At 64.0% G+C, this 111,909-nt stretch carries 115 protein-coding genes and 1 tRNA gene (1 of these 116 running past the window's edge); 77 read left to right on the top strand and 39 right to left on the bottom strand.

What is annotated here, in order from left to right; genetic code table 11:
- Positions 1-30 precede the first annotated feature (30 nt).
- The 25 genes from FQ775_RS08585 to FQ775_RS08465 all read left to right on the top strand — a co-directional run bounded on the left by FQ775_RS08585 (position 31) and on the right by FQ775_RS08465 (position 23,671).
- Positions 31-396, top strand: coding sequence for an NADH-quinone oxidoreductase subunit A (locus tag FQ775_RS08585; protein ID WP_146301508.1), 366 nt, complete (start codon positions 31-33; stop codon positions 394-396).
- Positions 387-968: a NuoB/complex I 20 kDa subunit family protein gene (locus FQ775_RS08580; protein ID WP_146301507.1), complete on the top strand. Its 582-nt coding sequence runs from the start codon at positions 387-389 to the stop codon at positions 966-968. Before FQ775_RS08585 ends, FQ775_RS08580 begins: the two co-directional genes overlap by 10 nt.
- A 16-nt stretch (positions 969-984) precedes the next feature.
- Positions 985-1,584, top strand: coding sequence for an NADH-quinone oxidoreductase subunit C (locus tag FQ775_RS08575; protein ID WP_146301506.1), 600 nt, complete (start codon positions 985-987; stop codon positions 1,582-1,584).
- A gap of 15 nt (positions 1,585-1,599) precedes the next feature.
- The gene (locus FQ775_RS08570; RefSeq protein WP_146301505.1) at positions 1,600-1,785 is read left to right on the top strand and encodes a hypothetical protein; all 186 of its coding nucleotides are present in this window, start codon (positions 1,600-1,602) and stop codon (positions 1,783-1,785) included.
- Between the two features lie 7 nt (positions 1,786-1,792).
- A complete protein-coding gene (locus tag FQ775_RS08565; RefSeq protein ID WP_146301504.1) occupies positions 1,793-2,227 on the top strand; it encodes a GFA family protein in 435 nt (144 codons plus the stop codon).
- A complete protein-coding gene (locus FQ775_RS08560) occupies positions 2,224-3,414 on the top strand; it encodes an NADH-quinone oxidoreductase subunit D (protein ID WP_146301503.1) in 1,191 nt (396 codons plus the stop codon). The genes FQ775_RS08565 and FQ775_RS08560 overlap by 4 nt, the downstream gene beginning before the upstream one ends.
- Positions 3,415-4,662 carry an NADH-quinone oxidoreductase subunit E gene (locus FQ775_RS08555; RefSeq protein WP_146301502.1) on the top strand — a complete coding sequence of 416 codons (1,248 nt, stop codon included), beginning with the start codon at positions 3,415-3,417 and terminating at the stop codon, positions 4,660-4,662.
- A 10-nt stretch (positions 4,663-4,672) separates the two neighbouring features.
- The gene (gene nuoF / locus FQ775_RS08550) at positions 4,673-5,977 is read left to right on the top strand and encodes an NADH-quinone oxidoreductase subunit NuoF (protein ID WP_146301501.1); all 1,305 of its coding nucleotides are present in this window, start codon (positions 4,673-4,675) and stop codon (positions 5,975-5,977) included.
- Between the two features lie 69 nt (positions 5,978-6,046).
- On the top strand, positions 6,047-6,790 hold the full coding sequence (locus tag FQ775_RS08545; RefSeq protein WP_246730305.1) for a helix-hairpin-helix domain-containing protein: 744 nt from the start codon (positions 6,047-6,049) through the stop codon (positions 6,788-6,790).
- A gap of 62 nt (positions 6,791-6,852) precedes the next feature.
- Positions 6,853-8,934: an NADH-quinone oxidoreductase subunit NuoG gene (nuoG, locus tag FQ775_RS08540; protein WP_146301500.1), complete on the top strand. Its 2,082-nt coding sequence runs from the start codon at positions 6,853-6,855 to the stop codon at positions 8,932-8,934.
- A 9-nt stretch (positions 8,935-8,943) separates the two neighbouring features.
- Entirely contained in the window at positions 8,944-9,990 is a 1,047-nt protein-coding gene (gene nuoH / locus FQ775_RS08535) for an NADH-quinone oxidoreductase subunit NuoH (RefSeq protein WP_146301499.1), read from the top strand.
- Entirely contained in the window at positions 9,987-10,178 is a 192-nt protein-coding gene (locus FQ775_RS08530; protein ID WP_146301498.1) for a hypothetical protein, read from the top strand. The genes nuoH and FQ775_RS08530 overlap by 4 nt, the downstream gene beginning before the upstream one ends.
- Before the next feature lie 3 nt (positions 10,179-10,181).
- The gene (gene nuoI, locus FQ775_RS08525) at positions 10,182-10,673 is read left to right on the top strand and encodes an NADH-quinone oxidoreductase subunit NuoI (protein WP_146301497.1); all 492 of its coding nucleotides are present in this window, start codon (positions 10,182-10,184) and stop codon (positions 10,671-10,673) included.
- Positions 10,674-10,790: 117 nt separating this feature from the next.
- The gene (locus FQ775_RS08520) at positions 10,791-11,411 is read left to right on the top strand and encodes an NADH-quinone oxidoreductase subunit J (RefSeq protein WP_146301496.1); all 621 of its coding nucleotides are present in this window, start codon (positions 10,791-10,793) and stop codon (positions 11,409-11,411) included.
- An 11-nt stretch (positions 11,412-11,422) separates the two neighbouring features.
- On the top strand, positions 11,423-11,731 hold the full coding sequence (gene nuoK, locus FQ775_RS08515) for an NADH-quinone oxidoreductase subunit NuoK (protein WP_146301495.1): 309 nt from the start codon (positions 11,423-11,425) through the stop codon (positions 11,729-11,731).
- A gap of 10 nt (positions 11,732-11,741) precedes the next feature.
- Positions 11,742-13,739, top strand: coding sequence for an NADH-quinone oxidoreductase subunit L (nuoL, locus tag FQ775_RS08510; protein ID WP_146301494.1), 1,998 nt, complete (start codon positions 11,742-11,744; stop codon positions 13,737-13,739).
- A complete protein-coding gene (locus tag FQ775_RS08505; protein ID WP_146301493.1) occupies positions 13,739-15,256 on the top strand; it encodes an NADH-quinone oxidoreductase subunit M in 1,518 nt (505 codons plus the stop codon). The genes nuoL and FQ775_RS08505 overlap by 1 nt, the downstream gene beginning before the upstream one ends.
- Before the next feature lie 14 nt (positions 15,257-15,270).
- Positions 15,271-16,710, top strand: a complete 1,440-nt coding sequence (gene nuoN / locus FQ775_RS08500) for an NADH-quinone oxidoreductase subunit NuoN (RefSeq protein ID WP_146301492.1) — start codon at positions 15,271-15,273, stop codon at positions 16,708-16,710.
- Positions 16,711-16,713: 3 nt separating this feature from the next.
- Entirely contained in the window at positions 16,714-17,544 is an 831-nt protein-coding gene (locus FQ775_RS08495) for a biotin--[acetyl-CoA-carboxylase] ligase (RefSeq protein ID WP_146301491.1), read from the top strand.
- A gap of 10 nt (positions 17,545-17,554) precedes the next feature.
- On the top strand, positions 17,555-19,228 hold the full coding sequence (locus tag FQ775_RS08490) for a ribonuclease J (RefSeq protein ID WP_146301490.1): 1,674 nt from the start codon (positions 17,555-17,557) through the stop codon (positions 19,226-19,228).
- A gap of 10 nt (positions 19,229-19,238) precedes the next feature.
- The gene (mce, locus tag FQ775_RS08485; protein WP_146301489.1) at positions 19,239-19,643 is read left to right on the top strand and encodes a methylmalonyl-CoA epimerase; all 405 of its coding nucleotides are present in this window, start codon (positions 19,239-19,241) and stop codon (positions 19,641-19,643) included.
- 27 nt (positions 19,644-19,670) lie between these two features.
- Complete coding sequence (locus FQ775_RS08480; RefSeq protein ID WP_146301488.1) at positions 19,671-19,940, top strand: DUF1467 family protein; 270 nt, start codon at positions 19,671-19,673, stop codon at positions 19,938-19,940.
- Between the two features lie 439 nt (positions 19,941-20,379).
- On the top strand, positions 20,380-21,708 hold the full coding sequence (gene proS, locus FQ775_RS08475; RefSeq protein ID WP_146301487.1) for a proline--tRNA ligase: 1,329 nt from the start codon (positions 20,380-20,382) through the stop codon (positions 21,706-21,708).
- Between the two features lie 53 nt (positions 21,709-21,761).
- Positions 21,762-22,988: a lipoprotein-releasing ABC transporter permease subunit gene (locus FQ775_RS08470; RefSeq protein ID WP_146302107.1), complete on the top strand. Its 1,227-nt coding sequence runs from the start codon at positions 21,762-21,764 to the stop codon at positions 22,986-22,988.
- Entirely contained in the window at positions 22,988-23,671 is a 684-nt protein-coding gene (locus FQ775_RS08465) for an ABC transporter ATP-binding protein (protein WP_146302108.1), read from the top strand. Before FQ775_RS08470 ends, FQ775_RS08465 begins: the two co-directional genes overlap by 1 nt.
- A 1,665-nt stretch (positions 23,672-25,336) precedes the next feature.
- Here FQ775_RS08465 and ggt read toward each other — a convergent pair.
- Together ggt and lipB are read right to left on the bottom strand one after the other, a co-directional pair.
- Positions 25,337-27,094, bottom strand: a complete 1,758-nt coding sequence (ggt, locus tag FQ775_RS08455; RefSeq protein ID WP_146301486.1) for a gamma-glutamyltransferase — start codon at positions 27,092-27,094, stop codon at positions 25,337-25,339.
- Positions 27,095-27,838, bottom strand: a complete 744-nt coding sequence (gene lipB / locus FQ775_RS08450) for a lipoyl(octanoyl) transferase LipB (protein ID WP_146301485.1) — start codon at positions 27,836-27,838, stop codon at positions 27,095-27,097. It abuts the gene before it with no gap.
- 175 nt (positions 27,839-28,013) lie between these two features.
- Here lipB and FQ775_RS08445 point away from each other — a divergent pair.
- From FQ775_RS08445 to mgtE, 4 genes are all read left to right on the top strand, one after another.
- Positions 28,014-28,098 (top strand) — tRNA-Leu (locus FQ775_RS08445).
- Positions 28,099-28,246: 148 nt separating this feature from the next.
- Positions 28,247-29,053, top strand: coding sequence for a hypothetical protein (locus tag FQ775_RS08440; protein WP_146301484.1), 807 nt, complete (start codon positions 28,247-28,249; stop codon positions 29,051-29,053).
- A gap of 113 nt (positions 29,054-29,166) precedes the next feature.
- Positions 29,167-29,940 carry a hypothetical protein gene (locus tag FQ775_RS08435; protein WP_146301483.1) on the top strand — a complete coding sequence of 258 codons (774 nt, stop codon included), beginning with the start codon at positions 29,167-29,169 and terminating at the stop codon, positions 29,938-29,940.
- A 161-nt stretch (positions 29,941-30,101) separates the two neighbouring features.
- Positions 30,102-31,523, top strand: a complete 1,422-nt coding sequence (gene mgtE / locus FQ775_RS08430) for a magnesium transporter (protein ID WP_146301482.1) — start codon at positions 30,102-30,104, stop codon at positions 31,521-31,523.
- Positions 31,524-31,530: 7 nt separating this feature from the next.
- Here mgtE and FQ775_RS08425 read toward each other — a convergent pair whose 3' ends face one another.
- From FQ775_RS08425 to FQ775_RS08405, 5 genes are all read right to left on the bottom strand, one after another.
- Positions 31,531-31,956: a DUF6455 family protein gene (locus FQ775_RS08425; RefSeq protein ID WP_146301481.1), complete on the bottom strand. Its 426-nt coding sequence runs from the start codon at positions 31,954-31,956 to the stop codon at positions 31,531-31,533.
- 146 nt (positions 31,957-32,102) lie between these two features.
- Complete coding sequence (rirA, locus tag FQ775_RS08420) at positions 32,103-32,564, bottom strand: iron-responsive transcriptional regulator RirA (protein WP_146301480.1); 462 nt, start codon at positions 32,562-32,564, stop codon at positions 32,103-32,105.
- An 88-nt stretch (positions 32,565-32,652) separates the two neighbouring features.
- The gene (locus tag FQ775_RS08415; RefSeq protein WP_146301479.1) at positions 32,653-33,075 is read right to left on the bottom strand and encodes a cupin domain-containing protein; all 423 of its coding nucleotides are present in this window, start codon (positions 33,073-33,075) and stop codon (positions 32,653-32,655) included.
- Between the two features lie 54 nt (positions 33,076-33,129).
- Positions 33,130-33,960, bottom strand: coding sequence for a phosphoenolpyruvate hydrolase family protein (locus FQ775_RS08410; protein WP_146301478.1), 831 nt, complete (start codon positions 33,958-33,960; stop codon positions 33,130-33,132).
- 11 nt (positions 33,961-33,971) lie between these two features.
- The gene (locus FQ775_RS08405; RefSeq protein WP_146301477.1) at positions 33,972-35,183 is read right to left on the bottom strand and encodes a Tm-1-like ATP-binding domain-containing protein; all 1,212 of its coding nucleotides are present in this window, start codon (positions 35,181-35,183) and stop codon (positions 33,972-33,974) included.
- A gap of 83 nt (positions 35,184-35,266) precedes the next feature.
- Between FQ775_RS08405 and FQ775_RS08400 the strand changes: the two genes are divergently transcribed.
- The 7 genes from FQ775_RS08400 to FQ775_RS08370 all read left to right on the top strand — a co-directional run bounded on the left by FQ775_RS08400 (position 35,267) and on the right by FQ775_RS08370 (position 42,102).
- Positions 35,267-35,893: a TetR family transcriptional regulator gene (locus FQ775_RS08400; protein ID WP_167812852.1), complete on the top strand. Its 627-nt coding sequence runs from the start codon at positions 35,267-35,269 to the stop codon at positions 35,891-35,893.
- Between the two features lie 382 nt (positions 35,894-36,275).
- Positions 36,276-37,586 carry an ABC transporter substrate-binding protein gene (locus FQ775_RS08395; RefSeq protein ID WP_146301475.1) on the top strand — a complete coding sequence of 437 codons (1,311 nt, stop codon included), beginning with the start codon at positions 36,276-36,278 and terminating at the stop codon, positions 37,584-37,586.
- Between the two features lie 186 nt (positions 37,587-37,772).
- Positions 37,773-38,678, top strand: a complete 906-nt coding sequence (locus FQ775_RS08390) for a carbohydrate ABC transporter permease (RefSeq protein WP_146301474.1) — start codon at positions 37,773-37,775, stop codon at positions 38,676-38,678.
- 4 nt (positions 38,679-38,682) lie between these two features.
- A complete protein-coding gene (locus FQ775_RS08385) occupies positions 38,683-39,642 on the top strand; it encodes a carbohydrate ABC transporter permease (protein WP_146301473.1) in 960 nt (319 codons plus the stop codon).
- Positions 39,639-39,884, top strand: coding sequence for a hypothetical protein (locus FQ775_RS08380; protein ID WP_146301472.1), 246 nt, complete (start codon positions 39,639-39,641; stop codon positions 39,882-39,884). Before FQ775_RS08385 ends, FQ775_RS08380 begins: the two co-directional genes overlap by 4 nt.
- Complete coding sequence (locus FQ775_RS08375; protein WP_146301471.1) at positions 39,881-40,990, top strand: ABC transporter ATP-binding protein; 1,110 nt, start codon at positions 39,881-39,883, stop codon at positions 40,988-40,990. Before FQ775_RS08380 ends, FQ775_RS08375 begins: the two co-directional genes overlap by 4 nt.
- A gap of 32 nt (positions 40,991-41,022) precedes the next feature.
- The gene (locus tag FQ775_RS08370; protein ID WP_146301470.1) at positions 41,023-42,102 is read left to right on the top strand and encodes an ABC transporter ATP-binding protein; all 1,080 of its coding nucleotides are present in this window, start codon (positions 41,023-41,025) and stop codon (positions 42,100-42,102) included.
- Positions 42,103-42,137: 35 nt separating this feature from the next.
- On the opposite strand, the gene FQ775_RS08365 is transcribed toward FQ775_RS08370, so the two are convergent.
- From FQ775_RS08365 to FQ775_RS08345, 5 genes are read right to left on the bottom strand one after another with little or no spacing between them, the layout of a single operon-like run.
- Positions 42,138-42,788, bottom strand: a complete 651-nt coding sequence (locus FQ775_RS08365; RefSeq protein WP_146301469.1) for a glutathione S-transferase family protein — start codon at positions 42,786-42,788, stop codon at positions 42,138-42,140.
- The gene (locus FQ775_RS08360; protein WP_146301468.1) at positions 42,785-43,780 is read right to left on the bottom strand and encodes a hydroxyacid dehydrogenase; all 996 of its coding nucleotides are present in this window, start codon (positions 43,778-43,780) and stop codon (positions 42,785-42,787) included. The genes FQ775_RS08365 and FQ775_RS08360 overlap by 4 nt, the downstream gene beginning before the upstream one ends.
- A complete protein-coding gene (locus FQ775_RS08355; protein WP_146301467.1) occupies positions 43,773-44,507 on the bottom strand; it encodes a FadR/GntR family transcriptional regulator in 735 nt (244 codons plus the stop codon). The genes FQ775_RS08360 and FQ775_RS08355 overlap by 8 nt, the downstream gene beginning before the upstream one ends.
- A gap of 5 nt (positions 44,508-44,512) precedes the next feature.
- Complete coding sequence (locus FQ775_RS08350; protein ID WP_146302106.1) at positions 44,513-45,679, bottom strand: mandelate racemase/muconate lactonizing enzyme family protein; 1,167 nt, start codon at positions 45,677-45,679, stop codon at positions 44,513-44,515.
- A gap of 58 nt (positions 45,680-45,737) precedes the next feature.
- On the bottom strand, positions 45,738-46,625 hold the full coding sequence (locus tag FQ775_RS08345; protein WP_146301466.1) for a sugar phosphate isomerase/epimerase family protein: 888 nt from the start codon (positions 46,623-46,625) through the stop codon (positions 45,738-45,740).
- A gap of 442 nt (positions 46,626-47,067) precedes the next feature.
- On the opposite strand from FQ775_RS08345, the gene FQ775_RS08340 reads away from it, so the two are divergent.
- Together FQ775_RS08340 and FQ775_RS08335 are read left to right on the top strand one after the other, a co-directional pair.
- A complete protein-coding gene (locus FQ775_RS08340) occupies positions 47,068-48,123 on the top strand; it encodes a sugar phosphate isomerase/epimerase family protein (protein WP_146301465.1) in 1,056 nt (351 codons plus the stop codon).
- A 23-nt stretch (positions 48,124-48,146) separates the two neighbouring features.
- Positions 48,147-49,319, top strand: a complete 1,173-nt coding sequence (locus FQ775_RS08335) for a Gfo/Idh/MocA family protein (RefSeq protein WP_146301464.1) — start codon at positions 48,147-48,149, stop codon at positions 49,317-49,319.
- 16 nt (positions 49,320-49,335) lie between these two features.
- Here FQ775_RS08335 and FQ775_RS08330 read toward each other — a convergent pair whose 3' ends face one another.
- Positions 49,336-50,226, bottom strand: a complete 891-nt coding sequence (locus FQ775_RS08330; RefSeq protein WP_146301463.1) for an alpha/beta hydrolase family protein — start codon at positions 50,224-50,226, stop codon at positions 49,336-49,338.
- A gap of 134 nt (positions 50,227-50,360) precedes the next feature.
- Between FQ775_RS08330 and FQ775_RS08325 the strand changes: the two genes are divergently transcribed.
- The 5 genes from FQ775_RS08325 to FQ775_RS08305 all read left to right on the top strand — a co-directional run bounded on the left by FQ775_RS08325 (position 50,361) and on the right by FQ775_RS08305 (position 55,769).
- The gene (locus tag FQ775_RS08325; protein ID WP_146302105.1) at positions 50,361-51,287 is read left to right on the top strand and encodes a bifunctional helix-turn-helix transcriptional regulator/GNAT family N-acetyltransferase; all 927 of its coding nucleotides are present in this window, start codon (positions 50,361-50,363) and stop codon (positions 51,285-51,287) included.
- Positions 51,288-51,411: 124 nt separating this feature from the next.
- Positions 51,412-52,179, top strand: coding sequence for a tyrosine-protein phosphatase (locus FQ775_RS08320; protein WP_146301462.1), 768 nt, complete (start codon positions 51,412-51,414; stop codon positions 52,177-52,179).
- A gap of 138 nt (positions 52,180-52,317) precedes the next feature.
- Positions 52,318-53,367, top strand: a complete 1,050-nt coding sequence (pyrC, locus tag FQ775_RS08315; protein WP_146301461.1) for a dihydroorotase — start codon at positions 52,318-52,320, stop codon at positions 53,365-53,367.
- A 51-nt stretch (positions 53,368-53,418) separates the two neighbouring features.
- The gene (locus FQ775_RS08310) at positions 53,419-54,114 is read left to right on the top strand and encodes an orotate phosphoribosyltransferase (protein WP_146301460.1); all 696 of its coding nucleotides are present in this window, start codon (positions 53,419-53,421) and stop codon (positions 54,112-54,114) included.
- Between the two features lie 134 nt (positions 54,115-54,248).
- Positions 54,249-55,769 carry a protein adenylyltransferase SelO gene (locus FQ775_RS08305; RefSeq protein ID WP_146301459.1) on the top strand — a complete coding sequence of 507 codons (1,521 nt, stop codon included), beginning with the start codon at positions 54,249-54,251 and terminating at the stop codon, positions 55,767-55,769.
- Positions 55,770-56,047: 278 nt separating this feature from the next.
- On the opposite strand, the gene FQ775_RS08300 is transcribed toward FQ775_RS08305, so the two are convergent.
- The gene (locus FQ775_RS08300) at positions 56,048-56,299 is read right to left on the bottom strand and encodes a hypothetical protein (protein WP_167812850.1); all 252 of its coding nucleotides are present in this window, start codon (positions 56,297-56,299) and stop codon (positions 56,048-56,050) included.
- Between FQ775_RS08300 and FQ775_RS08295 the strand changes: the two genes are divergently transcribed.
- From FQ775_RS08295 to FQ775_RS08240, 12 genes are all read left to right on the top strand, one after another.
- Complete coding sequence (locus FQ775_RS08295) at positions 56,288-57,826, top strand: helix-turn-helix transcriptional regulator (RefSeq protein WP_167812848.1); 1,539 nt, start codon at positions 56,288-56,290, stop codon at positions 57,824-57,826. The two genes, FQ775_RS08300 and FQ775_RS08295, sit on opposite strands and share 12 nt — an antisense overlap.
- A gap of 153 nt (positions 57,827-57,979) precedes the next feature.
- Positions 57,980-59,008, top strand: a complete 1,029-nt coding sequence (locus tag FQ775_RS08290; RefSeq protein WP_146301457.1) for an ABC transporter permease — start codon at positions 57,980-57,982, stop codon at positions 59,006-59,008.
- Positions 59,008-59,883, top strand: a complete 876-nt coding sequence (locus tag FQ775_RS08285) for an ABC transporter permease (RefSeq protein ID WP_246730304.1) — start codon at positions 59,008-59,010, stop codon at positions 59,881-59,883. Before FQ775_RS08290 ends, FQ775_RS08285 begins: the two co-directional genes overlap by 1 nt.
- 2 nt (positions 59,884-59,885) lie before the next feature.
- Entirely contained in the window at positions 59,886-61,565 is a 1,680-nt protein-coding gene (gene nikE, locus FQ775_RS08280) for a nickel ABC transporter ATP-binding protein NikE (protein WP_146301456.1), read from the top strand.
- Positions 61,566-61,599: 34 nt separating this feature from the next.
- On the top strand, positions 61,600-63,168 hold the full coding sequence (locus FQ775_RS08275) for a hydantoinase/oxoprolinase N-terminal domain-containing protein (protein ID WP_146301455.1): 1,569 nt from the start codon (positions 61,600-61,602) through the stop codon (positions 63,166-63,168).
- The gene (locus FQ775_RS08270; protein WP_146301454.1) at positions 63,152-64,276 is read left to right on the top strand and encodes an S-methyl thiohydantoin desulfurase family protein; all 1,125 of its coding nucleotides are present in this window, start codon (positions 63,152-63,154) and stop codon (positions 64,274-64,276) included. The genes FQ775_RS08275 and FQ775_RS08270 overlap by 17 nt, the downstream gene beginning before the upstream one ends.
- The gene (locus FQ775_RS08265; RefSeq protein WP_146301453.1) at positions 64,273-65,367 is read left to right on the top strand and encodes an S-methyl thiohydantoin desulfurase family protein; all 1,095 of its coding nucleotides are present in this window, start codon (positions 64,273-64,275) and stop codon (positions 65,365-65,367) included. The genes FQ775_RS08270 and FQ775_RS08265 overlap by 4 nt, the downstream gene beginning before the upstream one ends.
- A gap of 41 nt (positions 65,368-65,408) precedes the next feature.
- Positions 65,409-66,980, top strand: a complete 1,572-nt coding sequence (locus tag FQ775_RS08260) for an ABC transporter substrate-binding protein (RefSeq protein WP_146301452.1) — start codon at positions 65,409-65,411, stop codon at positions 66,978-66,980.
- Between the two features lie 240 nt (positions 66,981-67,220).
- Complete coding sequence (locus tag FQ775_RS08255; RefSeq protein ID WP_167812846.1) at positions 67,221-68,276, top strand: helix-turn-helix transcriptional regulator; 1,056 nt, start codon at positions 67,221-67,223, stop codon at positions 68,274-68,276.
- Positions 68,277-68,431: 155 nt separating this feature from the next.
- Positions 68,432-68,782, top strand: a complete 351-nt coding sequence (locus tag FQ775_RS08250) for a hypothetical protein (protein ID WP_146301450.1) — start codon at positions 68,432-68,434, stop codon at positions 68,780-68,782.
- Between the two features lie 113 nt (positions 68,783-68,895).
- The gene (locus FQ775_RS08245; RefSeq protein WP_146301449.1) at positions 68,896-69,255 is read left to right on the top strand and encodes a hypothetical protein; all 360 of its coding nucleotides are present in this window, start codon (positions 68,896-68,898) and stop codon (positions 69,253-69,255) included.
- 11 nt (positions 69,256-69,266) lie between these two features.
- Positions 69,267-69,524 carry a hypothetical protein gene (locus tag FQ775_RS08240; RefSeq protein ID WP_146301448.1) on the top strand — a complete coding sequence of 86 codons (258 nt, stop codon included), beginning with the start codon at positions 69,267-69,269 and terminating at the stop codon, positions 69,522-69,524.
- Positions 69,525-69,540: 16 nt separating this feature from the next.
- On the opposite strand, the gene FQ775_RS08235 is transcribed toward FQ775_RS08240, so the two are convergent.
- The 5 genes from FQ775_RS08235 to FQ775_RS08215 form a co-directional block, all read right to left on the bottom strand.
- Positions 69,541-70,782, bottom strand: a complete 1,242-nt coding sequence (locus tag FQ775_RS08235; RefSeq protein WP_246730303.1) for an SAM-dependent methyltransferase — start codon at positions 70,780-70,782, stop codon at positions 69,541-69,543.
- Between the two features lie 92 nt (positions 70,783-70,874).
- Positions 70,875-71,675, bottom strand: coding sequence for a DUF1365 domain-containing protein (locus FQ775_RS08230; protein ID WP_246730302.1), 801 nt, complete (start codon positions 71,673-71,675; stop codon positions 70,875-70,877).
- Between the two features lie 4 nt (positions 71,676-71,679).
- The gene (locus FQ775_RS08225; protein WP_146301446.1) at positions 71,680-73,023 is read right to left on the bottom strand and encodes an NAD(P)/FAD-dependent oxidoreductase; all 1,344 of its coding nucleotides are present in this window, start codon (positions 73,021-73,023) and stop codon (positions 71,680-71,682) included.
- Positions 73,020-74,483 (bottom strand): cryptochrome/photolyase family protein, encoded by a 1,464-nt coding sequence (locus tag FQ775_RS08220; RefSeq protein ID WP_146301445.1) that lies wholly within the window; start codon positions 74,481-74,483, stop codon positions 73,020-73,022. Before FQ775_RS08220 ends, FQ775_RS08225 begins: the two co-directional genes overlap by 4 nt.
- An 81-nt stretch (positions 74,484-74,564) precedes the next feature.
- On the bottom strand, positions 74,565-75,539 hold the full coding sequence (locus FQ775_RS08215) for a LysR family transcriptional regulator (RefSeq protein WP_146301444.1): 975 nt from the start codon (positions 75,537-75,539) through the stop codon (positions 74,565-74,567).
- A gap of 164 nt (positions 75,540-75,703) precedes the next feature.
- Here FQ775_RS08215 and FQ775_RS08210 point away from each other — a divergent pair, with 164 nt between their 5' ends.
- The 11 genes from FQ775_RS08210 to FQ775_RS08160 all read left to right on the top strand — a co-directional run bounded on the left by FQ775_RS08210 (position 75,704) and on the right by FQ775_RS08160 (position 86,104).
- Positions 75,704-76,384, top strand: coding sequence for a Rieske (2Fe-2S) protein (locus FQ775_RS08210; RefSeq protein ID WP_146301443.1), 681 nt, complete (start codon positions 75,704-75,706; stop codon positions 76,382-76,384).
- Positions 76,385-76,410: 26 nt separating this feature from the next.
- The gene (locus tag FQ775_RS08205) at positions 76,411-77,286 is read left to right on the top strand and encodes an aromatic ring-hydroxylating oxygenase subunit alpha (RefSeq protein ID WP_146301442.1); all 876 of its coding nucleotides are present in this window, start codon (positions 76,411-76,413) and stop codon (positions 77,284-77,286) included.
- Position 77,287: 1 nt separating this feature from the next.
- A complete protein-coding gene (locus FQ775_RS08200) occupies positions 77,288-77,917 on the top strand; it encodes a glutathione S-transferase family protein (protein ID WP_146301441.1) in 630 nt (209 codons plus the stop codon).
- Positions 77,917-78,891, top strand: a complete 975-nt coding sequence (locus FQ775_RS08195; RefSeq protein ID WP_206064853.1) for a PDR/VanB family oxidoreductase — start codon at positions 77,917-77,919, stop codon at positions 78,889-78,891. The genes FQ775_RS08200 and FQ775_RS08195 overlap by 1 nt, the downstream gene beginning before the upstream one ends.
- Before the next feature lie 63 nt (positions 78,892-78,954).
- The gene (locus FQ775_RS08190; protein ID WP_146301440.1) at positions 78,955-80,535 is read left to right on the top strand and encodes an ABC transporter ATP-binding protein; all 1,581 of its coding nucleotides are present in this window, start codon (positions 78,955-78,957) and stop codon (positions 80,533-80,535) included.
- Positions 80,532-81,626, top strand: coding sequence for an ABC transporter permease (locus FQ775_RS08185; RefSeq protein ID WP_146301439.1), 1,095 nt, complete (start codon positions 80,532-80,534; stop codon positions 81,624-81,626). The genes FQ775_RS08190 and FQ775_RS08185 overlap by 4 nt, the downstream gene beginning before the upstream one ends.
- Positions 81,626-82,546 (top strand): ABC transporter permease, encoded by a 921-nt coding sequence (locus FQ775_RS08180; RefSeq protein WP_146301438.1) that lies wholly within the window; start codon positions 81,626-81,628, stop codon positions 82,544-82,546. The genes FQ775_RS08185 and FQ775_RS08180 overlap by 1 nt, the downstream gene beginning before the upstream one ends.
- A 40-nt stretch (positions 82,547-82,586) precedes the next feature.
- Positions 82,587-83,660, top strand: coding sequence for a BMP family ABC transporter substrate-binding protein (locus tag FQ775_RS08175; protein WP_146301437.1), 1,074 nt, complete (start codon positions 82,587-82,589; stop codon positions 83,658-83,660).
- Between the two features lie 59 nt (positions 83,661-83,719).
- On the top strand, positions 83,720-84,031 hold the full coding sequence (locus tag FQ775_RS08170) for an acylphosphatase (protein WP_206064852.1): 312 nt from the start codon (positions 83,720-83,722) through the stop codon (positions 84,029-84,031).
- A 55-nt stretch (positions 84,032-84,086) separates the two neighbouring features.
- Positions 84,087-85,211, top strand: coding sequence for an S-(hydroxymethyl)glutathione dehydrogenase/class III alcohol dehydrogenase (locus tag FQ775_RS08165; RefSeq protein WP_146298234.1), 1,125 nt, complete (start codon positions 84,087-84,089; stop codon positions 85,209-85,211).
- Between the two features lie 38 nt (positions 85,212-85,249).
- The gene (locus tag FQ775_RS08160; protein ID WP_146298233.1) at positions 85,250-86,104 is read left to right on the top strand and encodes a hypothetical protein; all 855 of its coding nucleotides are present in this window, start codon (positions 85,250-85,252) and stop codon (positions 86,102-86,104) included.
- 6 nt (positions 86,105-86,110) lie between these two features.
- Here FQ775_RS08160 and FQ775_RS08155 read toward each other — a convergent pair whose 3' ends face one another.
- Positions 86,111-87,322: an NADP-dependent isocitrate dehydrogenase gene (locus tag FQ775_RS08155; protein ID WP_146298232.1), complete on the bottom strand. Its 1,212-nt coding sequence runs from the start codon at positions 87,320-87,322 to the stop codon at positions 86,111-86,113.
- A 203-nt stretch (positions 87,323-87,525) separates the two neighbouring features.
- Between FQ775_RS08155 and FQ775_RS08150 the strand changes: the two genes are divergently transcribed.
- Positions 87,526-88,425: an alpha/beta fold hydrolase gene (locus FQ775_RS08150; protein WP_167812843.1), complete on the top strand. Its 900-nt coding sequence runs from the start codon at positions 87,526-87,528 to the stop codon at positions 88,423-88,425.
- A gap of 2 nt (positions 88,426-88,427) precedes the next feature.
- On the opposite strand, the gene FQ775_RS08145 is transcribed toward FQ775_RS08150, so the two are convergent.
- Complete coding sequence (locus FQ775_RS08145; RefSeq protein ID WP_167812841.1) at positions 88,428-88,694, bottom strand: TfoX/Sxy family protein; 267 nt, start codon at positions 88,692-88,694, stop codon at positions 88,428-88,430.
- Between the two features lie 149 nt (positions 88,695-88,843).
- On the opposite strand from FQ775_RS08145, the gene FQ775_RS08140 reads away from it, so the two are divergent.
- Together FQ775_RS08140 and murI are read left to right on the top strand one after the other, a co-directional pair.
- The gene (locus FQ775_RS08140; protein ID WP_146298229.1) at positions 88,844-89,695 is read left to right on the top strand and encodes an RNA methyltransferase; all 852 of its coding nucleotides are present in this window, start codon (positions 88,844-88,846) and stop codon (positions 89,693-89,695) included.
- Positions 89,688-90,482 carry a glutamate racemase gene (gene murI, locus FQ775_RS08135; RefSeq protein ID WP_146298228.1) on the top strand — a complete coding sequence of 265 codons (795 nt, stop codon included), beginning with the start codon at positions 89,688-89,690 and terminating at the stop codon, positions 90,480-90,482. The genes FQ775_RS08140 and murI overlap by 8 nt, the downstream gene beginning before the upstream one ends.
- A 13-nt stretch (positions 90,483-90,495) precedes the next feature.
- Here the strand turns inward: murI and FQ775_RS08130 are convergent, their stop codons facing one another.
- Positions 90,496-91,200: a hypothetical protein gene (locus FQ775_RS08130; RefSeq protein WP_146298227.1), complete on the bottom strand. Its 705-nt coding sequence runs from the start codon at positions 91,198-91,200 to the stop codon at positions 90,496-90,498.
- Positions 91,201-91,333: 133 nt separating this feature from the next.
- Between FQ775_RS08130 and FQ775_RS08125 the strand changes: the two genes are divergently transcribed.
- From FQ775_RS08125 to ttcA, 4 genes are all read left to right on the top strand, one after another.
- Positions 91,334-91,519: a DUF3008 family protein gene (locus FQ775_RS08125; protein WP_146298226.1), complete on the top strand. Its 186-nt coding sequence runs from the start codon at positions 91,334-91,336 to the stop codon at positions 91,517-91,519.
- 211 nt (positions 91,520-91,730) lie between these two features.
- Positions 91,731-92,669 carry an SH3 domain-containing protein gene (locus FQ775_RS08120; protein ID WP_146298225.1) on the top strand — a complete coding sequence of 313 codons (939 nt, stop codon included), beginning with the start codon at positions 91,731-91,733 and terminating at the stop codon, positions 92,667-92,669.
- Between the two features lie 199 nt (positions 92,670-92,868).
- Entirely contained in the window at positions 92,869-93,486 is a 618-nt protein-coding gene (gene rpsD / locus FQ775_RS08115; protein WP_146298224.1) for a 30S ribosomal protein S4, read from the top strand.
- A 165-nt stretch (positions 93,487-93,651) separates the two neighbouring features.
- On the top strand, positions 93,652-94,524 hold the full coding sequence (gene ttcA / locus FQ775_RS08110) for a tRNA 2-thiocytidine(32) synthetase TtcA (protein ID WP_146298223.1): 873 nt from the start codon (positions 93,652-93,654) through the stop codon (positions 94,522-94,524).
- On the opposite strand, the gene FQ775_RS08105 is transcribed toward ttcA, so the two are convergent.
- The 5 genes from FQ775_RS08105 to FQ775_RS08085 all read right to left on the bottom strand — a co-directional run bounded on the left by FQ775_RS08105 (position 94,521) and on the right by FQ775_RS08085 (position 100,331).
- Positions 94,521-95,762 carry a multidrug effflux MFS transporter gene (locus FQ775_RS08105; RefSeq protein ID WP_146298222.1) on the bottom strand — a complete coding sequence of 414 codons (1,242 nt, stop codon included), beginning with the start codon at positions 95,760-95,762 and terminating at the stop codon, positions 94,521-94,523. The genes ttcA and FQ775_RS08105 overlap by 4 nt on opposite strands.
- Before the next feature lie 107 nt (positions 95,763-95,869).
- The gene (gene grxD, locus FQ775_RS08100; protein ID WP_146298221.1) at positions 95,870-96,205 is read right to left on the bottom strand and encodes a Grx4 family monothiol glutaredoxin; all 336 of its coding nucleotides are present in this window, start codon (positions 96,203-96,205) and stop codon (positions 95,870-95,872) included.
- 129 nt (positions 96,206-96,334) lie between these two features.
- The gene (locus FQ775_RS08095) at positions 96,335-96,568 is read right to left on the bottom strand and encodes a BolA/IbaG family iron-sulfur metabolism protein (RefSeq protein ID WP_146298220.1); all 234 of its coding nucleotides are present in this window, start codon (positions 96,566-96,568) and stop codon (positions 96,335-96,337) included.
- 11 nt (positions 96,569-96,579) lie between these two features.
- Positions 96,580-98,802 carry a phosphoribosylformylglycinamidine synthase subunit PurL gene (gene purL / locus FQ775_RS08090; protein ID WP_146298219.1) on the bottom strand — a complete coding sequence of 741 codons (2,223 nt, stop codon included), beginning with the start codon at positions 98,800-98,802 and terminating at the stop codon, positions 96,580-96,582.
- A gap of 113 nt (positions 98,803-98,915) precedes the next feature.
- Positions 98,916-100,331 carry an aminotransferase-like domain-containing protein gene (locus FQ775_RS08085; protein WP_146298218.1) on the bottom strand — a complete coding sequence of 472 codons (1,416 nt, stop codon included), beginning with the start codon at positions 100,329-100,331 and terminating at the stop codon, positions 98,916-98,918.
- A gap of 86 nt (positions 100,332-100,417) precedes the next feature.
- Between FQ775_RS08085 and FQ775_RS08080 the strand changes: the two genes are divergently transcribed.
- Positions 100,418-100,678 (top strand): DUF1127 domain-containing protein, encoded by a 261-nt coding sequence (locus tag FQ775_RS08080; protein ID WP_146298217.1) that lies wholly within the window; start codon positions 100,418-100,420, stop codon positions 100,676-100,678.
- On the opposite strand, the gene FQ775_RS08075 is transcribed toward FQ775_RS08080, so the two are convergent.
- Together FQ775_RS08075 and FQ775_RS08070 are read right to left on the bottom strand one after the other, a co-directional pair.
- Positions 100,675-101,346: a Pr6Pr family membrane protein gene (locus tag FQ775_RS08075; RefSeq protein WP_246730301.1), complete on the bottom strand. Its 672-nt coding sequence runs from the start codon at positions 101,344-101,346 to the stop codon at positions 100,675-100,677. The genes FQ775_RS08080 and FQ775_RS08075 overlap by 4 nt on opposite strands.
- On the bottom strand, positions 101,337-101,750 hold the full coding sequence (locus FQ775_RS08070; protein ID WP_146298216.1) for a hypothetical protein: 414 nt from the start codon (positions 101,748-101,750) through the stop codon (positions 101,337-101,339). Before FQ775_RS08070 ends, FQ775_RS08075 begins: the two co-directional genes overlap by 10 nt.
- Positions 101,751-101,928: 178 nt before the next feature.
- On the opposite strand from FQ775_RS08070, the gene FQ775_RS08065 reads away from it, so the two are divergent.
- Complete coding sequence (locus FQ775_RS08065; RefSeq protein WP_206064851.1) at positions 101,929-103,224, top strand: flavin-containing monooxygenase; 1,296 nt, start codon at positions 101,929-101,931, stop codon at positions 103,222-103,224.
- A gap of 13 nt (positions 103,225-103,237) precedes the next feature.
- Here FQ775_RS08065 and FQ775_RS08060 read toward each other — a convergent pair whose 3' ends face one another.
- From FQ775_RS08060 to purC, 4 genes are all read right to left on the bottom strand, one after another.
- Complete coding sequence (locus FQ775_RS08060; protein WP_146298214.1) at positions 103,238-103,876, bottom strand: thioesterase domain-containing protein; 639 nt, start codon at positions 103,874-103,876, stop codon at positions 103,238-103,240.
- Positions 103,877-103,949: 73 nt separating this feature from the next.
- Complete coding sequence (purQ, locus tag FQ775_RS08055) at positions 103,950-104,618, bottom strand: phosphoribosylformylglycinamidine synthase subunit PurQ (RefSeq protein ID WP_146298213.1); 669 nt, start codon at positions 104,616-104,618, stop codon at positions 103,950-103,952.
- A 33-nt stretch (positions 104,619-104,651) separates the two neighbouring features.
- Complete coding sequence (gene purS / locus FQ775_RS08050; RefSeq protein WP_146298212.1) at positions 104,652-104,894, bottom strand: phosphoribosylformylglycinamidine synthase subunit PurS; 243 nt, start codon at positions 104,892-104,894, stop codon at positions 104,652-104,654.
- Positions 104,895-104,909: 15 nt separating this feature from the next.
- Positions 104,910-105,677: a phosphoribosylaminoimidazolesuccinocarboxamide synthase gene (purC, locus tag FQ775_RS08045; protein WP_146298211.1), complete on the bottom strand. Its 768-nt coding sequence runs from the start codon at positions 105,675-105,677 to the stop codon at positions 104,910-104,912.
- 260 nt (positions 105,678-105,937) lie between these two features.
- Here purC and FQ775_RS08040 point away from each other — a divergent pair, with 260 nt between their 5' ends.
- On the top strand, positions 105,938-106,258 hold the full coding sequence (locus FQ775_RS08040) for a DUF1476 domain-containing protein (RefSeq protein ID WP_146298210.1): 321 nt from the start codon (positions 105,938-105,940) through the stop codon (positions 106,256-106,258).
- 100 nt (positions 106,259-106,358) lie between these two features.
- On the top strand, positions 106,359-107,129 hold the full coding sequence (locus FQ775_RS08035) for an HpcH/HpaI aldolase family protein (protein ID WP_146298209.1): 771 nt from the start codon (positions 106,359-106,361) through the stop codon (positions 107,127-107,129).
- Positions 107,130-107,136: 7 nt separating this feature from the next.
- Here the strand turns inward: FQ775_RS08035 and FQ775_RS08030 are convergent, their stop codons facing one another.
- From FQ775_RS08030 to FQ775_RS08005, 6 genes are all read right to left on the bottom strand, one after another.
- Positions 107,137-107,685, bottom strand: a complete 549-nt coding sequence (locus FQ775_RS08030; protein ID WP_146298208.1) for an RBBP9/YdeN family alpha/beta hydrolase — start codon at positions 107,683-107,685, stop codon at positions 107,137-107,139.
- 76 nt (positions 107,686-107,761) lie between these two features.
- The gene (purB, locus tag FQ775_RS08025) at positions 107,762-109,069 is read right to left on the bottom strand and encodes an adenylosuccinate lyase (RefSeq protein WP_146298207.1); all 1,308 of its coding nucleotides are present in this window, start codon (positions 109,067-109,069) and stop codon (positions 107,762-107,764) included.
- Between the two features lie 58 nt (positions 109,070-109,127).
- Positions 109,128-109,565 carry a hypothetical protein gene (locus tag FQ775_RS08020; protein WP_146298206.1) on the bottom strand — a complete coding sequence of 146 codons (438 nt, stop codon included), beginning with the start codon at positions 109,563-109,565 and terminating at the stop codon, positions 109,128-109,130.
- A gap of 83 nt (positions 109,566-109,648) precedes the next feature.
- Positions 109,649-110,377 (bottom strand): DUF2259 domain-containing protein, encoded by a 729-nt coding sequence (locus FQ775_RS08015; RefSeq protein WP_146298205.1) that lies wholly within the window; start codon positions 110,375-110,377, stop codon positions 109,649-109,651.
- Between the two features lie 71 nt (positions 110,378-110,448).
- On the bottom strand, positions 110,449-111,450 hold the full coding sequence (locus FQ775_RS08010; RefSeq protein ID WP_146298204.1) for a P1 family peptidase: 1,002 nt from the start codon (positions 111,448-111,450) through the stop codon (positions 110,449-110,451).
- Positions 111,447-111,909, bottom strand: partial view of a branched-chain amino acid ABC transporter substrate-binding protein gene (locus FQ775_RS08005; RefSeq protein ID WP_146298203.1) — the 3' portion only. It continues 608 nt past the right edge of the window; the window shows 463 of its 1,071 coding nt (coding positions 609-1,071); its start codon lies off the right edge, out of view; the stop codon is at positions 111,447-111,449. Before FQ775_RS08005 ends, FQ775_RS08010 begins: the two co-directional genes overlap by 4 nt.

Raw genomic sequence — 111,909 nt, 5'->3', positions numbered from 1 at the left:
GGCTGCCGGACGGCTCCGGAAGGCTAAGGAATGAACGACCTTCTCGTTTCATATCTGCCCATCGTCATCTTCATCGGCGTGGCGTTGGCGATCGGCGTGGCGCTGATCGTTGCCCCCTTCATTGTCGCCTATCGCAATCCGGACCCGGAAAAGCTGTCGGCCTATGAATGCGGGTTCAACGCCTTCGATGATGCGCGCATGAAGTTCGACATCCGCTTCTACCTCGTGGCAATCCTGTTCATCATTTTCGATCTTGAAGTGGCGTTCCTGTTCCCTTGGGCGGTGTCGTTTGCCGAGATCGGCTGGCTCGGCTTCTGGTCGATGATGATCTTCCTCGGCGTGCTGACGATCGGCTTCATCTACGAATGGAAGAAGGGAGCTCTGGAATGGGATTGAATACCGGTTCAGACACCCTCATCGCGCCGAAACCAAAGGGGATCATCGATCCCAACACCGGCAAGCCGGTCGGCGCCGACGATCCGTTTTTCGGCGACATCAACAGCGAGCTCGCCGACAAGGGCTTCATCGTCACCTCATCTCAGTCGCTTATCACATGGGCCCGTACCGGTTCGCTGATGTGGATGACGTTCGGCCTCGCGTGCTGCGCGGTGGAGATGATGCACATCTCCATGCCGCGCTACGACGCCGAGCGCTTTGGCATCGCGCCGCGCGCCAGCCCGCGCCAGTCCGACGTCATGATCGTGGCTGGCACGCTGACCAACAAGATGGCGCCCGCGCTCAGGAAGGTCTACGACCAGATGCCCGAGCCGCGCTACGTCATCTCGATGGGATCGTGCGCCAATGGCGGCGGCTACTACCACTATTCCTACTCGGTGGTGCGCGGTTGTGATCGGGTTGTGCCGGTCGACATCTATGTGCCTGGCTGCCCGCCGACCGCGGAGGCGCTGCTTTACGGGATTCTGTTGCTGCAGAAGAAGATCCGCCGCACCGGCACGATCGAGCGGTGAAGACTGGACTGACGGCATGAGCGAAGCGCTGAAAGATCTGGCGGCCTACGTCTCGGAGCGTCTCGACGGACGCATCGAGGAGGCGGTGGTCGCCTTCGGTGAACTGACGCTGACGGTCGCTCCCGGCGACCTGCTCGAGGTTCTTTCGTTCCTGAAGCGCGACGTGCAGTGCCAGTTCGTCTCGCTGATCGACATCTCCGGTGTCGATTATCCGTCACGCGAAAACCGCTTCGATGTCGTCTACCACCTGCTGTCGCCGCGCCAGAACCTTCGCCTGCGTATCCGCGTGATGACGGACGAGGAGACGGCGGTGCCGTCGGCGACGCCGGTTTTTCCCGGCGCCGACTGGTTCGAGCGCGAGGCCTACGACCTATACGGCATCCTGTTTTCCGGCCATCCGGACCTACGCCGCATCCTTACCGACTATGGTTTCGAGGGGCATCCGCTCAGGAAGGACTTCCCGCTCACAGGCTTCGTCGAGGTGCGCTACGACGACGAGGTCAAGCGGGTCGTCTACGAACCCGTCGAACTGAAGCAGGAGTTCCGCAATTTCGACTTTCTTTCGCCGTGGGAAGGCACCGACTACGTGCTGCCCGGCGACGAGAAGGCCAAATGATGGGGATGCTGGCAAATGGCGCGGCTGATCGTTCTCATCCTGCTGGCGGCGATCGTCGTGGGCGCGGTGCTTTACGTCTGGTCGCGAATCGCGGGCAGGCCACTGGTCAACGACACGCTCGGCAAGGTGCTGGTGGCGCTGACGCTTGCCGGGCTGGCGCTTTGGCTTTTCGGCGGCGGGGCGCTGTTCGGCGAATGGTGATGGCGGCATGACCGAAGCCCTCAACGGACAATGCCTTTGCGGTGAATTGCGCTTCACCGCAACGCCGACCGGCACTGCGATGGGCATCTGCCATTGCGGCATGTGCCGGCGCTGGTCGGGCGGCACGTTCATGTCCACCGACTGCGGCGACAGCGTGCGCTTCGAGAGCGAAGAGACTCTCGGCCGTTATCGTGGATCGTCCTGGGGCGAACGGCTGTTCTGCACTGCCTGTGGCTCGACCATCCTGTGGCAGACCCAGGACGGCAAGAACCAGCACGTTTCGGTCCACACCTTCGACGACGCGGCCGCGTTCCGCTTCGCCAGCGAGATCTTCATCGACCGCAAACCGGGCAATTACGACTTCGCCAACGAAACGCGCAAGATGACCGAGGCGGAAGTCTTCGCGCTGTACGGGCCGAAATCAAGCGAGGGCGTGCAATGACCGAGCACAACGTCCGCAACTTCAACATCAATTTCGGCCCCCAGCATCCGGCGGCGCACGGCGTGCTGCGCCTTGTCCTGGAGCTCGACGGCGAGGTGGTCGAGCGCGTCGACCCGCATATCGGACTGCTGCACCGCGGCACCGAGAAGCTGATCGAGCACAAGACCTATCTGCAGGCCGTGCCCTATTTCGACCGGCTCGACTATGTCGCGCCGATGAACCAGGAGCACGCCTTCGCGCTGGCGGTGGAACGCCTGCTGGAAATCGAGGTGCCGAAGCGCGGGCAGCTGATCCGCGTACTCTATTCCGAGATCGGCCGTATCCTGTCGCATCTGCTCAACGTCACGACCCAGGCCATGGACGTCGGAGCGCTCACGCCGCCGCTGTGGGGCTTCGAGGAGCGCGAGAAGCTGATGGTGTTCTACGAGCGCGCCAGCGGCAGCCGCATGCACGCGGCGTATTTCCGCCCCGGCGGGGTTCACCAGGACATTCCCGACCAGCTGGTCGAGGATATCGGCAAGTGGATCGATCCGTTCCTGAAGACGGTAAAGGATCTCGACGACCTTCTGACCGACAACCGCATCTTCAAGCAGCGCAACGTCGATATCGGCGTCGTGAAGCTCGACGAGGCCTGGGAGTGGGGTTTTTCCGGCGTGATGGTGCGCGGCTCGGGCGCGCGCTGGGATCTGCGCAAGTCGCAGCCATACGAGTGCTATCCCGAGATGGAGTTCTCCATCCCGATCGGGAAGAACGGTGACTGCTACGACCGCTACCTGATCCGCATGGAGGAGATGCGCCAGTCGGCGAAGATCATGCGCCAGTGCGTCGACCGTCTGCTCGGCAAGGAAAAGACCGGGCCGGTGTCGAACATCGACGGCAAGGTCGTGCCGCCCAAGCGCGGCGCAATGAAACGCTCGATGGAAGCGCTCATCCACCACTTCAAGCTCTATACCGAAGGCTACCGGGTGCCGGAGGGCGAGGTCTATGCCGCGGTCGAGGCGCCCAAGGGCGAGTTCGGCGTCTACCTGGTCTCAGACGGCTCCAACAAGCCCTATCGCTGCAAGCTGCGCGCGCCCGGCTTCGCGCATTTGCAGGCGATGGATTTCCTGTGCCGCGGTCACATGCTGGCCGACGTTTCCGCCATTCTCGGCTCCCTCGATATCGTTTTTGGTGAGGTCGACAGATAGATGTCCGTCCGCCGTCTAGCAGAGCCAGCCCTTCAGCCAGCCGCCTTCGCCTTCAACCGGGCGAAGTCGGCGGAAGCGAAGAAATGGATCAAGAAATATCCCAAGGGCCGCGAGCAGTCGGCCGTGATCCCGCTGCTGATGCTGGCTCAGGAACAGGAGGGCTGGGTGACACAGCCGGCGATCGAGGCGATCGCCGACATGCTGGACATGCCCTATATCCGCGCGCTCGAGGTTGCGACCTTCTACACCCAGTTCCAGCTGAAGCCAGTCGGCACGAAGGCGCACATCCAGGTCTGCGGCACCACGCCCTGCATGTTGCGCGGCTCGGAAGCGCTGATGGATGTGTGCCGGGACAAGATCCATCCCGAGCAGTTCCATGCCAATGCGGACGGCACGCTGTCATGGGAGGAGGTCGAGTGCCTCGGGGCCTGCGTGAACGCGCCGATGGTGATGATCTTCAAGGATACCTACGAAGACCTGACTCCGGAACGGCTTGGCGAGATCATCGACGCCTTCGAGAACGGCAAGGGCGACAGCGTGACGCCGGGGCCGCAGGTTGATCGTTTCCGCTCCGCGCCGGCTTCAGGCTTCACGTCGCTTGCCGATGAAAAGGCAGTGCTGAAATCGACGCGTGACAAGGCGTCGAAGGCCGGCAAGCCCAAGGGTGACCCGGTGCCGCCGTCGAAGTCGGCGAAGCCAAAGACCGATGCGATCGAGACCAGCCCGGCGGTGAAGACGCCGTCGAAGGTGAAGGCGAGCCCCAATGGCGAGAAGGCGGCAAGCGTCGCCGCGCCGAAGGCCAATGCCCGTACCGCCAACAAGGCCGAACCGGCCGTCGAGGGTGACGCCCGCCAGCGCAAGGCGCGACAGGCGCCGGCCAGGCCGGTGAAGCTTGCCGGAACCGGCGCGAAAGGGAGTGCGGGCAAGGCTGCCGGCAAGGCGGCACAGGACGGCGCGCCGTCGCTGCTCGACAAGAACCGCCCGATCGGCATGGAGCGCCCCGCCGCGCCCGACGATCTGAAGCTGATTTCCGGTGTCGGACCCAAGATCGAGAAGACCCTGCATTCGCTCGGCATCTTCACCTATGCGCAGATCGCCGCCTGGAAGAAGGCCGAACGCGAATGGGTCGACGGCTTCCTGAAGTTCCATGGCCGCATCGAACGTGACGAGTGGGTCAAGCAGGCCAAGGCGCTCGCCAAGGGCGGCGAGGCGGAATATGTCCGCGTCTTCGGCAAGAAGCCGCGCTGAGGAGATTGCGATGCTCGCCGACAAGGACCGCATCTTCACCAACATCTACGGTCGCTTCGACACCTCGTTGAAGGGCGCTATGGCGCGCGGCCACTGGGACAACACCAAGGGGCTGATCGAGAAGGGCCGCGACTGGATCATAAGCGAGATGAAGGATTCCGGCCTGCGCGGGCGCGGTGGCGCAGGCTTCCCGACCGGGCTGAAATGGTCCTTCATGCCCAAGCAGTCGGACGGGCGCCCGCATTATCTCGTCGTCAACGCCGACGAATCCGAGCCCGGCACCTGCAAGGATCGCGACATCATGCGCCACGACCCGCACACCCTGGTCGAGGGCTGCCTGATCGCCGGCTTCGCCATGGGCGCGCACGCGGCCTACATCTATGTCCGCGGCGAGTTCATCCGCGAGCGCGAGGCGCTGCAGCGCGCCATCGACGAGGCCTATGACGCCGGCCTCCTGGGCAGGAACAACAAGAATGGCTGGGATTTCGACGTCTATGTCCATCACGGCGCCGGCGCCTATATCTGCGGCGAGGAGACGGCACTGCTCGAGAGCCTCGAAGGCAAGAAAGGCCAGCCGCGGCTGAAGCCGCCGTTCCCCGCCAATGTCGGGCTCTATGGCTGCCCGACGACGGTCAACAATGTCGAATCGATTGCTGTCGCGCCGACCATCCTGCGCCGCGGCGCCGCGTGGTTCTCCTCCTTCGGCCGCCAGAACAATGCCGGCACCAAGCTTTTCTGCATCTCCGGTCACGTGAACAACCCGTGTACAGTCGAGGAGGCGATGTCGATCCCCTTCCGCGAACTGATCGAGGAGCATTGCGGCGGCATCCGCGGCGGCTGGGACAATCTGCTCGCCGTCATTCCCGGCGGCTCCTCGGTGCCGCTGGTGCCGGCGGACCAGATTGCCGATACGCCGATGGATTTCGACGCACTGCGCGACCTGAAGTCGGGTCTCGGCACCGCAGCGGTCATCGTCATGGACAAGTCGACCGACATCGTGAAGGCGATCGCGCGGCTTTCCTATTTCTACAAGCACGAAAGCTGCGGCCAGTGCACGCCGTGCCGCGAGGGCACCGGCTGGATGTGGCGCGTGATGGAACGCCTGGTGCGCGGCGAGGCGCAGAAGCGCGAGATCGACATGCTGCTCGATGTCACCAAGCAGGTCGAGGGCCATACGATCTGTGCGCTGGGCGACGCCGCGGCGTGGCCGATTCAGGGGCTGGTGCGGCATTTCCGCCCCGAGATCGAACGCCGCATCGACGAGTTCACCCGCAACGCCCACCGCGCCCACCCGGCGCTGGTGGCGGCGGAATAGAAAAAGACGTCAGGCACGACCATGGGGGAACGTTCCGGGGGAATGTGGACCAGAACAGGGAGACATCAGATGTCACCGTATTTCATGCCCCATGACACGCTGCCGGATGCAAAGGAAATGGAAGCCGGACTTGAAAGGATGACGCGGGATATTTCTGGCCTGCTGCCGAAGGAGATGCACGGTGCCGCAAACCTGATGGCGCATCCCCTCGCGGCCTCGGCGGCGATGACGGCGTTCGGCATCGGCATTGCCGGGCAGGCGTTCGGTTTGTGGATGGGAACCATGACCGGCTCAATGGAGGCCGCCCGGCGCCTGGCCGAAGCGGGGCTTTCGCGCGATGGCGAGGACGACGAACCCGCCTACAAGGCTCCCAGGTCCACGCGGGTGCGCATGCGCGCTGCGGTCGAAACTTTGGTCACGGACGTCGAGCACGCGGCGGAGGACATCGCCGAAACCAGCGCCCGGGCCGCGCGTGACATCGCCGAGGATACGGTGAAGAGGGTTGCCTCGCCGCGTGGGGAATCGGTGGCGGCGAAACCGGCCCCAATCGCGAAGGCCGAACCCGCGGCGAAAGAGGCGGAAGGGGCCGATGCCGGGACCTCTTCGGCAACGGACGATCTCAAGGCGATTTCAGGCATCGGGCCGAAGCTGGAGCAGGTCCTCAACGATCGCGGCATCCGCACTTACGTACAGATCGCGGCTTTGACCAAGGCGGACATCGCGAAGCTCGACGAGGAGCTCGGCTTCAAGGGCCGCATCGAGCGTGACGACTGGCTGGGGCAGGCGGTGCGGCTTGCTGGAGCCGGCAAGTAAGGAAGACCGGGGCCGCGGCCCCGGGAAAGAAGTAAAGCGGCGCGAGGCGCCGGGGGCACGACATGACGATACTGAAGGTCGACGGCAGGGAAATCGAGGTACCCGACCACTACACGCTGTTGCAGGCGGCGGAGGAGGCGGGAGCCGAGGTGCCGCGCTTCTGTTTCCACGAGCGGCTGTCGATCGCCGGCAATTGCCGCATGTGCCTCGTCGAAGTGAAGGGCGGGCCGCCCAAGCCCGCCGCCTCCTGCGCCATGGGCGTGCGCGATTTGCGCCCGGGCCCCAACGGCGAGCCACCGGAAGTTTTCACCAACACGCCGATGGTGAAGAAGGCGCGCGAGGGGGTGATGGAGTTCCTGCTCATCAACCACCCGCTCGACTGCCCGATATGCGACCAGGGCGGCGAATGCGACCTGCAGGACCAGGCGATGGCCTTCGGTGTCGATTCCTCGCGCTACAAGGAAAACAAGCGCGCCGTCGAGGACAAATATATCGGGCCCCTGGTCAAAACCATCATGACGCGCTGCATCCACTGCACACGCTGCGTGAGGTTCACCACCGAGGTGGCCGGCATTTCCGAACTCGGGCTGATCGGCCGCGGCGAGGATGCCGAGATCACAACCTATCTCGAACAGGCCATGACCTCGGAGCTGCAGGGCAACGTCATCGACCTGTGTCCGGTCGGCGCCCTGACCTCGAAGCCTTACGCCTTCCAGGCGCGGCCTTGGGAGCTTTCAAAGACCGAGTCCATCGACGTCATGGACGCGGTCGGCGCGGCGATCCGGCTCGACACCCGCGGCCGCGAGGTCATGCGTATCCTGCCGCGGGTCAACGAGGCGGTGAACGAGGAGTGGATCTCCGACAAGACCCGCTTCGTGTGGGACGGCATCCGAACCCAGCGGCTCGACCGGCCCTATGTGCGCAGGAACGGGCGCCTTGAGCCAGCTTCGTGGAGTGAGGCCTTCGCTGCGATCAAGGCGAAGGTCGAGGGGATGTCGGGCGACAGAATCGGCGCAATTGCCGGCGATCTGGCCACGGTAGAGGAGATGTTCGCTCTCAAGGAACTGATGGGCTCCCTCGGTTCGCCCAACATCGACTGCCGCCAGGATGGCGCAGCGCTCGATCCCGCCAATGGCCGCGCGAGCTACATCTTCAACCCGACCATCGAAGGCATCGAGAAGGCCGACGCGCTGTTGATTGTCGGCTCCAACCCGCGCTTCGAGGCTTCGGTGCTGAATACTCGTATCCGCAAGCGCTGGCGGATGGGCAATTTCCCGATTGGCGTCATCGGCAACGTCGGCGATCTGCGCTACGACTACGAGATGCTGGGCGCCGGGGCGGAGACGCTCAAGGAACTCGCCGGCGGCACGGGCAAGTTCTTCTCGGTGCTGAAGAAGGCCGAACGCCCTATGATCATCGTCGGGCAGGGCGCGCTGGCCCGCTCCGATGGTGCCACGATCCTTGGCCTCGCAGCCAAGATTGCCGGCGACGTGAAAGCCGTCAGCGGCGACTGGAATGGTTTCGGGGTGCTGCATACGGCAGCGGCGCGTGTTGGCGGGCTCGATCTCGGCTTCGTGCCGGGCAAAGCCGGCAAGAAGGCTGCGGACATGATGGGCGCGCTCGACGTGCTTTTCCTGCTCGGCGCCGATGAGTTCGACATGAACAAGATCGGCGACGCCTTCACCGTCTATGTCGGCAGCCATGGCGATGCCGGCGCGCACCGCGCCGATGTCATCCTGCCGGGCGCGACCTATGCCGAAAAGTCAGGCACCTTTGTCAACACCGAGGGCCGTGTACAAATGACCAACCGCGCCGGCTTCGCGCCTGGCGAGGCCAAGGAGGACTGGGCGATCCTGCGGGCGTTGTCGGACGTGCTGGGCAAGAAACTGCCTTTCGATTCGCTGCAGCAGCTGCGGGCGCAGCTTTACGAGAAATATCCGCATTTCGCCGAGCTCGACCAGATCGCCTCAGGCGAGGCGGCCGATCTGTCGAAGCTTGCGAAGTCCGGAGGCCGCCTCAACAAGAGCCCGTTCGTCTCCGGCGTCGTGGACTTTTACCTTACGAACCCGATCGCCCGCGCTTCGGCCGTGCTTGCGGAATGCTCCGCAATGGCCAGGAGCGGTTTCAAGCAGGCAGCCGAGTAAGGCGGACTTATGGAAACCTTCTTCTCCTTCTACGTGCTGCCGGCGCTGATCATTCTCTTGAAGTCGGTCGTGCTTCTGGTGGTGCTACTAATTCTGGTCGCCTACCTGCTTTATGCCGACCGCAAGGTATGGGCTGCCGTGCAATTGCGCCGCGGGCCCAACGTGGTCGGTCCATGGGGCCTCTTCCAGGCCTTTGCCGACCTTCTGAAGTTCGTCTTCAAGGAACCCGTCATCCCGGCCGGCGCCAACAAGGGCGTGTTCCTGCTGGCGCCACTGGTTTCCGCCGTATTGGCGATGGCGGCGTGGGCGGTCATCCCCGTCGACGAGGGCTGGGCGATCGCCAACATCAATGTCGGCATCCTGTTCGTCTTCGCGATCTCCTCGCTCGAGGTCTATGGCGTCATCATGGGCGGCTGGGCCTCGAACTCGAAATACCCGTTTCTCGGCGCATTGCGCTCTGCTGCGCAGATGGTCTCCTATGAGGTGTCGATCGGCTTCGTGATCATCACCGTGCTCTTGTGCGTAGGCTCTCTGAACCTGACCGACATCGTGCTTTCGCAGCGCGACGGGCTCGGCACCATGGCCGGCCTGCCCAACACCTTCCTCGATTGGCACTGGCTCGGCCTTTTCCCGATGTTCGTCGTGTTCTTCATTTCCGCGCTTGCGGAAACCAACCGACCGCCCTTCGACCTCGTCGAGGCCGAATCGGAACTCGTGGCCGGTCACATGATCGAATATTCCTCCACGCCGTTCCTGCTCTTCTTCCTCGGCGAATATGTCGCCATCGTCTTGATGTGCGCGCTGACGACCATACTTTTCCTGGGAGGATGGCTGCCGCCCTTCGATTTCGCGCCCTTTACATGGGTGCCGGGCGTGATCTGGTTCGTGCTCAAGCTGTGCGCGGTCTTCTTCATGTTCGCCATGGTGAAGGCCTTCGTCCCGCGCTACCGCTACGACCAGCTGATGCGACTCGGCTGGAAGGTGTTCCTGCCGCTGTCGCTGTTCATGGTGGTGGCGACCGCCGCGTTCCTGAAGTTCACCGGGCTGGTGGCATGAGCGCGGGTCTCATCGGCGCATTGGTCGGGCTGGTTGTCGCCGTCGGCGACCTCGTGCTGCTCCGCCTGCTGGCGAGCCGTGTCGAACTGCCTGAGACCAAGCGCGTGTTGAACATTACCGGCCTGAGCCAGCTCGTGCTCTTGCCGGTCGTGGGCTGGTTCGTCGGTCCGCTACTTGCTGGAGAATAGAACATGTCAGCGCTAGCCCAAGCCGCCAAGTCGCTGCTCTTGAAGGAATTCGTCGGCGCCTTCTTCCTGTCGATGCGGCAGTTCTTTTCGCCGAAATACACGATCAATTACCCCTACGAGAAGGGACCGGTGTCGCCGCGCTTCCGCGGTGAGCACGCTTTGAGGCGCTATCCCAACGGCGAGGAGCGCTGTATCGCCTGCAAGCTGTGCGAGGCGATCTGTCCGGCGCAGGCCATCACCATCGAGGCGGGGCCGCGCCGCAATGACGGCACGCGGCGCACGGTGCGCTACGACATCGACATGGTGAAGTGCATCTATTGCGGCTTCTGCCAGGAAGCCTGTCCGGTCGATGCGATCGTGGAGGGGCCGAACTTCGAGTTCGCGACGGAGACGCGCGAGGAGCTCTACTACGACAAGGACAAGCTGCTCGCCAATGGCGACCGCTGGGAACGCGAGATCGCGCGCAACATCGCGCTGGATTCGCCCTACAGGTGACCATTCGACGTGGACGGGCGCTGGCGGCTCGTCTAAGGACAACGCGGTTCCGGCCGGAGGCGGGCGGAACCGGAACCAGGCGGGGCGGGGCCTTGCCGCGGAGATCCGGGGGAACCCATGCTGACAGGACTTGAGGCGATCTTTTTCTACCTGTTCGCCTTTGTCGCGGTCGCGGCGGCCTTCATGGTCATCGCGGCACGCAACCCCGTGCATTCCGTGCTCTACCTGATCCTGACCTTCTTCAACGCCGCCGGGCTGTTCCTGCTCACCGGCGCCGAGTTTCTGGCGATGATCCTGCTCGTCGTCTATGTCGGCGCGGTCGCGGTGCTGTTCCTGTTCGTTGTCATGATGCTCGACGTCGACTTCGCGGAACTGAAGCGCGGCGCACTGCAATACGCGCCGATCGGCGCCCTGGTCGGCCTGATCCTGGCGGCCGAGATCATCGTCGTGGTGGGCGGTTATTCCTTCGCGCCGGAACTGGCGACAGCGGTGGCGAAGCCGACGCCGGCGATCGACGTCAGGCACAACACCGCCGCGCTCGGCGACATCCTCTATACCGACTACATCTATTTCTTCCAGATTGCCGGGCTGGTGCTGCTCGTCGCCATGATCGGCGCGATCGTGCTGACGCTGCGCCACAAGGAAGGCGTCAAGCGGCAGTCGATCCCGGCCCAGGTGGCCCGTACGCCGGAAACGGCGATCGAGGTTGTCGACGTCGAAACCGGACAGGGCATCTGACGGGGAACATCATGACAATCGGCATCGCACATTACCTCACCGTCTCCGCCGTCCTGTTCACGCTCGGCGTGTTCGGCATCTTCCTGAACCGCAAGAACGTCATCATCATCCTGATGTCGGTCGAACTGATCCTGCTTGCCGTCAACATCAACTTCGTCGCGTTCTCGGCGTCGCTGGGGGATCTGGTAGGCCAGGTCTTCGCACTCTTCGTGCTGACGGTCGCGGCCGCCGAAGCGGCCATCGGGCTTGCCATTCTCGTCGTCTTCTTCCGCAACCGTGGCTCGATCGACGTCGAGGACGTCAACATGATGAAGGGCTGACGAGGAAATCATGTACCACGCCATCGTCTTCCTTCCGCTCCTGGGCTTCCTGATCGCCGGCCTGTTCGGCAATTCGATCGGCGCGAAGGCGTCCGAATACGTCACGTCAGGCTTCCTGGTCGTCTCGGCCGTCCTGTCGTGGATCGCCTTCTTCTCGGTCGGCTTCGGCGACACCGAGGTTTTCACCGTTCCGGTGCTGCGCTTCATCCAGTCGGGGGCGCTCGACGTCGAATGGGCGTTCCGCGTCGACACGCTGACGGTGGTCATGCTGGTCGTGGTCAACACGGTGTCGGCGCTGGTGCACATCTATTCGATCGGCTACATGCACCACGATCCGCACCGGCCGCGCTTCTTTGCCTATCTGTCGCTGTTCACCTTCGCCATGCTAATGCTGGTGACGTCGGACAATCTGGTGCAGATGTTCTTCGGCTGGGAGGGCGTCGGCCTCGCCTCCTACCTGCTGATCGGCTTCTGGTACAAGAAGCCGTCGGCCAATGCCGCCGCCATCAAGGCCTTCGTCGTCAACCGGGTCGGCGATTTCGGCTTCGCGCTCGGCATCTTCGGCGTCTTCGTGCTGTTCGGTTCGGTCAATCTCGGCACCATCTTCGCCAACACCGCCGCCTTCATGCCGGTGGCCGAAGGCGGGGAGAGCGCCGCTCAGGCCGAGCCGGTGCTCAACTTCCTCGGTTACCAGCTCGACCATCACGCCGCGCTGACCGTGGTCTGCCTGCTCCTGTTCATGGGCGCGATGGGCAAGTCGGCGCAGGTGCCGCTGCACACCTGGCTGCCCGACGCCATGGAAGGTCCGACGCCGGTCTCGGCGCTGATCCACGCCGCGACGATGGTGACGGCCGGCGTGTTCATGGTGGCGCGGCTGTCGCCGCTGTTCGAACTCTCGCACACGGCGCTGCTGGTGGTGACCTTCATCGGCGCCTTCACAGCCTTCTTCGCCGCGACCGTTGGCCTGGTACAGAACGACATCAAGCGGGTGATCGCCTATTCGACCTGCTCGCAGCTCGGCTACATGTTCGTCGCCATCGGCCTCGGCTTCTATTCGGCCGCGATCTTCCACCTGTTCACCCATGCCTTCTTCAAGGCGCTGCTCTTCCTCGGCTCGGGCTCGGTCATCCACGCCGTTTCCGACGAGCAGGACATGCGCAAGATGGGCGGGCTGAGGAAGCTCATCCCCTACACCTACTGGATGATGATCATCGGCACGCTGGCACTGACCGGCGTCGGCATTCCGGCGACGATCCTCGGGACAGCCGGCTTCTTCTCCAAGGACGCCATCATCGAGGGCGCGTTCGTCGGCCACAACGCCATGGCCACCATCGCCTTCGCCATGCTGGTGGTGGCGGCGGTCTTCACCAGCTTCTATTCTTGGCGGCTGATCTTCATGACCTTCCACGGCAAGCCGCGGGCGTCGGCCGACGTCATGCACCATGTGCATGAATCGCCGATGGTCATGCTGGTGCCGCTTTTCATCCTCGCGGCCGGAGCGCTTCTTGCCGGCGTGATCTTCCACGAGTTCTTCATCGGCCACGACTACGATCACTTCTGGAAGGGCGCACTCTTCACGCTGCCGGAAAACCACATCCTTCACGATTTCCACGAAGTGCCGCTCTGGGTGAAGCTGTCGCCCTTCGCGGCCATGCTGCTCGGCCTCGGCGTCGCCTACCAGTTCTATATCCGCTCGCCGGAGACGCCCAAGCAACTCGCCGCACAGCATCGCGGCCTCTATGCCTTCCTGCTCAACAAGTGGTACTTCGACGAGCTCTACGACTTCCTGTTCGTCAATCCGGCCAAGCGCCTCGGCCGCTTCCTGTGGAAGACCGGGGACGGCGCCATCATTGACGGGCTCGGCCCGGACGGCATTTCGGCGCGTGTGGTCGACGTGACCAACCGCGTGGTCAAGCTGCAGTCCGGCTACCTCTACCACTACGCCTTCGCGATGCTGATCGGCGTCGCCGCCCTCGTGACCTGGATGATGCTGGGGAACAGCTTCTGATGACTGAATGGCCGATCCTCTCCACGGTCACCTTCCTGCCGCTGGTCGGCGCGTTCCTGATCCTGATGATCCGGGACGAGGGGGCTGCCGCGCGGCGCAACATCCGCAACGTGGCGCTGTTCACGACCGCCTTCACCTTCCTGTTGTCGCTGTTCATCTGGGCCGGCTTCGACAATGCCAATCCCGGCTTCCAGATGGTCGAGAAGACCGAGTGGCTCGGTGGCGGGATCTCCTACCACATGGGCGTAGACGGCATCTCGATGCTGTTCGTCATCCTGACCACGTTCCTGATGCCGCTCTGCATCCTGGCGTCATGGCAGTCGGTCGAGAAGCGCGTGAAGGAGTACATGATCTCCTTCCTGATCCTGGAAACGCTGATGATCGGCGTCTTCTGCGCGCTCGACATCGTGCTTTTCTACGTGTTCTTCGAGGCCGGCCTGATCCCGATGTTCATCATCATCGGGGTCTGGGGGGGCAAGAGGCGCGTCTACGCCTCGTTCAAGTTCTTCCTCTACACGCTGCTCGGCTCGGTGCTGATGCTGCTCGCCGTGATGGCCATGTACTGGCAGGCCGGCACCACCGACATCCCGACGCTGCTAACCCACAGTTTCCCGGCCACGATGCAATCCTGGCTGTGGATCGCCTTCTTCGCCTCCTTCGCGGTCAAGATGCCGATGTGGCCGGTCCATACCTGGCTGCCAGACGCCCATGTCGAGGCGCCGACGGCGGGCTCGGTCATCCTGGCCGGCATCCTGTTGAAAATGGGCGGTTACGGCTTCCTGCGTTTCTCGCTGCCGATGTTTCCGCTGGCCTCGGCCGATTTCGCGCCCTTCGTCTTCGCGCTCTCGGTGGTGGCCATCATCTACACCTCGCTGGTGGCGCTGATGCAGGAGGACATCAAGAAACTGATCGCCTATTCCTCGGTCGCCCATATGGGCTACGTGACGATGGGAATCTTCGCGCTCAACCAGGAAGGTATCCAGGGCGGCATCTTCCAGATGCTGTCACACGGCCTCGTCTCGGGCGCACTGTTCCTGTGCGTTGGCGTCGTCTACGACCGCATGCACACGCGCGAGATCGCCGCTTATGGCGGGCTGGTCAACAACATGCCCAAATACGCGGTCGTGTTCCTGATCTTCACCATGGCCAATGTCGGCCTGCCGGGAACGTCGGGTTTCATCGGCGAGTTCCTGACCTTGCTCGGCATCTTCAAGGTCAACACCTGGGTCGCGTTCCTGGCCACCACCGGCGTCATCCTGTCGGCGGCTTATGCGCTGTGGCTCTATCGGCGTGTCGTCTTCGGCGCGCTGACCAAGGAGAGCCTGAAAGGCATGCTCGACCTCTCGACCCGCGAAAAGGTGGTCATCTACCCGCTGGTGCTTTTCGTGATCTTCTTCGGTGTCTACCCGGCGCCGGTCTTCGATGCGACGGCGGCCTCGGTCGAGGCGCTGGTCAACAACGTCACCGCCTCGATCGAGGCGGCGCGTCCGGCCGCCGCGGCGGCGCTGGCGCAGTAGGGGCTGAGTGAACCATGTCGGCTGAACTTTCCCAGAGCCTGATCCTCGCCACGCCCGAACTGATCCTCGCTGTCGCCGCGATGGTGCTGCTGATGATCGGCGTCTTCAGCGACGAGCGCTCGAACACGCTCGTCACCGGCCTGTCCGTCGCCGTGCTGATCGGCGTCACGGCGTGGATGCTGTTCTTCGGTCAGGACGGCCAGGCCTTCGAGGATGCCTTCGTCAGCGACCCGTTCGCCCGCTTCATGAAGTTCCTGACCTTTGCCGGCGCCATCCTGACGCTGATCATGTCGGTCGGTTTCGCCAAGGCAGAGAAATTCGACAAGTTCGAGTTCCCGGTGCTGATCATGCTGGCGACGCTCGGGATGGCGCTGATGATCTCGGCCAACGACATGATCGCGCTCTATCTCGGGCTCGAACTGCAGTCGCTGGCGCTTTACGTCATCGCCGCGATCAACCGCGACAATGTGCGCTCGACCGAGGCGGGGCTGAAATATTTCGTCCTCGGAGCGTTGTCGTCGGGCATGCTGCTTTACGGCATGTCGCTGGTCTACGGCTATACCGGCCATACCGGCTTCGACGAGATCGCGTCGGCACTGTCGGATGGCGAACGCCAGCTCGGCCTGATCTTCGGGCTCGTCTTCGTGCTCGCCGGGCTTGCCTTCAAGATCTCGGCGGTGCCGTTCCACATGTGGACGCCCGACGTCTATGAGGGCGCGCCGACGCCCGTGACCGCCTTCTTCGCCGCGGCGCCGAAGATGGCGGCGATGGCGCTGGTGGTACGAGTCACCGTCGGCGCGTTCGAGCCGGTGGCCGCCGACTGGCAGCAGATCATCGTCTTCATCGCCATTGCCTCCATGACCCTCGGGGCCTTCGCCGCGATCGGCCAGCGCAATATCAAGCGGCTGATGGCCTATTCCTCGATCGGCCATATGGGTTACGCGCTGGTTGGCCTTGCCGCCAACACCGAGGCCGGCGTGCGCGGCGTGGTCATCTACATGCTGATCTATCTGGTGATGACGCTCGGCACCTTTGCCTTCATCCTGGCCATGCGGCGCAAGGACGGCAATGTCGAGCAGATCGACGAACTCTCGGGGCTGTCTGCGACCAACCCGGTGATGGCGACGATTCTGACGATCCTGATGTTCTCGCTCGCCGGCATCCCGCCGCTCGCGGGCTTCTGGGGGAAGTGGTACGTCTTCCTCGCCGCGATCGACGCGGAACTGTACGCGCTGGCCGTCATCGGCGTGCTCGCTTCGGTGGTCGGTGCCTACTATTATCTCAGGATCATCAAGATCATGTGGTTCGACGAACCAGTCGGCGGCGGCTTCGTGCCGATGGCCGGGGAGTTGCGCCTGGTTCTGGGGCTTTCCGGCGCCTTCGTGCTGTTCTACGTGCTGATCGGCGGGCCGATCGGAACGATGGCCGAGGCCGCGGCAGGGACGTTCTTCTGATCGATGGCTTTCGCGCTCGCGCCCACGGCGGCCGCGGCGGGCTACCGCGTCGAGTCCTTCGACACGATCGGCTCCACCAATGCGGCGGCGCTGGAGCGGGCCCGGGCTGGTGGCGCGGGTCGAACCTGGTTTGTGTCGAAGCGTCAGGAAAGCGGCCGCGGCCGGCGCGGGCGGGCCTGGGTCGCCGCCGATGGCAATCTTGCCGCGACGCTGCTTCTGGTTGACTGTTGTCCCCTGCCGGTCGCTGCAACGCTCGGTTTCGTCGCCGGTCTGGCAATGGGCGAGGCGCTGGAAGCTACGGCGCCCGGCGCGCGCATCGCCATAGGCACGGACGGTGCCGACAACCGCGCCGCACGCATGCGCTTCCAGCTCAAGTGGCCGAACGATGTCCTTGCCGGCGGCGCCAAGCTGGCTGGCATCCTGCTGGAATCGACCTTGCTCGGCGACAAGAGTTTTGCCGTCGCGATCGGAATCGGCGTCAACGTCGTCGACCACCCGCGCGACGTTCCCTTTCCGGCGACGTCGCTTAATGCCCTCGGCTCGGAATGCGATGCCGAAACGCTGTTCCTCGCACTCTCCGACGCCTGGGTCGAGACAGAGCGGCTATGGGACGGGGGCAGGGGGCTTGCCGCCATACGCAACCGCTGGATCGATCGTGCCGCCGGGCTTGGCGGTGAGGTGGCAGTGCGCATCGATGGCGAGATCGTGCGCGGCACCTTCGCGACCATCGATGCCGATTGCCACTTTGTGCTTCGTGACCGCCACGGTAGACAGTTGAAGATCGCCGCCGGCGACGTGCATTTCGGGGCTATCGCCTCGGCGGCGGCCATCTGAGGGGGTAGACATGGCGAAAACGGAAAAGAACGAACTTGTCTTCCTGCCGCTGGGTGGCGTCGGCGAGATCGGCATGAACTTCGCGCTCTACGGCTACGGCCCGCCGCATGCGCGCGAGTGGATCGTCGTCGACTGCGGCGTCACGTTTCCGGGGCCGGACCTGCCGGGCGCCGATCTTGTCCTGCCCGATATCGACTTCATCGCCGGGCAGAAGGACCGGCTGCGCGGCATCGTCATCACCCATGCCCACGAGGACCATTACGGCGCGCTGCTCGACCTGTGGCCGCGGCTCGGCGGCAAGGTCTGGATGACGCCGTTCGCGGCCGGGCTGCTGGAGGCGAAGCGTCAGTCCGAGCCGGGTCAGCAGCCGGATATTCCGGTCGAGATCTATCATGCCGGCGAGCGCTTCAGCGTCGGGCCGTTCGAGATCGAGGCCGTGTCGGTGACGCACTCGATCCCGGAACCGGTATCGCTTGCGATCACCTCGCCGCTCGGCACCTTCATCCACACAGGTGACTGGAAGCTCGATCCGGCGCCGACGATCGGCCAAAAGACCGACGAGGCGCGTTTCCGAGCACTGGGCGAGGCCGGCGTTCTGGCCCTGATCTGCGATTCCACCAACGCCATGCGCGAAGGCGAGTCGCCCTCCGAGGAAGCTGTCGGCGAGGGCCTGCGCGAACTGATCGAAAAGGCCGAGGGCAGGGTGGCCGTCACCACCTTTTCCTCCAATGTCGGCCGGATCCGTTCCGTCGCCGAGGCCGCGCGGGATGCCGGTCGCAAGGTCATGGTTCTTGGGCGTTCGCTGAAGCGCGTCATCGATGTCGCGACCGAACTTGGTTATCTCGACGGGCTGCCCGGCTTCGTTGACGAGGAGGATTACGGCTTCATCGCGCGTGAAGAACTGGTCATCCTGTGTACCGGCAGCCAAGGCGAGCCGCGCGCGGCGCTTGCCAAGCTGGCGCGCGACGAGATGCGCAATGTGGCGCTCGCGCCCGGCGATATGGTGATCTATTCCTCGCGCACCATCCCCGGCAACGAAAAGCCGATCCTGGAGACCAAGAACCTCCTGATCGAGCAAGGGATCAGGATCATCGAGGATGGTGACGCGCTGGTTCACGTCTCCGGCCACCCGCGCCGCAACGAACTGAAGCGCATGTACGAGTGGGTGAAGCCGCAGATCGTGGTGCCGGTCCATGGCGAGGCCGCGCACCTCGTGGCGCATGGCTCACTCGCCGCGATGAGCGGCGTGCCGCGAGTGTGTCAGGTGCGCAACGGCGACATGCTGCGCCTGGCGCCGGGGGCAGCGGAGATCGTCGATCAGGTGGAGGCAGGCCGCGTCTACAAGGACGGCTATGTCATCGGCAGCGAGACCGCGGTCGGCATCCGAGACCGGCGCAAGCTTTCCTATGTCGGCCACGTCGCCGTCAATGTCGTGCTCGACGATCGCTGGGAACTGGCCGGTGACCCGGACCTCGTCGCCTATGGCGTGCCGCGCGAGGACCGCGACGGCGAGGCACTGGAGGACCTGATGCTGGACGCGGCGGCGGGAGCGGTCGACTCGATCCCGCGCGCAAGGCGCAAGGACCTGGACCTCGTCCAGGAAGCCGTTCGCCGCGCGGTGCGCAACGCTGCTCGCGACGCCTGGGGCAAGAAGCCGGTCGTGACCGTGTTCGTGACGCGTTGAGGACCAAGAGATGCTCGGAAGACTGAACCACGTCGCCATCGCCGTGCCGGACCTTGCCGCCGCAACCGCGACCTATCGCGACACGCTCGGCGCCAAGGTATCGCAGCCGCAGGCGTTGGCGGAGCACGGGGTGACGGTCGTCTTCGTCGATCTCGGCAACACCAAGGTCGAACTGCTCGAGCCGCTCGGCGAGACGTCCCCGATCGCCGGATTCCTTGCCAAGAACCCGTCCGGTGGCATGCACCACATCTGCTACGAGGTCGACGACATCATTGCCGCGCGTGACCGGCTGGCCGGCGAGGGCGCGCGCGTGCTGGGCGACGGCGAGCCGAAGACCGGCGCGCACGGCAAGCCGGTCTTGTTCCTGCATCCGAAGGATTTCGTCGGCACGCTTGTCGAACTGGAACAGGCGTGAGGCCGGCGGCATGACGGAGCGAATGCGATGAGCTGGATCTCCGGCGCGGCGATCTTCTTCATCATCTGGTGGGTGGTGCTGTTCGCGGTCCTGCCGATCGGTCTCAGGACCCAGGATGACGACAACGACGTGACGCTGGGCACGACGCCGAGCGCGCCGCGCGGCCCGCACGTCTTGCGCGCCATGCTGCTGGCGACCGTCGCCGCGGCGATGGTCTTTGGCGTGCTCTATGTTGTTACAAAACAGCTCGGCTTCAGCTTCGAAGACCTGCCGCAGATCGTCCCCAATTTCGACTGAAGCCGGCTCACGTTCTGGCTGAAGGTTGGTAGCCAAACATCTGATTGCACAAAAAAAATGCAAGGCCGAAGCCTTGCAGTTTTATCACGCGTCCGATCTGTTTCCGGTGTCCGGCGGCAGCGGATTATCGCGCCTAGATCGCATCCTCCCAAGACTTTGACCGCGCAGGAGAGCGGTTTCGATTTCCACTCCCTCTTTATGCGCGGGAACACTAGCCTAACGGTCATCGCGATGTCACGATTTTTTTTGCTTCGAAACGGACAATCCTGTGCTGCATTGCACAATCACGCGGCACCGGCAGCCTGCTTGGCAGGCACTCGCGCGGCGGCGATCGGTCGGGTTTCCAACATGCCTTGAAATGGCTATGAAGCGCGGGCAGATCAGCCGGCACCGTCGGCCGATTCCGGCAGCGTGTTTCATCCTCTCAGCGGAAGCCTTCATGCGAGCGTCGCGTTATTTCCTGCCCATCCTCAAAGAGAATCCGCGCGAGGCCGAGATCGTCTCGCACCGGCTCATGCTCAGGGCCGGCATGATCCGCCAGCAGGGGCAGGGTTCGTTCTCCTGGCTGCCGCTCGGCAAGCGGGTGCTCGACAAGGTGTGCGCCATCATCCGCGAGGAGCAGAACCGCGCCGGTGCGCTGGAGATCCTGATGCCGACGATCCAGTCCGCCGAGCTCTGGCGCGAAAGCGGCCGCTATGACGATTACGGCAAGGAGATGCTTCGCATTCAGGATCGCGGCGAACGCGACATGCTCTACGGTCCCACCAATGAGGAGATGGTGACCGACATCTTCAGGTCCTACGTGAAGAGCTACAAGGACCTGCCGCTCAACCTCTATCATATCCAGTGGAAGTACCGCGACGAGGTGCGCCCGCGCTTCGGCGTCATGCGTTCGCGCGAGTTCCTGATGAAGGACGCCTATTCCTTCGACCTCGACTATGAAGGCGCCAGAGCGGCCTACAACCGCATGTTCGTCTCCTATCTGCGCACGTTCACGCGCATGGGATTGAAGGCAATTCCGATGCGCGCCGAGACCGGGCCGATCGGTGGCGATCTCTCCCACGAATTCATCATCCTGGCCGATACCGGCGAAAGCCAGGTTTTCTGCCACAAGGACTTCCTGTCCCTCGACGTGCCGGGGGAGGATGTCGACTTCACCGATGACGCGGAGATCGGCGGCATCGTACGCAACTGGACGACGCCATACGCCGCGACCGACGACATGCACGACGACAAGGCCTGGGACGCGATCGCCGAGGGCGAGCGCCTGTCGGCGCGCGGCATCGAGGTCGGGCACATCTTCCATTTCGGAGAAAAGTACTCCAAGCCGATGGGCGCCTCGGTGACCGGCCCAGACGGCAAGGAGCATTTCGTCTCGATGGGCTCATACGGGATCGGCCCGAGCCGGCTGATCGCCGCCATCATCGAGGCAAGCCATGACGAGGCCGGCATCATCTGGCCGGAAAGCGTGGCACCGTTCGATATCGGGCTGATCAACATGAAGCCCGGCGATGCCGAGTGCGATCGCATCTGTGCCGAGTTGGAGCAGGCCTACGAGAAATCGGGCGTCAGCGTGCTTTACGACGACACGGACCAGCGGGCCGGCGCGAAGTTCGCCACCATGGATCTGATAGGCATTCCCTGGCAGGTGATCGTGGGGCCGCGCGGGGCAGCAGCCGGCGAGGTCGAGGTCAAGCGTCGCGCCACCGGCGAGCGCCACAACAAGCCGATCGCCGAGGTGCTTGCGGCTACCGGAGCCGGTGCGTGAGCGAAACGGCGAACATCCGCGCCGGCGCCGGGCCGTTTTCGACCTTCGAGCGCATGGTCGCCTGGCGTTACCTGCGATCCAGGCGCAAGGAGACGGTAATCTCCGTCATCGCGTCGATCTCCTTCATCGGCATCATGCTGGGCGTGGCCACGCTGATCATCGTGATGGCGGTGATGAACGGGTTTCGCGCCGAACTTCTGACCCGCATCCTCGGGGTCAACGGGCACCTGATCGTACAGCCGATCGATCGTCCGCTCGATGACTATGCGGAGGTTGCCGCGCGCATCAACGAGGTCGACGGGGTGCACTACGCCATCCCGCTGGTGGAAGGCCAGGTGCTGGCTTCCGGCAGTGTCGGCCGGGGCACCGGAGCGCTCGTCCGCGGACTGCGCGAGGAAGACCTGCGCAAGATGGAACTGGTGGCCGGCAATATCCGCAACGGAACACTCGACGGCTTCGACGCGGGCGAGGGCGTGGTGATCGGCGTGCGCATGGCCGAGACGCTGGGGCTCGCCGTCGGCGATGCCATCACGCTGACGTCGCCGGAGGGTGACGTGACGCCGTTCGGCACCGTGGCGCGGCAGAAGGCTTATCCGGTCACCGCGATCTACCAGGTCGGCATGTCGGAATATGACGCGACCATCGCCTTCCTCGCGCTCTCGGAGGCGCAACTCTATTTCAACTTCGAGGGCCGTGCGCAGACGATCGAGATCTTTGTCGACAATCCGGATGCCATTGATGAGTTGAAGGAGCCGATCGAGACAGCGGCGCGGCGCCAGCTCTTTCTGACCGACTGGCGCCAGCGCAACCAGACCTTCTTTTCCGCGCTCGAGGTCGAGCGCAACGTCATGTTCATGATCCTGACGCTGATCGTGCTGGTCGCCGCTCTGAATATCATCTCCGGGCTCATCATGCTGGTGAAGGACAAGGGCCACGACATCGCGATCCTGCGCACCATGGGCGCGACGCGCTCTGCGGTGATGCGCATCTTCATGATGACGGGCGCGGCGATCGGCATCACCGGCACCGTCGCCGGCGTCGTGCTTGGCCTGCTTGTGTGCCTCAACGTTGAATCGATCCGTCAGTTCTTTTCATGGCTGTCGGGTGCAACGCTGTTCGATCCGGAACTCTATTTCCTAAGCCGGCTACCGGCGAAGATGGATGCCAGTGAGACCATTTCAGTGATCGTGATGGCGCTGGTCCTGTCCTTCATCGCCACCATCTTCCCCGCCTGGCGTGCCGCGCGGCTCGATCCCGTCGAAGCCCTGAGGTACGAATGATGGATGCCGAAGGCGTGCTGGTGCTGAAGGGCGTCGAGCGGCGCTACCAGCAGGGGTCTAAGACGCTCGTCATCCTGAACGGCGCCGAGTTTGTGTTGAGGGCTGGCGAGATGGTCGCGCTGGTGGCGCCGTCGGGTGCCGGCAAGTCGACTCTCTTGCACACCGCCGGCCTGCTCGAACGCCCGGACGGTGGCGACGTGATCCTCAACGGCCGCGCCTGTGGCCGGCTCGGCGACGACGAACGCACCGCCATCCGGCGCAACGACATCGGCTTTGTCTACCAGTTTCATCATCTGCTGCCGGAATTCTCGGCACTGGAAAACATCATGATGCCGCAACTCGTTCACGGGTTGAGCGTCAAGGAAGCCAGCGACCGGGCCATGCAACTGCTCGACTACATGAAGATCGGCAAGCGTGCTCAGCACCGACCGTCCGAACTCTCGGGCGGCGAACAGCAGCGTGTCGCCATCGCTCGCGCGGTCGCCAATGCGCCGCTGGTGCTTCTGGCGGACGAGCCGACCGGCAATCTCGACCCGGTGACGGCCTCCTATGTCTTCGATGCGCTGGAGGCGCTGGTGCGGCATTCCGGCCTCGCCGCGCTGATCGCCACCCACAACCATGACCTCGCGCAGCGCATGGACCGGCGCGTGACGCTGGCGGACGGCAAGATCACCAGCTTCTGAAGCTGGGCGTCCTCGCGTAGCCGCCCAGGGCACGCACGGCGCCCCCGCAGCCGGCTCCGCGACAGCGACGTTCGCCATTAACGAACGATTTACCTCAAATGTCAGCAGGCGGCATGTTCGCGTTTGCGATGCCTTGCGGTGAGAACATAAATAGAACAAGATAGGAACATAACGAAATCGGAGAGACCATCATGACCGAGATGCTGCAGGATGTCGCCGCCCTGGTTTCCATGAGCGTGTTCATCGTCTCGCTGGCCATGTGGATCGGCGCCTATTGAGGTGCCGCTGTCGAGACATGCGTGACGGGCTGCGTTAAGCCTTTCTTCGATCAGCCGGACCTAGTTTGCGCGGGCAATTGGAGCGTTTCCGTTGTCCGCGTTCATGATCGCCATCGTTGTCGGCGCCAATCTCGGCCTGATCTTCCTGCTGCTGGCCGTGCCGCTTGGGCGGCGCACGCTGGTGGCGTCGGTGAGTATCGATTGCAGCCAGGCGAAGGCATGGAACGCGCTGTGGCCGCTTGGCGATGACGCGTCCTGGTCGGGAGAGATCGGCTCGGCCTGTCGGCTGCCCGGCGAGCCCTTGCGTGTTCTGGTGACGACAGGCCATGAAGGCCGCGACGGCAGCTTCATCGAGCGCACGCTGCGACTTGACGATGTCACGGCAGGCGAGTGCTTTGCCGTGCGGGTCGAGAACGACAGTTCGCTCGATGGAACCTTCTGGCGACATTTCCGCGAAGAGACGCGGCTGGACCGGTTGGGCGGCATGACCCGCGTCACCATTCGTCAGAGCGACAGCTATCGCGGGCTTGCCTTCCTGGGCTTTCGCTTCTTTCGGCTGCGCCGCCGCACTGCCGGCCTGAAGCGGTGGCTGGAAACGGGGCGGCGACCGCAAAGCGGGTGGTTCGAACATCCGGCGACGCAGTTCGGCTTCGCGGCGCTTTCCACGCTGCTGCTGTGGCCGTTCTTCGGCCTGTCGGTTCAGGGTCTGGTGCTGTCGGCCTGCCTGACCGCGGCGGTGGCATTGCACGAGCTCGGTCATCTCGCCGCCTTTCGGGTGATGGGGCACCGGCGCGTGCGGATGATCTTCATTCCGATCCTCGGCGGGGTGGCGATCGGCGGGCGACCGTATGACAGCCGCTTCGAGGTTGCCTTCGTGGCGCTGATGGGCGCCGGCTTCTCGGCCCTGCTGGTGCCGGCGGCAATGCTTGCGAGCGAGGCAGCGGGTGCTGCCGGCATGCGCTACGCCGCTGCCGTCGCGGCGGTACTTGCCGCCTTCGTGGCGATCTTCAACCTGGCCAATCTGGTTCCGATGTGGCGTTTCGATGGCGGCCAGGTACTGCGCCAGATCTGCCGCGGCAAGCTGGCGCTGGCGCTGGCGGCATTTGCTCTTCTGGCTGCCTTCCTCGCGGTCGGGCTGATTGCCGGTTTCGCGCCGCGCGCGGTGCTTGCCGGCGGCGCCGTGCTGGCGTTGCTGAGTTTCATAACGGCGGGGCGGTCGGTGAAACCCCGCCACGAACTCAAGCCCGTTGCGGCCCTGGAGAGCGCCGCCATGGCCGCCGCTCTGGTCGCGACTTTCCTCATCCACGCCGCCGCCTTCCTCTGGGCCTGGGAGAAATATGAACGCTTCCAGGCAGCGCGCGAGACGCGGCCCGCGCTCCTCGCGGCCTCAGTCGCCGACGGCCATTCCCTCACGGCGCGGGTCGGCGCCACCTTCGAGCGTACCGTCGGCGCGCAAGGCGACGCCATGCAGTCCGGAATTGAGGTCACTCACCTCGACCTCGAAGCCCAGCGCGGTCAGGTCGTCGGCCAGCCGCTCGGCCTTCGTGCCGGCTTCGAGCTGATAGGTTCCGAAACGGTTGGTGAGGTGCGGCAAGGATATCGCCTGCTGCATGTCCATTCGCCAGTCGATCAGCCCGATCAGCGTCTTGGTCACATAGGGAATGATGTTGCTGCCGCCGGGCGATCCAAGCGCGTAAACGGGACGGCCGTCGCGCAGAACGATCGTCGGCGACATTGACGAGCGCGGCCTCTTGCCCGGCTCGACCCGGTTCGCCACTGCTGCGCCATCTGCTTCTGGCCGGAACGAAAAATCGGTGAGCTGATTGTTGAGCAGGAAGCCGGCGACCATCAGCCGGGCGCCGAAGGCGTTTTCGATCGAACTGGTCATTGAAGCGATGTTGCCCCGGTCATCGACGATGACGAAGTGCGTCGTCGACGGCATTTCAAGGTTCAGGCCCTCGATGCGATGCTCGGCCTTGTCCCAGGGCGGCTCGCCCGGCCGTACCTCGTCTTCGCCAAGCGCGGTCGGGCGGCGCAGCAGTTCGCCGCGTGAAGCAAGGTAATCGCGGTCGAGCAGGCCGGCCGGCAGTCGAACGAAGTCGCTGTCGGCGACGTAAAGCCCGCGATCGGCGAAGGCGAGGCGGGAAGCGTCGCCGATCAGCCGCCACGCTTCCGGATCATCGGGGCCGAGTGCGGCAAGGTCGAAGCCCTCCAGCATGCCGAGCGTCTGTCCGACCGCCAGCGCACCGGAGGAGGGCGGGCCCATGCCGCAAATGTCGTTGCCGCGATAGCCGACGCAGACCGCATCGCGCTCCCTGGCTTCGTAGGCCGCCATGTCGGCCATGGAGAGCGCTCCGGGATTGTCGGGGTGGCCGTTGACGGCCGTCACGATCGCCTCCGCGAGTCCTTCCTCGTAGAAGGCATCGGCGCCGCCCTGGGCGATGGCGCGCAGGCTCTTGGCGTAGGCGGGATTTGTCAGGGTCTCGCCCGCCTTGAGCGGGGTGCCGTCGGCATGGAAAAAGTAGGCGCGGGTCGCGGGCTGGCTGGAGAGCCGGGCAGCGTCGTAGACGATCATCGCCTCCAGGCGAGGAGAGACGGCGAAGCCGGTTTCGGCCAAGGTCGCCGCCGGTTCGAACAATTCGGCCCAGGGCTTGTCGCCGAAACGCGCATGAACCTTTTCCATCAGCCGCACGACACCGGGAACCCCGACCGAGCGGCCGCCCATCACCGCGTCGAAAAATTTCAGCGGCGCGCCGTCGCCATCGAGGAAGAGCTCCGGCGTTGCGGCCGAAGGTGCCGTCTCGCGGCCGTCAAACGTGGTGATCTTGCCGCTCTCTGCGTCATACCAGACCAGGAAGGCGCCGCCGCCGATGCCGGAGGACTGAGGTTCGACGAGGCCGAGCACGGTCTGGACCACTACCAGCGCATCCGCGGCGCTGCCGCCGTTGCGCAGGACCGCAAGGCCCGCCTCGGCGGCGATCGGGTTTGCCGCCGCCACCATGCGGGTGCGGGCAAGGACGGCCTGCCGCTCCGTGATGCCGGTTGCGGCTTCGGGTGCCACCGCGTCGGTAGCCTGCTGGGCCGCCGACGGCGCGCCGAGAAGCAACGTCGTGCCGAACAGGGCGGCGATGATTGATCGTGTCATTCACGCGCTCCTTAGCGAAAGTTCCCGCGGGACAGATTCGGCCGCGCCGAAGACGTCTTCGAACGACTGTTTCAGCGCGACATCGAGGTCGGCCATCGTGACCGGCAGGCCGAGATCGACCAGGCTGGTGACGCCATGCCCGGCAATGCCGCAGGGCACGATGCCGGCGAAATGCGTGAGGTCAGGTTCGACGTTGATGGCGATGCCGTGAAAGCTCACCCATTTCCGCAGCCGGATGCCGATTGCTGCGATCTTGTCCTCGGCTGGACGCCCACCCGGCAGCGGAGGCCGTTCGGGTCGCACCACCCAGACGCCGACACGGTCCTCGCGGCGCTCTCCCTTGACGTTGAAACGTGCCAAGGCGCCAATGATCCATTCTTCCAGCGCGCCGACGAAAAGGCGAACGTCCTCCTTGCGGCGCTTGAGGTCGAGCATGATATAGGCGACGCGCTGGCCGGGGCCGTGATAAGTATATTCGCCGCCGCGCCCAGCCGCATGGACCGGAAAGCGGTCCGGCTCAAGAAGATCCTCCGGGCGGGCGCTGGTACCGGCCGTGTAAAGCGGTGGATGCTCGACCAGCCAGACCAGTTCTCCTGCCGTGCCGGCGCGGATCGCTGCGGCGCGCGCCTCCATGAAATCGAGGGCTGTTTGGTAGCCGATCAGGTCCTGCTCGACGCGCCATTCCGCGGGCGCCGTGCCGGGAACGGGCAGGAAACGGTGGTCGAGATTCTGGCGGTCAGCCATGGCGGACTCCCTGACGCGACATATGGCGACAAACGGTGCCGAGGTAAAGCGGGGGGCTTTCGCCGTTGCCGTGAAGACCCCGGCGCGGCGCCGATTTTGGCCGCTCACGCCACTTGTTTCCTGACAGGCGATTTGCTAAACGCGCCGGGCCGGTTGCGACCGGCTTCTACCACGTGCGGTCGTGGCGGAATTGGTAGACGCGCAGCGTTGAGGTCGCTGTGGGGCAACCCGTGGAAGTTCGAGTCTTCTCGACCGCACCAGAATTTTACGACATCACTGACAATCCGAAGCCGGTGCCAGAGATTCGCGCCGGGCTTGAGCCGGCGCTATTTGCCTGCATGGTGGGCAAGCGACTATCGACGTCGGGCGATGCGGCCCTGTGCTGCCCGACTGGCCGGGAGACCGTGAATGACAAAGCCAGTGCTGCTCATCGCGATGCCGACGCAAGGCCAGATCGCCACCCCGACCGCCAAGTTCCTGATCGGGTTGACACAGGGGCTGGCGCGTCGCGGCGTTCCTTTCGGTTTCGAGACCTACGAATTCTCCGACATCGTTTTTTCGCGCAACCAGCTGATGTCGATCTTCCTGACCAGAACTCAGTTTACGCACATGCTGTGCGTCGATGGCGACATCTATGCCGACCCCGAAGCGGTCTGGCGCCTGATCGCGTTCGGCGTCGATTTCGCGGCCATCGCCTATCCGCAGAAGCACGCGCGCTGGAACCGGCTGCGCCAACTGATCGAGGCCGACGCACACTTGCCGAAGGCCGAGCGCACGCCGACCGAGACCCTGCTGAGTCGCGCCTGGATATACAACCACCAGAAGGCCGAGTTCGGCGGTGCCCCCTGGGTGCCGAAGAGGCGCGGCGGTTTCATCACGGTACCGGCGACCGGGACCGGGCTGATGCTTCTGAGCCGCGCGGTCCCCGAAACCATGGTGGCGAAGGGCATTGCCTCACGCAAGCCGCGACTCGAGCACGCCCCGATCCATAAAGGACTGGCCTATCACGACTTCTTCAGCCATCTGACCTCGCCCGACGGCGGCCTGATGTATGGCGAGGATCAGAGTTTTTGTATGCGCTGGACGCATTTTTGTGGTGGCGACATCTGGCTCGATACCGAGACCACCGCTGTCCACTACGGCACCAAAGCCTTTTCGGGCCGCTACGCCGATCTGCTGGCGGAAGACTTTCCCGCAATCGACGATGCTGACTAAAGCCTTGCGCTGCGGTTGTTTCTTCCAGGGTTGAATACCTTGTGAGCGACCTTGCGTCGCGCCGGATTCGAAGGTGAAATGCCGGCGAGGGGCTTCTGACGGGGGAGGGCCGCATGCGCTTTGCTTGGCATGCAATGCGGATCGGGTGTGTGCTGGCATTGGCGGTCGCCGGCTGCGCGCAACTGCCCAAGTTCCAGGAACGGGACTACATCAAGGTCGAAGCGCTCTTTTACACCGTCGAACAGGAGCTCTGTGAGGCTCTGGCGGAATTGAAGACGGAGCCGCGCATTTCCGAGCGGCTGCGCGAGGCGGGCATCACCGTTGAAAGCCAATATGCCAAGGTCACGGCGGGGCTGAAGCTGGAGCGCATCCTGGATACCGGTGGCAATGCCAGCCTGGTAATCCCGGTAGACTACGGTACAGCGGGGCTGGGCCTCGGGGCGATGCGCAGTCATGTCAACACCGTCGACACCACCGTATCGGTCTACTACCCCTTCACCGAGCTCGCCTGCTCCGGGGAGATTCCCAGTCCGCCGGAGCGCATTGCCGGCGGATTGGGCCTGCGCGAATGGATCCTTCAGACCACCGTGTCGCTGATCAACGTTCGCGAGACACCGGCCGCCTATTCCTACGAAATCTCGTTCGCCGTCATCACCGACAAGCGCGCGAGGCCGAGCATCACGCTCTCGACCTCGAACTTTTCGCTGATCGGCGGCGACCTTTCGCTGGGCGCGGCGCGCGAGTTGACCCACACGCTGAGCGTCACGATCCGCGACATCGCGCTCAACGAACCGGCGGGCACCGGCGGCGCAGGCGTGCCCGACGTCGTGCGCGATGCGCTCGACCGAGAGGAGAGCCTGACCATCCTGCGCCGCATCCGCGACTGACTTTCTTACGAATTCAGCGGATTGCAAACACGCAGGCTTTGTGTTCAGGCGCATGCCGCGCTAGTTGCTAGTGAGCGGACGCAGCGGGAACGGCGGGACACATTCCCTCCTTTCGCGGCTTCCGCGCGGACGGCAAGACGGCGCGAAAGCGGAGGCGGCTAGTGTCCGGCACGGAAGAGGAACAGGCGGTCGGCGTCGATCCCGAGGCGCCCTTCGATGCCGGCATCTACGGCGAGGACGGCATTCTGCGTGCCGATTACCTCGCCCATATCGGCGCGGCGATCGCCGACCGCGACACGCTGACGCTCAAGCAGGACATCCTCAAGCTTCACCAGTCCGAGCTTGGCGACCTCATCGAGGCCTTGATGCCCGAGCAGCGCCGCGCGCTGGTCGAACTGATGGGCGAGGATTTCGACTTTTCCGCCCTGACCGAAGTCGACGATGCCATTCGCATGGAGATCGTCGAGGATCTGCCCAACGACCAGATCGCGCTCGCCATGCAGGAGCTCGATTCGGACGATGCGGTCTACATCCTCGAGGACCTCGACGAGCAGGATCAGAACGAGATCCTGGCCAAACTGCCGTTCACCGAACGTATCAGGCTCCGTCGCGCGCTCGACTATCCCGAAGAGACCGCCGGCCGGCGCATGCAGACGGAGTTCGTCGCAGTGCCGCCATTCTGGACCGTCGGTCAGACCATCGACTACATGCGCGAGGACCAGAACCTTCCTGAAGAGTTCTCGCAGATCTTCGTCATCGATCCGACGTTCAAGCTGCTCGGCGCGGTGCATCTCGACCAGATCCTGCGCACCAAGCGCGCGGTCAGGATCGAGGAGATCATGCACGAGACCCGTCACGCCATTCCCGCGATCATGGACCAGGAGGAGGCGGCGCGCGAATTCGAGCAATACGACCTTCTGTCGGCTGCCGTCGTTGACGAGAACGAGCGCCTCGTCGGCGTCCTGACCATCGACGACGTCGTTGATGTCATCCAGCAGGAAGCCGAAGAAGATCTCATGCGCATGGGCGGTGTCGGCGACGAGGAACTGTCCGATACGGTCGCGGCGACCTCGCGCTCGCGCGCGCCCTGGCTGCTGGTCAACCTGGCGACCGCCATCCTGGCGTCGCTGGTGATCGGCCTGTTCGATGCCACCATCCAGGAGATGGTGGCGCTTGCCATCCTGATGCCGATCGTCGCGTCGATGGGCGGCAACGCCGCGACCCAGACCATGACCGTCACCGTGCGGGCCCTTGCGACCAAGGACCTCGACATCTACAACGCCGCCCGCATCGTGCGCCGCGAAACCATCGTCGGCCTCATCAATGGCGTGCTTTTCGCCATCGTCATGGGGGCCATAGCGGCCTTCTGGTTCGACAGTTCCGGCCTCGGCGGAGTGATTGCGGCGGCAATGATCGTCAACATGCTGGCGGCCGCGCTTGCGGGCATCCTCATCCCGCTCCTGCTTGACCGACTCGGCGCCGACCCGGCGATCGCCTCTTCGGTCTTCGTCACCACTGTGACCGATGTGGTCGGTTTCTTTGCCTTCCTCGGCCTTGCCAGGGTCTGGTTCGGCCTCGGCTAGGGGGCTCTCAGCGCTCCACGCCCGGAACTTGTGCGTTTGCGGCGAGGTCGTTGAACATCTCGGCGTTCGGACAGAAGACGAATGCGTTCTCGCGCGCCGTGCCGGAATCGAGTTCGCGCCGGCAGACACCTTTGCGGTCACATCTTGAGCACAGTATCTGGATATCGCGCATAAGGGCCGGGTCGCTTCGGCCAATCGTCCGCGGATCGAGGTCGAATACCTCCATCATGCGCTCCATCAGCGCTTTCGCGCCATGCCCGGACGAAACAACAGTGCGCAATTCGGTCGGAGACATCCCGCATTCGCGCGCAGTGGCGGCCAACAGGTCCGGGTGACGCACCGCCAGACTTCGCAGTTCGGCCATCGCCGCGCGGTGGTCGCGCCAGTTGCGGAACGATCGCACCAACGCCGATTTCAGCGTCTGGGTGTCCATGAGGCAGTCCTCCATGCAGGAAGACTATCCAAGTCGGGCACACTGCCACTTGACCTCGATCAACCGGCGCTGCCCGGTTCCCAAATATTTCCCACGAGGCTTTGCTTGGCCGCGATGGCGACCTTTCGATCGGGATACGACCGTAGTCAGTTCACCGCAATGCGGTTTTCGGGTATCTCTATCCCTAGCCGCGCCTGCATGGCGGGGCTGTCATTGACGAGGTCGGCGACAGAATGCCGTTCCAATACATGGAAGAAAGCTCCGAGCGCCTCGCGCAAGGCGGAGTTGAGGGCGCAGCTGTCGACCAATGGACACTCCGTGGCGTCGTTTTCGAAGCACTCCGCCATGGCGAAGCTTTCCTCGGTTACCCGAACGACATCGAAAAGGCTGATCTCGGCGGCGGGCTTGCCGAGCCGCACGCCGCCCTTGCGGCCACGCACGGTCTCCACCAGGCCGTTTTCCACCAGCGGCTGCAGGATCTTGAACAAAAACAGCTCTGATACGGAATAGGCGGCGGCGATTTCAGGGATGCGGCTCAGCCGTCCCTCATTGGCCGCGCAATACATCAGGATACGGATGGCGTAGTTGGTCTGGCGAGTGAGGCGCATATCGACCTTCTGATCTCAGGTTCGCGCGAACTTAGCGCGTTCCTTAGAACGATTCCAGTCTGATGACTTTCCAGTTCAACAAAAAGCGTCAGTTGCGTGAAGCCGCTGGTTCGAGCCGGAAGTCCGGCAGTTCGCGCAGCGCCAGTTCGGGCCCTGCCGGTGAATAGACGACAAAAAGCCGCATTGGGCCGTCGCCGGTATTGGTGGTCGAATGGAACCGGCTTTCGGGTACGTAGACCGTACAACCGGGGCCGACCTGCTGCACGACGGGGTTGCCGTTCTCGTCCTCGACCATCTGCTCGCCGGTCCCGGAGATGACGAAGATGATCTCCTCGGCGCCCGGATGATTGTGACGGGTGTGGCCCTGGCCCTTCTGGAGATCGACGACGCCGCCCGAAAAGCGTTCGGCGCCGTTGACTTCGGGTGCGACGGTGAGCGCCAGCCGACCCCAGTCGAAGACGAAGCTGTCGGCCTGTTTGGGGTAGACGAACATTCTCGATCGGTCGGTCATTGTGTTTCTCCCTCCTCGGTATGATTTAGGTGACCCTCGGGCCGCGGTGGCGGATCAGAAGGCGATCGCCTTGAAGCGGCGTGTCTGCTCGGCGAGCGCGGTCTCGACCGGCAGACGCTCCATCGAACTGGCGCCGTAGAAGCCGTGGCACGATTTTGCGCGCTTCAGAACGTAGTCGGCGTCGTCCGGCATCGCGATCGGCCCGCCATGGCAAAGCACGATCACGTCTTCGCGTTCGGCGCGGGCGGCTGCCGCTATGGCATCAATCTCGCCCACGCATTCGTCGAGCCCCTTGGCGGACGTGGCGCCGATCGAGCCGCCGGTGGTGACGCCCATATGCGCCACTATGATGTCGGCGCCAGCCTTCGTCATGGCGCGGGCCTCGTCGGGATTGAAGACATAGGGCGTCGTCAGAAGATCAAGCGCATGCGCCTGGGCGATCATCTCGACCTCGAGCCCATAGCCCATGCCGGTCTCCTCGAAGCTCTGGCGCATGACGCCGTCAAAAAGCCCGATGGTCGGAAAGTTCTGCACGCCGGAAAAGCCCATCGCTTTCAACTCGGCAAGGAATTGCGGCATGAGCACAAAGGGGTCGGTCCCGTTGACGCCGGCCAGCACCGGCGTCTTCCTGACCACGGGAAGAACCTCGACCGCCATCTCCTTCACGATCTCGTTGGCGTTGCCATAAGCGAGCAGGCCCGCAGCCGACCCGCGGCCAGCCATGCGGTAGCGGCCAGAGTTATAGATGATGATCAGGTCGATGCCGCCATCCTCCTCACCCTTGGCCGAAAGGCCGGTGCCCGCACCGCCGCCGACGATCGGTACGCGATTGCGCACCATGTCGTGGAGGCGATCTAGGATCTCGCGGCGCGGAATGGCTGGCATGAGGCGGCCTTCTAGCTGGTGATTTCGAGATAGGCATCGGCGAGCGCCGAGGCGAAGGCGGGATCGTTGATGTGTAACGGCAAGCGTATCAGTCGCCGGTCGCGGTTCCATTCGACGGAACGGTCAATGGCGTCGAACAGCGCCGCATCGGCCTCGGAGTCGAAGAACGGGGCCCCTTCGACATCGAGCGAGGAAACACCCTTCTCGGGAAGGAAGAAGCGCACCGGCCCCTCGCAGGCGTTGAGCTTGTCGCCGATCCATTCGCCGATGCGCAGGCATTCCCGCGCCGTGGTGCGCATCAGCGTCACGTTCGGGTTGTGGCGGTAGAAGTTGCGCCCCTCATAGGCCGGGGGGACAGTGTCCGGGGCCCAGAAATTGACCATGTCGAGAGCGCCGACCGAGCCGACATAGGGGATTCTGGTACGCGCGACAACGTCGAGGCGGTCATTGCCGGCGGCGAGGACGCCACCCATCAGCAGATCGCAGATCTCGGTCGTGGTGACGTCGAGGACTCCTTCCAGCATGCCGCTGTCGGCGAGCTTCTCCATCGTGCGGCCGCCGGTGCCGGTGGCGTGGAAGACCAGGCAGTCGCGCGTCGCCTTCAGTTGATCGACGATGGCGGTCACGCAAGGCGTGGTGACGCCAAACATGGTCAGCCCGACCGCCGGTCGCCCGTCGCCAGCGACCGCTGGCGATTGGGTCATGGCCACGATCGCCCGGGCCGCCTTGTCGAGCACCGCGCGGCTGATGCGATTGAGCCCGGCCAGATCAGTGATCGAGGGCATCATGACGATGTCGGAAACGCCGACATAGGGCGAGACGTCACCTGAGGCGAGCGTGGAGACCATCACCTTGGGTACCCCGATCGGCAGTGCGCGCATGCCGGCCGTGACCATGGCCGTGCCGCCGCCGCCGCCGATACCCAGCATGGCGCCGATGTCGCCGCGGCTTTCGACGAAGGCGGCGAAGGCCTCTGTCATGGCGGCGACGGCTCGGCCGCGGTCCGACGAGGCAACGTCGTCGGACGCGCCCGCCGGTCCGTGAGCCACGACCTCGGCCGCCGGCACGAACTCCGCGCCAGGAACATTTGCTTCGGGTGACGGGTCGCCGGTACCGAGGTCGACAAGCGTCACCCGGGTGCCCTCGGCGAGGATGCGCGTGGCGATGAACGCAAGTTCCTCACCCTTGGTGTCGGCGGTGCCGACGACGTAGATCCGTTTCATGCGCGGTACGCCGTTTCCGGCCCTGCCGCCGTTTCGGAAACAAGGCCATTGCGTTATCGATGAGACATGCGTATCATAATGATATGAATGTCTCAAATCAAGCAGATGTTGCGCCTGAATCCGAACGGGGGCCGCGTGCCCGGACCCGCCGGCTGATGCTGGAGAGCGCGGTGCGGCTGATGCAGAAGGGCCTCATTCCATCCGTCGCCGAGGTGGCCGAGGAAGCGGAAGTGTCGCGTGCCACGGCCTACCGGTATTTTCCGAGCCAGGCCGCACTGGTCTCTGCAGTGGTAGACGAGGCTCTGGGCCCGATTCTTGACTGGACGTCCGATGAGGCCGACGCCGGCGAGCGTGTCGACGACCTCCTGCGCACGTCGTTGCCGCGCATTGACGAGTTCGAGGCGACGTTCAGGGCGGCACTACGGCACGCCCTTGACGAGTGGGCCGGTCGTCAGGCTGGCGGCGACGGCGACGACGCACGGTTCCGCCGCGGTCATCGGATCGAACTTTTGCGCGATGCAGTCGCGCCGTTGGCCGACCACCTTCCGGGCAACGAGGCTGACCGTCTCGCCAAGGCGCTTTCGCTCATCTTCGGGGTAGAGACGCTGGTGATCCTGAAGGACATCTGGGGGTGCGATGCCGGCGAGGCGGCCGAGATTGCCCGTTGGGCGGCCCGTGCACTCGTGGCGGCCACAATGCGTGGAGATTAGGGTACGGTGTTGGCGATAAAGCTCCAATCTGGTCGGACCAAAATGTATCGTCGCGCGGCGAGCGGCATAACTAACTGGCTGTCGCGTGGCATCGAAGCATCGATCGTGCCATTTGCGGCGTCGCTGTATCGATTTGATTTCGCGCCAGGATTCGCGGCGAGTGCGCGACGGGAAAAAGGTGCTTGACCCGGTGGAGGAATTGGTACTACCAGATTGAAGGAGTGGTGCTTATCGACCCAACCGTTCCGTCGCGGACGAAAAGGTCGATTGTGCAGGCGAAAGGAGGTTCGCCTCGCTTCGGCATCATGCCAGATCGCCCCGGCAGACACCGGCGCGTGACGGATTGGACGCTTGGAAAGGCGCAACAGGGAGGAGCATGATCATGCGCAGAAAACTGGCCGGCATCGTTGCCGGCATCGGCTTTACGCTTGCCTGCGGAACGTCGGCGTTCGCGCAGGAATTGACCATCTTCTGGGCGGAGTGGGATCCGGCCAACTACCTGCAGGAGCTCGTGAACGAATATGAGGCCGAGACCGGCGTCAGGGTGACGGTGGAGACCACGCCCTGGTCGGATTTCCAGACCAAGGCCTTCACCGAATTCAACGCCCGCGGCGATGCCTATGACATGGTTGTCGGCGATTCGCAGTGGCTCGGCGCCGGCTCGACCGGTGGTCACTATGTCGACCTGACCGACTTCTTCAAAAAGCACAATCTCGGCGAGGTGATGGCTCCGGCGACGGTGAAATATTACGCCGAATATCCGGGCAATAGCGGTAAATACTGGGCGATCCCGCTCGAGGGCGACGCGGTCGGCTGGTCCTATCGCAAGGACTGGTTCGAGGACCCCAAGGAGATGGAAGCCTTTAAGGCGAAATACGGCTACGATCTCGACGTGCCGAAGACGTTCGCGCAGCTGCGTGACATCGCCGAGTTCTTCCACCGTCCCGACGAGAAGCGCTACGGCGTGGCGATCTACACCGACAATTCCTACGACGCGCTCGTGATGGGTGTCGAGAACGCCATCTTCAGCTATGGCGGCGAACTCGGCAACTACGAGACCTACGAGGTGGACGGCTACATCAATTCCGACAAGGCCGTGGCCGCGGTGGAAGCGTACAAGGAACTCTATCAGTTCACGCCTCCGGGCTGGGCGAAGACGTTCTTCGTGGAAAACAACCAGGCGATCACCGAAGGCCTGGCCGCAATGAGCATGAACTACTTCGCCTTCTTCCCGGCGCTGCTCAACGAGGCGACAAATCCGCACGCCAAGAACACCGGCTTCTTCGCCAATCCGGCCGGCCCGGACGGCGATCAGTTCGCGGCTCTCGGCGGGCAGGGCATCTCGATCGTGTCCTATTCGCAGAACCAGGAAGAGTCGATGAAATTCCTCGAATGGTTCATCCGTGCAGACGTACAGAAGCGCTGGGCGGAGCTTGGCGGCTACACCTGCCATGCAGCAACGCTGGAGTCGGAGGAGTTCCGCAACGCCACGCCGTACAACGAGGCCTTCTACCAGACCATGTTCAAGGTGAAGGACTTCTGGGCGGTGCCGGAATATGCCGAACTGCTGCAGCAGATCAACCAGCGCATCTATCCCTATATCGTCGGCGGCGAGGGAACCGCGAAAGAGGCGCTCGACGCCTTGGCAGCCGACTGGACGGAAACGTTCAAGAAGTACGACCGCCTGAAATAGGCGGATGCCGGGGAGGGGGCCTCGTGCCCCCTCCGTTCCGGCCCGTCCGCTTGCGAAGGCCGCGGCGTCCGCGTCCTTCGTAAACGGACGCTCAAGATGGCAAGGCCCGACGTTGCCGCGAAACCGTCTGTTTCGCTCACCGGCCGATAGCGTTAGGATGAAACCCGCTCTCAGGGGAGGAGAGTTTTGGCGACGGACGTCATTACCAGGCTGGATCCAGCATCACGGGCGGCCAGGCGCGGACTGAGCGATCTCACGATCCGCAACCTCTTCATCATCCCCACGATCCTGTTCCTGATCGTATTCAACATCTTCCCGCTGCTTTATTCGCTGGGCTACTCGTTCACCGATTTCCGTGCGTCGACCAACGCGCCGGCGAATTTCGTGGGGCTGCAGAACTATCGCGAGCTGCTCAACGACCCCTTCATCTGGAACAACTTCGTCATCACCGCCAAATACGTGATCGTGTCGGTGGCCGGCCAGGTGATTGTCGGTTTCGGCGTGGCGATGCTGCTCAACCGCGACATCCCCTACAAGGGACTGATCACCACGCTGCTGTTGTTGCCGATGATGCTTTCGATGGCCGTCGTGGGCCTCTTCTGGAAGCTGCTTTACGATCCCTCGTTCGGCATCATCAACTACGCGCTCGGGCTCGGCACCTTCGAATGGCTCGCCAATCCCGACATGGCGCTCTACGCGGTTGCGATCACGGACATCTGGATGTGGTCGCCCTTCGTGATGCTCCTGTCGCTTGCCGGCCTCTCCGCGGTGCCGAAGCATCTCTACGAGGCCGCGGCGATCGACCGGGCGGGGCCTCTCTATACCTTCTTTCGCATTACCCTGCCGCTAGTGGCGCCGATCCTGATGATCGCGATCATCTTCCGCACCATGGAGGCCTTCAAGACCTTCGATCTCGCCTACATCCTGACCAGCCAGCCGACGACCGAGGTGCTGTCGATCCGGCTCTACAAGATGGCCTTCCAGGAATGGCAGACCGGCCGTTCCTGCGCGCTCGCCTACATCATGCTGATCGTGGTTGTCGCGATCACCAACATCTACGTCAAATACCTCAACAAGGTGAAGGAGCGCTGATCGCATGGCCGCCGTCCGCACCCCCGCCGAGCGCGCTCTCAACCGGTTGGCGATCGTCAGCGTCCTGATCGTGACGCTGATCTTCCTGGCACCGATCTACTGGATCACGTCGACCGCCTTCAAGCCTCGTAACCTGGCGACCACCGTACCACCCACGGTGCTTTTCGAACCGGAGATCGCGCCGTTCGTGAAGCTGATGGTGCGCCGTTCGCAGCTGCGCCAGCCGCCAACCGAAGAGGAATATGCGGCCGCGCCGTGGTGGGAGAAGATCGTCTTCGACGACGGCGAGAAGATCGTGCGTTCGGGACGCGGCGAGGTGCAGCTTTCGGGCTACCCCGACCGTTTCATGAACTCCTTGATCGTTGCCATCACGTCGACTTTCCTGGCGGTCAGCATGGGGACACTGACGGCCTACGGGTTCTCGCGCTTCAAGGTCGCGGGCGAGCAGGACTGGCTGTTCTTCATCCTGTCGACACGCATGCTGCCGCCCGTCGTGGTGGCGATCCCGATGTTCCTCATGTACCGCGTCTTCGGGCTCACCGACACGCATGTCGGGCTGATCATCCTCTACACCGCCTTCAACCTGTCCTTCTCGGTGTGGCTGATGAAGGGCTTCATCGACGAGATTCCACGCGAATATGAGGAAGCGGCGCTTGTTGACGGCTACACGCGCATGCAGGCTTTCTTCAAGGTGGTGCTACCCGAGGCGGCGACCGGCATCGCGGCAACCGCGGTGTTCTGCTTCATCATCGCCTGGAACGAATACGCCTTCGCCCTGATCATGACCAACCGGCGGGCGCAGACCGCGCCGCCGTTCATCCCGAGCCAGGTCGGTTCCGGCCTGCCGGACTGGACCGTGATCGCGGCCGGCACGGTGCTGTTCCTGCTGCCGGTGGCGATCTTCACCTTCCTCCTGCGCAATCACCTTCTGCGCGGCATGTCCTTCGGAGCGATCCGGAAATGAGTTTTCGCAGCCTGAACCAAAAATTCTTCCTGCCGGGATCGGAAATCGTCATGATCTTCGGCATGGTGGCGCTCTGCCAGCCTTGGAGCCTGCTGCTCCACCGCTACGGACTGACCATCATCATTGTCGGTCTCGTCGGCTTCATCATCACCTCGCATATCGGTCCGGGCTCGATCGGTACCGACGAGGACGTCTCCGACGACGTCTTCGATGTTTCCGATCATCGCGAGGGCAAGGCATGACCCAGATCGAGCTTCGCGGCATCCAGAAGTTCTTCGGCGACGTCCAGGTCATCAAGGACCTTAACCTCGACATAGGCAGCGGCGAGTTCATCGTGCTGCTCGGCCAGTCCGGCTGCGGCAAGACGACGACCCTCAGGGCAATCGCAGGGCTCGAGACGATCGACGAAGGCGACATCCTGATCGACGGCAAGGTGGTGCAGCACATCAAGGCGGCCGACCGCGACATCGCCTTCGTGTTCCAGTCCTTCTCGCTCTATCCGCACATGACGGTGTTCGAGAACATCGCATTCCCGCTGCGTGCAATGGGACACAGCCGCGCCGAGATCGACAGCGAGGTGCGCGACGTCGCCAAGGTCCTGCGCATTTCCGGACTGCTCGACAAGCGGCCATCGGCGTTGTCGGGCGGCGACATGCAGCGGGTGGCGATTGGCCGCGCGCTGGTCAGGCGCCCCAAGGCGATCCTGATGGATGAGCCGATCGGTGCGCTCGACGCCAAGCTGCGCGAGGAAATGCGTTCCGAAATCAAGCGCCTGCACATCGAGCAAGGCTCGACCACGATCTACGTGACCCATGACCAGATCGAGGCGATGGCGCTCGCGGACCGCATCGTGATCATGCATGAGGGCATCCTGCAGCAGGTCGGCAGTCCGCAGGAGGTCTATTCGCACCCGGCCAATCTTTTCGTTGCGCAATTCGTTGGCAGCCCGGTGATGAATGTCGCCGATGTCTCGGTGAAGAAACTCAACGGCCACGCCGACGTCACGATGTCGGGGGCGGAGAAGGGTTTCGCCTTCCCGCAGGAACTGCTTGCCAGGCTGGACGGCGCCGGGGCCAAGGTCGACGGGATCAAGCTCGGCATCCGCCCGGAAGGGATCGAAGTGGCGCTGGACGAGCGCGACGGGTATTTGCCGCTGGAAGCGCATCTGATCGAACCGCTCGGCTCGCACGACATTGTCGACCTTCAGGTGGGCGACGAGTTCGTGCGGGCGCGCACCCGCTCCGGTTTTGTCGCCGCGCCGGGCACGCGTGTCTTTGCACGCATGGATCCGACGCAGGCCCATTTCTTCGATGCCGCGTCGGGCTCCTCACTCGGTGTCCGGCTATGATCGCCATCACATTTCTCCGGATCACCTGAACCATGGCCCGTATCCAGCTGAAGAACATCACCAAGAAGTTCGGCGCGCATACCGCGTTGAAGAAGCTCGACGTCGACATTGCCGATGGCGAGTTTTTTGTGCTTCTGGGCGAGACCGGGGCCGGCAAGACGACCACCTTGCGGGTTGTGGCGGGACTCGAGAAACCGACCGCCGGGGACGTGTTGATTGACGGCGAAAACGTCAACGAGTGGGGACCGGCAGAGCGCGACGTCGCGCTTGTCCTGCAGCAATATTCGCTCTACCCGCGCTATACCGTACGCGAAAACCTGGAGTTCCCGCTCAAGTCGAAAATCCGCAACACGCCGCGCTCCGAGATCGACGAGCGCGTGTCGCGGGTCGCCAAGGTACTCAGGATCGAGCATCTCCTGGAGCGCAAGACCGACAAATTGTCGGGCGGCGAAATGCAGCGTGTGTCGATCGGGCGTGCCATCGTGCGCGAGCCGCGCGTGTTTTTGATGGACGAGCCGCTGTCGGCGCTCGATGCCAAGCTGCGCGAGGCGCTCAGGACCGAACTCAAGAACCTGCAGATGAACCTCGGCGCGACCTTCCTGTTCGTCACCCACGATCAGGTCGAAGCGATGTCGATGGGCGACAAGATCGGCGTGCTCAACGAGGGCCGCCTGGTTCAGGTCGGCACGCCGCAGGAAATCTATGGGCGGCCGCGCGACACCTTTGTTGCCCGCGCTGTCGGTTCGCCCCCGATGAACCTTTTCGACGGCAAGGTCGAGGGCAGCAATGCGGCGTTGGAGGGCGCGGGCTTTTCCCTGCCGCTTCGCGCGGCGCCGAACGGTGCTGTTGCTGGCCGCGAACTCGTCTTCGGCATCCGGCCGGAAGATGTCCGGCTCGAAGGAGCGGCTCCCGGGGAGGCCGTCATCCATGATATCGAGGATCACGGCGTGGAAAAGATCCTGACGATGCGGGCCGGCGAAGCTCTGCTCAAGGCGACGGTGCCGGCGCAAACGCGGGTTGCCTATGACGAGAAGGTGCGCTTCGGCTGGGATGCCGACAAGGTGCATATCTTCGAGCGCGGATCGGGCGCGAGCCTCGCCTATTCTGCCTAGCTAAGACTACCAGTCGTCGTTTCGTGATGTCTCGGCTATCGGCCGCGACGGGATCCCGGCAGGCCGGGGTCCGTGGCCTGCAGGCTGTCGCGGTGTCGGAAATCTTGCCACCAGCCGTCGAGGCCCGGATAGCGACGCAAGAGCTCGGCTCCCTCCGGCGCAGCCGTGAAATAGGCAACCATAGGCGCCAGATGCATGTCCGCCAGCGTTACCTGTTCGCCGTTGAGGAATGGGCGTTCGGCGAGCGCCTCCAGTGCGGCGATGACCTTCTCCGAGGCGGCAAGGCCGCTGGCGACGACAGCTTCGTCCGGCGCTTCACCGGCCGCGGTCCTGAAGACGCGGTGTGCAAAGACCTGTCGCACCATCGGCCAATAGCCGTAACTGTCGACCACCGCGATGATCTGGTTCATGCGCGCGCGTTTTCGGGCGTCCATTGGCTGGAGCATCAGTTTCGCGAACGCCTCGTCGAGGTAGCGGGTGATGGCCGCCGTTTCGTAAAGGGCAAAGCCATCATGGATCAGCGCTGGCACGCGGCCGAAAGGATGGAGTTGGAGATAGGAACTCGGAACGTCGTCGGCGAAGGGATCGACTTCGACATAATCATAAGAGACCCGCTTTTCGGCCAGCACCATCCGGACGATGCGCGTGTAGACGCTGTAGTGGTAGCCGTGAAGCGTGAGCGTCATGGGCGGCCCAAAGGAAAGCGCTGGCGGTAGCTGCTTTCCACTTCAGGATTGCAGAAATTGACCGGCAGGTCGCCGGCGAGAACACGCAAAGTCTCCTCTACAGCGCCGAGCCCCATGCGGGCCATGCTTTCCTTGGTGATGCCGGCCATGTGCGGCGTGACGATCACGTTGTCGAAAGAGAAGTAGGGATGGTCGGCTGGCAGCGGCTGTTCGGCAAAGACATCGAGCGCCGCGCCGCCGATGCGGCCATCGCGCAGCGCGGCGACCAGCGCATCGTCGTCGATGACAGGGCCGCGCGCGACATTGATGATGATCGCTCCGGGCTTCATGCGCGCGATGCGGCGGGCGTCGATCATGCCGCGGGTCTCGGGCGTCAGCGGACAGCAAAGGACGATGATGTCGGCCTCGCCAGCCAGGTCGTCGACATCGCGATAGGGAATGGTATCCGGTACGCTGCGCGGATTGCGGCTGTTGGCGATGACGTCGAGTGCAAAGCCCTTTGCCGCGATCTCGGCAACGGCGTGTCCGATATGACCCATGCCGACGATACCGATAGTGCGTCCGGAAAGCTCATTCGTCGCTGTTGCATGCGACCGTCCGGCAAGCCAGCCCTGGGTTCTCAAATCACGATCGACCATGCGGAAGCGGCGAAGCAGCGCCATCGCGACAAACAGCACATGCTCTGCGACCGAGCGCGCGTTGACGCCTGGCACATTCGCGACGATGACGCCTGACTTCGTCGCCGCCTCGACCGGGATCATGTCGAGGCCGGCGCCATGCCTCACTGCGGCCCGCAGCCTTTTCGCTCGATCGAAAAGGGCAGGGGGCAAGTTTGCCCGCACGATGACGATATCGGCGTCCTCGGCCTCGCGCGCCAGCGCCTCGAAGTCGAGCGCGGAAGCGATTTCGAGACGTGCCACGCCCTTCAGCCTGGCCTCGGCCGCAGGGTGTAGCGGGTGGGTTGAAAAGACGAGGGGATCGCGATCAGGCATTCTCGAGCAGGGGATCAGGTTTGGTCGGTCCTGAACCATCGACCGGGGTGCCGCGCTCGATCAAGCCCTTCCAATAGCTTTCCGCGCCCTGCAGATGGGCGCTCATCAGAGCCTGGGCAAGATTGCCGTCGCGGCGCACCAGGGCCTCGAAGATCTGCAGATGCTCGGCGTGCGATCTGCGCCCGCGATCGGGATCGCTGAAATAGATCGGCAACCGAGCCTCGCCCATGACGTAATAGACCGAGCAGACCCGATAAAAGACGCTGTTCTTGGTCGCGCGAACGATCTCCAGATGGAAGTCACGGTCTTCCTTGTTGAGAGGCTCGCCGGCGCTGAGGCGCTCTTCCGAGCGCGCGAGGATGGCACGCAGCGCCTCGTAGTTCTCCTCGGTGGCGCGCTCGCAGGCGAGTTCGGACGCCTTGATCTCGTGGATCTTGCGCAGTTCGACGGCCTCGTAGATCTGGACGGGGTCGAGCGGCAGCCCTGCGCGGGCGAACAGCGCCAGCGCCTCGACGCTGGCCCGGCTCTGCGTCAGGTATATTCCCGACTTGGCCCGGCGCTCGACGATCTGCATGGCTTCCAGGATGGCCAATGCTTCGCGTATCTGCCCCCGGCTGACGGAGAAATGCTCGGCGAGCTCGCGCTCGGACGGGGTGCGGGCGGTTTCTGCGTCGGTATGCGCAAAAAGATAGGCAGCCAGGTCGGCGAGCAGGCTTTTGTCCGTCATTTCCGTCAGTCCACTGCGTGCTTCCTCACATAATCCTCGGATACCGTAAAGCCCAGTCCGGGAGCGTCCGGCACGGCGATCATTCCGTCTTTGACGTCGATGTTTTCTTCCACGAGGTCATGGATCATCGGGTTGGCGCCAAGCGAATATTCGATGATGAAACTCGCCGGCGACGCGGCGCAAAGATGCAGGCCGGCGAAGAAACACGGCGCGCCGGCCCAAAGATGGGGCGCCAGCCGCAGGTTGAAGGCAGACGCAAGACCGGCGATCTTCCAGCCCTCGCTGATGCCGCCGCAGAAGCCGAGGTCGGGCTGGAAGATGTCGACGGCGCGCAGGACCGCCAACTCGCGGAACGAAAAGCGCGTCGTTTCGCTCTCTCCGGCAGCGATCGGGATCGAACACGCGGCGCGCACCTCCGCCATGCCGCGCTTGTCGTCGGCGATCACGGGTTCCTCGAACCAGGCGATGTCGCAATCGCTGGTCATGGCCGCGAAACGCTTGGCATCGCCGACCGTGAAGGTGCCGTGTGCATCCACCATGATGCCGATGTCGGGTCCGAGTGCCTTGCGCGCGGCGCGTACGCGCGCCGCCGAGATGTGCGGGGCGCCGTCCATGGCGCCAACGCGCATTTTCACGGCCTTGAAGCCACCTTTTTCGACATAAGAGGCCAATTGTTCGCCGATGCCGTTGACATCGGCCCAGCCGCCGGAGGCATAGGCGGGAAGCCGGTCCGCCTTGCGGCCGCCGAGCAGGCGCCAGACCGGCGCGCCGAGATGTTTGCCAAGGATATCCCACAGTGCCATGTCGATGGCGCTGATGGCAGCCAGCGCGTGGCCGCGCCGGGCAAGCTGCGGCATGGCATGGCCCGCTTCGGCGGCGGTACGATGACGGACGCCGTTGTAAAGATACTCCCAGATCACGCCCGGCTCGCGGGCGTCGCGGCCAACGATCGCCGGGCCGAACTCGCGATTGATCAGATGGACCAGCCCGGCATAAGAACCCGCGCTGCCGGCGGCATTCTTGCCTTCGCCCCAGCCAACAATGCCGCCTTCCGCCTCGACCCGGACGATGGCGGAATCGAAGGTCGTGATCTGGCCGAAGTCGCTCCGGTGCTGGCGGCTTTCCTCGATGGGTATGCGCACCCACCATGCATCAACACGCGCTATACGCATCGTCATCCCCGCGCCTTTCCCGCACATCCCGGGAAAGGCTCAAGCCCGTGCAGCCGACCTAGCGGATCAGCGGCAGAAGCGTTTCCGCCGTGATGCGCATCTGGTCGGTGTAGAATTGCTCGGTGAGCACGCTGGAGCCGTGGTCCTGAATGAACTTCAACTGCTCGGGCGAAATGTCGACCGGGTTGCGCTCCACCATTTCGGGATAGCGATTGGCCGGCGTGCGATCGACCGGAGCGACGAACTCGTTGGTCAGCGCGCCGTCGTAACCGACGTCCTTGAGAATGCCGACGAGCTTCTTCCAGTCGATCGTGCCGAGGCCGGCGGCGAACCGGTTGTTGTCAGCGACATGGAAGTCGAAGAGGCGCTTGCCGGCCTTGCGGATCGCTTCCTCGACATCGAACTCTTCCATGTGAATATGGTAGGCGTCGAGGCACACGCCGCATTCCGGGCTGACGGCATCTGCCAGCGCAAGCGCCTGCTCACCGCGATTGAACAGATAGGTCTCGAAGCGGTTGAGCGGTTCCACCGCGACCCGCACGCCGACCTTCTTGGCGTGGGCGAAGCACTCGCGGGTCGCATCGACGACCCATTCCCACTCTTCCTCCTCGGTGGCGTCGGGCACCACCTTGCCGACCGTCGCGGGGACCAGAGTGATGATCTCGCCGTCGAGTTCGCTGACCATGGTCAGCACATCCTTGACGTACTGCACCGAGCGCTCGCGCTGCCCCTGATCCTTGGCCGCGAGGTTGCGTTCGCCGAGCATCAGGGTCACCGCGCCCCAGCAGCGGATGCCGTGCTCCTTCAAAAGGGCCCGTGTCTCATTGGTCTTGTACTGCTCGGGCTCCCCCGAAATCTCGATGGACTCGTAGCCGAACTGCTTGATCCGCTTCAGCGTCACGTCCAGCGGTTCGGCGCGCATCCAATTGTGCGTCGAAAGGTGCATAGTCTGTCCTTCTCCAAAATCGCTGCGAACGCAGCGCCGGCCCGACGCGCGCTCTCCTCCCTCGAAGCGGCCTGGATGAGCCAATCTGGTTGGACCAATCAGACGCTTTGATTTTTCTAACGGATTTCGGTTGGGCCCGCAAGCACGTGCGATGTGATGACGAATGGCGAGATATAATCGTATGAAAAACAATCGGTTGTATGCTTATCGGCAATCCCGGTATGAGATTTCTGCTCAAAAGCGGTCGCTTGACGCGTTTCGTTTTTTTGGTATTACCAGACTGGCCGGGGCGGGCGACGGATGTTCAGCCATGCGGGCGGAACTCCCGGGCCGGCATGGCTGGACAACCGCCCCGCCCGGGTGACAACGTTCCTGCCGACGCAGAGAGAATGAGCGCGCGGCGATCCGACCGGACGTAGCGTGCCGACGGGAGGAGGATTTCATGCCGACGACGATCAAGGGGCCTGCCATTTTCCTGGCGCAGTTCGCAGGCGACGAGGCGCCGTTCAACTCATTGCCCTCGATCGCCAAGTGGGCCGCCGGCCACGGCTACAAGGGCATCCAGATACCGAGTTGGGACGGGCGCCTGTTTGATCTGAAGAAAGCCTCGGAATCAAAGGCTTATTGCGACGAGATCAAGGGCGTGTGCGCCGATGCGGGCGTCGAGATCACCGAGTTGTCGACGCATCTGCAAGGGCAACTCGTTGCCGTTCATCCCGCCTATGACAGCGCCTTCGATGCCTTCGCGCCGGCAGAAGTGCATAACAATCCGAAGGCGCGGCAGGCCTGGGCCGTCGAGCAAGTGACGATGGCGGCCAAGGCGTCTCGCAATCTTGGTCTCGACGTGTCGGTCTCGTTCACCGGCGCGCTGGCATTCCCCTATCTCTATCCTTGGCCGCAAAGGCCGGCGGGGCTGATCGAGGAGGCGTTCGCCGAACTCGGCCGGCGCTGGAAGCCGATTCTCGATGTCTACGACGAAAACGGTGTCGATGTCGGTTACGAGATCCATCCGGGCGAGGATGTTTTCGACGGGGCAACGTTCGAGATGTTCCTCAAGGCCGTCGGCGGCCACAAGCGTTGCGCGATCAATTACGATCCCTCGCATTTCGTTCTGCAGCAGCTCGATTATCTCGCCTTCATCGATATCTATCACGAGCACATCAAGGCCTTCCACGTGAAGGATGCCGAGTTCAACCCGACGGGGCGCCAGGGCGTCTATTCGGGTTACCAGGGTTGGGTCGATCGCGCCGGGCGGTTCCGTTCATTGGGCGACGGTCAGGTTGATTTCTCGGGCATCTTTTCCAAGCTTACGGCCCACAATTACGACTCCTGGGCGGTGCTGGAGTGGGAGTGCTGCCTGAAGCATCCGGAGGACGGAGCGGCGGAGGGCGCACCCTTCATCGAGCATCACATCATCCGCGTGACCGAGCGCGCCTTCGACGATTTCGCCGGCGGCGAAACCGACAAGGCGGCACTCAGGAAGATGATGGGCATCTGAAAGGGCGATCGGGAGGGACGAACATGGTCGGCGCATCCAAAGCGCAAACGGGCAATGGCCCGATCCGCTACGGCATGGTTGGGGGCGGGCAGGGCGCCTTCATCGGAGCGGTCCACCGCATCGCGGCGCGGCTCGACGGCGAATTCGAACTCGTCGCCGGGGCGTTGTCGTCGGATCCGGCACGGGCGAAGGCTTCGGCCGCGGAGCTCGGCCTTGATCCCGAGCGCAGCTACGGCTCCTTCAAGGAGATGGCCAAGGCAGAGGCCAAGCGCTCAGACGGCATCGAGGCGGTGGCGATCGTAACGCCCAACCATATGCATTACCCGGCCGCCAAGGCGTTCCTGGAAGCTGGCATTCACGTCATTTGCGACAAGCCGATGACCTCGAATTTGGCGGATGCGAAGAAGCTGGCGGCACTTGCCGGCCAGTCGGGCCGGCTCTTCGTGCTGACCCACAACTACACCGGCTATCCGATGGTGCGGCAGGCGCGCGAGATGGTGGCCAAGGGTGTGCTGGGCGATTTGCGGGTCGTACAGGCCGAATATCCGCAGGATTGGTTGACGGAGCGCCTTGAGGGCACCGGCCAGAAACAGGCTTCCTGGCGTACGGACCCGAAGAAGTCGGGCGCGGGTGGTGCCACCGGCGATATCGGTACGCACGCCTTCAACCTTGCCCGCTTTGTCACCGGGCTGACGCTCGACAGCCTTGCGGCCGATCTCACCGCCTTCGTCGACGGCCGGCCGCTCGACGACAACGCGCACGTGCTGTTGCGCTTCAAGGGCGGTGCGAAGGGCATGCTGTGGGCGAGCCAGGTGGCGCCCGGCAACGAGAACGCGCTCAAGCTCAGGGTCTACGGCACCAAGGGCGGACTGGAATGGGAGCAGGAGCATCCCAACCACCTGTGGTTCACGCCGTTCGGCCAGCCAAAGCAACTGATCACGCGCGGCGGTGCGGGCGCGGGCGATGCCGCGGGACGCATGTCGCGGGTGCCGCCCGGCCATCCGGAAGGCTACCTCGAAGGCTTCGCCAACATTTATGCCGAGGCCGCGCGCGCCATCCGCGCGGCGCGCCGCAAGGGCGGCAAGGCGGGCAAGGATGTCATCTTCCCGACTGTGGAGGACGGGGTGGAAGGCGTTGCCTTCGTCGAGGCTTGTGTGAAATCTTCCAGAAAGAATGGAGCCTGGACGAAGCTCTGACTGGTCCCGCGGTGCCTCACGTCATGGCGTTCAAGAATTCGAGGACGGCGCGGCGCATTTCCGGCGTCTCCTCATGGCCCGTCTCGGGCTGCGACAGCCTGATCAGGGCGTCCGCGGCATCCATTTCCCGGTAGGCAGTCAGCGTTTCGGCATAGGCCGCCTCGACCGCAGCGGGCGGGGTCAACGGGTCGTGGTCGCCGGTACAAATGAGTTGCGGGCGAGGTGCGACCATGCCGGCAATGCGGCCGGTACTGGTCTCGGCGAGCAACCCGGGAACGGTCATGTAGATGCCGTGGAGGTCGTGCGCGCCGGTTTCGATCAGGCTGGCAAGGTCGGCGTAGCAGCAAAGATGCGCCGCGCGCGCGATGCGCGGCTCGATGGCGGCCAGGAAATAGGTCTGCGTGGCGCCCATCGATAGCCCGAAAGCGGCGATGCGGCCGGCATCGACATCGTCGCGCGATGCGAGGTGGTCGAAGGCGGAGAGCAGATCGGCCAGCATCATCGCGAACAGGCTTTTTCCTTGCCACAGCAAGGCCTTGGCCAACGCGCCTTCACTCTCGTGCGACCGTTCGCCAAAGGTCGGCATGTCGACCGACATGGCGACAAGACCTTCGCGTGCCAGCAGCGGCCCATAGGGTGAGATGAGGCTCGGCCGGCCGGCAAGCAGCTCCGATGCACCGATCGCATATCGATTCCCGTGGGCATGGCAATAAAGCACGGCGGGGAAGGGGCCGAGCCTTGCCGCAGGCCGCGTCAGCAGCCCGCGCACCGGGCCTTCGCCGAAATCGAAGACCAGCCGCTCGGCGACATGATCCTCATGTGTTTCGCTCTCGCGGGACAAGATCGTCGGCGCGCCGCGCGGCCGTACAGGTATGCGGATCAGTTCCTTGAGGCGCTCCGGTGTCATGGCTGCTTCCATCCTGTCGCGAGCTTAACACGCGTGACGGCCTTGGCGAGGCATCATGGTTTGGCTCCATTAATTGACTTTGGCAACTAAATATTTGATCATGACACATGGAGGATGATACCGTGGAACCCGACATGAATGTCGCGCCTGACCAGATCGCGGCAATGCGCGCGTTCAACCGTTTCTACACGCGCCAGATCGGCGCCCTCAATGAGGGGCTGCTCAGGTCGGATTTTTCGCTCGCCGACGCGCGTGTTCTTTACGAACTTGCGCACCGTGATGGTTTGAGCGCGGGCGAACTGGCCCGCTCGCTGGGTCTCGATGCGGGCTATCTCAGCCGTATCCTGAAGAGGTTTCAAACGCGCGGGCTGGTTGAGCGGCGCCGGTCCGAATCCGATCGGCGGCAATCGGTGCTGTCGCTGACGGAAGAGGGGCGCGAGGCGTTCGCGCCCCTCGACAGCGGCGCGAGCGAGGAGGTCCGCAACCTGTTGTGCAACTTCCCCGAAAGCGAGCGACGCCGGCTGGTCAATGCCATGGCCACAGTGCTCGATATCCTCGGTCCACGCGGATCGCCCTCCGAGCCCTATCTGCTGCGGCAGCCGGAACCTGGCGATTATGGCTGGATCGTGCATCGACAGGCGCGGCTTTATCACGACGATTTCGGTCTGGATCAACGTTTCGAGGGGCTGATCGCCGGCATCGTCAGCCAATTCATCGAACAGTTGGACCCGACCTGTGAACGCTGCTGGATCGCCGAACGGCATGGTGAGGTCGTCGGCTCCATCTTCTGCGTCAGGGCCAGTGACGAGGTCGCCAAGCTGCGCCTCCTTTACGTGGAGCCGTCGGCGCGAGGGCTCGGCATCGGTCGCAGGCTCGTTGAGGAGGTGATCCGCTTCGCCCGGTCCAAGGGGTACCGCACGCTGACGTTGTGGACCAACGACGTCCTGGTCTCGGCACGCAAGATTTATCAGGCGACCGGCTTCACTCTGGTCGAGGAAGAACACCATCATTCCTTCGGCAAGGACCTTGTCGGCCAGAACTGGACCCTTGATCTCGGCTGAGACGCGCCTGTCACCACGACGTCACGACCGTGCCTGCTAATGCATGCCGGTCACGGACTTGCTGGCGCGCGGAGCGGTTACTATACGATCGTCTGTGTTGCACGGGCCGCGGTTGAGAGTGGCGATGACTGACAGGAACTCGCAGACGCAGGAGCCGCCGGAGCGGGTGATCGCTCTCGAAGGCCTCCACAATCTGCGCGACCTCGGTGGCTACGAAACAGTGTCTGGCGCGAGCACGCGTTGGCGCTCGGTACTCAGAAGCGGCGGACCGGCCCAACTCGGTGCGGCCTCACAGGCTCGGCTCATTGAGATGGGACTCGGCACGGTGATCGACCTGCGCAGCCCGCGCGAGGTTGAGCGCCACCCAAATCCCTTCGATAGCCATGAAGCCGTCGAGTTTCATTCGTTGCCGCTGTTCGGCGCCCTGGCCCCGATCCCGACTTTGCACAATGACGGCAGGCTGTTCGATATGGCAGCACGCTACCGCGAGGCACTCGACGACTGCCGCGAGGCGATGGCGCAGGTGTTTGCAGCAATCGCGGCAGCGGGACCGCGCATGGTGCTTTTCCACTGCAGCGTCGGCAAGGACCGCACCGGCATCATTGCCGCAATTCTCCTCCGCCTCGCCGGCGTCGATGAAGACACGGTCATCGCCGACTACGCGCTGACCGAAACCGTCGCCGCGCCTCTGCTCGACGGCTACCGGCAGAAGGCGCTGGCCCAGGGCGCCGACCCGGCGCTGGTGGATGCCTATCTCGGCTGTCCGCCGGCGACGATGCGGTCAACGCTCGACCATCTGGAGACGCAGCACGGGGGTGCGCCGGGCTACCTCGCCGGGATCGGGCTTGACGCCGGTGACGTTGCGCGGCTGAAAGCGCGGCTGGAAGGTTAGGGGCTGGCGAGCACCACCGTTCGGCTGTCGCTTCAGAGGGATCGTGGGCCGAAAAGGCTGGGATAATCCACGCACGCGGTATTCCGCCCCGCGCTGCTTCGTGCGAAAGGGACCGGAACGCAAGCCGGGAGCCCGCATTTGAACAGCCTGACGATCAGGAAACCGGATGACTGGCACCTGCATCTGCGCGACGGCGCGATGCTGGCAGGCGTTCTGCCATACAGCGCAGGGCATTTTGCCCGTGCCATCATCATGCCCAATCTGGTGCCTCCGGTCGTAACCGTCGCCGATGCAGCAGCCTATCGCAACCGGATCGAAATGGCGCTGCCGCCAGGTTCGGCGTTCCAACCGCTGATGACGCTCTACCTCACCGAGGCGACCAAACCGGCCGATGTCGAGGCCGGCTTCCGCGACGGTGTGGTGACGGCGGTCAAACTTTATCCCGCCGGTGCGACCACCAATTCGCAGAGCGGCGTACGCGACATCGAGAAAGTGTTGCCGGTGCTGGAAAAGATGGCGGCGATCGGCATGCCGCTCTGCGTCCACGGCGAGGTGACCGACCCGGCGGTCGACATCTTCGATCGCGAAGCGGTGTTCATCGAACGGGTGCTTGATCCGCTGCTGCGGCGCATTCCGGAACTGCGCGTGGTCATGGAGCATCTCACGACCAGGGACGGCGTCGACTACGCCACCGCTGGTGGCGACAACCTCGCCGCCACGATCACCACCCATCACCTGATCATCAACCGAAATGCGATCCTTGCTGGCGGTATCCGCCCGCATTATTACTGCCTGCCGGTCGCCAAGCGCGAAGAACACCGGCTGGCGTTGCGCAAAGCGGCGACGTCGGGTGACAGGCGCTTCTTCCTCGGCACGGACTCGGCGCCGCACCTCGATGCGCTGAAGGAATGTGCCTGTGGCTGCGCCGGCATCTTTTCGTCAATCAACACGCTCTCCTGCCTGGCGCATGTGTTCGAGGAGGAGGGCGCTCTCGACCGGCTCGAGGCCTTCGTCTCACTGAATGGCCCTGCGTTCTACCGCCTGCCGGCCAACGAGGACAGGATCACGCTGGTTCGGTCGACGGAAGCTATTCATTTCCCGGCCAGCGTGGAGACCGGCGACGGGCCCGTCACCGTCTTCGATCCCATGTTCCCGATTCACTGGACCGTGGCCAATGAGGCCAACTGACGGGCAGCCGCCAGCCGCGGTTGCGCCTCCTATCGCGAGGAAAAAAGATCGATGTTTTCCAACACCTTTCCCGACCGTGAGCTGATTGCAAAAAGCGTCGCCCGCATGCTGCTGGAGATCGAGGCGGTGCATTTTCGCGCCGACGAGCCCTATACCTTCACGTCCGGGCTAGCGAGCCCGGTCTATATCGACTGCCGCAAGCTGATCTCCTATCCGCGCATCCGCGCGGCCATCATGGACTTCGCGGCTTCGGTGGTCTTCCGCCAGGTCGGGTTCGAGCAGTTCGACGCCGTCGTCGGCGGCGAGACGGCGGGCATCCCGTTCGCGGCGTGGCTGTCCGACCGTATGGGCCTGCCGATGAACTATGTGCGCAAGAAGCCGAAGGGTTTCGGCCGCGATGCCCAGATCGAGGGCGCACCGGTTGATGGCCGCCGCGTGCTTCTGGTCGAGGACCTGACCACTGACGGCGGCAGCAAGATCAAGTTCGCCGAGGCGCTGAGGACAGCTGGCGCCAGCGTCACCGACACGTTCGCGGTCTTCTACTACGACATCTTTCCGGACGCACCGGACCGCCTGAAAGCCGCGGGGATGCGGCTTCATTATCTCGCGACCTGGTGGGATGTGCTCAATGTCTGCCGCGATGAGGCGCGTTTCGATGCCGCAACGCTGGCCGAAGTGGAGAGCTTTCTGAAAAAGCCACTCGCATGGTCCGCGGATCATGGCGGGATCTCCGAGCTCGCTGGCTGAGCGGTTCTGTCCGGGGAACGACGCGGACCGCCAACCGTTGAGCCCGTGAAGGCATGGGCGGCTTGGCGCTCCGCGACACGCACCCTGCCGCTGTGCTAGAAACGGATGCGAGGAAACGGCTAGACCGAAGGATCATGTCCGCAAGCACGACTGCAGCAAGAACGGCGGCGCCAGGCGCTGATGGCGGTCCGATCGCGTTCGACAACAGCTATGTGCGATTGGCGGAGCGCTTTTTCGAGCGCGTCGCGCCGATGCCGGTGGCGGACCCGAAGCTCATCAAGGTCAACGAGGCGCTCGCCCGGCAACTCAACATCGATCCCGATTGGCTGTCCGGACCGGAAGGTATTGCCATGCTCGCCGGTAATTCCTTCCCGGTGGGCGCCGAGCCGATTGCCGAAGCTTATGCCGGACACCAGTTCGGCCAGTTCGTGCCGCAACTCGGCGACGGCCGCGCGATGCTGATCGGCGAGGTGCTTGACGCCGATGGGCGCCGCCGCGACATCCAGCTCAAGGGCTCGGGACCAACCCGCTTTTCTCGCGCCGGCGACGGCCGCGCCGCGCTCGGCCCGGTGCTGCGTGAATATGTCGTCGGCGAGGCGATGGCCGCTCTCGGTATTCCGACCACGCGCACCCTCGGCGCGGTCACCACCGGCGAATGGGTCTATCGCGAGACGCGGCTTCCTGGCGCGGTGCTTGCCCGCGTCGCCTCCAGCCATGTGCGGATCGGCACCTTCCAGTTCTTTGCCGCGCGCGGCGACACAGACGCGGTGCGCACTCTGGCCGACTACGTCATTGCGCGCCATTACCCGCATCTTCGAGGTGCGACGCAACCGGCATTCGCGCTCCTAGAAGCGGTCACCGGCGCAGTGGCGGAGCTCGTTGCGCGCTGGATGCTGGTCGGCTTCATCCACGGCGTCATGAATACCGACAACATGGCCGTTGCCGGCGAAACCATCGATTATGGCCCTTGCGCCTTCATGGATGCCTACCATCCGGCGACCGTATTCAGTTCGATCGACCAGATGGGGCGCTACGCCTACGCCAATCAGCCGCGGATCGCGGTCTGGAACCTTGCCCGCTTCGCCGAAACGTTGCTGCCGCTCTTGAGCGAAGAGCAGGAGGACGCGGTAAAGCTGGCGGAAGGGGCGCTCGGCGCGTTCCAGGGGCGCTACGAGCAGGTCTTCCGCGGCGGCATGCGCCGCAAGCTGGGCCTCACGACGGAGATGGAAGGCGACACGGATCTGGCCGCTTCCTTGATGGAGGCGATGGCCGAGAACGAGGCCGATTTCACGCTGACCTTCCGAGGCTTGGCCGATGAGGTCGTGCCGGGGCGGGGTGGCCAGGCGCGGGCGCAATTTGCCGATCCGACACAGTTTGATGCGTGGGCGGAACGCTGGCGAGCGCGCCTCGCCCAAGAGCCCCTGGAGGCCGAAGAGCGTTGCGCTGCGATGCGCGGCGTCAATCCGCGCTATATTGCCCGCAACCACCGCGTCGAGGCAGTTATTGTGGCGGCGGTGGAGCAGGGCGACTACGCGCCTTTCGAGGAATTGCTTGCCGTGACGGCGCGACCGTTCGACGAGCAGCCGGGCTTCGACCACTACGCGGAACCCCCGCGGCCGGACGAGCGGGTGTTGCGAACCTTCTGCGGAACCTAGCGACGCCACGTCGAGCGGGGCGCGTTGGACAGAAGCAAGGCGGCTGCGCTAGGTCACTCCGGTCCCGACCACACGCGGAAGGCTCGATGTCTGCTGCCAGCAATACGGAAACCGCCGGTCGGCCCACGAGCGATGCCGGCGCCACGCAGCCGGTCGTTCCCGGGGCGTTGATCGCCGCCGACATCCTCCCGACCCTGACGCCAGGCGAACGGACCGTGCTCGCAGCCCTGACGTTAGCTGGCAACGGGCTTGACGCGAACGGCGTCGATCCAGCCGCTCTAACCGGCCTTTGCGAGCGGCTTGCCAATGCCATCCTCTTCGACAGGGCAGCCGGTCGAGTTGCGTTCCGACATCCCGAGTTGGCGGTTCATTTCCGCGCGGCGTTGCACCTTGACCTGTCGGCTGGAATACGGACTGGTACGCAGGACGATACGGTTGCCGCGATCGTTGCCGCGCAGCAGCGCGGCGATTTTGATGAGGCGCTGCGTCTCTTCAAGGTTGGCGGCGGCGAATTCTTCATGCATTTCCATGGGCTGGAGCCTTGTCTTGATACGCTGCAGGGGTTTCCGGAGGCCATGCAGGAGGGCGAGAACGTGCTCGTCTTCGCCTATGCCATGCATGCGCTGAAGTCGGGCAATGTTGCCCGTGCCCGCCACCTCATCAGCCGCCGCTTCGGCGCCGACGCCCACGATGTCACGCGCGTGCTGCGCGACACCGAGCGGTTTCCGCTCGATTTCCGGCTGTTCCGTTTCCTGATGGCAATGTACGAGGACATTGCCATCACCGATGCAATGCGTGACATGGTTTTCGATGCGCTCGGCGAGGTGCCGCTCGACGATCATTTGCAACGCGGCAGCTTCTACAATGCCATGCTGGAGGTGGTTGTCAGGCGGCGCGAATATGACGCCGCCGACGAGATTGCCCGGCGCGCCCGCCATCACTACCGCCAGGCCGACGCGCACCTGCTTGGCTTCTACATCGATCTCTACCAGGCGATCCTGTGCCTTATGCGCGGCGCGATGAGCTTTGCCGAAACCCATGTGCGCGATGCCGATGAATCGCTGGCCAAGGTGCCTTTCGACACACCCTCTGATGCGCGCATACTCGGACTGGTGAAGGCGGTAATCCGCTACGAGCAAGGCGACGTGCGCACGCTGGTGCGCTTCCTGAACGAGGAGTTCGACCGCTTCGCCTATGGCGAGATCTGGCCGACGGTGGCCGAGTTGGCGATCAACTATGGTGGACTGGCACTCAGCCGCCACGTGGCGCCCGCAGCGGCCCGGGTCTTCCTCGACAAATGGCGCGTGCAGGAATGGCGCTCCAACCGCTTCCGCCTCGTCATCACGCTGCGCGAAGTGGCGGTGCTGCAAAACGGCAACCGCTGGCAAGAAGCTTCCGACCTGCTGACGGCGCTCCAGTCGCGCGTCAACCGCACCTGGGTCGAAGGTGCTGTCGAAAACCTCGTCCGCCTTGTCGACCCGCAGGAGATTGCGCTTGTGCTGGCCTGGCTTCGGCATCTGATCTGGGAGGTGCCGTCGCGGCCACTGCTACGCGAACAGGTGACCGAGTTCCTGCGCAACGGTCATCTCACCGACCGCCAGGCGGTGACCTTGCGGCTGTGGGCGGCCCATCTGGCAAAGCTGCACCGCGACATGACCACTGCGCGCTCCGAGCTCGTCAAGGCGCTGGAGGCGTGCGCCCGGCTCGGCACCATCATGCCGCTGGCTGAGGAAACGCAGTTCCTTGACAGGCTTCTCGAAGACAAGCGTATCCGCGAATTCGCACTTGCCTCCAATGATGTGCGCCAGATCATGCGAAGGGTACGGGCGCTCGACACGCCCGCATCCGACGGCCCGCGCCGGGCCGGACTGACCAGGCAGGAGATGAAGGTGCTCTTGCTGGTGGTCGAAGGCGGATCGAACAAGTTCGTCGCCAGGCAACTCGGTCTCTCCGAGGTGACGGTCAAGTTCCACCTTTCCAACATCTTCCGAAAGATCGGCTGCCGGCGCCGTGCCGAGGCGATCGCGACCGCCAAGGCGCTCGGCTGGGTTGCATAGGTCGGCAAAAGGCCACCACGCGCCCAAAAACCTATACCCATTCGATCAAAACCCATACTTTCGTGATCTTGATTGACCTGACCCCTTCACGACAGTCTTCCGACAAGAACAGCGCGGCAGCGAATGCCGCCCGAGGCGGAACCGGGTCGGTCGATGCAAACCAACTCAATCGACGTCATGCTGAGACGGCTGGTCGGCTTTGCCGGCGTCATGCTCGTCCTGTCGCTGATGATCTTCGTCCTGGCCCGTGTGGTGCCGGGCGATCCGGCGCGCATTGCGCTCGGGCCGAGCGCCACGCCCGAGCAGGTCGAGCAGATGCGCCTCGAGATGGGCCTCGACGATCCGATCATCGTCCAATACGTCAACTATCTCGGCGGTGCGCTGCGCGGTGACTTCGGGCGCTCGCTGATTTCCGGCAAATCGGTCGCGATCGAAATTCTTGAACTCCTGCCCGCCACGCTGGAACTGGTGCTGGTGACCGTTTTCCTGATGGTCGTGATTTCGGTCCCGCTCGGGGTGATCACGGCGCGTTACCGTAACAGCTGGATCGACAATACCGGGCGGCTGTTCTCGATCGTCGGCGTCACCATGCCGAGTTTCCTGTTCGCCATCCTGCTGCAACTGGCGGCGGCCAACTTTTTCCCGGGGTGGCCGATCCTCGGCCGTATCGACTACACGCTGGCCGCACCGCAGGGCCCGACCGGGCTGCTCCTGTTCGATTCCATCGTGCATGGCCGTCTCGACGTCTTTGTCAGCGCCTTGCAGCACATCCTGTTCCCGGCGTTGGCGCTTGCCATGGCCGGTATCGGACAGGTGACGCGCATCACCCGCTCGGCGATGATCGAGCACCAGCGCCGGGACCACGTGCTGACACTCAAATCGTTCGGTGTTCCCGACCGCGTCATCATCTTTCGCTATCTTCTCAAGCTGTCCTCGATCGCGCCCCTCACCATCATGGGGCTCGAATTCGCCTCGCTGATCGGCAACGCCTTCGTTGTGGAGCTGGTCTTTTCCTGGGGTGGGTTCGCTTCCTACGGTCTTGAGGCCATCCTGCAGAAGGATCTGAACGCGGTCATGGCCGTGGTGCTGGTCTCCGGCTTCTTCTTCATCGTCGCCAACCTGATCATCGACGTCGTGCTCCTGATCATCGACCCGCGGCTTCGCTTCAAGGAGGCGCGCTGATGTCGGTGCCGGCCATGCCGCAGGAAGAGGCGCTCTCGACGCGCTACATGGCGTGGTACCGGTTCACGCGGAACCCGTCCGCTGTCATCGGCGGCATCATGGTGATCACCGTCGTTCTGGCGGCGGTTTTCGCGCCCGTGCTGGCCCCGTATCCGGACCATGCCGGCGCGGTCGTCGACTTTCGCAACCGCCATTCCGCGCCTGACATGACCTACCTGCTCGGCACCGACAAGGTCGGGCGAGACATTCTCAGCCGCGTGGTTTTCGGCTTCCGGGTTTCCTTGCTGCTGGTCGTTGGCGTCCTCGGCGTCGCCGTGCCGGTCGGGGCCGCCCTCGGCCTGCTCGCCGGCTATTTCAGCGGCCTGACCGAGCGCATCATCACAGGCTTCACCAATGTCATGCTGGCAATCCCGCCGCTGGTGATGGCGCTGGCGATCGGCAACGTGCTCGAGCCCAACCTCGTCAATGCCATGCTGGCGATTACATTGTTGTGGTGGACATGGCACGCCCGGCTTGTCTACCGGGTGTCGAAATCGATTGCCGCGGAGGATTTCATCGAAGCCGCGCGCCTTGCAGGCGCCAGTCACTGGCACGTCCTCACACGTGAAATCCTGCCCAATTGCATCTCGGTCATCTCGGTCAAGACGACCCTCGATGCCGCCTTCGTCATCCTGTTTGGAGCGACGCTTTCCTTCCTGGGCCTCGGCGTGAAGCCGCCGACGCCCGATCTTGGCTCGATGGTCGCCGACGGGCGTCAGTTCCTGCCAGAAATGTGGTGGGAGGTGCTCGCACCCGGTTTCGCGATCTTTTACGCCACACTCGGCTTCAACCTGCTTGGCGACGGCCTGCGCGACATGTTCGACGTGGAGGCCTGAGGATGACCCATCTCCTCGAAATCCAGGGCCTCGACGTCGCCTTCCGCACCTATGGCTTCCGTGCTCACATCCTCAAGGACGTTTCACTGTCGATCCCCGAAGGCGGCCGCGTGGCGCTGATCGGCGAAACCGGCTCGGGCAAGTCGGTCACCGCCAAGTCGATCCTCGGCACCCTGCCGGCCAACGCGATCGTGGAAAGCGGAGCGATCCGTTTCGACGGGCGCGACGTGCTGAGCCTTGCCGCAAGCGAGCGCGACCGCATGAAGGGCACGGCCTTCTCGGTCATCATGCAAGACCCGCTGTCCTCCTTCAATCCGGTCTTCCGCATCGGTCGCCATCTCGACGACGTGATGCGTTTCGCAGACATGAGGCTTGGCGAGAAGGCCGGTCCGGCGGACCGTCAGAAACGCATCTACGAGGTGTTGCGGAAGGTCCAGCTTTCGGACCCGGCACGGGTGTTTTCCGCCTATCCGGCGCAGCTTTCCGGCGGCATGCGCCAGCGGGTGCTGATCGCGCTCGCGCTGCTTCACCAGCCGAAACTGTTGATCGCCGACGAGCCGGGCACCGCGCTCGACGTCACCACCCAGGACGAGATCATGAAGCTGATCAACCGGCTGGTGGCCGACAATGGGCTGTCGCTGCTGATGATCACCCACAATCTCGGCGTGGTGCGCCAGATGGCCGACGACATCTACGTCATGCGCCATGGCGAAATCGTCGAGCACGGGCCGTTGCGTCGGCTTTTCACTGCGCCGCGCGAGGCCTATACGCGCCAGCTCGTCGACGCGATCCCGCCGCTCTACGGGCCCAAGGTGGTCGACCAGCCCGCCGTGCAGGCCGAGCCGATCATTTCCCTGAAGTCCGTCTCGAAAGTGTTTGCCGAGCGTCGCCTGATCGGCAAGGGCAGTGAACATATCGCGGTCAAGGATGTCGACCTGACGATCCGCAAGGGCGAGATTTTCGGGCTCGCCGGAGAATCCGGCTCCGGCAAGACGACGGTCGCCCGCATGATCATGGGGCTGATCGCCCCAAGCAGCGGCGAGATCGACGTCGATGGCGTGAAGATGGTTGGCACCAGCCGCAGCGACGCCTTCCGGCATCTGACCCAGATCGTCTACCAGAACCCCGGAACATCGCTCAACCCGAAGCGCACGGTCGGGCAGACGCTGTCGGTGCCGCTGCGCTTTGCAGGACTCGACCGAGCGGGTTTCGGCGAACGCATCGCCGAACTGCTGCGTCATGTCGACCTGCCGCCGCACTACGTGTCGAAATACCCGCACGAGCTTTCCGGCGGCCAGAAACAGCGTGTCGCGATCGCCCGCGCACTCGCCGCCAATCCCAAAATCATCGTGCTCGACGAGCCGACCTCGGCTCTCGACGTCTCGGTGCAGAAGAACGTGATCGCGCTCTTGCAGCGGCTGCGCGACGAGCTTGGCCTGACCTACCTGTTCATCTCCCACGATCTTTCGCTGATGCGCAATTTCTGCAGCCGTATCGCCATCATGCTGCGTGGAGAGCTGGTCGAGGAGGGGGCTCCGAAAGAGGTCTTCGCGGCCCCGCAACACCCCTATACGCGCGCACTGATCTCGGCGGTTCCGGTGATGGCCGAAGAGGAAGAACGGATGAAACCCTCCGTCACGGCGGAGGAGAAAAAGCAGTTTCTTGTCGACGCGGTCGCCTGACGGCCGTCGGCACAGGAGGAAAAGGAGAATTGCGGTGTATCGCCTGGGCATAGACGTAGGAGGAACCAACACGGACGCCGTGGTCATGCATGACCGGGACGTCCTGGCCGGCGTGAAGGCGGCCACGACGGAGGACGTCACCTCCGGAGTCCTGGAAGCGCTGGAGCAGGTTCTCGCCAAGTCCGGCGTCGAGCGCGGCAAGATCGCCAATGTGATGATCGGCACGACCCATTTCACCAACGCCGTCATCGAGCGCAAGCATATCAGTCCGGTCGCGGCGATCAGGCTCGGCCTGCCGGCGACGGCCTGTCTGCCGCCGATGGTCGACTGGCCGGAGGATCTGCGTGAGGCGGCCGGCGACCTCGGCTATCTGGTGCGCGGCGGCTATGAGTTCGACGGTCGCGAGATCGCGCCGCTCGACGAGGACGAGATCGACCGCATCGCCGAGGACATTGCCGCCAAGAAAATCGGCTCGGCCTCGATCAGTTCGGTGTTCAGTCCCATCAACCGGAAGATGGAGGTTGCCGCTAGGGACCGGCTTCTGAAGAAATGCCCGGAACTCCAGGTGGTCTTGTCCTCCGATATCGGCCGCATCGGGCTTCTGGAACGCGAAAGCGCGGCGATCATGAACGCCAGCCTGCTGGCGCTCAGTGAGCGTACGGTGGATGCCTTCGGTTCGGCGCTGAAATCGACCGGCCTGCATTGCCCCTTCTTCATAACCCAGAATGACGGCACGCTGATGGACGCGGCGATGGTCAAGCGCTTTCCGGTGCTGACCTTCGCCTCCGGCCCGACCAATTCGATGCGCGGCGCGGCCTTCCTGACCGGCATCAAGAACGGCATTGTTGTCGACATCGGCGGCACGACCACCGATGTCGGCGCATTGCAGCACGGCTTTCCGCGCCAGGCTGCCACCGTGGTCGACATTGGCGGCGTGCGAACGAATTTCCGCATGCCGGACGTGTTCTCGATCGGGTTGGGCGGCGGCTCGCTGGTGCGTCGCGGGCGCGATGGGGCCGTCACGGTCGGCCCTCAGTCGGTCGGCTATCGCATCACGAAGGAAGCGCTGGTCTTCGGCGGCGAGACGCTGACGGCGACCGACGTCGCGGTGGCTCTCGGCGAAGCCGATATCGGCGACAAGTCGAAGGTCGCCGGCATCGAGGCCGACATGGCACGTGGTGCGCGCGCGGCGATCACCGCCATGCTGGAGGCGGCCGTCGAGCGCAGCCGGATTTCGCCGGAGCCGCTTCCGGTCATCGCCGTCGGCGGCGGGTCGATCCTGATGCCGGACAGACTTGGCGACCTCGACGTGCTGCGGCCGGAAAACTTCGCCGTGGCCAATGCCGTCGGCGCGGCGATCGCCCAGATCAGCGGCGAGGTCGACCGGATCTATTCGCTGGAGAACGGTCTGACCCGTGAAAGCTGTTTGAAACAGGCGGAAGAGGAGGCGACGAAGAAGGCGATCGGCGCGGGCGCGAGTGCGGCGACCATCGAAGTGATCGAGCGCGAGGACGTGCCGCTCGCCTATCTTCCCGGCAACGCCACCCGCATCCACGTCAAGGTGGTGGGCGAGATGGGAGGCGGTGATGCTGTCGCGGCCTGACCGCCTCTGGACCCTTAGCGAGGCCGAAATCGAGGCCTTGGAGATCGGCTCGGCGATCCTTGGCACGGGCGGCGGCGGCAATCCCTATATCGGCAAGCTGCGCGCCCGCCAGGCCCTGCGCGACGGCCACCAGTTGCGCATCATCCGCATGGAAGACCTGCCGGATGATGCCAAGGTGGTCTCGCTGGGCGGCATCGGCGCGCCGCTGATTTCCTTCGAGCGCATCAAGGAGGGCCGTGAGGGCCTGCGCTGCCTGCGGGCGCTTGAGGAGCGCCTGGGGTTCAAGGCCGATGCCATCGCCTGCGAGGAGATCGGCGGCCAGAACGCCATGGAGCCATTGATCACGGCCTCCTTCGCCGGCCTGCCGGTGGTTGACGGGGACGGCATGGGCCGCGCCTTTCCCGAGATGCAGATGACGACCTACGCCATCTACGGGCATCGCTCGACGCCGAGCGTAATGTGCGATCCGCATGGCAATGTCGTCATCTTCGACCACGCCATCTCCGAAAAGTGGCACGAGCGCATGGCGCGCGCCTGCGTCATCTCGCAGGGCGGCGCCTCGACGCTGGCGAGCGCGCCGATGAGCGGCGCCTTCGTCAAGCGTTTCTCGATCCCCAATTCCTACACCAAGGCGATCGCCCTCGGCCGTGCCGTCATCGCGGCACGGCAGCGGCACGACGATCCGGTCGCCGCGATTTGCGCCATGGAGAACGGCCGTGTCGCCTTCACTGGCAAAATCACCGATCTGAAGCGGCACCTGAAGGGCGGCTTCGTTACCGGCGAGGCCCTGATCGAAGGTTTCGACACCTGTTCGGGGCAAACCGCTTCAGTGCTGATCCAGAATGAGAACCTCGTCTTCAAGCGCGACGGCGTGGTCGAGATCGCTGTGCCGGACCTGATCATCATTCTCGACATCGATACCGGCAACGCCATCACCACCGAGATGCTGCGCTACGGCCAGCGCATCGCGGTCGTGGCGTTGCCGTGTCATCCGCTGCTGCGCACGCCGGAGGCACTCGAAGTGGTCGGGCCCAAGGGCTTCGGCTTCGACGATATCGCGTATCGGCCGATGGCGGCGGACGAACCGGCAACAGGGAGCGCGTCATGACCAGTTTTACCGTAACGGCCGACGACATGGAGCCGATCGCGCTGGGCGGCGCGTTCCTGGGCACCGGCGGTGGCGGCGACCCGCATATCGGCAAGCTGATGGCCAAGGCGGCCATCGAAAAGTACGGGCCGGTCGAGGTGATCGACGCCGACGAGGTTGCCGACGACGCGCTTTGCGTGCCGGTCGCGATGATGGGCGCGCCGACGGTCATGGTCGAGAAGCTGCCGCGCGGCGACGAGGCCCGCGAGGCGCTGGCGCAGCTGGAGACCTTCCTTGGCCGCAAGGCGAACGCGTTGATCTGCATCGAGGCCGGCGGTCTCAACTCGACCATTCCCTTCGCGGTCGCCTCCGCCACCGGCCTGCCGCTGATCGACGGCGACGGCATGGGGCGCGCGTTCCCAGAGCTGCAGATGGTGAGTTTCACCATGCACGGCGTCGCCGCGACGCCGATGGTGATCGCCGACGAAAAGGGCAATTCCTCCGTCATCAACACCATCTCCAATCAGTGGACGGAGAAGCTGGCACGCGCCCAAACGGTGGAAATGGGCGGCGCAGCACTTGTCGCGATCTACCCGATGCAGGGTGCGGTCATGAAAAAAGGCATCCTGCGCAACACGCTGTCGCTGATCCGCGAGATCGGCGGCACCATCGCGTCCGAGCGGGCGCAAAACCGCAATCCGGCCGGGGCGCTGATTTCCCGACTTGACGGGCGACGGCTGTTCACCGCCCGCGTGGTCGACATCGAGCGGCGTACCACCGGCGGCTTTGCCCGTGGCAAGGCGATCCTGAAAGGCGTTGACGCCGACCAGGGCCGCAATTTCACGGTCGAGTTCCAGAACGAGTTTCTGATCGCCCGCGAGGAGGACGGCACGGCGCTGGCGACGACGCCGGACCTGATCTGCGCGCTCGACGCCGATGGCGGCCTGCCGATCACCACCGAGCAGCTTCGCTACGGGCTGGCGCTTTCCTTCATCGGCATGCCGAGCGACCCGCAATGGCGAACCAAAGCCGGGCTCGACCTCGTTGGGCCACGCTACTTCGGGTACGAGCAGGATTTCGTGCCCCTGGAGCGGCTGACAAAGGCCGCCTGAAGACCGCAGTCCGAAACCAGATCATCCAGAGGAGAAAGGCAATGAAGAAACTGCTTTCCATCACAATGGCGGCGCTGTTGGGCACCAGCGCGCTGGCCACGACGGCGATTGCCCAGGACAAGATATCGCTGGTCGTCAACGCGGTGCAGATTTTCGGTACCGTCGATCCTGCCAAGGTCAACGACTACACCGAATACATGGCGATCGTGAACCTCTACGACGCGCTCACCACCGTTGACGCCGACGGCAACGTCGTGCCGCAACTCGCCGAGAGTTGGGAGATTTCCGACGACAGCAAGACCTACACCTTCAAGCTGAAGGCAGACGCCACCTTCCAGGACGGCAGCCCGGTCGAGGCCAAGGACGTCGTCTATTCCATGCAGCGGCTGCTCTCGATCAATGAAGGCCCGGCCTATCTCTTCTCTGGCCTGGTCGAGCCGGACGCGGTCAAGGCGCTGGACGACCACACCGTCGAGATCACGCTCAACCGCGTCTATGCGCCGTTCACCTCCAACACGCCGCTGATCCTTGTCGTGAACTCGGACCTGGTGAAGGAGCAGAATGACGGCGAATGGGGCGAAACCTATCTCGCCGACGCCTCGGCCGGCGCCGGCCCGTACAAGCTTGCCAGCTGGACGCGCGGTTCGCAGCTGGTGATGGAGCGTTACGGCGACTACCACATGGGCTGGCCGAAGCAGAGACCGATCGACGAGTTGCGCTTTGTCATCACCCGCGACGAGGCGACCGTGAAGGCGCTGGCGACCAAGGGCGAGCTCGGCATGTCTTCGCAATACCAGTCGAACGAGACCTATGACGCGATCTCGGCGCTCGACAACTACAAGATCATCGCGGCCGACACGGCGACCGGCTTCTACATCAAGATCAACAACCAGGTGCCGCCGACCGACGACGTTCATATTCGCCGCGCGATTGCCTACGCCATGGACTACGAGACCATCCGCGAGGTCATCTATCCGGGCGGCGAGCTGAAGGGGCCGCTGGCGCCGGTCTTCGCCGACGCCCACCTCGACAGTCTGCCGGCGCCGGAGTTCAACCTCGAAAAGGCCAAGGCCGAGGTCGAGAAGTCCAAATATGCCGGGGACAAGCCGATCAAGCTCACTCACGCCTATGTCGCCAAGACGGCGTTCGAGGAAGAGATCGGGCTTCTGTTCAAGTCGACGCTCGAGACCATCGGCTTCGAAGTCGAGTTGCAGCCTGAACCGTGGAACCGTATCACCGAGTTGGCGGCCGCGGTGGAGACAACCCCGGACACGACCCAGGTCTTCTACGGGCCAACCTATCCGTCGCCGGATTCGGTCTTCTATGTGCAGTACCACTCCAAGGCCAAGGGCACCTGGTCATCGATGGAGTGGGTCATGGATCCCGAGATCGATGCCTTGATCGACAAGTCGCGCGGCGAGACCGATGTCACGGCCCGCAATGCGATCTACAAGGAGATCCAGCAGAAGCTGCACGACAAGCAGTCCGACGTCTATCTGTTGACCCAGAAGAAGCGCTTTGCCGCCAACAAGTGTCTGCAGGGCTACGCCTGGGTGCCGATGCAGAGCTGGGACACCGATTTCTCGCGGTTCTGGTGGGACTGCCAGGGCTAGTACGGCGCGGGCGGGCGGTCGGGTCACCCGGCCGCCCGTTGTGTAGCGGTGCGGTGGAACCGGTGCCGCTTTCCATGCGGAGACGACGTGCTATCTTGTGGCGGGGTTGCGCTGTGAGGTGAGCCACCGATGGCAGCGGGACTGTTGTCGGCGTCCGTAATGCCTGAGATTGTCGGCGCGGTCTACGATTGCGTCGCCGACCCCGACTTGTGGCCTCGTACTCTCGAAACAATATGCCGGATGGCGGATGCCCGCCTGGCGATGATGGCAGTGCTCGATACCGTTGCCGCGACGCCGCGCTTTTCCGTCGCGTGGGGCGAGGAGGCGTTGCTCACGCCTCTGATGCACGACTACGCCGCGGAAGTGCCGTTCTACTCGGCCCTGCCGATGATGGAGATCGACGTCCCCTTCACCGTCGACATGATCTACGCCTTGCAGGGGGCGGGTGCGCGAGAGACATGGCTTGACAGCCGAATCACGCGGGAATGGGTTGTTCCCAACAATCTCGACGATTTTTTCTGGCTCGTCCTCATGCGCCAGCCGACGCGGACCGGGACGTTCGTCATCATCACCGACCGCGACCGCCACCAGATCACGCGCGCGGAGCTCGACGCCGTGTCGCTCCTGTCGCCGCATGTCCGCCGCGCCGTCACCATCGGCGACATGTTCGAGGAAGAGCGGCGAACCGCAGGGCTGTTCCGGGCCGTGGTTGACGCGCTGTCGCATCCGGTGCTGATCGTCGACAGGGCCATGCGTATCCTGTTTGCCAACCCGGCGGCCGAGCAGATGCTCGCCGACAGGGGGACGGTTTCGTCCACCCACGGCCAGCTCTCCTTCAGCTACGCCGAGGCTGACGCCGCGGTTAGCCGGGCGGTCGCGCTTGGCGAGCACAACGAGTTCGCGCTCGGTGCCGCGGGCATCAACGTTCCCTTGCTCAGGGCGCGGGCGCCGGCCGTCGCCCATGTCATGCCGCTGGCCCGCCGGGACATCCGAGCGCGCATAACTAACCAGGCCGCGGCGGCGATCTTCATTGCCGAAGCGGGCTGCGGTCCGATCCCGGCGCTTGACGCACTCGCGGCGCTGTTCGGGCTGACGGCGGCGGAACGGCGCGTCGCCGGCCATGTCGCCATGGGACGAAGCCGCGCGGAGATCGCGCAGGCAAGCGGCGTTTCCGACGGGACCGTGAAATCGCAGCTTGCCGCGATCTTCGACAAGACCGGGACAGGTGACCAGCGAGAGTTGCAGGGTCTGTTCCGCGAACTCTCGCCTCCAGTCCGCCAGTCCCCGACTTCCTGAATCTGGCGGCTTTTTCGCGCGGCGGCATCACCCGCGCGGGGGATGCGTGGCGATTGCGACGGGATCAGAATCCGGGCCATGTCGTTCGGCGGTCGTGGCCTTGGGCGAGCGCCGACCGTCGCCCGGCATGGGTTTGCCAACGCGGGAGGTCCGCCATGCGTATGCAGACAAGCAGGTCTTCGCTCGCCATCTCCGCTCTCGCACTCGGCGCTTTGCTGGCGCTGCCCGCGGGGTCGGCCTGGGCAAAACCGAAGAAGATCAACGGCTGCACGATCGGGCAGATCCAATCTCAGGCCGCCAGCAGTTGCATCGCCAAGATGGAAAGCGACATCATGAACAACCGCCCGACCACTCATGCGGTCTACTGCTCGTCGACCGGGGCGATCCTGTGCTGCGAGTACGACGATGCAGGTCGCGTCGTCGACCATTCCCGCACGGTCATTGGAAGGTCGGGAGCCCAGAAACTGAACAACGCCAAGGGCAAGTTTGGCGTTGCGCGCAACTGATAACCGCCGGCCGGGCACGTGTCGCGGCCTTGCACGCGGCGCATCGGCAATATGTGCCGTGTAGGGCTGTCAACCGGCATCGTTTGGGGCTGGCGCCCCGCAGGAGTTCCGACATGAACAGGTTTTCAAGCAGACTTTCCTACCCCTTGTCCATCCTCGCGCTCGGCGCGGTTCTGACGCTACCGGCAGTTTCCGCCATGGCTAAACCGAAGAAGATCGTCAGCAATGGCTGCACCATGGAGCAGATCCAGTCACCGGCGGCCGGCGGATGCATCGACAAGATGGAGGACGATATCCTCAACAACCGGCCAACCTATCACGCCGTCTACTGCTCCTCGACGGGGCGCATCCTGTGCTGCCGCTACGATCAAGCCGGCAATACGGTCGACCATTCCTGCGAGATCATCGGCAACAGACGGCCACAGGCGTCCGTGGCCGACAGTCCGGGTCGTTTCGGCGTCGCGAAGAAATAAGGCGTGGAGCGATGAAAGCATGCGTTACGGCGATCCTTTCGGCCGTCGTCTTGTCGGCGTCGCTAGCGGTCGCCCATGCTGATGTCTCCAAGTCGACCGGCGGCAAGCATCAAATGGCGCCGGCCGCGCCGGCGCAGACCTCGAAGCGCAAGATCGACAAGACCTGCCTGATGATGTGCGACAAGTGGACCGACAAGGGCTGCGAGAAATGGGTCATGCGCTGCAAGGGCGATCCCGGTTACCCGAAGGGCCTGCTCTTGTCGCAATAGATGCCCGTCACGATAGTCAGGCCCTGTAGACCACCTGACGCACGTCGATGAACTCGGCGCGGAAGCCCGCCTCGCAGTAGTGGAGATAGAATTCCCACAGCTTGCGAAAGCGGTCGTCGAAACCCATCGGCAAGATTTTTTCCCATGAGGCCCAGAACCGCTTGCGCCACTCGGCCAGCGTGCGCGCGTAGTCTTGCGGGAAAACTCTCTCGCGCAGATAGGAAAGGCCCTCGTCGGCGCCGAGTTTCTTGAGGATTTCCGGAGTCGGCAGCATGCCGCCGGGGAAGATATAACGCTGGATGAAGTCAGGCCGGTTTCGATAGAGTTCGTAGGCGTTTTCGTTAATGGTGATGATCTGCAGCGCGGCCGTGCCGCCGGGCTTAAGGCACGTCTTTACCTTCGAGAAAAATACCGGCCAGTACTTCTCGCCAACCGCCTCGAACATCTCGATCGAGGCGATGTTGTCGTAGCGGCCGGTCTCGTCGCGATAGTCCTGGAGCTTGATCTCGACCTTGTCGCCAAGCCCCGCATTTTGGATGCGTGCCCGGGCGAAATCGTGCTGTTCGCGGCTGATCGTCAGTCCGGTCACCCGGCATCCGATCTCGCGCGCGGCAAATTCGGCGAAGCCGCCCCAGCCGCAGCCGATCTCCAGTACATGGCTTGTCTCGGTGATGCCGGCATCACGCGCCAGCGCCCGATATTTGGCCGCCTGCGCCGATTCCAGATCGTTGGCGCCGGTGGAGTAGAGCGCCGAGGAATAGGTCATGCTTGGATCAAGCCACGCCCGATAGAAGCTGTTTCCGAGGTCGTAATGGGCGGCGATGTTGCGTTTGGAGCCGCGGCGCGTGTTTTCGTTGAGCCAGTGGCGAACGCGCTGGATCGCCATCAGCAGCCAGTTGGCGCCACCGGCGACTTCCTCCCCGGTCTCCTGGTTGACGACGAAAAGCTCCAGGAAGGTGGTGACATCGGGGCTGTCCCAGTCGCCGTCGATGTAGGATTCGGCAACGCCGATCGTGCCCAAAGCCAGGGCCCTGCCGGGCAGCCGCCAGTTCTTCAGGATCACTTCCGCGTCCGGGCCCGGAGCGTGGCCGCCGACCCGCAGGCGCCGGCCGTCGGGCAGGGCAATGGTCAGCGCGCCTTTCGGCAGCCGCATCGCCGCCGACAACACCATGCGAGCCTTGGCCGGAAGCCCACGCGTCTCGGCGGCGAAATTGGCCTTTTCCAGCGTGACCGCTTGCCGCGAATCTTCCTTCGCCATCATGCACTCCCGTTCAGCGCGACGCGTGAACCGCCCCTTCGTCTCACGCGCCCGCCTTGCCCGGGCTTTGGCCGGCGCCGCGGCGCCGCGTGTCAGCCGGGAGGAGGCGGGCTCCTGTAGAATGGCGCCCCCTTCATCCAGAGCTTCAATGCTTCGAAGTGGATGCCGGCGATGATTTTCCACGTCAGCAACGGGAATCGCAAGAGGCACGACGCGAGTGCACGCGTCGTCACGGGTTGCGCACGTCCGGCAAAGGTCGCCGCGAGTACGGGCGCGCCGGCTTCGGTCTCGTTGATTCTCAGTCGCACCGTGTCCCCGGGCGGCAGGACGCTGAAGCCGTAGCGCGCATCCATCGAGATGAAGGGCGAGACGTGAAACGCTTTTTTTCTGCTCTGGCGCAGCCCGGCCGCGCTCAGTTCACCCGGCCGCACCGGTGCCACGTAAGAATGCCGCTCCCCGAAGGTGTTTCGAACCTCGTAGATCAGGGCCAGGAGCCGGCCGTTGTGCCCATAGGCGAAATAGACCGATAGCGGATTGAAGACGTAGCCGAATATGCGTGGGCAGGTGAGCAGCAGGATTCGCTCCGCAGCCTGCTCAAGGCCTTCACCCGCCAGCAGCCTGTCGGCATGCTCGCGAATCGTTCCACCCTCCGGTGCGTGATCCTTTTCGTCGAAAGTGAAAACATTGGGCCGGTTCACCGACAGCAGTGGCGACAGAGCGGCGATTTCGCCGAGCCGGTCAACGTCGAACGCAATCTGGAACATGGAGTAGCAGAAGCGGTGGCCAAAGGGCTTCAGCCGCTGGTGCATGACCTCGCCACGGTAAAGCGTTGCCGCGGCCGCGGGAGGCGGGCCGTTCTCGGCAAGCGTGGTGATGCGGTGCGCGTGTGTCACGGGATTACTCCGCCGCGATAGGCAGGTCGTTTCGCGTCCCGCGCCGGTCACGCCAGGGGATGGATGCGCCGAGCCGTTCCGCCACGTCGAGCCCCGAGCGCAGGCCGTCTTCGTGAAACCCGTGACCGGTCCAGGCGCCGGCGAACCAGCAATGGTCACGTCCCTGGATATCTTCCAGACGCGACTGCGCCGAAAGCGCTTTCGCGTCGAACTGGGGATGCTCGAAGGTCCATTCGCCGAAGGTTTTTTCCGGTGCCGGCTCCACAATCGGGTTAAGTGACAGGAAGAGCGGCTTGTCGCGGTCGATGCCCTGCAGGGCGTTCATCCAGTAGGTGACGCAGACCTCCGTTTCGGTGTTCATGGCATCGGTACGCAGATAGTTCCATGCCGCCCAGGCGGTGCGCCTCTTCGGCATCAGCCGGCGGTCGCGGTGCAGCACCGCTCGGTTCGGACGGTAGGCGATCGCCGACAGGATGGCGGCCTCGGCGGGGGAGGGGTTCTGGAGCAGATCGAGCGCCTGATCGCTGTGGCAGGCGAGCACAACCTCGTCGAAGCGCTCAGGCTCGTCTTCGCCAGTAAAGATCGTCACGCCACCCTGGTCGCACGAAATTGCTGTCACGGGGGTAGCGAGCCTTAGGCGGTCCTTGACCGGCTCGAGCAGTCGTTCGAGGTAGTTTTTCGCGCCGCCTGTCACGGTCCGCCAGACCGGGCGCTCGTGGTGGATCAGGCGATGATTCTCGAAGAACGACACAAAAGTCGCTGCCGGGTAGTCGAGCATGCGCGCCCGTGGCGTCGACCAGATCGCCGCCGCCATCGGGATCAGGTAGTTGTCGCGGAAGCCGGCCGAAAAGCCGCGGCGAGCCAGGTATTCGCCGATGGTGACGCCAGCCAGCAAACCTGCCTCGCGATCGGCCACGCATTGCCGGTTGAAGCGCAGGATCTCGCGCAGCATCCACAGGAATGACGGCGAGAAGAAATTGCGTTTCTGGGCAAAGATTGTCCGGTAGGTCTGGCCGCTCCATTCCAGCCGGCCGCCATCGAGGGACAGGGAGAAGCTCATCGGGCTCTCCTGTGTCACAACGCCGAGATGCGCGAAAAGCGCCGTCAGTTCCGGATAGTTGAGATCGTTGTAGACGATGAAGCCGGTGTCGACGGAGATGGGCACGCCGCCGTGGTCAACGGTCACCGTTGCCGTATGGCCGCCTGGCCGATCCGCGGCTTCGAAGAGCGTGATGTCATTGTCCGGAGCCAGCGCCCATGCGGCAGCCGCGCCGCTGATACCAGATCCGACGATAGCGATCCTGCGGCGGCCTGACGACGCCCCGCAGCCAAACCCGACGACCCTCATGCATCTCCTTTCATCTCCTTATGGGCCGCGAGCGCACGCTCTCTTGCCCTGCCGTGATCGACAGCAGGTACGGGATAAGTCTCGCCGAGTTTCACCCCGGCCTTGGAAAGTGCCCTTTCCGGCGCTTGCCACGGTTTGTGGATGAAGCGATCGGGCAATTTCGCAAGTTCCGGCACGAAACGGCGCACATAGGCGCCGTCGGGATCGAATTTTTCTCCCTGCAGGACGGGATTGAAAATGCGGAAATAGGGCGCGGCGTCGGCGCCGGAACCGGCGACCCACTGCCAGTTGGCCGGGTTGCTGGCCGGGTCGGCGTCCACCAGCGTGTCCCAGAACCAGACTTCTCCCTGGCGCCAGTCCTGCAGCAGATGTTTGGTGAGGAACGATGCCACGACCATGCGCACGCGGTTGTGCATCCAGCCCGTCTGCCAGAGTTCGCGCATACCTGCGTCGACGATCGGATAGCCGGTCCGGCCGCGCTGCCACGCGGCAAGCCGCGCTTTGTCCGGTCGCCATGGAAAGGCGTCGAAAGCGCTGTTGTAGTTCTTCGTGGCGAGATCGGGATTGTGAAACAGCAGGTGATGGCAGAACTCGCGCCAGCCGATCTCCTTGCGGAATTTTTCGATGTCGCCCCCCGGTGCGGAGGATGCCTCTTGCTTAAGGGCGTCCCAGATCTGGTAGGGCGTGATCTCGCCATGGGCGAGGTGCGGTGAAAGCCGTGATGTGGTGACGGTACCGGGAAGATCGCGGTTTTCGCCATAGCCGGCAAGGGTATCGGCGAAGAAGGAACGCAGCCTCGCTTGGGCACCTTCCTCGCCCGGCATCCACGCCGCGCGCAGTCCGCCGGACCAGTCAGGTTGCGACGGCAGCAGTTCGAACGCCGCCAGTTTCATGCTTTCGATTGGACCTCTGAAACCGTTGAGCGCCCGAGGCGCGCCCAGAGGAGGCCGCGGCTCGTCCGATGACGCCAGCGCGCGCCAGAACGGCGTGTAGACCTTGTAGGGCCCGCCATTGCCGGTGGTGACCAGCGACGGCTCATGCAGGAGGTGGCCGTCGAAGCTTTCCGCCGCCAGGTTGCTCTCGCGCGCCCATTGCTTGAGCGCCTTGTCGGCCGCCATGCTTGCCGGATCGTAGCGCCTGTTCCAGAGAAGGGTGTCTGCGCCGCTCTCGTCGACCAGGGCCTTCACAACCTCGACCATCTTCCCCTTACGTAGAGTCAAGGGCCCGCCGAGTTCGGCAAGCTTTTCCGCGAGCCTTTCCAGCGATTTGTGCAGCCACCAGCGCCGCGCCCCACCGAGGGGCCGGGTGCCACGGCTCTCCTCGTCGAGGATGAAGACCGGCAGAACGGGTCGACCGCTGGTAGTCGCGGCGCTCAGCGCCCGGTTGTCGGCCAGCCTGAGATCATGCCGGAACAAAACGATCACCGGCTTGTCGCTGGGCGTGGCCTTTACTGCGGACATTGAATGACTTTCCTTAGGCGGTGCGCGCGCCTTTGCAGCTGTTCAGCACGCGGTCGTGGACTGCACAGGCACCGAAGATACTCAAAGCCGCGGGAGCCGACGCTCAGCCACCGCGCCGCGGTCGAGCGCCGGATTGTGGCAGGCATAATAGTCGTAGTCGAAAATGGTGCTGAAATTCTGCGACACCGAATCGATCAGCGTGCGCAGGTTCGGGTTGGCAAGCCGGTGGCTGGCGAAGAGCGCGTACATCGGGATCTCGGTCGAGCGCCATTTCGGCAGAACCGGTTCCAGCAGCCCGTGCTCGACCTCGAGTGCCGCGAAGAAGGTCGGCATGAACGCGATACCGTGATTGTGGATCGCCGCGAGCTTCAAGACCCAGTAGTCATTGGTCAGGAACCTGGTGCTCGGCTGCAGGCTGAACTCGTGCTCGCCGTCGGCCAGTTCCCACAAGGTGGTGGTCTCGCCATTGTGGAAGCCGATCAGGTCGTGGCCGCGCAACTCACTTGGCGCTTGGGGATGGCCGTTCCGGGCCAGATAGCCGGGGCTGGCGTAGAGCCCGAAGGCGAAGCGGCCGAGCAGGCGCGCCGTCAATTCCGCCACCTGCGGCATCGGCGGCTCGCCGAGATAGAGGATGCAGTCGAGGCTGTCGCGCGAAGAAATCAGAGCGTCGCCGCGCAATACCATCACCTCAAGTCGAAGTTGCGGATGGTGGCGGGCGAAATGCAGCACCAGCGGCCCGACGAGGTTGGATGAGAATTCGCCCGAGGAGGCCACGCGCAGGGTGCCGACGGTGATGTTGCGGCTCCTGCGGGCTGCGTCGACGCCGCGCTCGCAGGCGCGACGGATGTTCTTGGCGTGATCGAGAAAGCTTCTGCCCGCGTCGTTCAGCACCAGCCGGTTGGTGGAGCGGATGAAGAGCGGCGTGCCGAGCTCGTCCTCGAGGCGGCGCAGCTGATGGCTGATCGTTGCCTTGGGCTTGGCCGCGGCTCGGGCCGCCGCCGACAGCGACCCTGTCGAGGAAATCTGGAGGAAAACCAGGACGTCATCGATCTGCATGGCTTGGTCCCTGTCCCATTCGGCGGGCCTGGCGTGTGTTCAAGGTTTTCGTACGAGCGTTTCAAAATATCCATCTGTGCGCCCCGGTCAATCACCCATAGGCTTCCTGAAACCAACGAAATGCGACCGGTGTCGACTGGTCGAATACGAAGGGAACAGAGGCTGTGGCAGAATTTCGCGACCGCTGGATCGCCGTGGGGCTCGATCATCAGGTACAGCCCGGCTCCTCCAATCCCGCCATCGTCGAGGATCAGCCACTGGCGATCTGGCGCGGCGAAAACGGCGCCGCCAACGTCTGGGAAGATCGCTGCCCGCACCGCGGCATGCGGCTCAGCTTTGGCTTCGTGCGCGGCAACATGCTGCGCTGTATCTACCATGGCTGGGGCTACGAGGCCGGCGGCCAGTGCGCCTTGATCCCGGCGCATCCGGAACTGACGCCTCCCAAGACGATCTGCGCCAACGTCTACCCGTCGGCCGAGCGCTACGGCATCCTGTGGACCAACCTTTTCAAGGATACACGGTCCGAACCGCCCGAACTCGGGCCGGCGGATGGTTGGGCGCCGGTGCGCAGTATCTACGTGAACCGGGATGCTGCCGCCGTCACAGAGCGCTTGCCGGAGGCCGACTGCGGCATGGCGGACGCCAGCATCAGCATGAACGGGCATGGCGCGGCCACCATCGAGGCCGGGCCCAACCTGACGCTGCTCGTCGCGATCCAGCCGGTGAGCGCCGAAAAATGCGGATTGCATGTGGTGGCCAGGGGCAAGGCGGCCGAAACGCCGGATGCCCGGGCCGCCCTCGCCAGGAAGATGGAACGTTTGCGCGGCGCGCTGGAGGCGCGGTGACGACAGGGCTGCAAGGGAGAGAGAAGATGACGGTAACGACGGATCCTGTGGTCCTCAACGAGTGGGTCGCCTGCGGCTGGCACGGCCAGGTCGTCGCCGGTGCGAGCTTCGACACGGTGGTCTTCGGACAGGACATCCGCGTCACGCGCACCGGCGAGACGGCATACGACATTCACGAGATCGGCGCCGACGGCTCGACCGGCCGTCGGCTGCCATCACAGCAACGCTACACCTGCATCTTCACCACGCTTGGCGAGCCGAGCCGCCCGCTGCCCGAAATCTCGGAGTTCGATGAGCCCGACAGACGCATCACCGGTTGCGGCAGCGTCGGCGTGCGCACGAGCCCGTACCGCATCATCGAGAACTTCCTCGACATGGCGCATTTTTCCTTCGTCCACACCAACGTACTGGGGGCGCCGGAACGCACCGAGGTGCTGGCTTACAAGACCGAGCATCGCAAGGACGTCGACGAGATCTGGGCGCTGGACTGCAAGTTCTTCCAACCGGCCGCATCGAAGGCGTCGACCGGCGGCCAGATCACCGACTACGTCTACCGTGTCATGTCGCCCTTCAGCGTCATGCTCTACAAGAACGTCTTCGGTGACCCGACCCGCAATGACGCGATCTGCGTCTTCGTGCAGCCGGTCGGCGAAACGGAATGCCTGGCCTACATGCCGATGGCGATCGTCGACCCGGACAGCGCGCTGGAGAGCATCATCGACTTCCAGCAGTCGATCTTCCTTCAGGACCGCATCATTCTGGAAAACCAACGCCCCGCGCTCTTGCCGCTCGATCCGACGATCGAACTGCCGACCCGCGCCGATGCCAGCTCGATCGCCTTCCGGCGCTGGCTGAAGGCCATGAACCTGCAGTTCGGCATCTACGAAAAGCAGGCGGCCTGAGATGACCATCAAGCTCTACGACTACGGACTGTCCGGCAGTTGCTACAAGGTGCGGCTCCTGCTCGATTTCCTCGAGATCGAATACGAGCGCGAGCAGATAGACTTCTATCCCGGCCGCGCGCACAAGAGCCCCGATTTCCTGGAGATCAATCCGCTCGGCCAGCTGCCGGTGCTGGACGATGACGGCGTCAGGCTACGCGACGCCCAGGCGATCCTCTGCCACATCGCCAACAAATACGACAAGGACGGCCAATGGCTGCCGCGTGAGCCCGCGCTTTTCGGCCCGGTCATGATGTGGCTGATGTTCGCCGGCGGCGAGCTGATGGCCGCCTCGGCGGCACGCCTGCACGACGTCATGGGCTACCGGCTCGACGTCGAGGCGGCGCGGCGCAACGCGCATGCCGCGTTTCGCATCCTCGACGACCATCTGACCGGACGCGAGATCGCCGACAAGAAATGGATCGTCGGTGACCACCCGACCGTCGCCGATATCGCCTGCTTTCCCTATACCGCGCTTGCCGGCGACGGCGGCATCGGCCACGAGGACTATCCGGCGCTGCGCAACTGGATGCGCGAGTTTCGGCGGCTGCCGCGTTTCGAAGCGATGTCGGGCGTGGCGGAGTTCGTGTGATGTCGAGCGCGGCCGGCGAAATGGAAGTCATCGTGCGCCAGGTGCGTGCCGAGACCTCCGAAATCCGCAGCTTTGTGCTGGAAGCCGCCAACGGCGCCACACTGCCGCCATTCGAGGCCGGCGCGCATATAGATGTCTATCCGATGAACGGCCTGCAGAGGCAGTATTCGTTGGTTAACGACCCGGCCGACCGCTCCCGCTACGTGCTTGGCGTCAAGCGTGAGCAGAACGGCCGCGGCGGTTCCAACGCCATGCACAGCCAGCTTACCGAGGGCTCGAAGCTTCGTATCAGCCGGCCGAAGAACAATTTTTCGCTGCGTGACAATGGCGGCAGGAGCATGCTGCTCGCCGGCGGCATTGGTGTCACCCCGCTCTTGAGCATGGCGCAGGCGCTCGCCGCGCGCGACGCCGACTTTGCGCTGCACTATTTTGCCCGCTCCAACCAGGAACTGGCCTTTCAGCAGCTGATCACCAGCAGCGGTTGGGCCGACCGCGTCTTTTATCATTTCGGCCTCGTGCCGCCGCTGCTCAACGATGTGCTGGCCGAGATTCTGAGCAGTCCCGGTGCCGACGACGTCATCTATCTGTGCGGTCCCAATCCGTTCATGGATGTCGTGCGTTCGTCGGCGGAGGAAGCCGGATGGCCGGCCGCCTCGGTCGCGCTCGAGCATTTTTCCGCGACTCCGCCGAAACTCACGCCGGATGCCGGCGAGTTTGTCGTCCGTCTCGCAAAGCGCGGCATCGAGCTTCTGGTGCCGCCCGACAAGGCGATCATCGACGTGTTGCGTGAGGCCGGCGTCGAGATCAAGACGAGTTGCGAACAAGGCGTCTGCGGCACCTGCCTCACCCAGGTGATCGAGGGCGAGCCCGAGCACAACGACCTTTATCTTTCCGACGAGGAGCACGAGAGCGGTCGGCTGATGACACCCTGCGTGTCGCGAGCCAGATCGAAACTTCTGGTGCTGGACCTTTAGGACTGTGACGATGATTCCGGTGAGAAGCAAAACGGCCCGCCGGGTGCAAATGGGAGACGAGTTATGAAGGCGGATGTGGGCGCCGACGGTGGCGCCGGGCGGCCGGCGGCAAACGGGCCGCTGCTTGAACTGGTCGGGGTGACCAAATCTTTCCCGACGGTCGTCGCCAATTCCGACGTGTCGCTGGCCGTGCGCCCGGGCGAAATCCACGCCATTCTGGGCGAGAACGGCGCCGGCAAGAGCACGCTGATGAAGATGATCTACGGCGTGCTCGCGCCCGATGCCGGTGAAATCCGCTGGCGCGGCGAGCCGGTCAGGATCGGCAATCCCGCGCATGCGCGCAGCCTCGGCATTGGCATGGTGTTCCAGCATTTCTCCCTGCTCGAGTCGCTGACGGTGGCCGAAAACATCTCGCTCGCCACGCCGGAGACTGCGTCGCGGCTCGCGCCCCGCATCGCCGAGATCGGTGATCGCTTCGGCCTGCCGGTCGATCCGCATGCGCTGGTGCATTCGCTTTCGGTCGGCCAGCGCCAGCGCGCCGAGATCATCCGCTGCCTGCTGCAGGAGCCCGGGCTCATCATCATGGACGAGCCGACTTCGGTGCTGCCACCGAGCGGCATCCCGCCGCTGTTCGACACGCTGCGCAAGCTCGCCGACGGCGGCTGCGCGGTGCTTTTCATCAGCCACAAGCTGGAGGAGATACGGTCTCTGTGCCACCGCGCCACCGTCATGCGCGCCGGCAAGGTGGTCGCGACCGTCGATCCGGCGGCTGAAACCAACGAGACCCTGGCCCGGCTGATGATCGGACATGATCTGCCGCGTTCGCATCGCACGGCGCCGCATCCCGGCGCGCATCCGGCGATGGAAATCCACAATCTCGACTATCAGCCTGAAGACCCTTTCGGCACCCGCCTCGAAGGCGTCGACCTGCCGCTCTATCCAGGCGAGATCGTCGGCATTGCCGGCGTCTCCGGCAACGGCCAGCGTGAGCTGGCCGCGGTGCTGTCGGGCGAGACGATCCTTTCCCGCCATGATCGCGACCGGATCAGGATCGGCGGCGAGAGTTGCGGTGATGCCGGCGCCGGCGTGCGTCGTCGCCTCGGGCTCGCATTCGTGCCGGAGGAGCGGCACGGCCGCGGCGCTGTGCCCGAAATGAGCCTGACCCGCAACGTGCTCTTGACCGCGCACGGGCGCGGCATGGTCCGGCGCGGGATGATCGCCTTCGGGCAGGCACGCGCCTATGCGGAAAAATGCATCGGCGCGCTCGACGTGCGCTGTTCCGGCGCCGACGCCGAGGCGCACAGCCTTTCCGGCGGCAATCTGCAGAAATTCATCATCGCCCGCGAGATCGCGCTCGGACCGAAGGTCATGATCGCCTCGCAGCCGACCTGGGGCGTGGATGTCGGCGCTGCCGCCTCGATCCGCCAGCAACTGATCGACCTGCGCGATCAGGGCGCGGCGATCCTGGTCATCAGCGACGAACTCGAGGAGCTTCTGGAGATCGCCGACCGGGTCCTGGTGCTGTTCCGCGGCCGGCTGTCGCCGTCGCTTTCCCGCGGTGAAGCCACCACTTCGCTCATCGGCCGCTACATGACCGGTGGCTTCCTCAACGAAAACCAGGCCAGGGAGGTGGAACCGGCATGACACGCTTGCCCTGGACCGTCGAAACGCGTGTCCATCGCTCCGCAGCCACGCCACTAATTGCCCCGGCTGCCGCCGTCGTCGTCACCATTCTCGGCGGCCTCGTCCTGATGAGCATGCTCGGGGTCTCGCCATTGCGGGCGCTCTATTACCTCTACGTCGCGCCGCTCTCGACAACCTTCAATGTCGGCGAGGTCTTGCTCAAGATGTCGCCGCTGCTCCTGATCGCGCAAGGCCTGGCAATCGGCTTCCGCGCCAAGATCTGGAACATCGGCGCCGAGGGCCAGCTCATTCTCGGCGCCATCGGCGGCAGCCTCCTGCCGATCTATTTCAACGACAGCCAGTCGCTCCTGATGCTGCCGGCGATGATCGTGATCGGCGCCATGTTCGGCATGGCATGGGCGGCGCTGGCCGCGCTCCTGCGAGTGCGGTTCAACGCCAACGAGATCCTGGTCACGCTGATGCTGAACAGCGTCGCGCTGCAACTGCTCTATTATCTCGTGGCGGGACCATTGCGCGATCCGTTCGGCTTCAACTTCCCGCAATCGGCGCTGTTTCCCGACGTCGCCATGCTGCCGGTGCTGATCCCCGGCACCCGCGTCAATGTCTCGCTGTTCATCGCCGGCGTTGCCACGGCGCTTGCCTGGGTACTCGTGCGCCGCAGCATGATCGGCTACAAGCTCGAGGTCGGCGGCACCGCGCCTAGCGCGGCGCGCTATGCCGGCTTCAGCGAAAGCCAGGCGGTCTGGCTCAGCCTGCTGATCGGCGGCGCGGCGGCTGGCCTTGCCGGCGTGTTCGAGGTCGCGGGCCCCCTTGGCCAACTGCAGCGCGTGATCTCGCCCGGCTACGGCTTTGCCGCCATCATCGTCGCCTTTCTTGGCGGGCTGAACCCTGTCGGCATCCTGTTCGCTGCCTTCTTCATGGCGGTCATCCTGGTCGGCGGCGATATCGCCCAGACCTCGGCCGGCGTGCCCTATGCGCTCAACACGGTGCTGCAGGGCATCCTTCTCGTCACCTACATCGCGGCGCGGCTTTTCGTCGACTACCGCGTGCGCCTGAAATCCGCCCTTCCAGCCAGCGAGGTCGCCACCTGATGCAGACGATCACCTTCGTTCTGGCCGGAACGCTGCTCGCGGCGACGCCGCTGCTCATCGCTGCGATGGGCGAGCTTGTCGCCGAGAAGTCCGGCGTGCTCAATCTCAGCATCGAGGGCATGATGGCGCTCGGCGCTGTGACCGGCTTCATCGTCGTCATGGAGACCGGCAGCTACTGGTCGGCGATGGCCGCCGGCGGGCTGGTGGCGATGCTTTTGTCGGCGCTGTTCGGCGCCGTCGTGCTGGTCGCGCTCGGCAATCAGGTCGCCTCGGGCCTGGCCGTCGGCATCCTCGGCGTCGGCCTCGCCGCGCTGATCGGCAAGTCATACGAAAGCAAGACGGTGCCGCCGATGCCGAAGCTGCCGATCCCGTTCCTTTCGGATATTCCGGTCATCGGCCCCGGCCTCTTCAACCATGTCGTCCTTGTCTATCTGGCGCCGCTGATGGCGGTCGGCCTGTGGTGGCTGTTCAGATATTCCAAGCTCGGTCTCGTTATTCGCGCGGTCGGCGAGTCGCCGCAATCCGCCCACGCCATCGGCTACGACGTGGTCAAGGTGCGCTTTCTGGCCGTGCTCACCGGCGGGTTCATGGCCGGTGTTGCCGGCGCCTTCATCTCGGTCGCCTCGACCACGCTATGGTCCGACGGCATGATCGCCGGGCGTGGCTGGATCGTGGTGGCGCTGGTCGTGTTCGGCACCTGGCGGGTCGGCCGCGTCGCCATCGGCGCCTACCTGTTCGGCGTCGCCAGTATTGCCGAACTGCTGGTGCAGAGCACCGGCATCGGCGTGCCGTCGCAGCTTCTGACCAGTATCCCCTACATCGCAACCATCGTCGCCATCGCGCTGCTTTCCATGGACGGGCGCCGCATCAGGCTCAACGCACCCGTCTCGCTGGGGCAGGTCTACCGCGAGGCGCAATAGCCAAGACAACAACAAGCCAGACCAACAGAGGAGAACGAGCATGAAGACCCGATTGATTTCCTGGCTCGCCGGCGCCGCGATCGCGCTGTCGGCCGCCGCCGCACAGGCCGAGCCGCTGAAGGCCGGCTTCATCTATCCCTCGCCGACAGCCGATGTCGGTTGGGCCAAGCAACTCGATCTCGGTCGCGAGGCGATCGAGAAGGAATTCGGCGACAAGGTCGAGACGGTTGTCGTGGAAGCGGTTCCGGAGGGCCCCGACGCCGCGCGCATCATGAACCAGATGGTCACCGACGGTGCCAAGTTCGTCATGCTCGGCTCCTTCGGCTACATGAATGACGGGCTGCGGCTCGCCCGCCAGCAGCCGGACGTGGCCTTCATCCATGCGAGCGGCTTCAAGCAGACCGACAATTTCGGGACTTTTACCGCGCGCAACTACGAAGGGTTCTATCTCGGCGGGCTCGCCGCCGGCATGGTGACCAAATCGAACGTCATCGGCATGGTCGCCGCATTCGCCATTCCCGAGGTCGTGGCCGAGGTCAACGCCATCACTCTTGCTGTGCGCAAGGTCAATCCCGACGCCGATATCAAGATCATCTGGCTCAACTCCTGGTTCGATCCGCCGAAGGCGCAGGAGGCCGCGCGGGCCCTGATCTCGCAGGGCGCCGATGTCCTGTTCTCGCTGCATCAGGACACACCGTCGGTGGTCAACATCGCCGAGGCCGAAGGCGTCCATGTCGTGAACACCTCGTCCGACATGAGCTCTTACGGGCCGAACAGCGTGCTTGCCTCGGTGACCAATGACTGGACCGACTATTTCATCGAGAGTTTCCGCGCCAAGCTCGACGGCAACTTCAAGGGCTCCGACTTCCGCGGAGGGCTTGCCTCGGGCGCCGTCAAGGTGACGGCCTGGAGCGACGACCTGACCGAGGCGCAGATGGCCGAGATCAAGCAGGCCGAAACCGACATCGCCAGCGGCAAGACGCATGTCTTCGCCGGTCCGCTCAAAGACCAGGACGGCAATGTGCGCGCCGAGGCAGGCACCAATCTGCCGGACGAGGCGATCTTCGGCATGAACTGGCTTGTCGAAGGCTTGAGCGGCTCGCTTCCTCAGTAAGGGTAACCTGGGCGCGGCCGTGTGCCAAAAGCCCCGGCCGCGCGACGGGGATCAAGGCAATGGATTATCTGACCGGCGACCTCGGCACCGGCGGCGCGCGCGAATGCGCGGTCGAACTCAGCTTTCAAGGAAGGCTGGGCGAACCGTTCGTCGCCTTTGCTCTGGCACGGGCCCAGCGGCTGAGCCTGCGCGGCTGGATCGAGACGGCGGATGCCGACAGCGCGATAGTAGTTGCTGAGGGGCCGGAAGCGCTGGTTGACGCCTTCGAGATTTGCTGCAGCCTCGGCCCTATGGACGCGCGGGTCGAGGAATGGCAGCGTGTCGCACGCGGGACGGGCCTGAACACAAAGACTTTCGAGCGGCGGGGCTGATCGGTTACCCGATCTGTTGCCGGACGAGACAGAAATTGAGCCAGGAGGACAAGGCATGAAGACACGGGCGGCTGTAGCGGTCGGGGCGGGCAAGCCGCTTGAGGTGATGGAGGTCGATCTGGAGGGGCCGCGCGCAGGCGAGGTTCTGGTCGAGGTCAAGGCGACCGGCATCTGCCATACCGACGAGTTCACGCTTTCGGGCGCCGACCCGGAAGGCATCTTCCCGGCCATCCTCGGCCATGAGGGTGCGGGTGTGGTCGTCGATGTCGGGCCGGGCGTGGAGAGCGTGAAGAAGGGCGACCACGTCATCCCGCTCTACACGCCCGAATGCCGCCAGTGCCCCTCCTGCCTGTCGCGCAAGACCAATCTGTGCACGGCGATCCGCGCCACTCAGGGTCAGGGCCTGATGCCGGACGGCAGCTCACGCTTTTCGGTCGGCGGCGAGAAGCTCTTCCACTACATGGGCTGCTCGACCTTTTCCAACTTCACCGTGCTGCCGGAGATCGCGCTGGCCAAGGTCAATCCCGACGCCCCGTTCGACAAGATCTGCTACATCGGCTGCGGGGTGACGACCGGCATCGGCGCCGTCATCAACACGGCAAGGGTCGAGGCGGGCGCGACCGCGGCCGTGTTCGGGCTCGGCGGTATCGGCCTGAACGTCATCCAGGGGCTGCGGCTTGCGGGTGCCGACATGATCATCGGCGTCGACATCAACAACGACAAGAAGGAGTGGGGCGAACGCTTCGGCATGACGCATTTCGTCAACCCGAAGGAGGTCGACGACGTGGTGGCCGAGATCGTCAACATGACCAAACGTGGCGCCGATCAGATCGGCGGCGCCGACTACACCTTCGACTGCACCGGCAACGTCAAGGTGATGCGTCAGGCGCTGGAATGCGCGCATCGCGGCTGGGGCGAAAGCATCGTCATCGGGGTCGCCGGCGCCGGCCAGGAGATCGCGACGCGCCCGTTCCAGCTGGTGACGGGGCGCGTGTGGAAGGGCACCGCCTTCGGCGGTGCTCGCGGCCGCACCGACGTGCCGAAGATCGTCGACTGGTACATGGACGGCAAGATCGAGATCGACCCGATGATCACCCACACGCTGCCACTCGAAGACATCAACAAGGGCTTCGACCTCATGCACGAGGGCAAATCCATCCGAAGCGTCGTCGTGTTTTAGACGAGAGCGTCCTACGGGGCGCAGCGCAGGAGGCCGGCATGGCCAGGAAGATCGCTGTCGTCGCCGTTCACGGCATAGGCTCCTTCGACAGGCGTCCTTCCGACAGCGCCACGCTTTCGTTTTCGGCCGATCTCGAACGGCTGGTGCGGAGCCGTGTGGAGGAACGACTGCCGGGCGCTTTCGCCAGCGATGTGGCCTGGCGCGAGGTGTTTTATGCCGACATCACCGAGGAAAACCAGAACGCCTACTTCTCGCGGGTGAAGCGCCAGCTCAATTTCGACAGGTTGCGCGAATTCGCAATCAAAAACCTGGGCGACGCCGCCGCCTATCACACGGCGCGCGGCGATCCCAATCATGACGTCTATCGCCGTATCCACGAACGCTGCGCCGAGACCTTGCAGGCGCTCGAAGACGACACCTTCGAAGCCGCACCGCTGGTCGTGCTCGCCCATTCCATGGGCGGGCACGTCATGTCCAACCACATCTGGGACCGACAGAGCGACGCCCGCCTGAGCGTGGCGCGTGTCTCCAGCTGCAATACGATCGCTTCCTTCGTCACCTTCGGCTGCAACATTCCGCTCTTCACCTTTGCCTACAGCTACGACCAGATCTTTCCGATCGCCGATCCGGGCAGCGGGCTGCCCGATCATCTGCGCCCCAGGAGGTGGTGGCTTAACGTCTACGACAAGGACGACGTGCTGGGCTATCCGCTGGCCAATCTAGGGGCCGGCTACAAGAAGCTGAAGGATGCCGGAGCGCTGGCCGACCGGCAGATCAATGCCGGCGGCTGGCTGACGTCATGGAACCCGCTGTCGCACAACGGCTATTGGCGCGACAGCGATTTCGTCGACGAGGTCGCGAAGATACTCGTTCGCCTGCTGAAGCAGGTATGACTGGCGTCAGGCCATCGCCTTCTGCAGGTTCTCGTCGATCTTGTCGAGGAACCCGGTGGTGGAAAGCCAAGGCTGGTCCGGGCCGATCAGCAGCGCCAGATCCTTGGTCATGAATCCTGATTCCACCGTCTGGACGCAGACTTTTTCCAGAGTCCCCGCAAACTTCGCCAGCGCTTCGTTGTCGTCGAGCTTGGCGCGGTGGGCAAGCCCACGGGTCCAGGCGAAAATCGAGGCGATCGAATTGGTCGAGGTCTCCTCGCCCTTCTGATGCTGGCGATAGTGGCGCGTGACCGTGCCGTGCGCGGCTTCGGCCTCGACGGTCTTGCCGTCCGGCGTCATCAGCACGGACGTCATCAGGCCGAGCGAGCCGAAGCCCTGCGCCACGGTGTCGGACTGAACGTCGCCGTCATAGTTCTTGCAGGCCCAGACATAACCGCCCGACCATTTGAGGTTGGCGGCGACCATGTCGTCGATCAGCCGGTGCTCGTACCAGATCTTCTTTTCCTTGAACTTGGCCTCGAACTCGGCCTCGTAGATCTCCTGGAAGATGTCCTTGAAGCGCCCGTCATAGACCTTCATGATCGTGTTCTTGGTCGACAGATAGACCGGATAGCCGCGCTGCAACCCGTAATTCAGGGAGGCGCGGGCGAAGTCGCGGATGGAATCGTCGAGATTGTACATCGCCATCGCAACGCCCGAAGACGGCGCGTCGAAGACCTCGTGCTCGATCGTCTGGCCGTCCTCGCCGACGAACTTGATGGTCAGCTTGCCCTTGCCGGGGAACCTGAAATCGGTCGCGCGGTATTGGTCGCCATAGGCGTGACGGCCGACGATGACCGGCTTGGTCCAGCCGGGAACCAGCCGCGGCACGTTCTTCATGATGATCGGCTCGCGGAAGATGACGCCGCCGAGAATGTTGCGGATGGTGCCGTTGGGGGAGCGGTACATGCGCTTTAGGTTGAACTCCTCCACGCGCGCTTCGTCCGGCGTGATGGTAGCGCATTTCACGCCGACGCCGTGTTCGCGGATCGCGTTGGCGGCGTCGACGGTCACCTGGTCGTCGGTGGCGTCGCGGTGCTCGATGCCGAGATCGAAATATTGGAGGTCGATGTCGAGATAGGGGTGGATCAGCTTGTCCTTGATGAACTGCCAGATGATGCGGGTCATCTCGTCGCCGTCGAGTTCGACGACGGGATTGTCCACCTTGATCTTCGCCATGGAAAGTCCTCGTTTTCTAGAAATCGCGACCGTACGGCCGGGGTGCCTGGGAATGGGTTGCGGCCCCTATATCAAAGCCGTCAGGGGCGCGCAAACGGGACGAAAATCGCCACTGAGGCGCAGGCCGCCGCTTTATGCACGCCGCCTCGCTTGCGTTGTCGTTGAGGGTGTTCGATCCTTGCCGCGGCAGAACGGAGGAAGGTGTGAGCGCCCCCGAATTCTTTGCGGTTGATACCGGCGAGGTCACTTTGAATTGCGCCGCGCTCGGGGCTCCTGGGAAGCCACTGGTGATTTGCCTGCATGGCTTCCCCGAATATTGGGCCGCCTGGCGTGCCGTGATGGAGGCGCTTTGTAAAGACTTCCGTCTGGTCGCCCCGGACCAGCGCGGCTTCAACCTCTCCTCCAAACCGGAAGGCGTCGACAGCTACCGAGCCCGTCACATGGTGGCCGACCTTGATAAGCTCGCAGAGCAGCTGAGCCCGGATCAGCCTTTCGTCCTTGCCGGCCATGACTGGGGCGCTTCGGTTGCCTATGCCTATGCGTTCGCGCGCCCGGAACGGGTCAGTCATCTGATCATCGCCAACGGCGTTCACCCGGCCGTCTTCCAGCGCGCGATCTTTGAGGACGAGGGCCAGCGCGCGGCCAGCCAGTACATCAACACCCTGCGCGCCGAAGGTGCCGAGGCGCGGATGGCTGCGGACGGCTATCGGCGAACGCTGCGCATGATCGAAGGTTTTTCGAAGACGGACTGGATGACGCCTGAAACGAGGAGCGAGTATGTCGCCGCGTGGTCGCAGCCGGGCGCGATGACCGCGATGCTCAACTGGTACCGCGCCTCGCCCATCATTGTGCCCGAACCAGGCGCGCCGTCAGAGGAAAGTTTCGTGCTGACGCTGCCCGACGAGGCCGTAGCGGTGCGCATGCCGCATCTGGTGTTGTGGGGCGAGGACGACGAGGCGCTGCGGCCTGCCTGCGTCGAGGGACTGCCGCGTTACGCTCCCAGTCTGGTCGTTCGCCGCGTGCCCGGTGCCGGTCACTGGATCCTGCACGAAAAGCCGGCACTTGTTGCGCAGGCAATACGCGAGTTTGTCGCAACCGGCTGAACCTATTTCTTTTGTTTGGGCGGCAAAGCGCCGACAAACCGGGTCGCGGTCGCGATCCACTCGAGGATTGCGGCATCGCTCGCCAGCTTTTCTGCCGCGACGATCACGAAACCCTTCATCGGCCGGCCAGTGAAGTCCATCCGCCTTGCTTCCGGCCGCGCCAGTGCTTCAGCTTCCTGCTCGGGGCCGACGCGGAACATTGCATCACCATCCTTCATGGTGCCGCACAACATGTTGCCGTTGAGCGTGAAGCAGATGCCGCCGAACATGCGGATTTCACCCGTGTTGGGATCGTCCGCCATGAGGGCGCGCATCCGGTCTGCTATTGCCGCGGTCATCGCTTCCTCTGACCGTGCTTCTCTTTCCTGCCCGAATGTGGCAGGGACGCTGCCTGCGCGCAATTTGCCGGAAGGACGGAATGGCAGAGCAAGACGGGCGGCTTGCAACCGAGGGGCCGGCGATCATTCTGGTCGAGCCGCAGCTCGGCGAGAATATCGGCATGGTGGCGCGCGCGATGGCGAATTTCGGACTGTCCGAACTACGCCTGGTCAACCCGCGCGACGGCTGGCCGAACGAGAAGGCGCGTGCCGCCGCCAGCCGCGCCGACCATGTGATCGACGCAACCACGCTCCACGACACGACCGCGGACGCGGTCGCTGATCTCAATTTCGTCTTCGCGACCACGGCGCGCGCCCGAGATGGCTTCAAACCAGTACGAAGCCCGGTGGAGGCGGGCAGAGCGCTTCGGTTGCGCGGCGGTGATGGCCAGCGAACGGGTATTCTGTTCGGGCGCGAGAAATTCGGGCTCTCCAACGAGGAAGTTTCGCTCGCCGACGAGATCGTCACCTTCCCGGTCAACCCCGCATTCTCGTCCCTCAACATCGCCCAAGCTGTGCTCCTGATGTCCTATGAGTGGATGAAATCGGGGCTTGAGGATGAAACGGCGACCGCTTTTGCCGGACCGGAGATGACGCCGGCACGCAAGGAGACCCTTGAGAGCTTTCTCGGTCACCTGGAAAACGCACTCGAAGCTCGCGGCTACTTCAGACCGCCGGAAAAAAAGCCAAAAATGGCCGCGAACCTGCGCTCCGTGCTGACCAGGCCGGGATTCTCGGATACCGAGATCAAGCTTCTGCGCGGTGTCCTGTCGTCGCTCGACTATTTCTCGCCGGCGGAGCCGCGTGGATCGGGCTATCCGGAGCGCAAGGCACGCGCCGACCGCGCGACAGGCCGCGACGTGAACCCCGAAGACGAGACCGGCCATGGCTGAGCGGCCGGTGCTGGTATTCGATTCCGGTATCGGCGGGCTCACCGTCTTGCGCGAGGCGCGGGTGCTCATGCCGGACCGCCGCTTCGTCTACGTTGCCGACGATGCCGCCTTTCCCTATGGCGCCTGGGACGAGCCGGCCTTGCACCGGCATATCATCACGCTGTTCGGACAGCTGCTGCAGGCGCACGATCCCGAGGTCTCTGTCATTGCATGTAATACAGCCTCGACGCTGGTTATCGACGCGCTGCGCGAAGCCTATCCGGGCCGGCTGTTCGTCGGTACTGTGCCGGCCATCAAGCCGGCGGCCGAGAGGACGCGATCCGGCCTCGTGTCCGTCCTGGCGACGCCGGGGACGGTGAAAAGGCAATATACGCGTGACCTTATCCGCGAATGGGCCGCAAAATGCCATGTCCGGCTGGTCGGCAGCGTCGGGCTTGCCGCATTGGCCGAAGCATATATTCGCGACGGCTTCGTTGACGAGGATATGGTGCGAGCCGAGATCGAGCCGTGCTTCGTCGAGCGCGACGGGCGGCGCACGGATATCGTCGTTCTTGCCTGCACGCATTATCCGTTTCTGGTCAACCGCATGCGCAAGACCGCGCCGTGGCCCGTCGACTGGATCGACCCTGCGGAAGCGATCGCACGTCGGGCCCTGTCGCTGCTGGGGCGCGGGGAACCTGAAGACCGTCTCGCCAACGGCCCTGATCCGGCCATCTTCACTTCCGGAAAGGCCGACGCCGCGATCCGCCGCGTCGTCCAGGGCTTTGGCCTGGCCCTTCGCGACTAGACTGCAAGCCACTTCATCGTGGCACGCCATCCGCGGGAAAACGGTCGGCATAGGCCGACAGGTAGCTGCCGCCCTTGGCGAGGCCGAGCTTGTCGGTGAATTCCTTCAGCTTATTGGCGTCGTCAAGCGTCAGGTAGCCATCCTCGCCCCCGACAATCACCGGGTAGAGCGGATTGCCAGGCATGCGGTTTCCGACGAATGCCGCCAGTTCGGGCTTTTGCCGATTGACGTCGGCCACGGTCCGGAAGGCGGCGTCGAGATCGGCATGCGACGACACGATCACCCAATAGCGCTCGGCCTTGGGGTCGGGCAGATCCTGGATGCCGAGCAATATCTTGAGTCCGTCGAAAATCCCGCCACGGCCAGGCGCATTGACGGTCTGGGCATGGGCCGTGGTGACGAAACCCGCATGATCGAGCGAGGCGACGTCGTTGAGCACCGCTTTCGTGGTCCAGGGCGCAATGATCGCCGGCGCGGATACGCCGATGGCGAAAAGCTTCATGCGCAGGTTCTCGTCGGTCAGCCAGGCAACCACGGCGCCGAGAAACACCAGGATCGGCAAGACGATGAAGATGGTGACCTTCAGTTCGGTCGCCTCGACCCATTGCTCCTGCTCGACCAACTGGCTCAACTTGGCCGCATCGAGCGCCAGCAGCTTTGACATCCACGCCGCTAATCCGCCAAGCGCGCCGATGAAAGCTCGGATGATTCCATTCATCTCATCCTCCCTTTTGCGTGGGGTGGACAGGTTCGGAATATTAGCGTTGCGGTGGACAAGGCGCTGTGAAGCGGTTCACGGAACCGGCGCGCCGGGACTGCGTTTCCACATCGGTGCAACCGGAGATGAAGCCATGCCCGCCCAATCCAAGGCACAACAAAAAGCCGCCGGCGCGGCACTTGCTGCCAAGCGTGGCGAGATCGACCGCGATGAACTCGTGGGTGCCTCGCGCGAGATGTATGACTCGATGTCGAAGGCCGAACTGAAGGAACTCGCAGAGACAAAGCGCGAAGGCCTGCCGCCCAAGAAGGACGGTTGATCCAACTGCACACCGGAAATTTCGCCGGCATCAAACGAATGCCACATTCGGCGCTAAGGTTCCTTGCCAACGGAGGGGACGCTGCAACATCGTCCAATCCGGCATGCCGTTTGGCATGACGTAAACACGAAGCCATACTGGCGGGGGCGCTTGATGATTGCCGCAAAAGTCGGCGGTGATCTCGCGTGGAGGCCGGAGAGTGACGCGTTACTTGGACGAATCCAAACCATTCGCCGGGCGAAGGATGCGCTCGGCTTTCGATGAGCCAATCGCTGTTTTCCAATCATCTGCGCCACGCGCGGGCGCTGATGGTGTTGCGCTGCCGGCGTTGATTGCGTCGATGGTCGTCGGCGCCGGCGTCGCTATTGGCGTTCTTTTCGTTTCGAGCCAGTCCGGCTCCGCCACCCCCGAGGCGACAGACACCCCCGCTCAGGTCGCGGCCGCGTCGGCGCAAGTCGTGGACGAAGCGCCGGTTGAGAAGCCCGATGGCAACGCTGAGGTGGCGCTGCGGGAACCCATTGCGGAACCGGTCGTTGCGCCCGAGCGCCTGGCCGCTGCAACGAGTGCGCCTATCGGTACCGATGATTCTCCGCTGGGAAGCGACAATCCGCGGTGGGCCGTGAGAACGGGGGCTGACAAGCATGCCGCCGTCGCCGCTATTGCCGCTCTTGCCGATGCCAGGAATGAAGAGGGACCGAAAGAGGCCGGACGAGAACTGGGCTACGCCACCGCGGCGGTCGATGCCGAGCAGCCGCTCGAGGTTGAGCAGGAAGCTGCTCCCGCGCCGAAAATCGCCGAGCCCAAGCCGGCAGCCGCGGCCCCGGCCGAGAAGAAGCCCGAAGCGGCGGCACCGCCAGCTGCAAGCAGCAGGGCGCGCGTGACCACCGCCGTGAACATGCGCCGCGGGCCGGACAACGGTGCGGGGGTCGTTGCCGTCATACCGGGCGGGGCGGAGATCGGCATCATCGAATGCCGCATCTGGTGTCATGTCGAACATGACGGCCGCAACGGTTACATCTTCAAGCGCTTCGTTCGCCAGCAGGTTCGGGCGGAACCGCAAACCGCCAAGTCGGATGATCGGGCGCCGACCCCGGAAGAAATGAAGGCCGACATCGCCAACCACCGCCTGGCGCAACGCGGAGGCCGTTGACATTTTTCACGCGATCGCCTAACGACCGCGCAAGCACCGGCTCGCAAGGGCCGGTGCTTTTCAATGACGTGTCCCGCGGATTCCTGCTCCATCGTGCGCAGGCGATCCTGTCAGGCCTCGAAAACGGAGGCCAGAGGAGGGCGCGTTTCCTTCGCCCGGTGCGTGAGGCGCCGGGTGCAACGTTTTGAAAGGAAATGCGATGAGCAAGCGCGAATCGTCCAAATACAAGCTCGACCGCCGTCTCGGCGAAAACATCTGGGGCCGCCCCAAGTCGCCGGTCAACCGCCGTGAGTACGGCCCGGGCCAGCATGGCCAGCGCCGCAAGGGCAAGCTGTCCGATTTCGGCCTGCAGCTGCGCGCCAAGCAGAAGCTGAAGGGTCATTACGGCGATATTTCCGAAAAGCAGTTCCGACGCACCTACGAGGAAGCCAACCGCCGCAAGGGGGATACCTCGGAGAACCTGATCGGGCTGCTGGAGTCGCGCCTCGACGCCGTCGTCTATCGTGCCAAGTTCGTGCCGACGATCTTCGCCGCGCGCCAGTTCATCAACCACGGCCACATCCAGGTGAATGGCCGTCGCGTGAACATCTCCTCCTATCGCTGCCGTCCCGGCGACGTGGTCACCGTGCGTGAGCGGTCGCGCGAACTGACGATCGTGCTCGAGGCCGTACAACTCGCCGAGCGTGACGTGCCCGACTATATCGATGCCGATCACTCCAAGATGACCGCGACCTTCGCTCGCGTGCCGCAACTGGCCGATGTGCCCTATGCGGTGCATATGGAGCCGAACCTGGTCGTCGAGTATTACTCGCGCTAGGGTTCCGCTACGTCAGCTTTCAGGAAAGGCGGCCGGAGAGTCGCCTTTTTTGTTGAGTTGGGGGACTCTATCAACCGCAGCTCGGGCATATCCGGGACGGCGCGCTGATCCAGCCGCGGTGGCCGGGCGCTTGCATCGCCATGCTCGCGCCGATATCAGCAGGCGATGACGTTGCAGGCTCCCTCGATCGAGATGACCGCTGGCGAGGCCACCGGCGCGCACGAGTTGTTCGCCGGCGCGCCGGCCACCGTCGAATTCAACAAGCTGCGCAAGCGGCTGGTCCGGAACGCTCGCCAGGCGATCGACGACTTCGCCATGGCGCGGAGCGGCGAGCGGTGGCTGGTGGCGCTGTCCGGCGGCAAGGACTCCTACGGTCTGCTTGCGATCCTGCTCGATCTCAAATGGCGCGGCCTCCTGCCCGTCGAGTTGCTGGCCTGCAACCTTGACCAGGGGCAGCCGAATTTCCCCAAGCACGTGTTGCCCGATTATCTGGCCTCGATCGGCGTGGCGCATCGCATCGAATACCAGGACACCTATTCGGTCGTCACGGACAAGATCCCCGAGGGCAATACCTATTGCTCGTTATGCTCGCGGCTGCGGCGAGGACATCTCTATCGCATCGCGCGCGAGGAAGGATGTTCGGCACTGGTGCTGGGCCATCATCGCGAGGATATCCTCGAAACCTTCTTCATGAACTTCTTCCATGGCGGGCGGCTCGCATCGATGCCGCCGAAGCTGGTCAATGACGAGGGCGACCTGTTCGTGCTGCGCCCGCTGGCCTACTGCGCCGAGGCCGACCTTGCCCGCTTCGCCGAGGCGATGGCGTTCCCGATTATTCCCTGCGACCTCTGCGGCAGCCAGGAAGGGCTGCAGCGCGGCACCATGAAGGAGATGCTCGACGGTATCGAGCGGCGCATGCCGGGCCGCAAGGACACCATGATCCGGGCGCTGGCGAATGTGCGGCCGAGCCATCTGCTCGACCGCTCACTGTTCGATTTTGCCGGTCTTGCGCGATCCGCTTCCGGGCTGGGCGATTAGACCGGCTGGTTCACCGTCTGGAACAGCCTGCCGCGTTCGGCGACAAGCACAGCCGCCAGCCCCAGAAGGGCGGCTGCGAAATACCCCCCAGAAAGCGGCGTCACCGTGCCGTCGAAGGCCTGGCCGATGATGGCGCCGAGAACACCCCCACCGAGCGTCTGGATGAAGCCTTGCGCTGAGGACGCCGTCCCGGCCACGTGCCCCAGCTCTTCGAGGGCCAGGGCATTGAAGTTGGAAACGATCCAGCTGAACTGCATCATCGCCAGGGCGAAGAGCGTCAGGAACAACCAGAACGGCACCGGCCCGGCCAGCGAGAGCAGAAATGCGGCCCCGGTCATGACCGCAAAGCCGACCAGCGCCGAATGGGCGAGACGCCGCATCCCGAAACGGCCGACGAGTCGCGAGTTCAGGAACGACGACAGCGCCATCAGGCCGGCGACAGCAGCGAAATAGACCGGAAACATCGTGCCGACCTGGTAGATGCCGACATAGACCTGCTGTGCGGAATTGATGAAGCCGAACAGCGCGCCGATAATGCCGGTGATCGCGATCGTGTAGCAGACCGAAAGCCGGTTGGAGAGCACGATCTTGAAGCCCTCGACAATAGAGGCTGGCGTGAAGGCTCGTCGATGTTCGGGCTTCAGCGTTTCCGGCAGGCGCAGCCAGGTCCAGACGGTGAAGACCAGCGACACGATGCCGATGAACAGAAACACCGCCGGCCATTCGAAAAACAGCAGCACTACCTGCCCGACACCGGGCGCCACGACCGGCACGATCATGAATACCATGAAGACCAGCGACATCACCTCGGCCATTGCGCGGCCGCCGAACGTGTCGCGGACGATCGAGACGGATATGACCCGCGTCGAGGCAGCGCCGAGGCCCTGGATGAACCGGAACAGGAGCAGCATGCCGAAACCTGGCGCGAACACGCAGGCAAAGGCGGCCACGACATAGACACCGAGGCCGATCAGAAGGGGCAGGCGCCGGCCGAAGCGGTCGGAAACCGGGCCGAAGACCAGCTGGGCAAGCCCGAAGCCGGTGATGTAGGCAGTGATGACATATTGGCGCGCGTTCTCGTCCTCCACACCGAGGCTGGCGCCGATCTGCTGCAATCCCGGCAGCATGACGTCAATCGCCAGTGCGTTGAGCGCCATGAGTGCGGCCGCAATGGCGATGAACTCCCAGCGCGGAATCGCGAGACGAGGCGCCTGCGTGCGGGCGGTCTGCTGGTCCATGACGATTGGTCCTGAGCGAATGCGGAAACGAAAATGCGCCGGAGGCCCGGCGCATTTCACCTACCGTCGCCCCGATCTGCGCCGGGGCGGCAACAATGATCGGAGAGTCAGGCGGCGCCTTTGGCGGCGACGCCCTTTTCGCCCAGGAACGGCTGTAACTCGCCAGCCTGGAACATCTCGCGGATGATATCGCAGCCGCCGACGAATTCGCCCTTAACGTAGAGCTGCGGGATCGTTGGCCAGTTGGAATATTCCTTGATGCCCTGACGAAGCTCGTCGGAAGTCAGCACGTTGATGCCCTTGTAGTCGACGCCGAGGTAATCGAGGATCTGCACGACCTGACCGGAAAAACCGCACTGCGGAAAGCCCGGCGTGCCCTTCATGAACAGCACGACGTCGTTGCCCTGAACTTCGCTGGAGATGAAATCGTTGATGCCTGCCATGGGGAGATCCTTTCTCGGCCGGGTGCAAGGCCCGGCGAAACAAATCGCTAGCCTTTATCTATTGTACATGCCCGCGCTTCGCAATCGTCGCCTGTCAGCAGTGCGACCAAGAGGTGCGGCAGAGCCCGGTCAGTCGGGGGCGCTTGTCTGAAGGGCAAGCGCGTGCAGGACGCCGCCCATCTTGCCCTTCAGGGCCTCGTAGACCATCTGGTGTTGCTGGACACGGCTCTTGCCGCGAAAGCTTTCCGCGACGACTTCGGCGGCATAATGGTCGCCGTCTCCTGCGAGATCGCGAATGGTCACCTTCGCGTCCGGGATCGCCTCCTTGATCATGCTTTGGATATCGTGCGCGTCCATGGCCATGGGGAAGATCCTCAGTCAGCGCCGTCCATGAAGCGCGGAAACCACGATTCGTGGGCGGCCTTCAACTCTCCCACCGATATGGCACGCGCCCCACCCAGTTTCAATTCGCTACCCCCGGTATTGCCGATCCAGGGCGCGAAGATGCCGATATCCACCGCACGCTCGGTCAGGAACCAGTCGATCTTGTCACGGGGTATCGTAACGAGGTAGCGGCCCTGGTCCTCGCCGAAAAACACCGGCATCGGCGACAGGTCGCGCAACTGGTTGACCGTGGCGCCAATCCCCGATGCCATCGCCATTTCCGCGAGCGCGACGGCAAGGCCACCGTCGGAGAGGTCGTGGACGGCCGTAACCGCGCCCTCGGCGATCAGTTCCCGAACGAAATCGCCGACCCGCCGCTCATGGTCGAGATCGACCGGCGGCGGCGGTCCGTCGCGGCGTCCATGGATGTCGCGCAGATAGATCGACTGGCCGAGATGAGTGCCCCAGGCAGCGGGCGCGCCGACCAGAACGATTGCCTCGTCCGCCGCGGCAAAGGCAGCCCTACGCATCAACGACCGATCGCGCAGCAGCCCGACGCCGCCGATCGTCGGCGTCGGCAGGATCGCCTGGCCGTTGGTTTCGTTGTAGAGTGAGACGTTTCCCGACACGATCGGGAAGTCGAGGGCTCGGCAGGCCTCGGCGATCCCTTGTACGGCGCGCACGAACTGGCCCATGATCTCGGGGCGTTCGGGATTGCCGAAATTGAGGTTGTCGGTCGCCGCCAGCGGCTCGGCGCCAACAGCGGTCAGGTTGCGCCAGCACTCTGCGACCGCCTGCTTGCCGCCCTCGAACGGATCGGCTTCGCAATAGCGGGGCGTCACGTCGCAGGAAAACGCAAGCGCCTTGGTCGCATGGCCCTCGACCCGCACCACGCCGGCGTCGCCGCCCGGAATTTGCAGCGAGTTGCCCTGGATCAGCGTATCGTATTGTTCCCACACCCAGCGTCGGCTCGACAGGTCGGGCGAGGCGAGCAGTTGCAGCAGTGAATCGGCGACATCGGCCTCGGGGATGTCGGCGGCGTCGAGCGGCGCCGGAGCGGCCGGCTTCGCCCATGGCCGGTCGTATTCGGGCGCCTGGTCGCCGAGTTCCTTGATCGGCAGGTCCGCGACCTCTTCGCCCTGATGGCGGACGCGGAAGCGCAAATCATCGGTCGTCTTGCCGACGATCGCGAAGTCGAGGCCCCATTTGCGGAAGATCGCCTCGGCCTCGGCTTCCTTTTCCGGCCTCAGAACCATGAGCATGCGCTCCTGGCTTTCCGAAAGCATCATCTCATAGGCGGACATCAGGCGCTCGCGCACCGGCACGCGGTCCAGATCGAGTTCGATGCCGAGGTCGCCCTTGGCGCCCATTTCGACTGCGGAACACGTTAGGCCGGCGGCGCCCATGTCCTGGATGGCGATGACAGCCCCGGAGGCCATGAGCTCGAGGCAGGCCTCGAGCAGGCACTTTTCCGTGAAAGGATCGCCGACCTGTACGGTCGGCCGCTTTTCGTCGATGGCGTCATCGAATTCGGCCGAGGCCATGGTGGCGCCGCCTACGCCGTCGCGGCCGGTCTTGGCCCCGAGGTAAACGACGGGCAGACCGACGCCTTCGGCCCTGGAATAGAAGATCGCGTCCGACTTCGCGAGGCCTGCGGCGAAGGCATTGACCAGGCAATTGCCGTTGTAGCGCGCATCGAACTCGACCTCGCCACCGACCGTTGGCACGCCGAAGGAGTTGCCGTAGCCGCCGATGCCGGCGACGACGCCGGCGACCAGGTGGCGCGTCTTGGAATGATCCGGTGCGCCGAAGCGCAGCGCGTTCATCGCGGCTACCGGGCGAGCGCCCATGGTGAAGACGTCCCGCAGGATGCCGCCGACCCCGGTCGCGGCACCCTGATAAGGCTCGATGTAGGAGGGGTGGTTGTGGCTCTCCATCTTGAAGACTACGCAGTCGCCGTCGCCTATGTCGACCACGCCGGCGTTCTCGCCCGGGCCCTGGATCACGCGCGGGCCGCTGGTCGGCAGGGTTCTCAGCCACTTCTTGGAGGATTTGTACGAGCAGTGCTCGTTCCACATTGCCGAAAAGATGCCAAGTTCGGTAAAGGTTGGCTCGCGCCCGATCAGGTCGAGAATGCGTTGATATTCATCCGGCTTGAGCCCATGCGCGGCCACAAGTTCGGGCGTGATCGGAACGGTGTTCGGAATTGTCATGGAGGACCGTATGCTGCGGGGTCGCTGGCGTCAGCCTCACATAGCGCATGCTCGGCACGCGATACACCTGAAATCAGGGTGCCGTTTCAGGTTTTCGACGACAAATCCGCCGATCAGCCGTAGCTGTCATAACCTGCCGAGCCACCCTCGAGCAGGTTGCGCAGCGTCGTGAAACCCGCGTCCAGTTCACCCCGCGACTTCGGAACCGAAAATGCAATGCGCACCCTGTGGTGTACGTCGCCGGTGCGCACGGGCTTGTATTCGTCCTCGTCGTCGATCAGCACATTCTCGTTGAGTGCCGCGTTCTTGAAGGTGCCCGACAACCAGGGTTCTGGAAGTTTCATCCACAGGAACGGCGCGCGCGGATGCGAGGTGAACTCGCAGCCATCAAAGGCCTTGCGCGCCATGGCTTCGCGCGTTTGCAGTTCGTTGCGCACCTTGTCGCGAATGGCATCGGCCTCGCCGGAAAGCACCAGACGGGCGGCGAGTTCGGCGAGAAGGAAAGGCTTGCCCCCCGTGAGCATCTTCGACGTGGTGAGGATACGGGCAGCGTAGTGGGGCGGGCAGGAAACCCAGCCGGAACGGAGCCCGGCGGCAACGGTTTTCGACAGGCTCCCAACATGGAAGGTCCGCTCCGGCGCGAGCGCGGCGAGGGTGACCGGCTGGCTCTCAAGCATGGCGCCATAGATCGCGTCCTCGATGAGCCACACATTGTGCTTGCGCGCAACGTCGACGATGGCGCGGCGTCGTTCCTCCGACATGATGGCGAGGGTCGGATTCTGGAGCGACGGGATCAGGAAGGCGATCTTTGGATGTTGCTGGGCGCACAGGCGCTCGAAATCCTCCGGGTCGACACCGCCGCCATCCGACGCCATCGCCACCACCCTGCGGCCGATCAGGCTGGTGCTGCGCGCAATTGACGAGTAGGTCAGTCGTTCGAAGGCCACGCGGTCGCCGGGCGCCGTGACGGCCGCGATGACCGCCAGGATCGCGGCATGCCCGCCAAGCGTCGGCACGATCGATTGCGAGCTGGGGCGCCAGTCGCCGGCGGTGAGCCAGCGGCTGCCGGCTTCCTGCCAGCTTTCCGACGGCGCGTGCACATAATTGACGATCGCTTCCGGGTGCTGGCGGACGATCTGGCGGGTGAGATCCTCGATGGCTTGTGACTGGCCGACTTCGAGGGCGGCGGTGGAATCAAGGCGCAGCTTGCCCGGAGGCGGCGACAATCCGCGCGTACCGGCAAGAAGCGGGGGCAGGGTTGGCGGCTTGCCGGGCGCGACGTCCTCGCGGTCGAGCACATACGTGCCCCGGCCGACTTCGCCGGAAACCAGCCCGCGCTCGCGTGCTAGTGCGTAGGCGCGGCCCACGGTTCCAACGGTCACGCCAATATCGAAGGCCAGGTTGCGTTGAGGGGGCAGTTTCGCGCCGGTCGGGAGGACGCCGGTATCGATGTCGTTTTCGATTCGATCCGCCAGCCGAACATAAAGCGGACCGGCGCCGTCGTCGAGCGTTGGGAGCCAATTTGTCATCGTATCATTTTTACGATTGTAACCGTCATCCTGTCAATCCATGTAGGCAGCTGACTGAAGTTTTCAGTGAGCAAGGCAGATCGGAAATGAAAAAGGGTACAATCGATACATTTTGGTTTGCACCGGGTGATGAATTGCATTGGTCGACAGCCCTTCGCAAGCTCCGGAACGACTATGTGCGTCGTCTGGTGGTCAGCACCGTGTCGGCGTGGCAATTGGCGGAGAAGCTAGCCGCCCGGCAGCGCAGCCGCGGCTGTCTGGCGGAACTGACCGACGAACAGTTGAAGGACATTGGCGTCACGCGCTCGGAGGCGCGGCGCGAGGCGGGGCGGCCGTTCTGGGACTAGCTCCGGGCGATCTCATCGCGACGGGCGCTGCGGATCGGCACCAGCCAGCGGTCGGCGAGCAGGATGATGACGGAGGTCGTGATGAAAAGCGCGAGCATCACGGCGACGGATGTCGCGACCGCCACCATTCCTCTCGCCGGATCGAGGAACGGGTAGGGCATTTCGCCTGCGAGCGGATAGCGTGCCATCACATAGGCGAGGTAGGCCAGCGGATAGCCCAACCAGAGCGCGAGGTCGGATTTCCGTGTGCTGCCATCTGCGCCGACCAGCCCCCACCAGGCAAGGTAAAGCGCCGGCGCTGCATAGTGCAGGATGATGTCGCATAGCAGAAACCATCCGCGCGGCTGCCAAAGCGGCGCCAGCACCGCGACGTACACAACAAACACCACCGTTATCGCCACCGCGACGCCGGCCCTGGTTTGCGGCGAGGCGAAGAGTGATGGCCTGCCCAACTGTTTCGAGCCCGCGACCAGATAGACTGCGACAACCGCGATGTTGGTCAGGATGGTGAAAAAGCTGAAGAAATGCGCGACGGCTCCGGCCAGGCTACGGCCCGCATCGAGCGAAGCCGGTATGGAGATCACAAATTGCAGCAGCAACCCGGAAAGCCCGGCAATCAGGCCTGCAAAACGCGCCGCCGCGCCGAGCCTGGCGGCTGTCAGGCGCAACCGGCCGACCCGTCGGTCCAACGCCGCAGGTCGTTTGCGACCCTGTTGCCGAGGGGTTGTTCCATGACAGGGCCGAACGCATCGACCTTTGCCGGGTCGCCTTCGGCCTGAACGACGAGAAGCGGGCGCGCCTCCGGGTTGCGGGCAGGAACCAGCAGGAACCGCGGGCGGCCGGAGAACGAGTTGAGTTCATCCGCCAGGCGATAGGGCTTGAACGCCGCGTCACCGCTCGCGAACCAGCAACTGTGCGCTGTACGCGCCAGATGTTCCATTGTCCGCAACGCCGCCGACTTGCCCGACGTCGAAACGCTGCCAGGTCCTGTCGTGGCTTGACAGGAAACCAAACCGAGCAGCGCCGGCACTATCAAGAGCGCGCGCCGCCACGACCGCCTGCGCCGCAGCATGCCAATATCCTCAATCAGCCGATATCGCGGGTGCCTTGGTACGCCGATTCGGTCCTAACAACCACCGAGCGTTCGGGTGTCGCCATGGCATGAGCGTTCGAACGGTGAAAAGTTGACCCCGATTATTGACTTCGCTAGCGTGCAGCGCCTTAAAGCGAGCATGAATCCTCGCCGGACCATGACGGTACATCGCCAAGTTTGCATCATCGGTGCAGGCCCCTGTGGCCTGACGACGGTGAAGAACCTTGTCCAGGCGGGGGTGACCGACATTGTCTGTCACGAGGCACTGCCCGAAACCGGAGGCATCTGGGCCTACAGCACGGATCCTGATCGCCCGAGCGTCTATGAATCGGCGCATACGATCTCGTCGAAGGCGCTGTCGCAGTTCCGCGATTTTCCTATTCCCGAAACCTATCCGGATTTTCCGTCGCACCGGCAGGTGCTCGACTACATGCGCGCCTATGCCGAGGAATTTGGTCTCGCCGATCATATTCGGCTGAATTCGCGCATCGAATCGGCGCGGCGCGACGACCAGGGAATTTGGCATATCGAGGGCAGGGGCTCGGACGGTCCTTTTCACGAGACCGCCGACCATCTGATCGTGTGCTCCGGCCATCATCGCGAGGCGGAACTGCCAGAGCTCAAAGGATCCTTCGACGGCGAGAGGATACATTCAGGGCGCTACCGACGCACGGCCCCGTTTGCCGGCAAGCGCGTTCTGGTGGTGGGTGCCGGCAATTCCGGCTGCGACATAGCAGCAGCGCTGTCGCGGGTTGCCGAGCATGTGAGCCTGAGCGTGCGCTCCCCGCAGCATATCATCCCGAAGCTGATGTTCGGCCGACCGGTGGACATGCAATATGCCAAGATCCAGAACTTTCCAGGCTTTCTGCGCCGTGCATTGGTCAGTCTCGGCCTGCGTCTGATGATCGGCCCCTACCGCAAATACGGGCTCGCCGAACCCGACTCGTCGCCGCTTGCGATGCATCCGACGCTCAATTCCGACATTCTGGAACAGTTCCGTCATGGCCGCGTGATCGCGCGGCCGGGCATCAAGGAGGCTGAAGGCGACATCATTCGCTTCGTCGATGGCAGCGAAGGACGCTTTGACACCATCATCTATGCGACCGGCTACAAGATCGACTTTCCGTTCCTTGACCCAGCCGACTGTGTCTGGGCCGACGAAGTGGACGTGCCGCTCTACCTGAAGATCATGCCGGAGGCGGTCGACAACCTCTATTTCGTCGGCCTGATCCAGCCGATTGGGTGTATCTGGGCACTGGCCGACCTTCAGGCTGGCCTTGTTGCCCGCAAAATCGCGGGCACCTGGAGACGGCCCCGCGACATCGACAGGCGGATCGCGCAGGAAATGCGTCGCGATCGGCAGCAGTTCGTTCGCAGCCGGCGGCATGCCGTGGAAGTGGATTTTCACGACTACAGGCGCGAGATTGCGCGCGCGACCGCCGAGGTCGGCTGAAGGTCGCGGCCTGCTATCGGGCCGCGCGCAGGATCTCGCTCAGAATCTCGGACTGGATGACGTCATCACGTGTCATTGTCCAATGTCCGGTACCGCTGCCGATGATCTCGCTGCGGTCGCGAATGTCGATATTGCGCACCCGGCTTGACTTGACGCCGCCGCCTGCGAGCTTCGTCCCGAGCACGTTTGCCGATATGTAGTAGTTGACATAACGCCGCACATTGCCGGCCAGCGGGCCGCCTTTCGTAGGATCGATCGTGACCACGAGATCGACGGGGATGTTGTCCTGTTCGAGCAGCGCCGCCACCTGGAGAGCGGCGTTGCCGCCGAAGGAATGTCCGACCAGTACGAGCGGCAGCTTCGGCTTGCCGGCGTGTTGCTTGCGGATCTTGGCGCGGATCGCCCCGCCACTGAGATGGCCATAGACCTCCGTGGCGATGCCTTTCTTCTGCAGGGTCGCGGCCAGCTGGTCGAGCCCGGTCGAAAAGACACCCATGAAGCCGCGCACCATGTAGACCTTGACGGGTCCGCCTTTCGCCGATTGCGCGTTCGCCGATTGTGGAGCCAGCGCCAGAAGAAGAAGCGTCGCAACGGCGACCGTCAGTGCGGCCATGCGCCCGACAAGGCCGCTCGGGCATCGCAGATAGTTCATGTCCTCACCCCATTTCTCGCCCTTGAGGAACCCTGGACAGCCGCCGTGGCGGCTTCAAGGCGCTCCGCTTCTCTTAAGCGGCGCGTTGGAGAACCGCCTCGAACAGGGCGCGGCCGTCCTCGCCGCCATGCGCCTTTTCGATCAGGTTCTCCGGATGCGGCATCAGCCCCAGCACGTTGCCTTTGCTGTTGACGATACCGGCAATGTCGTTCAGCGATCCGTTGGGATTGGTGTCGTTGGCGTAGCGGAAGACGACCTGGCCTTCGCCCTCGATCCTGGCCAGTGTCTCGGCGTCGGTGAAATAGTTGCCGTCGTGATGAGCGACGGGGCAGCGAATGACCTGACCCTGCCGGTAGCGCTTGGTGAAGGCGGTGTCGGCGTTGGCCACCTCCAGCTGAACCTCACGACAGACGAATTTCAGCGAGGCGTTGCGCATCAGCGCCCCCGGCAGCAGCCCCGCCTCGAGCAGGATCTGGAAGCCGTTGCACACGCCCATGACCAGCACGCCCTGGGCCGCCTTCTCGGCAACGGCGCGGATTGCGGGCATGCGGGCGGCGATGGCGCCGCAACGGAGATAGTCGCCGTAGGAAAAACCACCCGGAATGACGATCAGGTCGACGTCCGGGATGTCCGTGTCGGTCTGCCAGACGGTGAGGGGCGGCTTGCCGCCGATCCCGGTCAGCGCCGCGATCATGTCGCGATCGCGGTTGAGGCCTGGGAGGAGGATAACGGCGGATTTCATTCGCGCTTGGCGGCCCTTCCCGGCTTTGACACGTCAGCCAATGCTGATGGCGTAATTCTCGATCACGGTGTTGGCGAGCAGTTTTTCGCACATCGCACGCAGATCGGTCTCGGCCGCGGCCTTGTCGGTACTGTCGATCTCGAGGTCGAAAACCTTGCCTTGGCGCACTTCGCCGACGCCCGAGAAGCCGAGCGTGCCGAGCGCGCCTTCGATGGCCTTGCCCTGAGGGTCAAGGACGCCGTTCTTGAGCGTGACGGTGACACGGGCCTTGATCAAAACCTTGCTCCCCGCTCAGTGCTTGACGAGGGTAGGGCCGGTCGCGCGGATGGCCTCGTTCTCGTTCATGATGCCGAGGCGGCGCGCGACCTCCTGGTAGGCCTCGACGAGGCCGCCCATGTCACGACGGAAGCGGTCCTTGTCGAGCTTTTCCTGGGTGCCGATGTCCCACAACCGGCACGAATCGGGCGAGATTTCATCGGCGACGATGATGCGCATCATCTCACCTTCCCACAGCCGGCCGCATTCGATCTTGAAGTCGACAAGCTGGATGCCGACGCCGAGAAACAGGCCGGAGAGGAAATCGTTGACGCGGATGGCGAGCGCCATGATGTCGTCGATCTCCTGCGGATTGGCCCAGCCGAAGGCGGTGATGTGCTCCTCCGAAACCATCGGATCGTCGAGCGCGTCAGCCTTGTAATAGAACTCGATGATCGAGCGTGGCAGAACCGTGCCTTCCTCGATGCCGAGTCGCTTGGCCAGCGAGCCGGCGGCGACGTTGCGCACCACGACCTCAAGCGGAATGATCTCGACTTCCTTGATCAACTGTTCGCGCATGTTCAGCCGGCGGATGAAATGCGTCGGAATGCCGATCCGGTTGAGATGGGTGAAGATATATTCCGAGATGCGGTTGTTGAGCACACCCTTGCCGTCGACGATGTCGTGCTTCTTCTTGTTGAAGGCGGTGGCATCATCCTTGAAGAACTGGACGAGCGTGCCCGGCTCGGGGCCCTCGTAGAGAATCTTGGCCTTGCCTTCATAGATACGGCGGCGACGGTTCATGGGATGTGCTCGGGTCCTTGGATGCGATGTCTGGGACCGATCGCGGCGGCCTGCGGCCGCAAATCTGTTTCCTGTCCGGCTGCTCTAGCGCATGTACCCTCGCTACTCAATTGGCAAATGACCGCGATCAACGGCTTTCCCTGGCCAAATGCCGCATTGCAGCACAAAAGGTGGCGATTGACCGCAACCGAGCCTTTTGATTTCAAGGGCCAGCCGCCATATTGAGGATCAGGAATCGATCCCGCTCCGGAGAAGACGTTATGACCAGCATGGATGACCGCAAGGACGCGTTCGAGAAGAAGTTTGCCCATGACGAGGAACTGAAGTTCCGCGCCATGGCCCGCCGCAACAAGCTGCTCGGCCTGTGGGCGGCGGAAAAGCTTGGCAAGACCGGCGCCGATGCGGACGCCTATGCCGTTGAGGTGGTCAATTCGGACTTCGAGGAGGCTGGCGATCATGACGTGTTCCGCAAGGTCAGAGGCGATTTCGACGCCGCCGGCGTGGAGCAGTCCGACCACCAGATCCGCCGCACCATGGACGAGTTGCTGGCGGTTGCCGTCGAACAGGTGAAACAAAGCTGAGCGCCACCGCAACACAGCTTAGCCGCCCGCCACGGGCGGGTTTTCTTTGCCGGGCAGGGCCGCGCCTGTTTTCATGCGCCCGATCCAACGGAACGCTTTCATGACGCTTGCTTCACGCCTCGCCGCTGGCGAAACGCTGTTTACCGCCTGGTCCTCGGTTCCCGACACGATCACGGTGGAAATCCTTGCGCGCCAGGGTTTTGACGCCGTAACGCTCGACATGCAGCATGGCGGCCATCACGAAGACAGCGTCGTGCGCGGCATAGCGCCGATTGCTGCCGTGTCACGACACGCTGTGGTGCGGGTTCCGGTCGGACGTTTCGACATGGCGAGCCGCGCGCTTGATTTCGGCGCCGAAGCGGTAATTGCGCCGATGGTGAACTCCGTCGCGGATGCCCGGCGGTTTGCGGCCGCGATGAAATATCCGCCGGTGGGCGAACGCTCATGGGGGCCGACATTCGCCATGCCGCGAGCCGGCATCGCCGACGCCGCCGAATGGCTGGGCAGCCAGAACGCCGCCACCATCTCCTTCGCCATGATCGAGACCCGCGAGGCCTATGCCCTGCTCGACGAGATCCTGGGCGTGCCGGGCATTGACGGCATCTTCGTCGGCCCCTCCGACTTTTCCATCGCCTGGACCGGCGGAGCTCAGATGAACCCCGGGCTCGACGACATGATGCAGGCGATCGCCGACATTGCCGATCGGACCAGGGCGGCCGGCAAGCACGCCGCCATCTATGTCATCGATCCGGCGCTGTGCGGGAGCTTCCACGCGATGGGCTACCGCCTGTTCGCTCTCGGTAACGAGCAGCGCTACATCACGCTCGGAGCCCAGCAATTGTTGGGCGTGGCGCGTGGCGAGATCGGCTGAGGCCGGCTCAAAGCCGCGACAGGAACTTCGCGAACAGCAGCGATCCCTCCGGCCACGGCCCGTAGCCGGATTCCGAATTGATGTGACCGGCATTGCCGGCATCGACGAAAAGCGAGCCCCATGCCGCGGCGATGTCCTCGGCAATGGGGAACTCGCAAAAGGAATCATTGCGGCTGGCGACCACGACCGACGGAAACGGCAGCGGATCGCGCGGATAGGGGCCGAAGGTCATGAGATGCTTTGGCCGGATCGCCGGGTTGGCGACGTCGGGTGGAGCGACGAAAAACGCCCCGGCAATGGGACGCTCGATGGCTGCCAGCGCATGGATCGCGGTCGGGATGCCGAGCGAGTGGGCCACCAGCACGATCGGTTTGTCGGCCTCGTTGGCCACCTCTGCGACACGGCCCGTCCACGCCTCGCGCTCGGGCTTCGACCATTGTTCCTGCTCGACGCGCCGCGCCGTCGACAGCTTCGACTGCCATCGGCTTTGCCAGTGGGCCGGGCCGGAATTGGTGTAGCCCGGGACAATCAGTATGTCGGTTTCTTTGGCCTTCATGCGGCCCATGTAGCGGCGGGCGTGTTGCCGGACAAGTCCGGGAGCCGCCGTCCTTGCAAAGCTTGCAGCAGCCGTCTCAGGCCGCGCCGAAGACCCTGCGGAAGATCGTGTCGACGTGCTTGGTGTGGTAGCCGAGGTCGAACTTCTCGCGGAGTTCCTCTTCGGACAGCGCGGCGCGCACGTCGTCGTCGGCCAGCAGCTCTTCCAGGAAATCCTTGCCCTGTTCCCACACCTTCATCGCATTGCGCTGGACGAGGCGATAGGCGTCCTCGCGGCTGACGCCGGCCTGTGTCAGCGCCAGCAGCACGCGCTGCGAATGGACCAGGCCGCGGAACTTGTTCATGTTTTTCAGCATGTTGTCCGGATAGACGACCAGTTTTTCGACAACGCCCGTAAGCCGGGCGAGGGCGAAATCGAGCGTGACGGTCGCGTCCGGTCCGATCATGCGTTCGACCGAGGAATGCGATATATCGCGTTCGTGCCAGAGCGCGACATTCTCCATCGCCGGCATCGCAAAGGCGCGCACCATGCGGGCAAGACCGGTAAGGTTTTCGGTCAGCACGGGGTTGCGCTTGTGCGGCATGGCGGAGGAACCTTTCTGGCCCGGCGAGAAATACTCTTCCGCCTCCAGCACTTCGGTCCGTTGCAGGTGGCGGATCTCGACCGCCAGCCTTTCCACCGAGGAAGCAATGACGCCCAGCGTGGCAAAAAACATCGCATGCCGGTCGCGCGGGATCACCTGCGTGGAGACCGGCTCCGGCTCCAGGCCCAGCTTTGCCGCCACGTGCTCTTCCACGCGCGGGTCGATATTGGCGAAGGTGCCAACCGCGCCCGAGATCGCGCAGGTCGCCACTTCGCGGCGGGCTGCCCCCAGCCGCTCGCGGCAGCGGGCAAATTCGGCGTAGGCGAGTGCAAGCTTGACCCCGAAGGTGGTCGGCTCGGCATGAATGCCATGCGAACGGCCGATGGTGACCGTGTCCTTGTGCTCGAAAGCGCGCTTCTTCAGTGCGGCCAGCAAACCGTCGACGTCGGCCAGAAGGATATCGGCGGCGCGCACCAGTTGTACGTTGAGGCAGGTGTCGAGCACATCGGACGAGGTCATGCCCTGGTGCACGAAACGCGCCTCGGGCCCGACAATCTCGGCCAGATGCGTCAGGAAGGCGATGACGTCATGCTTGGTCTCGCGCTCGATTTCGTCGATGCGCGCGACGTCGAATTCCGCAGCTCCGCCTCTCTCCCAGATCGCCCGTGCGGCTTCCTTCGGAATGACGCCGAGTTCGGCGAGCGCGTCGCATGCATGCGCCTCGATCTCGAACCAGATGCGGAACTTGGTCTCGGGCGACCAGATGGCGACCATCTCGGGCCGCGAATAGCGCGGGATCATGCGGGAATCCTGACTCTCGGGAATGCCGACGGGGTCGTACCAGAGCCGCCCACGGACCTCAACGCGGTTTCGAAGATTGCCACAGGGCGAACAGGAGAAGCGCCGGAATGCCGACCGGCAGGTAAAGCCGCATGCCGAAGACGGCGAACTGGTAGAGCGCACCCAGAACCGTGAAGACGAGCTGGTAGGTCCAGGTGATCGACAAGGTCGTGTCGTGCCACATGGCGAAATAGGAGCGATAGTAGAATGCATAGGCAAGTGACGTCACACCGAGGGTGACCGAGGCCAGTGCAAGAAGTTGCGCGGCCAAACGGGTCTCAAAACGCCCGCGCCGTGTCAGGAATTGGGCAATTATTGTTGCAGCCGGGTAGGCGACGATCGCGGACAGACCGAACAGGATCGCGATCGCCCTGATATGGAGGTCGTCCTGCCAGCCATCAAGCATCAGGGTTGCAACAGCGCTGGCACTCATGGCCAGGCCCCAGAGACCGGACATGACCGCGAGCCTGGCAAGCGATGCGAGCGGCGACGCCGGAAGGACCTCTTCGGAAAGCAACCTGTCGCTACCCGTTTGTTCCCTCACAGCCGGCCAGTCACAGCGATCCAGCGGTAGTCCGGCCCCTCGAAGCCGAAGGAACGCACGGCGATCAGCACCGCGAACGAGTATGGGCCGGATTGCGGGTGAACGGTCTGGACCGCGCCAAGTCGGTAACCCTGCGGACAGCCGCGGCTTTGCGGGATCGATTCGTCCTGGTGGAGGCGCAGGACGAACTCGCCCGCCTCAAGGTCGATCCGGTTCAGGCGGTAACCGAAAACGGGCCCCAGATCCTTGCATCTGTCGGGGGCCGGCATCGGAATTTCCTCGAGCCGAAACTCGATCGCGGCATCGACCGGGGGAATGACGGGCCGCGGATTGATAGCGATGCGGCCAGGGTCGGCGGACAGCTCTGTGACCGGGTTCAGCGCCGCGAGCGTACCACGGTTTTGCGCCAGTTCCGTGTCGGCGATGACGGCCTGGCCGGCGGTTCGCGCCTGGCTACGCGCATCCTCCAGCGTCGCGTTTTCGTCCTGCAACAGGATGCGGAACGGCGTGCCGGGGACAAAGCTGTCGCCCTCTACGTCGACATAGAAGCGGTTGGCGTAGGGAAAGCCGGAACCGTCCTGCACGCCGTATTCCTCGAACGCGAAGATGGACGCGTCCTGCGAAAACCCGAGTATCTCGAGTTCGGCGATGTCACCGGCCGAGGCCGGCACTGACACCGTCACCGCAGTCGTCAGGAGGCAGGAAGCGGCAAGGCGCAAGGACATGGGGCGACTCCCTTCAGGCAGGCCTCACACTAGCACGGTGTATTGCGGCCGCCATGCGCGCATTGTCGGGCTCAGGCCGACCACGCCGGCATCATGTCGCCCGGCAATGCCTGCGCGGCATGGACGCCCCGAGCGATGGCGCGCGCCATCGTGGCCGCGGCGATGGCGTGGAGATCGATCGCAGCGTTGCCCTCCGGCGCCGGGTGCTCGCCGGTCGCCAGCGCAAACACGAGGTCGCCATCGGCAGGCGTGTGGGCAGGCCAGATGGCCCTGGCCAACCCGTCATGCGCCGCCATCGCCATGCGTTTTGCCGCTGCCTTGGTGAGCGCCGCGTCGGTGGCGACGAGGCCGATCGTGGTGTTGGCGCCAGCCTGCTGCCTGTCCCGGAACTTCAGCCGGACCGCCGCCGCATCGGCCGGCATCGGCTCGGGCAGTCCCAACCCGCCGAACTCGTCGCCAACCTCGAACGGCGCGGCCCAGAAATGCCTGCCCGTGCCGACGGTAGCGGAGCCGACCGCGTTGACGGCAACGATGGCGGCCACCGTGACGCCGCTGTCGAGGACAGTCGACGCCGAACCGATGCCACCCTTCCAACCCGCCGTCAGCGCGCCGTACCCTGCGCCGGCGGTTCCCAGTTCGAAGTCCTGGGCCGCATCGGCGGCCGCCTGATAGCCAAGGTCGCGATAGGGCGGATAGCGGCCCCAATCCTTGTCACCGCCATTGACGAGGTCGAACAGGATGGCTGCCGGTACGATCGGAATGCGCTGGTCGTGAACCTGAAGACCCACGCCGCGTTCACGCAGCAGGGCCTGCACGCCGGAAGCGGCGTCGAGCCCGTAGGCCGAACCGCCCGAAAGCACGATCGCGTTGACGGTCTCGACGCTGTTGTGTGGTTCGAGAAGATCGGTCTCGCGCGTGCCCGGCGCACCGCCCATGACATGCACGGCGGCCACGTAGGGCCGTTCGCAGAGGATTGCCGTCGTTCCGGATCGCAAGCGCTGATCATGGGCATGACCCACGCTCAGGCCGGCAATGTCGGTCAGGAGGTTTCTGGGCCCGGCCTTGAACGTCATTCCTGATCAACTCTCCGGAAACTCTTGCCGTCATAGCGAAAAAGGCGGTAGCGGGTACCCGCCCAGTCGCCAACGTCATTGAAGCGGACCTCGCCCAGCGCCGTATCGAAGCGACCGGTCGCAAGGGCCTGCTCAACCGTGATTTCCGTGGCGACAGCCGCCTCGATGACCGCAAGCGCGACCTGTGCCGCCGCGTAGGTCGGCAAGACATAGCCGTCCGGCGCGACATCCCGTTGATCAAGGGCAGCCAACGCTGCCGGATCGGCGACGTCCGCCCACACTGGAAGACCGACCATCAACGTTCCCTCGACGAGGTCGACGTCCTCCTCCGCCGCGCGCAGCGCTTCGCCGCCGGCAATGACGAGATCGTAGCCGAGTTCCGCCGCGTCACGCCCGAGAATGGCGAGGTCGCTGCGGTCGCCGCCTGCAAAGACGTGGGTCGCGCCGGCCTTGCGCAAG

The sequence above is a fragment of the Nitratireductor mangrovi genome, assembly GCF_007922615.2.
Classification (GTDB): Bacteria; Pseudomonadota; Alphaproteobacteria; order Rhizobiales; family Rhizobiaceae; genus Mangrovimarina; species Mangrovimarina mangrovi.
This window is presented reverse-complemented; position numbering and strand designations above follow the sequence as displayed.

Coding starts and splice junctions, on each gene's coding strand:
- FQ775_RS08585 (WP_146301508.1), top strand. CDS start 31: ATGAACGACCTTCTCGTTTCATATCTGCCCATCGTCATCTTCATCGGC.
- FQ775_RS08580 (WP_146301507.1), top strand. CDS start 387: ATGGGATTGAATACCGGTTCAGACACCCTCATCGCGCCGAAACCAAAG.
- FQ775_RS08575 (WP_146301506.1), top strand. CDS start 985: ATGAGCGAAGCGCTGAAAGATCTGGCGGCCTACGTCTCGGAGCGTCTC.
- FQ775_RS08570 (WP_146301505.1), top strand. CDS start 1,600: ATGGCGCGGCTGATCGTTCTCATCCTGCTGGCGGCGATCGTCGTGGGC.
- FQ775_RS08565 (WP_146301504.1), top strand. CDS start 1,793: ATGACCGAAGCCCTCAACGGACAATGCCTTTGCGGTGAATTGCGCTTC.
- FQ775_RS08560 (WP_146301503.1), top strand. CDS start 2,224: ATGACCGAGCACAACGTCCGCAACTTCAACATCAATTTCGGCCCCCAG.
- FQ775_RS08555 (WP_146301502.1), top strand. CDS start 3,415: ATGTCCGTCCGCCGTCTAGCAGAGCCAGCCCTTCAGCCAGCCGCCTTC.
- nuoF (WP_146301501.1), top strand. CDS start 4,673: ATGCTCGCCGACAAGGACCGCATCTTCACCAACATCTACGGTCGCTTC.
- FQ775_RS08545 (WP_246730305.1), top strand. CDS start 6,047: ATGTCACCGTATTTCATGCCCCATGACACGCTGCCGGATGCAAAGGAA.
- nuoG (WP_146301500.1), top strand. CDS start 6,853: ATGACGATACTGAAGGTCGACGGCAGGGAAATCGAGGTACCCGACCAC.
- nuoH (WP_146301499.1), top strand. CDS start 8,944: ATGGAAACCTTCTTCTCCTTCTACGTGCTGCCGGCGCTGATCATTCTC.
- FQ775_RS08530 (WP_146301498.1), top strand. CDS start 9,987: ATGAGCGCGGGTCTCATCGGCGCATTGGTCGGGCTGGTTGTCGCCGTC.
- nuoI (WP_146301497.1), top strand. CDS start 10,182: ATGTCAGCGCTAGCCCAAGCCGCCAAGTCGCTGCTCTTGAAGGAATTC.
- FQ775_RS08520 (WP_146301496.1), top strand. CDS start 10,791: ATGCTGACAGGACTTGAGGCGATCTTTTTCTACCTGTTCGCCTTTGTC.
- nuoK (WP_146301495.1), top strand. CDS start 11,423: ATGACAATCGGCATCGCACATTACCTCACCGTCTCCGCCGTCCTGTTC.
- nuoL (WP_146301494.1), top strand. CDS start 11,742: ATGTACCACGCCATCGTCTTCCTTCCGCTCCTGGGCTTCCTGATCGCC.
- FQ775_RS08505 (WP_146301493.1), top strand. CDS start 13,739: ATGACTGAATGGCCGATCCTCTCCACGGTCACCTTCCTGCCGCTGGTC.
- nuoN (WP_146301492.1), top strand. CDS start 15,271: ATGTCGGCTGAACTTTCCCAGAGCCTGATCCTCGCCACGCCCGAACTG.
- FQ775_RS08495 (WP_146301491.1), top strand. CDS start 16,714: ATGGCTTTCGCGCTCGCGCCCACGGCGGCCGCGGCGGGCTACCGCGTC.
- FQ775_RS08490 (WP_146301490.1), top strand. CDS start 17,555: ATGGCGAAAACGGAAAAGAACGAACTTGTCTTCCTGCCGCTGGGTGGC.
- mce (WP_146301489.1), top strand. CDS start 19,239: ATGCTCGGAAGACTGAACCACGTCGCCATCGCCGTGCCGGACCTTGCC.
- FQ775_RS08480 (WP_146301488.1), top strand. CDS start 19,671: ATGAGCTGGATCTCCGGCGCGGCGATCTTCTTCATCATCTGGTGGGTG.
- proS (WP_146301487.1), top strand. CDS start 20,380: ATGCGAGCGTCGCGTTATTTCCTGCCCATCCTCAAAGAGAATCCGCGC.
- FQ775_RS08470 (WP_146302107.1), top strand. CDS start 21,762: ATGGTCGCCTGGCGTTACCTGCGATCCAGGCGCAAGGAGACGGTAATC.
- FQ775_RS08465 (WP_146302108.1), top strand. CDS start 22,988: ATGGATGCCGAAGGCGTGCTGGTGCTGAAGGGCGTCGAGCGGCGCTAC.
- ggt (WP_146301486.1), bottom strand. CDS start 27,094: ATGACACGATCAATCATCGCCGCCCTGTTCGGCACGACGTTGCTTCTC.
- lipB (WP_146301485.1), bottom strand. CDS start 27,838: ATGGCTGACCGCCAGAATCTCGACCACCGTTTCCTGCCCGTTCCCGGC.
- FQ775_RS08440 (WP_146301484.1), top strand. CDS start 28,247: ATGACAAAGCCAGTGCTGCTCATCGCGATGCCGACGCAAGGCCAGATC.
- FQ775_RS08435 (WP_146301483.1), top strand. CDS start 29,167: ATGCGCTTTGCTTGGCATGCAATGCGGATCGGGTGTGTGCTGGCATTG.
- FQ775_RS08425 (WP_146301481.1), bottom strand. CDS start 31,956: ATGGACACCCAGACGCTGAAATCGGCGTTGGTGCGATCGTTCCGCAAC.
- rirA (WP_146301480.1), bottom strand. CDS start 32,564: ATGCGCCTCACTCGCCAGACCAACTACGCCATCCGTATCCTGATGTAT.
- FQ775_RS08415 (WP_146301479.1), bottom strand. CDS start 33,075: ATGACCGACCGATCGAGAATGTTCGTCTACCCCAAACAGGCCGACAGC.
- FQ775_RS08410 (WP_146301478.1), bottom strand. CDS start 33,960: ATGCCAGCCATTCCGCGCCGCGAGATCCTAGATCGCCTCCACGACATG.
- FQ775_RS08405 (WP_146301477.1), bottom strand. CDS start 35,183: ATGAAACGGATCTACGTCGTCGGCACCGCCGACACCAAGGGTGAGGAA.
- FQ775_RS08400 (WP_167812852.1), top strand. CDS start 35,267: ATGAATGTCTCAAATCAAGCAGATGTTGCGCCTGAATCCGAACGGGGG.
- FQ775_RS08395 (WP_146301475.1), top strand. CDS start 36,276: ATGCGCAGAAAACTGGCCGGCATCGTTGCCGGCATCGGCTTTACGCTT.
- FQ775_RS08385 (WP_146301473.1), top strand. CDS start 38,683: ATGGCCGCCGTCCGCACCCCCGCCGAGCGCGCTCTCAACCGGTTGGCG.
- FQ775_RS08380 (WP_146301472.1), top strand. CDS start 39,639: ATGAGTTTTCGCAGCCTGAACCAAAAATTCTTCCTGCCGGGATCGGAA.
- FQ775_RS08375 (WP_146301471.1), top strand. CDS start 39,881: ATGACCCAGATCGAGCTTCGCGGCATCCAGAAGTTCTTCGGCGACGTC.
- FQ775_RS08370 (WP_146301470.1), top strand. CDS start 41,023: ATGGCCCGTATCCAGCTGAAGAACATCACCAAGAAGTTCGGCGCGCAT.
- FQ775_RS08365 (WP_146301469.1), bottom strand. CDS start 42,788: ATGACGCTCACGCTTCACGGCTACCACTACAGCGTCTACACGCGCATC.
- FQ775_RS08360 (WP_146301468.1), bottom strand. CDS start 43,780: ATGCCTGATCGCGATCCCCTCGTCTTTTCAACCCACCCGCTACACCCT.
- FQ775_RS08355 (WP_146301467.1), bottom strand. CDS start 44,507: ATGACGGACAAAAGCCTGCTCGCCGACCTGGCTGCCTATCTTTTTGCG.
- FQ775_RS08350 (WP_146302106.1), bottom strand. CDS start 45,679: ATGCGTATAGCGCGTGTTGATGCATGGTGGGTGCGCATACCCATCGAG.
- FQ775_RS08345 (WP_146301466.1), bottom strand. CDS start 46,625: ATGCACCTTTCGACGCACAATTGGATGCGCGCCGAACCGCTGGACGTG.
- FQ775_RS08340 (WP_146301465.1), top strand. CDS start 47,068: ATGCCGACGACGATCAAGGGGCCTGCCATTTTCCTGGCGCAGTTCGCA.
- FQ775_RS08335 (WP_146301464.1), top strand. CDS start 48,147: ATGGTCGGCGCATCCAAAGCGCAAACGGGCAATGGCCCGATCCGCTAC.
- FQ775_RS08330 (WP_146301463.1), bottom strand. CDS start 50,226: ATGACACCGGAGCGCCTCAAGGAACTGATCCGCATACCTGTACGGCCG.
- FQ775_RS08325 (WP_146302105.1), top strand. CDS start 50,361: ATGAATGTCGCGCCTGACCAGATCGCGGCAATGCGCGCGTTCAACCGT.
- FQ775_RS08320 (WP_146301462.1), top strand. CDS start 51,412: ATGACTGACAGGAACTCGCAGACGCAGGAGCCGCCGGAGCGGGTGATC.
- FQ775_RS08310 (WP_146301460.1), top strand. CDS start 53,419: ATGTTTTCCAACACCTTTCCCGACCGTGAGCTGATTGCAAAAAGCGTC.
- FQ775_RS08305 (WP_146301459.1), top strand. CDS start 54,249: ATGTCCGCAAGCACGACTGCAGCAAGAACGGCGGCGCCAGGCGCTGAT.
- FQ775_RS08295 (WP_167812848.1), top strand. CDS start 56,288: ATGCATTTCCATGGGCTGGAGCCTTGTCTTGATACGCTGCAGGGGTTT.
- FQ775_RS08300 (WP_167812850.1), bottom strand. CDS start 56,299: ATGGAAATGCATGAAGAATTCGCCGCCGCCAACCTTGAAGAGACGCAG.
- FQ775_RS08290 (WP_146301457.1), top strand. CDS start 57,980: ATGCAAACCAACTCAATCGACGTCATGCTGAGACGGCTGGTCGGCTTT.
- FQ775_RS08285 (WP_246730304.1), top strand. CDS start 59,008: ATGTCGGTGCCGGCCATGCCGCAGGAAGAGGCGCTCTCGACGCGCTAC.
- nikE (WP_146301456.1), top strand. CDS start 59,886: ATGACCCATCTCCTCGAAATCCAGGGCCTCGACGTCGCCTTCCGCACC.
- FQ775_RS08270 (WP_146301454.1), top strand. CDS start 63,152: ATGCTGTCGCGGCCTGACCGCCTCTGGACCCTTAGCGAGGCCGAAATC.
- FQ775_RS08265 (WP_146301453.1), top strand. CDS start 64,273: ATGACCAGTTTTACCGTAACGGCCGACGACATGGAGCCGATCGCGCTG.
- FQ775_RS08260 (WP_146301452.1), top strand. CDS start 65,409: ATGAAGAAACTGCTTTCCATCACAATGGCGGCGCTGTTGGGCACCAGC.
- FQ775_RS08255 (WP_167812846.1), top strand. CDS start 67,221: ATGGCGGATGCCCGCCTGGCGATGATGGCAGTGCTCGATACCGTTGCC.
- FQ775_RS08250 (WP_146301450.1), top strand. CDS start 68,432: ATGCGTATGCAGACAAGCAGGTCTTCGCTCGCCATCTCCGCTCTCGCA.
- FQ775_RS08245 (WP_146301449.1), top strand. CDS start 68,896: ATGAACAGGTTTTCAAGCAGACTTTCCTACCCCTTGTCCATCCTCGCG.
- FQ775_RS08240 (WP_146301448.1), top strand. CDS start 69,267: ATGAAAGCATGCGTTACGGCGATCCTTTCGGCCGTCGTCTTGTCGGCG.
- FQ775_RS08235 (WP_246730303.1), bottom strand. CDS start 70,782: ATGGCGAAGGAAGATTCGCGGCAAGCGGTCACGCTGGAAAAGGCCAAT.
- FQ775_RS08225 (WP_146301446.1), bottom strand. CDS start 73,023: ATGAGGGTCGTCGGGTTTGGCTGCGGGGCGTCGTCAGGCCGCCGCAGG.
- FQ775_RS08220 (WP_146301445.1), bottom strand. CDS start 74,483: ATGTCCGCAGTAAAGGCCACGCCCAGCGACAAGCCGGTGATCGTTTTG.
- FQ775_RS08215 (WP_146301444.1), bottom strand. CDS start 75,539: ATGCAGATCGATGACGTCCTGGTTTTCCTCCAGATTTCCTCGACAGGG.
- FQ775_RS08205 (WP_146301442.1), top strand. CDS start 76,411: ATGACGGTAACGACGGATCCTGTGGTCCTCAACGAGTGGGTCGCCTGC.
- FQ775_RS08200 (WP_146301441.1), top strand. CDS start 77,288: ATGACCATCAAGCTCTACGACTACGGACTGTCCGGCAGTTGCTACAAG.
- FQ775_RS08195 (WP_206064853.1), top strand. CDS start 77,917: ATGTCGAGCGCGGCCGGCGAAATGGAAGTCATCGTGCGCCAGGTGCGT.
- FQ775_RS08190 (WP_146301440.1), top strand. CDS start 78,955: ATGAAGGCGGATGTGGGCGCCGACGGTGGCGCCGGGCGGCCGGCGGCA.
- FQ775_RS08185 (WP_146301439.1), top strand. CDS start 80,532: ATGACACGCTTGCCCTGGACCGTCGAAACGCGTGTCCATCGCTCCGCA.
- FQ775_RS08180 (WP_146301438.1), top strand. CDS start 81,626: ATGCAGACGATCACCTTCGTTCTGGCCGGAACGCTGCTCGCGGCGACG.
- FQ775_RS08175 (WP_146301437.1), top strand. CDS start 82,587: ATGAAGACCCGATTGATTTCCTGGCTCGCCGGCGCCGCGATCGCGCTG.
- FQ775_RS08170 (WP_206064852.1), top strand. CDS start 83,720: ATGGATTATCTGACCGGCGACCTCGGCACCGGCGGCGCGCGCGAATGC.
- FQ775_RS08165 (WP_146298234.1), top strand. CDS start 84,087: ATGAAGACACGGGCGGCTGTAGCGGTCGGGGCGGGCAAGCCGCTTGAG.
- FQ775_RS08160 (WP_146298233.1), top strand. CDS start 85,250: ATGGCCAGGAAGATCGCTGTCGTCGCCGTTCACGGCATAGGCTCCTTC.
- FQ775_RS08155 (WP_146298232.1), bottom strand. CDS start 87,322: ATGGCGAAGATCAAGGTGGACAATCCCGTCGTCGAACTCGACGGCGAC.
- FQ775_RS08145 (WP_167812841.1), bottom strand. CDS start 88,694: ATGTTCGGCGGCATCTGCTTCACGCTCAACGGCAACATGTTGTGCGGC.
- FQ775_RS08140 (WP_146298229.1), top strand. CDS start 88,844: ATGGCAGAGCAAGACGGGCGGCTTGCAACCGAGGGGCCGGCGATCATT.
- murI (WP_146298228.1), top strand. CDS start 89,688: ATGGCTGAGCGGCCGGTGCTGGTATTCGATTCCGGTATCGGCGGGCTC.
- FQ775_RS08130 (WP_146298227.1), bottom strand. CDS start 91,200: ATGAATGGAATCATCCGAGCTTTCATCGGCGCGCTTGGCGGATTAGCG.
- FQ775_RS08125 (WP_146298226.1), top strand. CDS start 91,334: ATGCCCGCCCAATCCAAGGCACAACAAAAAGCCGCCGGCGCGGCACTT.
- rpsD (WP_146298224.1), top strand. CDS start 92,869: ATGAGCAAGCGCGAATCGTCCAAATACAAGCTCGACCGCCGTCTCGGC.
- ttcA (WP_146298223.1), top strand. CDS start 93,652: ATGACGTTGCAGGCTCCCTCGATCGAGATGACCGCTGGCGAGGCCACC.
- FQ775_RS08105 (WP_146298222.1), bottom strand. CDS start 95,762: ATGGACCAGCAGACCGCCCGCACGCAGGCGCCTCGTCTCGCGATTCCG.
- grxD (WP_146298221.1), bottom strand. CDS start 96,205: ATGGCAGGCATCAACGATTTCATCTCCAGCGAAGTTCAGGGCAACGAC.
- FQ775_RS08095 (WP_146298220.1), bottom strand. CDS start 96,568: ATGGCCATGGACGCGCACGATATCCAAAGCATGATCAAGGAGGCGATC.
- purL (WP_146298219.1), bottom strand. CDS start 98,802: ATGACAATTCCGAACACCGTTCCGATCACGCCCGAACTTGTGGCCGCG.
- FQ775_RS08085 (WP_146298218.1), bottom strand. CDS start 100,331: ATGACAAATTGGCTCCCAACGCTCGACGACGGCGCCGGTCCGCTTTAT.
- FQ775_RS08080 (WP_146298217.1), top strand. CDS start 100,418: ATGAAAAAGGGTACAATCGATACATTTTGGTTTGCACCGGGTGATGAA.
- FQ775_RS08070 (WP_146298216.1), bottom strand. CDS start 101,750: ATGCTGCGGCGCAGGCGGTCGTGGCGGCGCGCGCTCTTGATAGTGCCG.
- FQ775_RS08065 (WP_206064851.1), top strand. CDS start 101,929: ATGACGGTACATCGCCAAGTTTGCATCATCGGTGCAGGCCCCTGTGGC.
- FQ775_RS08060 (WP_146298214.1), bottom strand. CDS start 103,876: ATGAACTATCTGCGATGCCCGAGCGGCCTTGTCGGGCGCATGGCCGCA.
- purQ (WP_146298213.1), bottom strand. CDS start 104,618: ATGAAATCCGCCGTTATCCTCCTCCCAGGCCTCAACCGCGATCGCGAC.
- purC (WP_146298211.1), bottom strand. CDS start 105,677: ATGAACCGTCGCCGCCGTATCTATGAAGGCAAGGCCAAGATTCTCTAC.
- FQ775_RS08040 (WP_146298210.1), top strand. CDS start 105,938: ATGACCAGCATGGATGACCGCAAGGACGCGTTCGAGAAGAAGTTTGCC.
- FQ775_RS08035 (WP_146298209.1), top strand. CDS start 106,359: ATGACGCTTGCTTCACGCCTCGCCGCTGGCGAAACGCTGTTTACCGCC.
- FQ775_RS08030 (WP_146298208.1), bottom strand. CDS start 107,685: ATGAAGGCCAAAGAAACCGACATACTGATTGTCCCGGGCTACACCAAT.
- purB (WP_146298207.1), bottom strand. CDS start 109,069: ATGATCCCGCGCTATTCGCGGCCCGAGATGGTCGCCATCTGGTCGCCC.
- FQ775_RS08020 (WP_146298206.1), bottom strand. CDS start 109,565: ATGTCCGGTCTCTGGGGCCTGGCCATGAGTGCCAGCGCTGTTGCAACC.
- FQ775_RS08015 (WP_146298205.1), bottom strand. CDS start 110,377: ATGTCCTTGCGCCTTGCCGCTTCCTGCCTCCTGACGACTGCGGTGACG.
- FQ775_RS08010 (WP_146298204.1), bottom strand. CDS start 111,450: ATGACGTTCAAGGCCGGGCCCAGAAACCTCCTGACCGACATTGCCGGC.